Genomic DNA, 115343 nt, shown 5'->3' with positions numbered 1-115343 from the left:
GGGCGCAGGATGCGGTTCGCGGTTCGTGGTTTCGTTGCCGTCTCAGCAAACGATGAAGGAGAAGAGCCATCACTACCAAGCAGCCTAATGGTCAAGGATTGACCCTGTTGTTTGCCGACGACGAGCCCTCGTTGCAGGAGCTGATGAAGCTTGAACTGCCGCGCTTGGGTCATCGGGTAACGGTATGTCCCGATGGTCTCACCGCAATTGCCGCCCTAGATAAGAATACGTACGACTGCATTCTCGTCGATCTCGACATGCCAGGTCGCGACGGCATTGCCGTGATTGCGCATTGTAAGGATGTTTCTCCCGAGACCGAAGCTGTAGTGCTCACGGGAAAATCGTCAATGGAGACTGCTATTGCGGCTCTGCGGCACGGGGCCTTCGACTATCTCACCAAGCCGTGCAAGCTGGTCGAACTTCAAGCGCTTCTAAAGCGAGTTTCCGACAAGCGGCAGCTCACGCAAAAGTGTCGTGCGCTGCAGCATCGTGTACAAAGCTTGGAAGGGACCCCGCGACTTATCGGCAACACGCCCTCGATGCAGAAGGTGCGACTGTTGATCGAAAAAGTGGCCCCCTCAAATTCGACCGTACTCATACTTGGGGAAACTGGTACTGGCAAGGAGCTGGTAGCGAGGGCACTGCACGAACAAAGCACCCGCGCAAACAATCCGTTTGTGGCAATAAATTGTGGAGCGTTGCCGGAAACACTCATCGAAAGCGAGCTATTTGGTCATCGCAAAGGTGCCTTCACTGGTGCAGATGACCACCGAGTGGGGCTTTTTGAGGTTGCTCACGGCGGTTCAATATTTTTAGATGAAATCGGCGAATTACCTAAGTCAATGCAAGCGAAATTGCTGAGGGTACTGGAGAGTGGTGAAATCCGTCGCGTGGGCGAGAACAAGACCACCGAGGTCGACGTGCGAGTGATCTGCGCAACGCACCGCGATTTGCAGGCGATGGTCGCTGAGGAAGAATTCCGTGAAGACCTGATGTATCGCATCAACCCGTTTGAGATTCACCTCCCTGCACTTCGTGAACGCATTCAGGACGTACCCAATCTCGCCAAGCACCTACTCGCGCGTCATCGGGGAAAGCCGCAAGCCGAAGAAGCTTTGATCGCCCCCGACGCCATCGACGTGTTACTCTCTCACGTGTGGCCAGGCAACGTACGAGAGCTTGCCAACGTGATCGAGCATGCCACGATTCTCTGCGATGCGGGTCCTATTCGTGCTGAGCACCTTCCTCAGCAGCTTACTTCGCGACAACTACAAGGAGCCGCCAGGCTTCGCCGCGGAGCCATTAGTCTTCGCGATTTGGAGATGGAAGCAATCCAAGAAGCCCTGGAGCGCAACGACGGGAACAAACCGAAGGCTGCCGAAGAACTCGGCATCAGCCTCAAAACGCTCTACAACAAGCTCAACCAGGTGAGCAATCTGGAGCAATCGGCTTGAGTGATTGCAGGTCCACTCAGCCCACTTTGCGTACAACTCCCGTCACTACGCCGAGCACCTTCACGTTGCGGCTGTAGATCGGTTTCATCGAGGAGTTGGCCGGCTGGAGGCGGATGCGGTTTGCCTCGGGGTACCAGTATTTGAGGGTGGCCTCTCCTTCATCGGTGAGAGCCACGACGATGTCCCCCTTGTCTGCTGTGCGAGCCTTCCGGCAGATTACCAGATCGCCATCTGCAATAGCGGCCTCGATCATGGAGTCTCCCTTCACACGGAGGGCAAACAGGTTCTTTTGGTTAAACCAGTCGGTAAACTCAAACCGCTCCGACTGTTCGATCGCCTCAGCTAAACTTCCAGCCGCGATCTGTCCGACGAGGGGCATACCCCGATCTTCACGGGCCATGTCAGTAAGTTGAATCGCCCGCGACATGTTCGGCTCGCGGGTGATAAGCCCTTTCTTCTCCAGGGCCTTTAGGTGGCACATCACACCATTGGGGGAATTAATCTTAAACTGCACGCCAATTTCCCGAACGGTCGGTCCGTAACCCCGTCCGTCAATCTTGTCGCGGATGAAGTCAAATACCTTGCGTTGCCGCTGGGTGAGTTGATCGAGTGACATGGATTGTCCTTTCTGCGGAATCCTGTCGAGGCGGTTAGTCTTAAATCGTGCCCTCGCCGGGCCACGATCATTCTAATATACGTTCGTACACACTACAAGTGCATCTGTACACTATTTGGTCGCAGTTCGTCAACAAGCCAGGTTGGCATAAAAAGTTGTGGGCAAGTATGCGGACAATTCTACAAATCTCGAATAGAATACCAACTATGAATAAAGAATCTCATTTTGTAGGATCACAGCGACTCTCCCTGCGTTATTCCAGCGTGACGCTCTTATTTGTGGGCAGCGGATGCGCTGCCCTCATCTATGAGGTTATCTGGTTTCATCTGCTGCGATTAGTGGTGGGTGGCTCGGCGGTTTCGATGGGAATCGTCCTGTCCACATTCATGGGAGGAATGTGTTTAGGGAGTTTGCTGGCTCCCCACTTGATTTCGCCTCGCTGGCATCCACTCAAGGTGTATGCTGGTCTAGAGATTGCCATTGGCCTCATCGGGGCAACTCTCCCCTGGTGGATGCCGGCCCTTCATGACTGGTACATCGCCCAGTCCGATGCCACAGGACAGGATCTCTTAATTCGAGCGTTGGTTGCGGGGGGGTGTCTGTTGCCAGGAACCATATTGATGGGTGCCACACTCCCAGCGGTCGCACGTTCCGTCGCCTCCACGCCAGCGGGATTGGCCGACATGGGATTCTTCTATGGCGCGAATACTTTGGGCGCTGTTTTGGGCTGCTTTATCGCCGGATTCTTGTTGCTCCCGCAATCGGATGTTACCTATGCGAGTTATGTGGCGGCAGCGATAAATGTACTAGTGGGGCTTCAAGCACTTTCACTTGCCCGGCGGATGGCCTACGAACCCGCTGAACTACTTAAGAATGAATCCAAGTCAAAGCCCGCCACTGAAAACGTGCCGATGCTGATTGCCTTGGTCATGGCCCTCTCGGGTTTCACTGCCCTGGCAGCGGAAGTCGTTTGGACGCGACTGTTATCGCTTTTGTTCGGGGCGACCACCTATACCTTTGCCATCATTTTGATGGTGTTTCTGGCCGGCATCGGCATCGGCAGTGCCGTGGCATCTAAGCTGGTCGTCAAAACGAATCATCCTCTGCGCTGGCTGGCGGTGTGCCAATTGCTTTTGATGTTGTTGCTCGTTTTCGCAAACTTAGCAATCACTCGCGTCGTCCCCTTTTGGCCACCTAAAGCTGACGGCTATTTCCACGTCTACGGAGTGTTTCTGCATGACAGCTTGCGAGCGGCATTAGCCGTCTTTCCCTCGGCGATCATTTGGGGTGCTACTTTTTCGGTCGGCTTGGTTGCCGCCAGCCACGGACAACGCGATGCAGGTCGACTGGTTGGGCAAGCGTATGCTGCCAACACGCTCGGCGCAATTCTCGGTTCAGTGCTGACTACCATGCTATTGGTTCCTTCAATGGGTTCGCATCTGACTCAACAGTTGATGATCTGTTTGGCTGCGATAACAGCCGTACTGGCACTTTATGCAGAACGTCGAAAAGCAAGAATATCCGCGCAGACACCCGTAAACGAACGCAATATTAAAAATCGGGAATCTGGCGAACTTGACTGGTTGGCAGTCCCGCGAAGTCTGTGGGGAATCGGGTTTGTTGCATTTGCAGCGATTGCGATGTTGTTACCCTATCCCCATGGTCTCTTGGGTAACTCGATCATGCCGCGAAAGTGGGGACAATTCCGACACGTTTACGAACGTGAGAGCCTTAACACGGCAGTCGTCGTTTTGGAGGAGAAAGCAACGGGTGCTCGCTCGCTCTGTGTTTCGGGTAAAGTCGAGGCCTCGAACAACGTGGACGACTTGCGCTGCCAAAGGATGCTAGGACACATTTGCGCATTATTTCATCCCAATCCCAAGAGTACGCTCACCGTTGGACTCGGAGCGGGAACTACGGCGGGTAGTTTTGTGCTCTACCCTGAAGTGGAGAAGATCAGGATTTGCGAAATAGAACCAGCAGTGATCGAGGCCGCTGGCTTTTTTGCGGCTGACAATGACGATGTAGTCAATGATCCTAGGACAGAAATAATCATCGACGACGCCCGCCATTACATGGCTACGACCAAGGAAAAATTCGACATCATCTCTTCGGACTCCATCCATCCTTGGGTCCGCGGGTCGGCGATCCTCTATTCCCAGGAATACTACGAACTCTGTAAATCGCGTCTCAAACCTGGCGGAATCATGGTACAGTGGATTCCACTCTACCAAACCGACTTTCAGACAGTCTCCTGCGAATTGGCAACATTTCTAAGCGTGTTTCCCTCGGCAACTCTCTGGTCGAGTGGATCGGATCGGAGGTTTGGATACGACATCATTGCCGTCGCGCAAGCTGAAGAATCTCCCATTGATTTGGAAGCCGTCCAAGCGAGAATCGATAATAACCCAGAACTTAAATCAGATCTCGCGGAGGTTGATATAGACTCGGTTGTTAAATTGTTTGAGCACTACGTTGGTTGTGGCAAAGATCTGGCAACGATGCTACAAGACGCCCAGATCAATCGCGAAGCCACTCTCAAGTTAGAATACATGGCAGGAATGGCATCTTACATTCAAGAACCCGATGCGATCCTTCGCCTGATTCTGAGGCCGCTTCGCTATCCGACGGAGTTGCTGGCCAACGATGAAAGATTTTACGAAGGGATACATTCCGTTCTTGGTTTACCGCTGCCGGAAACGCGTAATTGAGATGAGATGTTTTTCAGGTTTTTGTCGAACGAAATACTATGTTTGAGACTCGAATTATCCACGTGGGATTGTTTTGCCTAGCAAGCTTGTTGCCTGCTGGGCAATTGCGCGCCGCGGAACCGCTTGCTTTCTCACCGGAGGTGGCTGGGGTATTGAACGAGTCCTATCCTCGTGGGGTGGGTGATCTGCGGGAAATTGAGAAGCAGGTGCAGCTTGTGGCTGCGCAGGCTGTGCCAGCGACAGTTGAAGTGGAGGTGGGACGCAACATCGGCAGTGGTGTGATTGTTTCCAAAGAAGGACTGGTACTGACGGCGGCGCATGTAATTGGGCGGGCTGGACGCCCCGCGACGTTGGTGTTGGCAGACGGTCGGCGGTTGAAGGGGCGGACGCTGGGAGCCCATCATTTGATGGATGCGGGGATGGTGCAAATAACTGATCCTCCCGAGGACCTGCCTTTTGCTCCGCTCGCGCAGGATGAGTCCATGGAGGTCGGGCAATGGGTTGTGGCTACCGGTCAGCCCGGGGGAATTCTAGACGATCGCTCTCCGCCGGTGCGACTGGGGCGAGTGTTGGCGACGGGTGGACAATGGATTTGCACCGATTGCACTTTAGTGGGAGGCGATTCAGGGGGACCGCTCTTCAACATGCATGGTGAAGTTATGGCAATCCACATGAGCATTGGTCCAGAGGTCGTGCATAACTTCCATGTTCCCGTGACCGAGATTCGGCCTGTGTGGGAGAAAATGTTGAGTGGTAAAGTATGGGGTGGCGATGTCGCGAAGCAGAAAACTGATAGCGGGCGTGCCGTGTTGGGTCTGGCGGGGCGTACGGTGGGGGATCGTTGTGAAGTGACGCAAGTCTTTACCGGGTACCCTGCCCAGGGGGCAGGGATACTACCGGGAGATCAAATCGTGGCGGTCGATGGGCAAGCAATTGATTCGATAATCGAACTCACAAAGCTCGTTTTTTCCAAATCACCTGGCGACACGATTCGTCTCGAAATCTTTAGGAACTTGCGGCCCTTGGAAATTGATGTCGTGTTAAGCGCGATTCGAGATCCCTTGCCCGGAAGTCTTGATCCTGCTTCTGGTGAAGAAGAGCAGGAGCAACCATGATGAGAACTCGTATGCAATTATTCACAGCAATGGGAGTTTTCGTGATTTGCACAGCGGTTGGTAGTTTACTCCCCGCACAAGTCATTGATGAATCCGGAGTGGCAGTTCATAACTATCCGACGGAGCGTATTACGGTTCCCAGTCGGCGATTTGCTCATGGTCCTCATGTGCGTGCTGCTTTTCGTGAGGTCGTCTCGGAAGTGCGAGAGGCCATCGTAGAAATTAGGAGCGAAGGTCGCCAAGTTGCGTTGGGTGGAGTGGTGGGGCCAGATGGTTGGATTCTCACCAAGGCAAGTGCTTTGGTGGGGCCTATTACCTGTCGTTTTTTCGACGGGCGTGAGTTGGATGCGCGCATCGTGGGGGCGAGTCGCGAATTCGACGTGGCGATGCTCAAAGTGGCTGCCAAACAACTTCCTACTCTTGTCATCTCGGATACCGTGGTGCCGGTGGTCGGTTCGTGGTTGGCGTCGGTCGGGATGGATAGCTATCCGATCGCCGTGGGTATTGTGAGCGTTGAGCCGCGAGAGATTCCTCATCAGGCGGGTATTCTGGGAATTCAACTTGACGCGGTGTCGGGGCAAGCGCTGATCGTACGCGTGTTTCCTGGCTCGGCTGCCTCCAAAGCAGGATTGTTGGTCAACGATGTTATCCTGGAGATTGATGCCGTGGCGACTCCCACCCGCGAGTCATTGGTCCGACGTGTGCAAGAGTTCAATCCAGGAGATCATGTCAATGTAAAAGTCAAGCGCGGTGAGGAGCAGCTCACTCTGGATACAATATTGATGGGCAGGTTCCCTGGGCTGATGCCTTCGCGGAATGAATTCCAAAACCGGCTTGGCAGCGGCCTGAGCGAGCGTCGTTTTGGGTTCCCCAGTGCGTTTCAGCATGACACTGTCATCAATGCTTCTGCCTGCGGCGGGCCGGTTGTGAATCTTGACGGCGAGGTGGTGGGCTTCAACATCGCCCGTTCGGGTCGCACGGAAACTTATGCCATCACGGCCGCTTCCATCTCTAAGCTGCTCTATGAGTTGATGTCGGGGAATTTGGAACCCGAGCTAGAGGCTGAAGCCGCTGCGCCGCCAGCTGATAGGTTGGAGGAAAGCAAAACGAAGTCGGAAGAAAGTCCGCTGGTGCCTCTTGTACCTGCTGGGGTACCATGAGGGGAAATATGAGGAATGCAGGAATGGGGGAATTGTACTGCTCAACCATTTGGTGAAAGGGGGTGAACAATGGGTGTGCGTTATCGTAAACATACTGAGTTACCGGTCTACCAACCGGGGTTCTCTTTGGCTGGTAATGGTTTGCAATTCGTTGTCGAGTGCGAGTACTTCGAGCGCGATTCTGTATACGAAATATGACGAAGTCCTTGCCCAAATCATCACACTAGTCCACAACGCGGATCAGTGGGTTCTCCGCGACACTCGTAACCCATCACACATTTGGTTCTAGCCGTTCCTTCATTCCCCAATTATCCCCTATGTCAGAACTTGTACGGCAAGAAATCATGTCGATGGCCGATCTGGTCGTTGTGAAGGTTGGCACGCGTGTGCTGACCGACTCCGACGGTATGCTCGATAAGAGTCGCATCGATAGTATTGCTGGACAAATTGCGCAGCTGTGGCAGGCTGGGAAGAAATGTGTTGTGGTGAGCAGCGGGGCGGTCGGGGCGGGACTGGGTCGCCTGGGACTGAAGCAACGGCCCACCGATCTTGCGCAACTCCAAGCAGCCGCGGCCATTGGGCAAAGCGTGCTCATCGAATCGTACAACCGGTCTCTCGAACAACACGAATTGCATGCGGCTCAGATGTTACTCACGGCCGAGGACCTCAAGGATCGCACGCGCTATTTGAATGTCCGCAATACGCTCTTTGCCCTGTTCGAATCAAATGCCGTCCCGATCATCAATGAGAATGATACGGTCAGCGTCGAGGAACTGAAGTTGAGCTTTGGGGATAATGATCGCTTGGCTGCATTGGTGACCAATCTCATTCGGGCCCCGCTGTTGGTTCTGCTTTCGGATATCGACGGGGTATACTCGGGTGATCCTAAGGATTCGGCTTCGCAGGTGCTATCTGTGATCACAGACGTGACAGCGGCCCAAGCACAATTAGTACGCGATGATCCGCATCGTCCAGGGATGCGACTAAGCACAGGAGGCATGACGAGCAAAATGACCGCGGCACGGATTGCGACTTCGGCTGGCGAAAACGTGGTGATAGCCAACGGTCGCCACGACAATGTGCTCTTGGATATCATGGCTGGCAGGGATGTCGGCACGCTGTTTCTGGCCGAGGGCCCCGCGGTCGATTCCCGCAAGCGGTGGATAGGTTGGAGTGCCAGCCCCAACGGAAAATTATTGCTCGACGCGGGTGCTTGTCGGGCACTTGCTTCGGGTGGTCGGAGCTTGCTCGCCGTGGGGGTTGCCAAGGTGGAGGGCAATTTCGTCAAAGGGGACGTGGTATCACTTTGCGACGAAGCGGGCGAGGAGTTTGCCCGGGGTTTGAGCAACTATCCTGCCGACGAAATGCGCTTGATTGCCCGTCAGCCGAGCGAACGCATCGCCGAACTCCTGGGCCATCGCCCGTACTACGAAGTGGTGCATCGGAACAATCTCATTGTATTGGGTTAGTCTAGCAGGATTGTATTGGATAGCCGCGACACAACGTTTCGCCGGGAAAACTACTGGCAATCTCAGCTGCGGTTTCGCAGCGCAAAAACGACAATCTGAATGTTTACGACGTTTTGCGGGCGGCAATGCGAGTGCGTACTGCCAGCGTAACAAGTGCTGACTAGGCTCCACCTTCATCCGCAAGTAGATTCACGCCATCACCAAATCCGTTGGGTCGCGGAGGCGGTAGCCGATACCGCGAACGGTTTGAATCAGATCGGCGTGGGAGTTAAGCTTCTTTCTTAAGGAGCGGATGTGTACGTCGATGGTGCGCTCTAGCACGATGGCATCGTCCCCTAAGGCATCGTCGATCAACTCGGCGCGAGAGAATGCTCGGCCCGGATGACGGACGAAAGCAGAGAGGAGACCGAATTCGCTGGGGGTCAAGTCGAGTGCGACGCCTCCCGCAGTAGCGCGGTGTCGCACGCGGTCGATCATGATACCCTGACTGACGAGGATTTCGCGGTCTGCACTGCCCTTGTCCTTGCGTCGCAACAGTGCGTTGATGCGTTGTAGCAAGACCTTCACACTGAATGGCTTGGTCACGTAGTCGTCGGCTCCGACAGTAAATCCCACCAATTCGTCGCTTTCTTCGGAACGGGCAGTGAGCATCAGAATCGCGAGTTCTCGGGTATTAGGGTCGGCACGCAACTGGCGGCAGACCTCCAATCCGTCAATCATTGGCAACATGAGATCTAGCACGACCAGATCGGGGTTTTGCTCGCGGGCAGAGCGTAGCCCCTGCTGACCATCTCGACTGAGGTGAACCTCGTAGCCCTCTTGTCGCAGATTGTACTCGAGTACTTCTCCGAGGGAGCTATCGTCTTCAACGACTAATATGTTTGCCTTTGCCATCGTGCCAATTCTATTTCTTTAGAAAAAGGTCAAATCCTCATTGCGGTGGCGAGCGATTTCACCGTCCACCAAGTAGATCACATCCTCGGCGATATTTGTGGCGTGGTCGGCAATTCGCTCGACATGACGCGAAGCCGAGAAGTAAAAGAGCGCAGGTTCTATATCGCCGGTATTGCTACGCACCATTTCTTGCAGGTCATCGATCACTTCCCGATTGAGATCGTCCACTTGATCGTCGCGAAGGCGAACCTCACGAGCAAGATCGACATCCAGTCGTACAAAGGCGTCCAAGGAATCACGAACCATCGAGGTGGAGATATCGACCATTTCTTCCAGACGTCCGGGAAAGTGAAACGAGGCGAACTGAACTAGACCCTGAGCCCGCTCGCCAAGATTCACGGCCAGGTCGGCGATTCGCTCCAGGTCGGCGTTGATCTTGAGAACAGTTGCGACGCGACGCAAGTCGACTGCCACGGGTTGATGAAGCGCCAGAATTTTGAGGCATTCTTCTTCAATCCGCACCTCTCCTCGATTCACCTGATCTTCGTCCGCGAGCAGCTTTTCCAGGAATCCCGAATGCGTTTCTGCAATCGCTCGACTGGCTCGCAGGATCATCCCTTCCACGATTGAGGATTGGGCGAGAAGGTCCTGTTCGAGGGCTTCCAAATCACGATTGAGATGTTTTGACATGGGGGGAAGTGGTTAGTGGTTAGGGTAGTCCTTTTTATCCGAAACGGCCAGTGATGTAGTCTTCTGTTTTCTTCTCGCCGGGCTTGGTGAACATTTCGGTGGTGGGTCCTACTTCGACGAGGTGTCCTTCGTAGAAGAAGGCCGTCTGGTCCGAAACCCGAGCCGCCTGCTGCATATTATGCGTAACGATGACGATTGTGTAGTTAGCCTTGAGTTCAAAAATCAAGTCTTCGATCGCAGCGGTTGATTTGGGGTCCAGGGCTGATGCCGGTTCGTCCATGAGCAGCACGGCTGGATTGGTTGCCAGGGCCCGGGCAATGCAAAGTCGTTGTTGTTGCCCCCCCGAGAGTTGCAATGCCGAGTCGTTGAGACGATTTTCCACCTCATCCCAGAGGGCAGACTGATGAAGGCATCTTTCAACGATCTCGTCGAGCACAGCCCGCTTCTTTACGCCAGCCACTCGAGGTCCGTAGGCCACATTTTCGTAAATCGATTTAGGGAAGGGGTTCGACTTTTGAAACACCATTCCGACTCGCTTACGGAGTTCGACCACATCGGTTCCACGCTGGTAGATGTCGATGCCATCGAGCAGTATTTTACCTCTCAGAACAGTTTCATCGATCATATCGTTCATGCGATTCAGGCAGCGGAGGAAGGTGCTCTTACCGCACCCCGAAGGGCCAATCAAGGCGGTGACGCAGTTTTCTGGCATGTCGAGCGTAATGCCATGGAGGGCTTGATGCGTGCCGTAAAAGAAATCCACGTTGCTGGCGGAAACTTTCTTAACACGATGAGCAAGATCCGGCTCATTGCGATCCGATGCCGAACGTCGCACAACTGGGGTCGAAACACGGATGGGAGTCGAAGCCGCTTCGCTCATGGGAGATACCTCTTCGGCTTGCAAGATGTTAGCAGCCATTTTTTCAGTACTCAGTTTGAAGTGAATTGTTAGTGATTGAGTGGATAGGCGATTCAATCAACCGTCGTTTCGAGGTGCGCCAAGAAATCTGGCCAGATCCCTCGGAGTACCTAGGGATGACAAATTGCATTGCTCACCATTTAACCTTTTTACTGAATCTTTGCCGGAGTAGGACTGCCAGGGCATTCATCGATATGAGTACAACCAAGAGCACAATAATGCCTGCGGCTGCAACTTCGTGGAATCCTTTTTGGGGTTGGTCGGTCCAGTTGAAAATCTGGATTGGTAGCGCACTGAACTCATCGGTCAGCAAGTTCTGGGGAGTGAAGCGCACGTAAGTCGCCGCCCCGATGGCCACCAGGGGGGCCGCCTCGCCCAGTGCTCGGGACAACGACAGAATCACACCTGTCATAATTCCGGGGAGGGCGACCGGTAGTAGTTGATGCCAGATCGTTTGCCAGCGGGTTGCGCCCAGAGCGTAGGAAGCTTGGCGAATTGTGCTCGGTACTGCCCGGAGCGATTCTTGAGCTGAGAGAATCACAATCGGCAGAACGACCAGCGTCAAAGTAAGGCCCCCCGCGATGACGCTGCGATTCAGATGCATCATGCGGACGAAAAGTCCCAGTCCCAAGATTCCATAAACAATGGAAGGGACTCCCGCGAGGTTGGCGATATTAATCTGCACGAGGGTTCGCCAGCGACTTGGGGGGGCATATTCCTCAAGATAGATGGCAGCACCCACCCCTACTGGAACGGAAAGCACGGCCGTGACACCAATCAAGTAAAGGCTACCAATCAATGCCGACCAGATACCACTTTTCTCAGCAAACCGGGATGGCCAACTAGTGAGGAAATTCCACGAGAGGGAGCCCCAGCCGTAGCTGAAGACATTCCACAGTAGGAGAAGCAGCACCGAAACGCTTAGCAAGGTGCAGAACCCACAGAGCAGGGCAAAGCACTTAGAGGCAAACTTAGCATAGGGTCGACCATTGGAGTGTTGGGCGAGGTTCATTCGTATTTCTCCCGCACGCGAGACAAAATCCATTGTGCGATCACGTTTAAGAGCAATGTGAAAATGAACAGCGTGAGGCCGACGGCAAAAATAGTGCGATACTCCAGTGTGCCAGCTGGGGTGTCTCCCTGGCTGACTTGCACGATATAGGCCGTCATAGTCTGGATACTTTCAAGCGGATTAAGTGTCAATCTGGGGGTAGCCCCGGCTGCCAGAGTCACAGCCATTGTTTCGCCTACTGCCCGGGCTATTGCCAGCAGAAATGAAGCCATGATTCCAGACATGGCGGCCGGTACGACTACCCCGATAGTCACATCGAGTTTAGTTGCTCCGAGGGCATAGGCCGCCTCACGCAGGGAGCGGGGGACGCTGCGGAGGACGTCCTCACTGAGCGACACAATCGTCGGCAAGATCATGAATCCAACAACAATACAGGCATTAGCGGCATTGAACAAATCAGCACTGGCAAACAGGCTCTTGATGATAGGTGATACGAAAACAACAGCCAGATATCCGAACACCACCGAAGGAATACCTGCTAACACCTCGAGTAAAGGTTTCACGATGTCTCTAACAATTGGCGAGGCATACTCGCTAAGAAAAATTGCCGTACCTAAACCAATGGGTATGGCGACCAAAGCAGAACCGGCGGCTACCAGAAAAGTACCGCAGAACAACGGGAGAATGCCAAAGTGCTGGGGTTTTAAGAGAGGTGACCATTTGGTGCCGGTGAGAAACTCCCAGACAGATACATCGCGGAAAAACTGCAGCGATTCGATCAGTAGCACCAGGACGATTCCCACGGTGGTGATGATCGAGACGACAGCGCAGGCCAGCAGCATTAAATGCAGAAACCCTTCGAAGACTACACGAAAACTCTTGCGTCCGCTGGAAGCGATCAATGTTTCAGTTGTAGCGAGGGACGGCATCGTGAGTTAATGGGGAGTGCAAGTGACGCTACTCAGACACATGAAGTATGACAATGAATTAAGATCTATTAAGAGCTGCTTGAAGCAACTTAGCGTTTTCCTCAGCCACCTCTTTTGTAACGGGAACGTATCCAACTTCGCCGGAGAGTTGGTCTACATTGTCCAGGTAGAAGTTGACGAATTGCGCGACTTCCGGCCTGGTGAGTGAGTCCTTGCTCACATAGATATACAGGGGACGAGAAAGCGGGGCATAAGTGCCGTCTCGGACGGTCTTCTCGCTGGGAGCCACACAGTCGGTGCCGTTGTTAACTGATAGTAACTTCAATTGGTCCTTGTTCTCAGCAAAGTATGCATAGCCAAAATATCCTAGAGCTCCTTTGTCGGCAGCCACGCCGCGAACAAGGGCATTGTCGTTTTCGCTGGCAGTGTAGTCGGGGCGACTGGCGCGGGCTTCGCCCACGATGGCCTCGGTGAAGTATTCAAAGGTTCCCGAGTCAGTGCCTGGTCCGTAAAGCTTTAACTCTTCTTCGGGCCAGTCAGGGTTCACGTCGCTCCACTTGGTGATCTGACCATCGCTCTCAGGGCGCCAGATGTTTTTCAGTTGCTCGACGGTAATACAGTCACACCAATCGTTATCTGGATGTGCCACCACGGCCATGCCATCAAAGGCGACTGTTAGTTCCACGAATTCGACGCCGTTCTCTTTGCAGGCTTCGAGTTCGGAATCTTTGATCTTACGTGACGCATCGCAGATGTCGACTTCGCCAACAGTAAACTGCTTCATCCCGCCACCGGTTCCCGACTGCTTCACAGGAACTTTGATCTTGGGAAAAGCTTCTCCAAATTCCTCGGCGACGGCCATGGAGATCGGAAAGACGGTACTTGAGCCATCGATACGAATGCTGCCAGTGGGTGTAGCGTTTGGATCGGAAGAAAAGGTATCGGAGTCACTAGGAGCTGATTTGCTGCAACCAGTGACTAGGATCAGATTTGCCAGTAACACGATGGCATAACCATTGAGAATTTTCACGTTAATTCCTTTTCAATCTGCGAGTTTCCTAGCACCCTATTCTTATGGAATACTGTAGCCGTAGATTGTGAAGAAACTGTGAAGAATTCTTCACAGACTGGGAATCTCAGCAGAGGAGCTAATAAGCAGAAAATCTGCCAAGTTCCAATGAAATGACTTGTATTTATCGCTTTTCCCGGAACGGGCGTGGTGCTATGCAGCTCTGCTCGAATCACGAACTTGTTTGAGGAATGTGGGAATCAGCCAGTCGCAGCCGAACTGCAAAGGTGCTTCCCTGGCCGGGGCTGCTTTCGACAGAAATACTCCCCTGCATGGCATTGCAGAGATGCTTGACGATCGCCAGACCCAGGCCTGTCCCACCCAGTTCGCGAGAGCGGGCTTTGTCCACTCGATAGAATCTCTCGAAGAGTCGGTCGTGATGTTCTGGGTCGATGCCGCTGCCCGTGTCAGAGACTTCAATCACGGCTTTGTCACCTTCGGTGTGGCAGCCAATCGTAACTGTACCTCCCTCTGGGGTGTACTTGATCGCATTGTCGACCAGATTGTTCAGTATTTGCAAAAGGCCCTCTTCCTCGGCCCTTACATGGAGAGAAGTATCCGTGACTTGGTTTATGAGAGTGACCCCCCCTGCCCTGGCACGTTCTTCGTAGTCGTGGATACAAGCATGCACAACTTTATGGATTGGGAGATTGCTGAATTCAAGCGTAGTTTGCCCGGATTCGATCCGTGCGATACTCAGCAGATCGAGTATCAGTTCATGCAGTCGAGTCGACTGATCGTCGATTCGTGTGAGAAAGTGGCGGACATGCTCATGGTCGTTCAATGCGCCGTTGAGCAAAGTTTCGGTATAGGCCTTGATCGAGCTAAGTGGCGTCTTGAGTTCGTGGGACACGTTGGCGACGAATTGTTGCCGCAAGCCCTCCAGCCGTTTCAGTTCTGAGATGTCGTGCAAAACGAGCACGACTCCCGCTGGCGGAATACCGGCGAGTTGTGTGGCTTGGACTTCCAAAGTCAGGGGGCTTTTCTTGGTCTGCCAGGCGATTTCGCCCCGAACTGGCTGATCGCTTTTGAGAGCTTGCTGGACAATCGCGCGAAGCTCGTGGCTGCGGACCACTTCGAGTAGCGGGAGTCCGGCAACATTGTCGGGTGAGAATCTTAGTTTCTTCCCGGCAGCCGAGTTGGCAAATAGCACGTGTTCCTGGCGATCGACGGCGATGACTCCCTCGACCATCCCTTCGAGTACGGTTGTTTGTCGTTCGATGCTCTCGCGAAGCTGGGTTTCCCGGGTTCCTAGCTCGCTACTCATTCGCTCAAAGGAACGAGCAAGTCTTCCCAAATCGTCGTTGGATTTTACACGAATTCGTTGTGAATATCGCCCTTCTGCTACTGCCTCGGCAGCTTCGGTGAGCACATTGATCGGGCTTACCAACCGTTTCGTGAGCCAATAGGCGACGATCAGGGATGTGAGAGCTACCCCAAGTCCAACCAAAGCGATCAGTTTATGGATCGATGCCACCTGTTCATTGAGAGGTACGACAGGAAGTGCAGCCCGAACGAAACCGACAGTATCTTCACCATTGCGGATTGATAGATTGTAGTAAAGAAATGGAATCCCCAGTGTCGGACTTTGACGGCGGGATTGGCCTTCGCCGTTGCGTGACGCTTGGACGAATTCCTTGCGAGCCAGATGATTTTCCATCGCATTTACGGAATCGAGTGAATCCTGCTCGGAGTCGGCAAGCACGTTTCCTTTGACGTCGACGATAGTGAAGCGGATGTTCGTAGAAGCGCCGATCCTCCGCAATTTCTCTTGCAATTGCTGGCGATCACCGTCGGCAAAATCAGTGCCGATATCTTCCCTCACCAAAGCAGCGGTATCACGGAGGCGATGTCGGGCTTGCTCGACCAGTTGCTCTTCCTGCCAGCCCGAAACAATCAACACGCACGCGCCGACTGCAAGGATGACAAGTGCCGCTGAGGCGATAAAGAGTTTCCAAAATAAGCGGGAGGACCACATGCATGCTATGTTGGTCGCTAGCGATTCTTTGAGCAAGGCTTAATTTGAGAGAATTGTGAAGTCACACGACAGTTTAGGAAATGACCAATTTCCACTTTCCGATGACCAATTGCGAGGCAGGAAGTTTTAACGCCAATGGTAATGGGCTTTCGAAATTGGTCATTCAACCGGAGGATCTTCAGTCTTTGCGGACTTCAGTGATTATTTAATCCCTGCGAGTGATTCGGCAACGTTGAGGGTGTGATCGCTGACGCGGACGTAGGAATTGAGTGCTGAAGTAAACGCCACGTTGACGTAGGGCTCGATTTTTTCATCGGTCATCTGTTGCAGATGTTCTTTGCGGAGTGTGCGGACAAGATGCTTGATCTCACCGCGCATGGTGTTGGCCTTGGTGATTACTGCCGAGTTGCGTTGGATGCAGGCATCAATCACCATCTGCATGTATCCAGCGACCGTATCGTGGAGGTGTTTCAGTTGTTGGCGCATTTTGTCGTTCATGACGTGCCCCTGGTCGTTGAGCTTTATCTGGAATTTCAGAATGCTGGCGATGTAATCGCTGATGGATTCGAACTCATCCGCCATGCGGAGTTGACGGCGGCCTTCGTCGATCACATCGTGCGGTAAATTGGCTGCCAATAAGTCGGAAAGAAACCCAACGATTTCATCTTGGATCGTGTCGAGGACTTCTTCGCGATGAAAGAGCTTCTGCGTCAGTCTGCGGTCGGGCTCACCATTCTGTTGAGATAGTTCGGCGAGCCAGAGCATCATCTTCTTACAGCCATCTGCCATTCGTAGCACCTCGACACGTGATTGCTCGATACCCATGACGGGAGTATCTAGCATGCGAATATCGAGTCGCGTAAGGTGCGGTTTCTCCTTGTGAGCCTTCTGAGGTACGATCCGCTCTAAGAGTTTGCCTAACAAGCCGGCAAAGGGGAAGAACACAATGGTATTTACGAGATTAAAGCAGGTGTGAACTGCGGCAATGCGTACCGTCATGTCGATGGCCTCGCCGACTTTGCCCTCTACTCCTGCAAGTGATCGTATGAAAGGCAGATTAAACATACCATCAATCATTTCAATGTACCAAGGAAAAATTGCCGTGATCCAGGCAACTCCTATTAGATTAAAGAGCACATGAAAATAGGCTGCTCGGCGCGCGTTGGTTGTGGCTCCAAAGGAGGCGAGCCAAGCGGTGATCGTTGTTCCAATGTTTTCGCCAAGCACCAATGCTGCGGCCGTCTCGAAGGGAATTACGCCGATCGTGGCCAGGCTAATCGTGATTCCCAACGTGGCCGACGACGATTGCACAATGAAGGTAAGGATGCAGCCGACGGCGGCACACTTCAGGACTCCCAGGTAAGAATGAGCGTCAAAGCGAGCAAACCAAGCCTCAAAGTCGGGCAGGTCCTTAACCATTGCGAAGCCATCTTTCATCAGCTCCAGACCAAAGAACACCATCCCCAGTCCCATGATCGCCAGGGCAGCAAAGCGGACACTTTCTCGCCGAGGAAACAGGTAACCAAAGGCTCCAAGTCCCAGCATGGGTAGCCCATAAACGCCAATCTTGAGGGCGAGGATCCATCCGGTGATCGTGGTGCCGATGTTGGCTCCCATGATTACGCCGATAGCCTGGGCCAGGTTCATGAAGCCGCTGTTGACGAAACCTACGACCATGACGGTAGTAATAGAACTTGATTGGACGAGCATCGTGACCAGCGTTCCTACGCCGACAGCCATTAGGCGGTTGTCGGTCACTTTGCTGATCATACGTCGCAGGCCACTACCTGCGATGGCTTGTAGCCCTTCGGACATGTTCTTCATACCCAAGAGAAAAATGCCGAGTCCTCCCACTACGGTCAGACCGAGCGACAGATAATCAGGCTGCCAGACGGTGCCAGTGAATCGCGCATCGACCATCACTTGGGTAACAGGATTCAGGGCGCGCACCGTGATTTCGGTACTTCCCTCCTTCTTCCATTCCAGAATCAACTGCTCCCCGTCGAAGCTTGTGTCGGCTATCTTGGATTTCGTGTTGTGAACGACAGATAACTCAAGCGGCTCACCAGTGTCGACTGAAGTACCTTTGAATACCTCTCTTAGATTGATGACCGTATTGGGGGCACCGTGGAGGACCTTGCAGTCGGGGAGAAGCCTTTCGCTGGTGCGATTTATTGCCTGCTTTTCAGGAGCTTGCTCCACGTCCTGGGTATCTTCAGGCTCTGAAGCAATCAAACAGCCTGCAGGGAAGATAGTCAAGCATAGACCGAGGGCAAGTATCGCAATGCGCACCATGAGCGCTGTTTCTCCTCAATCAGGCCTGTCGATAGTGCAGATGAATCCGCCTGGAAAGTTGGTAGATTCGCGGAAGCCCGCCCGGCCAGTGTGAAAAATTCCTAACGTGAGTGATTGCCAAATAAGTGCCCGGTTTTTGCCGAACTTTCACTATTTCTTCATGCAATCTTAACTGGCCAGATGGGGATCGCCTAGGGACTGATAGGCAGATCGCTCAAGGACTCGTCAAAATATGGCTTCGTAAGGGGTTAGGTGTAGCGAACATCCTGGAATTGCGGCTCAAAAAAGGCTGGCAAAAGCGCATCGACCCGCAAGAGTCCCGTTCTGGTAAGTTCCACGCGGCGATCTGAGAGCATGAGATACCCGGCATCCTGGTGTTCCTGCCAGACGTCTCCCCACTGGGTGAGAATGTCGCAACCGAATTTTTTCTGAAAATAATCTGCATCCAGGTATCCCCGTTTGAGTTGCAGTATCATCTCGCGAACCAGGGCCTGATGGGGCGTAATTTGCAGGGCTCGGCCGAGAGGAAGTTGGCCTCCTTCTAGGGTGCCGCAGTAATCTTCCCACTCAGGCAAATTCTGATAGTGAACCCCGGAGACATGTCCGAAGCTGGCGATGCCAGTGGCCAAGAGGTCACTGCCGCGCCAGAGGTTGTCGCGATAACTGAAGTTAACCGCAGTGGGATTCTTCACCATCGTGTAGGCACTCGACGGGCTGAAGCCGGCGGCATGAAATTGGTCAAAGGCATAATCGACCCAGCGACGCTTAGTCGGCCAATCGGCAACGGGGGTATCAATTTGGTTGCCGAGGATGTCTTGGGAGTAGACCGTGTTGAAGGGCAACTCCATCTGGTAGATAGTGACGCTGTCCGGATCGAGATCGATTGCGCGTTTTACGGTCGTTTGCCATTTTTCGTCGGTATCGCCAACCATGCCGGCAATCAGGTCGATGTTCGTGTTGGAGAAACCGGCGGCTTGAATCCAGGGCCAGGCGCGATCTATCTCCATCGATTCATGCGCCCGGCCATTGTCGCGTAAGATTTCGTCGTCGAAGTGTTCGACACCCAAGCTCAGTCGCGTGACTCCCAATTCACGCAGGGTATGCACCTTGGGTTCGCTGAGTGTACCGGGTTCGCACTCGAAGGTAACTTCCTCGGCGTGGTCCCAGTTGATGTTGGCTCGTAAGCGGTCGACCAATCGCGTGAGTTGTTTTCCACTGAGGAACGATGGGGTCCCGCCGCCGAAGTAGACGAAGCGAAAAGGTCGATTCCCCATCACCGGGAGCTTGCTCACCAGCTCTATTTCCTGCGAGAGGGCGCTGACATAGCGTTCTACTTCGCTGGAGTTCTTGTCGATGAAGACCTTGAAGTAACAGAATTTGCAGCGCTTGCGGCAAAAAGGGATGTGCAAGTAGAGACCCAAAGGGGCGTCCGCCGGGGGACTCTGCATGGCCGAACGGACTTCGTCGAGTTGATCGGCGGACCACTGAGAGAATGGCGGGTAATTGCTGACAAAATAGCTGCCAACTTCTGTCTTGGTGGTTTCCGTTGTCATGTCCTCTTGCCGATCATTTCTCTTTGGTGCCAAAGCAGTAGAGCGTTCCATCGGTGTTGCCGATTACCAAGCGATTGCCTGCCACGGCAAAAGCGGCTTGAAAGTTTCCGCCTGCTTCATAACTCCACAATTCTTTGCCGGTCGAAATATCAACGCGGTGAATCACGCCGCGCTTGGTGGCGAGAAATACGCTGTCGCCGACGATCACTGGTGAGCTTTCCACCGCGCTACGCACTGGGAATGTCCATAGTAGTTTTCCGGTGCCGGGTTCGATTGCGTAAAAGATTTTTCCTTGAGTGCCGAAGACCGCGGCGCGAGAATCAACAGCCGCCGCGGTGTGAATGGGATTGATGTTCTGAGGGTCTTGATGCCGCCAGATAATTTCCATTGCGGGCACACGGATCGCATAAAAGCTGCCTTGCTCGGTTCCAAAAAGTGCATTGCCGTCGAAGACCGCAGGAGTCGCACCCGTTGGTCCATCGATGTCGACCCCGGCGACTTCTTTGCCGGTGGCTATGTCGATTGCATGGACGCGCTCGTCACATCCGGCGAGCAGGACGTGACCTTCGACGACCGTAGGCCAACATCGGAGGGGGGCCTCCATCTGGAATTCCCATTGCAACTCGCCGGTGTCGACGGAGAGTGAAACAAGTTCGCCGGCTTCGGTGGTTGCCAGGACGTGCTCTCCTACGACGTTCGGTGCGGCGTAGGATTCCCCCTGGGCTTCGTATTGCCAGACGAGCTTTCCACTGCTGGCATCAAGTGCGCGAATGATGCCGTTAAAATCACCAATATAGATTCGGCCTTCGTGGAAGGTGGGGCCTGCGATAAAACCACTATTCTCGAAGGTTTGGCGCCAGACTTCGGAGCCGTCCGAGAGAAGGTAGGCATAGAGCGTGCCGTCGTTATCGCCGACATAGACAACCCCCTCCGAAACGACGGCAGTCCCTTCATAGCCACTTTCGAGAAGCGTGTTTTTCCAAAGAACTGTCAAATTTTCGGGTAGAGCTATATTCACTGCCCCGGTGGCCATCTGATTTCCGCGATAGACTGGCCAGTCCTCGGCAATCGACGGAGCGGTAACCAAGGCGACGGCCAGTAAAGTGCAAACAACGAATTCAATAGGCTTGCTCATAGAGCTTCAGCAAAGTGTCTCGGTTTACGGGGACGGGATTGAACGCGGCGGTCCATTGGCAGGATGCCGCTTCGGCCAGGTGTGGCAAGCGATCACGCTCGATTCCACATTCTTGTAGTGTAGCAGGGAGCCCAGCCTGGATGGCGGCATTTCTTAGGAAGTCTGCTAGTTCAGCGGAGCCGCCGTGGGGACAGTTGGATTGGTCAGCGGTCTCGGCCAGTAGTTCTCGATACCAGGAATCACACTCGCTGCCATTGAATCGCACCACATGCGGCAGCATCAATGCGACGGCTACTCCGTGGGCAATTTGGTAAGTCGCTGTCAGCGGATTGGCAAGTGCGTGGGCGGCACCCAGCATGGAATTCTCGATTGCCGAGCCTGCCAAACAAGCACCCAATTGCATATGAGCCCGAGCGGACAGATTGTCAGGCTCCTCAAGTACTTGCAAATAGTGTGGGGCTAATTCCTGCCAGGCACGGCGGCTAAAGTCGCATGAGATTTCGCTCCTCTTGGTCGTAACGTAAGTCTCGACGGCATGTGACAGAGCATCGAAGCCGGCGAGAGCCGACACGCGGGGAGGTTGGGTCAACGTTAACTCAGGATCGAGAATCGCGATGCGAAAAGCGGCCTGACGATCTCCACACGCCATTTTAACGTGCGTCGCGGCATCAGAGATGAGTGCAAAGGATTGAGTCTCGCTCCCTGTACCTGCCGTGGTAGGGACCGCGATCATCGGCAAGAGCGGGCCAGTCGCCTTGCCGATGCCCCAGTAGTCTTGCATGCGTCCGCCACAGGAGTAGAGGAAATTAATTCCCTTGGCGCAGTCCATAGAGCTACCGCCACCGAGTCCGACGATTAATTCAGGTTGAAATTCTTTCGCGACAACCAAACCTGCTTCGACGTTGTCTGTGGTGGGGTTCTCCTGGACTCCATCGAACAGACAGGTGTCGAGATTCGCGTCGTTCAAGCTCTTAATTCCATGTTTCGTGTGCCCTGCTCCAATGACACCAGGATCACTCACAACCAAAACTCGCTTCACCTTCAACTCGAGGGCAAGCCGCCCAAGTTCGGTGACCTTCCCCACACCGGATTCGATTCTTGTTGCAGATTGAAAGTTTACGAGTGTCATAATTCCATTCATGAGCCTCTGACAAAGGGGACATGCTGCTTCTTAAGATATAATTTCGAGCTTCACAGCAAGTCACAAAAAGTAGCATGTCCCCTTGTTATTACGTGAGTTGCATAGCACGGCTTCGGTACAGAAACTCGATGAGGTTGCCTTCGTGAGGTTGGAGCCAATCGACTTGAGGAGTGGGAATCGGACCGAGGTTGAGTCGGTCGATATGAGTGCAGGCAATGAGGTCACGCCTAAACGTTTCGTCATTGGTAATCGCTGTGCCAACCAAGGTGGGCCCGATGTGGGCAATCATTTCTGCTTGAGGGCAGCGAACAACGCTTACCAAGGGAAACATATACTCGACGTTGGCAGCGGGCGAGTCTGGGCTTTCGCATTCCAGCACCGTGGGAAGCAGGTAATCACAGGTTTCGCGCTCAACCAGGCGAGAACCGAAGTTGGCCGTGGCATGGCGGGCGGCGCTCGATTCGATGAACTTTTCGATTGACTTCCAAACGGCTGGGGCCACGTTGGGAGTCGTGAATGCTGCTAGGCATGCTTGTGGGTCATCCGGGGGGAGTATGTTTATAGACCCCATCTTCTCGGCCAAGGCATCGGCGATCTCCACGGTATGTCGCGCAGCGTAGATGCTCGAACAGTTAATGCAACTCCTTCCACCGTTGCGCACCACGCTGTCGACCATCATGTCGACATAGCGTGGCCAATCATCGACCACGTCATCGCCTAGGAGAATCTTGCTGTAGCCGGGGCCGTGGACCTGCACCTGGGGATTGCCAGCATATTGCTCGATAGTTTGCGGGCCACCGAAAATCATGCTGCGACGGTGCGAGGCTAGGATTGCGCCTCCCAGTTCGGCGCCCGGACCGGGGTAGAGCGAAAATGCCTCTGCGGGGATCCCAGCCGCAATCATCGCGGCGGCGACTCGATAGGGTGTCCAAGGTTCTTGCGAGCCGGGTTTGAGAGCCAGTCCAATTTGCAAAGGAATCACTGGGAGCCACAGCGTATGAACGCCGGGCGAGTTCGAGGGAAGCACGGCGCCCAATACATCGGTTTGAGCCTGATAGCTCACAGTCACACCGCGACCTTCATCACCATACCCGCGCGCGAGAATATTGAGATCAAGTCCGCGCGTGAGTGCATCAAGAATCTTGTCGATGTTCTTGAGTACGAAGGCGTTTTTTGTGACGTTCGCCTGGCACATGGAGAGTGGCATGCCCGTAGTGGCGGATTGCTGGGCAACAAAGTCGGTCGGCGACTGCTGGCTATCGCCCACAGTAAGCGTGCCGTTCTCAAAAAGCTCGCCAGCGTGCTTGCATTTTTCGATAAGCTCCGCCGGCGAGAGTTCCCGTAGCACTTCGCGGGCTCTTCTGGCCTGCCGCGCATCGCGACGGATGATTCCCGCGCCCACAGTATGCACCTTGGCAACGGGCTCGCCGGTCAGAAAATGTGAAATTTCTTCGACTTCGAGAGATTCGTAATCCTTGCCCCAACGAATAGCAGGAAGAATGATCATTGATAAATGTCGAGGGTTGAATGTAGATCTCTTGCTAGTAAACGCCAACCGTCGTGCTATCTGCTAAGCGACTAAATGGCCGGACGCCGCTGACGCCGTCCCACGGATATTGTTCGCAGGGAGGCTCGCGTTCTCCTTCGTCACGCTCTAGGAATCCGGGAACGAAGAATTCCTGGGTGAGAGTTGTCAGTTTCACTCGGCCTGTTCCTCCGAATTCCACGAGGTGATCGGTATCGTCAAAGTCGACCACTTCGATTACCGCGCGGGGTTGGGGGGCGTGGTATGATATCTTGTACCCATTATCCTTGGTGACCGGTTCGCTGCAGGCAAGGCCCATAAGCGTGTTGCCATAGGTGGGGGTCATGTAGATGCCACTCTGTTCGGGAGGTCCACCAAACAGCTCTTCGACACAGAACTTGGTCCACTGTGGGGTGAACTCGGTGCCGCCTGAGAAAATGCCCGTGATGCCCATTTCACCGAGGGTTGTCCCCTGCTCTTCCAGTTCCAGGCACAAGGCTTCGATCAACTTAGGCGTGCCGAACATGCACTTTACATCGTGGCCGGCACCGAGGATGGAAATTGCCTGCTCGATGCAGTGCTTTTTGTACGCTTCGAGATGCTCCATCCAGCCTTTCTTGATGAGCTTGATCACCCAGCGGGGGTCGAGATCGATGCAAAAGCAAATACCACCGCGATGTTGAGCGAGATGCTCCACAGCCAGCCGAAGCCTGCGCGGACCCGAGGGGCCGAGCATCAACCAATTGCTGCCGCGGGGGAAATACTTGTCGGGCAAGGTATCGCTGAAGAGCGAGTAGTCGGTGCGAAAATCTTCCATCGCAATCCGACTCTTGGGGATGCCGGTCGTGCCGCCAGTTTCGAACACATAGACAGGTTTACCCGCGAGTCCTTTGGGCACCCAGCGATCAACGGGTCCACCTCGCAACCACTCATCTTCAAACGGGTCAAACTTTTTCAGGTCATCGAAAGAGTGAATCTCTGTAAGTGGATCGAATTTGAGCTTCGATTTTTTCTCAAGCCAAAACGGGCAGCCTGTTGAATCGTGAAAGTGCCACGCCACAGTTTCTACAGTGTGGGCATCAAGCTTTTCGCGCGCTTGGTCAATTTCAGCAGCTGAAGCAGGAGCGGAAGGATTCATGGGAAAGCATGAGGCGGGGAGCTGTCGAGGGGGGGAACAGGTATGTTCTTCAAAATAGACCACTGCACAATAGCTGGCAAGGCATGATCTAGGCCAGAACAAGCTGTGCGCAGCTCCAGCTAGGTTTCACTCCAAGCTTAGACTTGCCGGAAAACCGAGTTACTCGTTCCGGACTATGGATAAATCAAGCAGCTACGCGGGATCGGCTTGAGAAGCGGCATTGGGAGTGCTGCTTAGTTGTGAGAGGACTTGAATGACGCCATTGAGATGGGCCAGACGCGGGCCGAAACGGTCTACGAACTCGTTGAGTACGAATTCGGCATCGACCAACTCTTCGGCCGACTCGTTGATCTCGTCGGTCATGCGATCTAGATAATCGACCTGCACACGGCTGAGAACTTCGGCGGCTTGCCGACATGATTCAGACAAGCGTGGATTGGCACTGCGCCACTGATGCAATTCCTGGGAACGCTGCTTATGGGTGGTAGCCATTACGGCAACCAATTCTTCCAAGAGTTCATTCGTGCGGTCCTGTGCTGCCAAGACGTCGCGCAATAACTCTGTTTGGTCCCCTCCTGCACTTGTTGCTCGATGGGAACTGCTTCCCGCGCTGACATCTAACTGAGAAAAAACGGCTGGAAGCGAGTGACTTTGAGACATCGAAGAGTTTTTCCTTTCTTCAGGTCGCGATTAATCGCTACCTATTGCAGACGAGTGTGCCCATGCAATCTGATTAGTCTGATGTTCTTCTTCAATAAAGTATCCTGAAGAGGACAAAATTCACAAGAGGCTGCCCATAAAAACAATGTGTGATATTTTCAACGAGAAGTTCAGCAATCACGCCGAGTGCCAAATTGAAATAAGCAATCGCTGTGGTCAATAATCCTCGTCGAAAGTACGACGGCGATGGGAACCAGCAAGACCGGGCCAAGATGGTCAAGTCAGAGATCGCTCCCCCCCGTGCTATCCTCCATTCTAACGAAACTTGAATAGATTTCTACCATTTGGCCGTCCCGTAAATGTCCTCGGTGAACTAAAGTTGTCCCCCTTGCAGTCCCGATGAGGACAGGGACCTTAATTAGTAAGATGACCTGTGCGCTTCTCCGGCCGATTAGCAGGTCTTGCCCGCCCTCTACGATTTCCCACCCTGGAAGAGCTTAAAGTGTCTAAACCCTTGCCAGCTATAGGTTTTGTGACGGCCCTTGAGGACGAGAACCATGGCTATTTTGGTGGCTATCTGGTCCTGTCCCTACTGGGGAGACCCCTGGAATTTCATTGCACCACCCCCGTGCAACCCAACCAGGCACAGCGGATTTTGTACGGTCCCACCCTGCGAGCCTATGTCCTGGCTGATCTGATTGGGCAAACCTTGCTGGCCAAGTCTCAGCTACCAGTGCAAGCGGTCCTCACGGATCAGCGCGAGATGTTGGGACTGACTTTGCTATCCGATGACATCGTGGCCTGTATCGAATCGATGCCAACTGTCGACTCAGAAGCCGAGCCAACAGATGGTCCGTCGTTGATGCTAACCAACTATCGAGTCTTTGGCACCCCTAGTTGTCTTTGGCATCCGGAAGCGATTCAGGACGTACTGCAATCTTTGGCATCGCATGTGGATGTGATGGAACCCTTTGAGCGTATCCGCGCTGCGATCCGCGAGGCCCAGCGGATCACGGACCCTGCCACTGACTCTCAGCACGGTCTTGCCGATGCCGCTTGATTACCAATCGCGATCTACCAATCAACGTCCGGCTGTCCACTCGGTGGTCGGCGATGCGTTGCATCCCGAAGTCTGCGAGGTGCGTAATCTGTCGGCTGCGACTACGTTAGAGTACGGCGTTGATTGCGTGGCAGTTGATGCGGGGTTAGCAGGCCCTGCGGGAGTGACGGTGCCCTTGGCGTTTGCGCGAGTGAAGACAGTCGGAGTGATGTTTCCTGCCGGCAGTCAATTGCTTAGGAAGGAGCCGCAACCGGAGAGAGTAGCGAAACCAACGACGGTAGACGCTCCAACGACCCTGTTGACGCACCAAGTCGCTGACGACGGGGAAGAAAATATCCCACTCATTCCGATTACCTGTACGCGAATTCGTCCTCCGCGGGATGTGGTGAAACTCGAAGACCGACTTTATTATCTGTTGCAGCCTCCGCTGGAACAGATCTTCGCTAATGAAACGCTAGAGTTTCCCTTTCGCCCGTTTAAGTATCAATTTGATGGCGTCGCATTCTTGTATCCCCGCAACGAGGCCGTGCTGGCCGATGAGATGGGGTTGGGCAAGACCATGCAGACAATTGTCACGATGCGGCTATTATTTCAGCAGGGGCACGTGCGGCGGGCGGTATTGGTTTGCCCCAAACCACTGGTCACCAACTGGCAACGTGAATTCACGCTGTGGGCACCAGAGTTGCCCCTCACGACAATCGAGGGGAAGCAATCACGGCGAGAATGGCTTTGGGAAAATGCTCGCGAGGGAGTGCTGATCGCCAACTACGAATCCCTCGTTCGAGATCGGGCGTGTCTTGCGGCCATTGAAGAACCATTTGACCTGGCTGTCATCGACGAATCACAACGAATCAAGAACTCGTCAGGTACGACCAATGAGGTCGTGTGCAGTATTCCGCGCAAGCGAAGCTGGGCCCTGACGGGCACGCCGATCGAAAATAGTGTTGACGATCTTGTGGGGATTTTCCAGTTTGTCTCGCCCGGTTGCCTGCGGCCTCAGATGAAGATACCTAACATCCGCCGCTCCGTGGAGGACTACATCATCCGCCGTACGAAGGATCAGGTTCTCACGGACTTGCCACCCAAGATGTTTCGCGACGCAGATGTGGAGCTTACTCCCGAGCAGCAAAACTCCTACGAGATGGCAGAGAAAGAAGGGGTCATTCATCTCAAGGAGCTTGAGGCCGCCCTGACAATCCAGCATGTTTTTGAATTGGTGATTCGCCTCAAGCAAATCTGTAATTTCGACCCCAGGACGGGTTCCAGTGCGAAATTCGATCGCCTAAGAGTGGATCTCGAAGAATGCAGAGCTAGTGGCCGCAAGGCAATTATTTTTAGCCAATGGACGAAAACGCTTTATGAACTACGTGAGCGTCTTCAAGAATTTGGGCCGCTGGAGTACCACGGCAAGATTCCGTCTCGACAACGCGATGGAGTTATCGAAACGTTTCGCAACGATCCTTCGAAGCATGTGATACTCATGAGCTATGGGGCGGGGAGCGTGGGGCTCAATTTGCAGTTCGCTGGCTATGTGTTCCTTTTTGACCGCTGGTGGAACCCGGCTGTGGAGGACCAGGCCATCAATCGAGCACATCGAATCGGGGCCACGGGCCCGGTCACAGTCACACGTTTTCTCGCAGCCGGAACGATCGAGGAACGCATCAACAGCATACTCGAAGAGAAGCGTCAGTTGTTCAATGCGGTATTCGACGGTGCGACGGTGCGCAAGCAGGGGCTCTCACGCCAAGAGATCTTTGGGCTCTTTAATCTTCGCTTCCCAGACTCTGGCATCTTAGAAGAAGCGGCGTAAGAGCGTGTCGAGAGTTTGCTCGATTTCATCTAGTTCGCCCTTCGTCGGTTGACGTGGATCGTGCTCTGCTTTCGGCTCAAATCCGGGCCAAGTCAATTCCACCGGCCAGTGTCTTAACTTCGCAGTTTCGTTCACGCGTTGCAGAATTCGTATTCCCCAGAATGCGCCGAATGCATTACGAAATCGGAGCCAGCGCTGCGAGAATTGGTCGAGCGACTTCTCCTCGGGGACTGCGATTTGTCTAAACAGTACCACGAGCGCAGCCAGCAGAAAACATCCCATAGCGATTGACAATCGCCAGGGGGATGATGATTCGAAACCCAGATTCTCGCTCAGCAAGAACCCCTGGCCCGTCGCCACAAGGATTGCTGCCAGCCAGTGGCGAGTCGGCAGGTAGTTGAGCAATCCAAGCCCGATGAGAACCACGAGAAAGATCTTCCAGGCGGCGAACAATTCGAGGCGGGGGCCCGCTGGCAAGGCGAGCGCCTGAAACGCGGGCCAGATCAAAATTAGCCAGAGAGTGAATACTACCCACTGCCAACCAAGATTCTGCGGCCGTTTGGCTCCCAACACACCTATGAGGGGACAAAGCGTGCTGCAACTTACGGCGTACCAGATTGCCGCTCTGTGAAGGTTGCTTTCTACGAGTGAGTTGTCGCCTACGAGAAATGTGACTAACAAGAGCAGCGCTGCCGAAAGCGTGGCCCAATTCAGGGGGGCTGTGAGTGTAGTTCCTTTGACTGCCGCCCTATCGGCTAACAACACCCCAAACAGGGCCGTGGCTAAGGTAACTTCAACAAGAGGCGGCTGATCTGCAATCCCTGCAATCGTCATGACTGTTTCTCTAACCGGGACGATATGGCTTCCCCATAGGCATAGCACGGAGTGGGCCGATTGTAACGCCCCGGGAAGGGATTTGGGTTAGAAAAACTTGGCTTGTTGCATTTGCTCAACACGCGGCAGTAACCAATGATTCGGCAGTGAAACGCTGTGCTTCAGAGTGAAGCCAGCACCATTCAATCAAAAACATCAGGCCAACACAATGCGCTCCCCCTTGCTGCTGAGTCTGCTGCTGGCCTTCGCCTTCGCCGTACCCGCCAAGGGGCGACAGTTCTTCCAAACCTATGGCTCGGTGGTGCAAACCGCCGAATACCAAATCCTTGGGAGCCTATCGCTCGAAGGGGATCCGTCTGCTGACCAGCATGCAGCTGGCGCAATCTGCAGCCTTGCCAGCAGTGCCGATCCAACGAGGCTCGGAAAATACGCTCGAACAATTGATGCCCCTATTGGGGCTACCAGCTGGAGATAGCTTGCTGTCACCACAGGCAGCCTCGCCCAAAACCAAATACTTTGCCAGGCTCCCATGTGCCTGACACCATCGTCCGTCCGTGCCGGTTAGAGCACCGTGAGCTTACTGGGGAGTATGGCTCACGGCCGCGAAGCCGGTTGACTGTGGGCAGGCTCTCGTAAGAGAGCCTGCCCGATTTTTTTGCGATCGTGCTTGGCCCCATCTCTCTAACTACTCACCCCTATCACAGCTTGCCAGCACCGTACTACCGGCAGAATTAGATTACAGTCCCTGGGGTGTCTTGGACGATACTCTTAATACAAACGGGAGGGCGAAACACAGCCGTGTTTTGCTTCAGGATAGAGGTCATGGCAAGACGACGGATCGGCTTGCCCTGACCTTTTTTTATGCGCAAGGCGAGTCAGACGCGTTTGCGCCTGGAGTAACACGGTTTATATCTTGTCTAACTCCCGGCGCTAACTCATCAGGCTCGCCGAACTATCTTAGTTCAGCAGATCGCTGCCTTCGAGAAGTTCTGGCTCTGACATGTCAGCTCGATAGTCGCCGGGCGGAACAGGTGGCTCGGAAGGGACTTCAGTCCGCTCGCCATTTACGCAGCCGGGACAGAGGCAATGTTCGCAGCCGCAGCAGTTGACGAAGACGCTGTTCTGGAAGCCGCAGGGCATTGAGGGGCAGCACATCGTGTCGTAGTACCAACGCATCACGCCGACGTGGTTCGAGATGCTCAGATCGACGATGCCCAAGATAGGATGGTCACCCTTGACCTCGTAATTTCGGACTCCTCGGCAGCACACTTCGTCGCCGTAGCCACTAATGCCGGGGGACCAGTAATTCTCGACGACTCGCGCGTGGCGGGTGACGGCTAGATTGCAAAAGATCTCGTCGTGCATACCTGTCGGCGGGTCGAGCAGCGTGATTTGTGCAAAGGGGCCCCGATCGCTCATGCAGAGTGCGGCCTTCGCTACGACGACACTACCGAGGCTATGCGCAATGATCTGTGTCGAGCATGGGTTCACTCCTCGAGCACGCAGGGACTGGGCCAACATACGGCCCTGGCAGTGAGCAGTGCGCTTAGGTCCATCGTTCTTGAGTGATATTTTTACCGCGTTCCAGTCCCAACTGAGAATGTTGTAGCTGTCGCCACAGCGGCAACGGAGTGCTTGGGCGCCCGAAGAACCGAAGGTGGTGTGAATCTTATTCGGCAGCGGGTTCCAGCCATGCGTGATGACTATCGTTGGCTTCGCCGGGTCGATGGGATCGCAAGGCCGGGCTCCACAAGAGTAATTCAAGAGAACTCCGCACCGGCCGTTGCCCCCCTTTTGGAGCACAGCTGTATTGAGGCCGCAGCCCACAGAGAGTGTGAGCAACGCGATCGCAAGAAATAAGTTTTGTGGGCGAATGTCCATCCTTGGACCTGTTAAACTTTGAAGGCTGTGTGGGTTGTGGCACCAGAGGGTGCGGGTGGGGTAAACTCTAGCGGCAATTGATTCCATTCACTCTTTCGGGTCGTACTATTGGTATCGACTGCCACGAGTTAAACTCTCCAGTGTGGAACGTGATTACCTTAAATCATTGCTACAAACGAATCCTCGAGGTCACGCAAGATGGCAAAGAATTCCTTTCAGGGCTTCCCTGCTGATTTGGTAAAGTTTCTTAGCGAATTGGCCAGGCACAACAATCGCACCTGGTTCGAGGCGAATAGAGAACGCTATGAAGAATCAGTCAGAGGACCGGCGCTGGATTTCATATCGGCGATGGCTGGGCCGCTCGCCAAACTTTCGCCGCATTTTAGTGCGATCCCCAAGAAAGTTGGCGGGTCGCTGATGCGGATTTATCGCGATGTACGATTCTCGAAAGACAAGAAGCCGTACAAGACCAACCTGGGGATTCAGTTTCGACATGCCGCGGGGAAGGATGTCCATGCTCCGGGGTTTTACTTTCATGTCGATCCGCATGAAGTGTTTCTTGGTGCTGGGGTGTGGCATCCGGACTCCGAGACGCTAAGCAGCATCCGCGAGGCGATCGACGAGGACCCTGCCGCCTGGAAGCGGGCCAAAGGGAGCAAGGCGTTTCGCACTCAGTTTGAATTGGCTGGCGAAAGTCTCAAGCGTCCGCCTCGAGGCTATGATGCCGATCATCCGCTGTTAGAGGACCTCAAGCGGAAGGATCACATCGCCGCATGCCATTTGGGACATGACGACCTGCTACAGCCGAGTGTGGTACAGGACACGATCGCGGCCTTTCGCACTACCGAGCCTTATATGGCGTTTCTATGTAAGGCGATAGGAGTGAAGTTTTAGGGGAAACCCGACATCGGAACGATGCCGGCTAACTTTTTTTAAACGCCTCTTGACGTGTCTCGACTGTACTAATACAAATAATACAGTGAGGCAATCATGCAGTTTCAATGCGATACCGCCAGTCGAACCCCTATTTACCGCCAGTTGGCCGATCAGGTCCGCGCGGCGGTGGCTCGGGGGCGTGTCCAGCCGGGGGAGCGGCTCCCCTCGGTGAGACAATTGTCGCGGGAACTGGTGGTGAATCCCAATACAGTCGCGAGGGCCTACACGGAACTCGAGCGCGAAGGAACATTGGTCACCCAGCAAGGACGTGGTGTGTTTGTTGCTGAGCCGCGTAACGATCTCACGAAGCGGGCTCGGCAAAAGCAGCTTGAAGAGCAGCTCGACCAACTCTTTGTCGAGGCTGTTCATCTTGGTTTTTCTGCTGACGAGCTTCTTGCCCTTATCCACAAGCGCAGGGAGCAGTTTGCGTTTACTCCTCAGGAGAACCCAACATCATGACTGATGCTATTCGTACCCATCGTCTGTCGAAACATTACGGCTCTCAGCGGGTGGTCGATTCGCTCAATCTGCGGATCGAACGAGGGCAGGTCTACGGGTTCCTCGGCCGTAACGGAGCAGGTAAAAGCACGACGATCAAGATGCTTATGGGGATGGTCCATCCCGACAGTGGAACGGCGGAACTATTAGGTGAACAAATCGCAGAAATCACGCCTGAGACCCGTGCGCGGATTGCTTACATTGCCGAGGGACATCCACTTTACAATTGGATGACCATCGGCGAGGCAGTGAGATTTACGCGTGCGTTTTATCCTCGCTGGAACGGGTTGCTTGTTGAGCAGATTCTGGATCACTTTGAATTGCCGGAGAAGAAAAAGCTACGTCGTCTCTCCTGCGGCCAGCGGGCACAGGTCTCCTTGGCACTGGCGGTTGCACCTGAGCCGGAGTTGTTGATCCTCGACGACCCCACACTGGGGCTCGACACAGTGGTACGACGTGACTTTCTTGAATCGCTGATCCAGATCATCAACCGCGAGGGGCGCACCATCCTGTTCAGTTCTCACATTCTGGGGGACGTGGAACGCGTGGCCGACCGTATCGGCATTCTGGTCGACGGGGTGCTGCGGGTCGATTGCCCCACTGACCACTTCCGCGAGTCGGTGAAAAAACTGGTACTCGATTTCACCGGCCCGGCACCGGACGGGTTTACTTGCCCCGGACTCGTACAGAGTTGGAACTTGGGGACGCAATTGGAACTCGTGCTGGTGGGCTACGACGATTTGCAGCGTACAGCCATCGAGGCGCTTGGCCCTAGGAACATCGAAGTGGTCGACCTGAATCTGGAAGAAGCTTTTATCGAATACACCCGCGGCCGCCGTCGGTCGCTCCCACTTTTTGCACAGGAGCCGCGTCATGCTGAAAGCGCTAGCGATCAAGGAGCTGCGTGAGTCGTTAGGGATTGTGGCCCTGGCGGCGCTGGGTTTGGGATATGTGTTCCTCGATCTGATCGGGGTCGCCATGATGCCCTGGACTTATGCGGGACAAACCTATTTCCCGTTCTCAGCGGGTGCCCAAGTATTCAGCCAGGCATTGTGCTTGGGAGCATTTGCACTTTTGTTGGGTTTCCGTCAGACGGCTTGGGAGCTCCATAACGGCACATTTTACTTTATGTTGCATCGACCTTTGCCACGGAGAATTGTGATTATCGTTAAGTTAATGGTAGGCACGATTTTGGTGTTGTTACTCAATGCATTGTTCGTTGGCATCTATGGTTGGTGGGCCGCAACGCCAGGGACACAGCCTACCCCGTTTTTCTGGTCGATGACACTTCCCGCCTGGAAGTTGGGCCTAGCAATCATTCCGGTTTACCTGGGCGCATTTCTCAGCGGCATGAGACCGGGACAGTGGTTTGGTTCTCGGCTAGCCCCTGCTCTGACAGGAATTGCCGCAGGCTATGCAGTCTATGTAATGCCTTGGTGGTGGTTGTCTTCGATTATCTGGGTAGCATCAGTTGTCTTTTTCACGGTCAGTATTTTCTACTACTCCAGTGAGCGGGATTACTAATTTAAGGAGAGAACCATGTTACGAACGTCCAAAACGCCCGTACTCATTTCTGCGATTGTAGTAGGAGTGGGAATAGCAATCGCGTGGGCATTTGTATGTGGCATCGGAGGTCAGCTGGTTCGTGGGCTGATCGGCTCGGAACGTCAAGCAAATGAATCTTTGCACGTTGCCTTGGATGGTACCGTTTTCATCGTCACAACTAGTGGTGGAAACTATGATGCAAAGCGGACCTATCGAACCCTGGAAGGAAAGAAAGTGGAGCTTCAAGAGGAAGAGAGTTCACTCTACTTCCAAGCATTGCAAAATCGTCCCAAGGAGCCTGCTCTGCTTTCTAACCCGATAGAGTGGCGGGCGCGAATTGGCGGCACAACAGACACTGGGAATCCTGCGGTTTATTGGTATTTGATTCGTGATAATTCTCGTGAAGGACATGCCTATTTGGCAGGGTATGAGAGTCAATCCGAGCAGTTGATCGGATATCTGGACCGAAAAGGATTTCATGAGACCTTTCCGCAAAGCGAAGATTCTTTCAATCTTCAAGGGGGTCTTGCCGGCTATTCACAGTTCTATTACGCCAGCAATGGATACACGGAGCCGCCCAGTACCAACCCACAGTTTCGATACATGCGAGGTTCAACCGAAATAGTTCCCCCCTACTGGGTCATTTTTCTAATGGATGTTGATCGCATCTGGAGAATTGATCTGCGGGAACGCACTCTAAGCGTCTTCGAAACAACTTCCGACGCAATTTCAATCACGATGATTAGCGAACCCTTGCCGTTGTTAGCAGGAGATGAAAAACAGAATGGCAAATTGGAGCAAGCGTTGGAGGAATCCAGACGTAAAACAGTTCGGCGCCTCGCTGTTCGGCATGCAGATCGGATTGAGGTGTGGAATCCAACGGCAGAGGCTAAGAAAGTCTTCTCACTTCCGGAGAGACTCCGTCAGGCAGATATGCGCGCCTTGTCCCTAGGAAATGGGCAAATGCTCATTCAATTGGTTCATGGGTATTGGGAACGTGGTTCGCGGCTGGAGTTAGTTTGGCTGAACGAAGCAGGTAGTGAAGTCAGGAACGAGAATCTTGAGCTAGTGGGCTATGTGCCACCCAATCCACGAACACAAGCCTGGCAGTTGGCCGGGGTGGCACCTGTTCCAGCTTTATGGGGTTTTTACGAGTTTATTGGTCGACCTTTTGGCTTTATCAATAATTATCAGGATCCCACCTACTCTGCAGCCCTCAAACACGCCTGGCGAGAAACTTGGCCAGCGTGTGTGGCGGTGTTGTTTCTCTCAGCGATAGCGGCATGGCAGGCGCTTCGCTGGCACAAGCAGCATTACCTCTCTGGAGGAATTTTGTGGGCTGGGTTTGTTTTCCTGCTGGGTGTGCCAGGGCTTGTGGCGTATTGGCTACACTTCCGGGGTTCACCCGTGGCCGAGTGTGCAAGCTGTGGGAAACAAGTCCCGCGGGATCGCGATGCCTGTGCCCGCTGTGCGGAACCGTTTCCTGAGCCCTCGCTCAAGGGGACGGAGATTTTTGCCTAAGAAAGCTCCGGTGTTAAGAATTGAGCATTCGAATTAGTTGACCGACCCTCAACTTCCTCGATCGGCCTCACTAAATAACTCTGCCAGTTGGAGCTTGAAGCCGGGAAGCACTGCTCCACCGTCGAGTGTCCCGTCGATGACAATCGTGTCAAACTTATCCGGCGAAGTGTAGACTCGCATCGACTTTGTTGGCGGATCGAGTTCCCAAACCACTTGCACACCCCAAGCGAAATAGTCCTTTCGCTTGTTAGACATTTCGCTCACCGTGTTACTTCGACTTAATACTTCCACTGCCAAATCGGGATGGAGGTCCGCAATGGGTTGCTTCTGCAGCTCTGACATTGGATTCTGCGACCAGGAAATAAAAGAGATATCTGGTAAGTAAATCTTCTTGGCAGAGAAGCGGAGCATGCCATCCGGACCAAGAACTATTCCTAATTTGTTTTCCCGAGCAAATCGGCTTAGGATCTCCGCAAGATAAATGGTCAGATAAGATTCAAATCCACCCACAGCTTTCTCCACTAAGACGCCATCCAGTAATTCGCATAATGGACCCTCATGCTCACAGATGAGGAGCAAATCCTGATCAGTGGCGGTGCCGGGGGCGGGCTTAAGGCGAATCCGGGTACCGGTGACCCCACCAACATGAGCAACAAGCTCAGCGACATTTATTGGAGCGAACGAACTCGATGATAATAGGGAGGCCATAGCAAGAACCGGTATTTTAGGGGAGTCTAACCTCTATTGTCGCTGATAGATTCACTAAAGGCAACTCGTCAGTCATAATTCAACTATATCTCATCGCCTCGCGCAAACTTCGCCAGCGTATCCTGGTACCGTTTCTTACCAGCTTCGACGACGCGGCGGATTTCGCGAGCGTTTTCTTCGCTCTCTTTGCGGAGTTCGGCGATCATCTGCAGTGAATCGACTTGGTAGTCGGAGATCGCAGTCACTAGCTTTTCGAGTGATTCAGCACTGACCGTTGAACCATAGCCCGCCTTGAGGGCAGCGCGCTCTAATTCGCGGCCCAGGTCGGCCACGTCTTCGAGGCTCTTGTTGACGCCTCGCTTGAGTGCCTCGGTTGATTCGACGGCTTCATGGAGACCTTGCTGAGAAGTGTAAACCGTGCCAAGGATCGTGAAGACATGTTCGTTGGTGGTGAAGAAGGTGACGGCCCGTCGATAGACTTGGTCCTTCACATCGTGCGTCTGTTTGAGTTTGGTGATCAGGGTCTCGCCAACGTCGTAGCCGATCGATAGGTTTTCGGAGATGTCTTTTACCAATTGGTAAATGCGATCTTGCTTCTGGAACTCGTTGCGGGCTTCATCGCGGGCAAGTTCCAAGCGGCCGAGGGTGCTCTCATCTCCCTGGTGGCTGTCGATGGCCTCTTGCGAAACCGCGAGTGCTGCTTTGGCTTTTTCCAGGTGGGGCAATTGTTCTTCCAAGAGTTCGCGAGCCAGGATTTCGGCTTCCTTCAGGGCGAAGCGGAAATCGATGTAGCCATCCATGATGGTTTGTTCGCGGTTGAGCTGGTTCTTAGTGTCCGTACAGACATCGCGATAGACATCGACGATCTTTTCAAATCGAGCGTGGGGGGTGCCACGATTCATTCTCATCCAGAGGTTGGCTATCTTCTCGGTGACGCCGATCTTGCCGTCGTCGAGTTGGTCGATCATCTTCTTGGAGTCTTCACGAATCGAGTCGAACATCTGGCTGATTTCCAGATAGCGATTCCCCACGTTGATGTTCTCGACGTTCTCACGCACGAGCCGATTGAAGGCACTCATGTGTTGCACGGTGCGGCCGATAGCCAGCGCACGGGCTTCATCGACGTGGCGGACCTCTTCGAGGAGCTTGATCAACTCGGCGGGAACTTCTTCGTCCTTGGTCAGGCCGAATTTTTCTAACACGTCGACGGCCTTGTCCAAGTACTTCTGCATGCCTTTATCGGATTTGGTTTTACTCTTGGTGGTATCCGGTTGAGTCTTTACAGCTTGAGCGGCCATCTTGTTTTCTCGCAGCAAAGGAATTTGGGGAGTTGTGAGACTGCTTTCGCAGATGATAGATTGGGTGGACCTATGCCAAGTCGGCATTCGCCCAGCATAGCAAATTCCTTCAGCAAGAAACAGCGTCCCACTTAGAGACAATTCTTCGATGCCCCAGATTCAAATCGCACAACCGCCAGCAGAAATCGAGTCGGAGCCTGAAGTCGTAGGCACCGCCGAGCCGAGGCAACTCAGCCTGGAGGAAATGCTGCGAATCATGGATGTGGCTACAGCTCTGAGGAAAGAGCATGACGTTGTTGAAGAGCAACTGAACTTGGACCAAATTAAAGTTCGCTTGAGGGAGCGGCTGCTCGAGGCAGCCCAAGTGATGGGCGAGCGATTGACGGCTGAGCAAATCGACACGGCTATCGAGAACTACTACGACAAGCTGCACACTTTTGAAGAACCTAAGTGGAGCTTCTCAGTGCTGATGGCACATATCTATGTGCGACGGGTAACCATCATCAAGTGGGCGATAGGAATTGGTGCCGTCGTGGCCTTGCTGTGGAGTCTATTGATCGTGGTCGTGCTGCCGTCTAGAGAATTGAGCGGTACGGTGCTAGCCGCCGGTTGTCACGAACTGCCGATGGCTACCGCCATTCCACTCAGTGATTCAGAGGCCCATGACTCAGACAATAAATCTGCTGAGACTTATCAGGAACCGAGTGCATCATGAACGGAAATGTCCGCTCGGGGAGATCAGTGGGGCACGCAATTCAGCAAGCCGTCTCTGGGGTGAACAATCACCTCGAAGAGTGCAATGCTGCAATGAGTCAGTTTGATCGCTCGATGAGCGAGCTAGTCGAGCGTCGCGGGCAAGCATTATTGCAATTGGCGGAGCACTATCTTCCCAATATCGACCAGCAGACCATCGCGGGAACATTTGCCGAAGTTCGCAATCAGCTTGTAGATATCTTAAGCAAGAAACAAAGCCAGGAGCGAGAACTAGAGAGGGCACTGCAGACCGACGCCAGCGAAGAATCTCGATTAGAAAAAGAGCTCGAAGAAGTCACCGAACGGCTGAACGAAAAAGTAGCTCGTCGGGAAGAGCTGGAAAAGGTAGTCGCCCAGAGATTGGAAGCAGACGGCGAGTTTCAGCGTTTGTCCAAGGAAGCTCTCACCGCCGAGCAAGAACTCAATCGCAATGAGCAGCGCGTGACCGAGATCAAGGCCGAAGCCGCCGAGAAACTCCCCTCGTACGAGAAAAATCGCTTGTTCAAATATCTGCACGAACGGGCCTACGGGACAGCCGAATACAAGAAAGAAGGTCTCACGAAGAAACTTGATCGCTGGGTCGCCAAAATGATCGACTACCCTCGGGCCAGGCGAAGTTACGATTTCCTGCGCGTGACTCCCGAGTTGGTTGCTCAAGAAGTAACCCGTCGTAGAGACCAGTTTAATGGCCTGATGGAACAGGTCGAGGCGATCGAGGATCGCTATGCCGACGAGCTGGGACTGACGGCAGTAATGCGTGAAGGTCAGGAGGTGGGCAACCGGCGTGACCGCGTGGTCGCTGCGATCGCCAATCAACAATCACTTACTGACAAACACCGGCAAGAGCTTGGCGATTTAGAAGGAATTCAGAACGAGTACTACCTGGAAGCTGTCAATCGGATGAAGGTATTTCTCTCGAATCTGGAGGACTGGCGGTTAGAGAATGCCTCACGCTCCACTCCCCAGATTGAGGATGACAAGATCGTGGCTGAGATTGTGCGACGGGGTGAAGAACTGAAAAAGAACAAGCAAGAAGCTTCGCAACTAACGCGAGAGCAACAGGTCTGGAGAGAAAGATCCAGCGATCTGCAACGCGTCTGGCAGGAATTCCATCGGACGGACTTTGATTCGAGCCGCTCTTTTTTCCCAGGCGATTTTTCAATCGACTCTTATTTAGAAGAATTCGTGCGGGGACGGATAGACCGCGACCAACTTTGGTCGGCGATTCAATCCGCCCAGGAGTTCGCTCCTCCTTGGTACCAAGAGCCACCCATGCAAAGGGACCGCAGCTACGAAGGAGATTTTTCTCACGTCCTGATGCGTGTGCTGCTGGATATCGCTGGACAAGCACTCAAGAATGCGGCTTACCGCGGCATGGAGCGCCGTAGTCCAATTCGGCAGCAGCAACGGAAGGAAAAGGGCCGTCCGCGGTTCAACCACCGTGGGTTCACGAGCGGTCACGGGTTCTAGTATTTTGTTCGGTCTCTCAGAAACTGACATTCATATTCGCGGCGACCTATTCGCTGCCAATCCGAGTCTCGGAGAGACTCGGCTCCATTGAAAACGGCATTTTTCCAGGGGAAAGAGGCCTCTGCCCAAGTGGAGTCCAATCCGCTAGAATAAGCATCCACCCAACAACAAACCTGCCGACTTCTCAAGTCATTCGTCCTTCCTACTCGTTGCGAAAGGATTCCTCATGTCCCGCCTCATTGTATATCTATCGCTACTTATGACTATTGATTCGCTTCTCACCTCTCAGGTGGAGGGGCAAATTATTCGACGACTGCGGGAACGCCGAGCCGCAGCCCAAGCCCCCGTAGCGGCGCCAGGAGACCCTGCTGCCGCGCCAATTGCCCCCTTGCCACGATTGCGCGGACTACTAGCCAGGCGGTTGCAGGCTCAGCAGGACCTCGTGGCCCAAGAAGAAGTTCAACCCACACCTGCATCACCAGATCAAAAGAAACCCGAGACTCCTGCAAGTAAGCTAGCCGCTCGACGCGCTGCTTCCGGTTTGAGGCAGGTAACTGCCATGCAATCTCCCGCTATCCCAAAATTTACGCTCTCTGATTTGGACAAAATGGATGTCAATGGTCTGCAATCAGCGCTGGCCAATGTCGATGGAGCTTTACAAAATGAACTCAACCGATTTAGCTCGGCAGAGAGTTGGCAAGGATTCCTGGATTTGCCAGCAGAAGTCGTCGACGAAGAAGCCGTGAATCCTGAAGCATTGGAAGTATCTCTGGATCGATTTAATCGTGTGGCCAACAATCCGGCATTCTCTCAGATATCGAGCCTGGCGAGTTTTGCGCAGACTCGGGGGATCTTGGCTGAATTGGCCAATCGCACGGTTGGCCCCCAGTTAGGCAGTGCTACCGATTCAGCTGTCTCGACCGAGGCAACAAGCACAAATAAATCGGCCCCCGAGCAGTTGCCCGCCCCTCAACCGTCGCCGGTCCAGGCACGTGTCAACAAAGGGGAACGTTCGATCTTGGTTCGCTCTGAATAGTTAAGGTCATGGAGATAAGACTCTGGGGAGACATAGTCCTTGGCTTCTTTCGCAGAAAACGAGTCTCCTCAAAGATCCTTCGTAATAGAGCTCCAGAAACTGATTCTTTGGTGACTTTTCCCATTTCCGGGGGTAAAATCCGTAAGGAGTGGTGGTCTGTTGCGTCACAAGTGTAGGTGATCGACCACTCTCAATTCACACACTACTATGCGGAGGTCTAAAATGACAAAGCGTAACCATCGCATCTTGTTAATTACTCTGGTGACTACCGGTGTCTTAAGTGGGGCTATCCTCCTATTGCAACCCTCGCGGATCATACTAGCGGAGACTCCTGATATGCATAATAAGGCTAACTTGGGCAATTCAAATTCGACGAGCAAACTGGAAACGGCCACTTTTGGCAACGGGTGCTTTTGGTGTACTGAAGCGGTCTTTCGTGAATTGCAGGGTGTCCAAAGTGCCGTATCTGGCTACAGCGGTGGAAGATCGAAGAACCCCACTTATAAGGAGGTCTCGATGGGATTCACTGGGCATGCTGAAGCGATCCAAGTGAAATACGACCCGCAGGTGATCAGTTTCGAAGAATTGCTCGAAGTCTTCTGGATGACGCATGATCCTACGACTTTGAACCAACAAGGCGCGGATGTCGGTACGCAATATCGGTCGGTGGTGTTTTACCACAATGATGAACAGCGGCGCCTGGCAGAAGAATACAAGCAGAAGCTCGACGAGTCTGGGGCCTTCTCCGATCCGATTGTCACCGAGATCACCAAATTCGACGCCTTCTATCCCGCCGAAGATTACCATCAAGACTACTTTGCTCTGAACCGCTCGCAGCCTTACTGCAAACATGTAATCCGGCCGAAGCTGAACAAGTTCCGCAAGGTATTTCACGGCAAACTGAAATCAAAGGAAGAGATTGCCGAAATGAAAAATTCGTCCCCCCTGAGTGATCCGCAAGCTGAGATTGATTGGAAAAAAGTGGATTGGAAATCAAAGCTAACTCCTGAACAGTACCACGTTACTACCGAAGCAGGGACCGAGCGACCGTTCAAGAATGAATATTGGGACAACAAAAAGGCCGGTGAGTATAAGTGCGTCCGCTGTGGATTGCCCCTCTACAGTTCAGAGACCAAATACGAATCGGGCACCGGCTGGCCGAGCTTCTACAAGCCGATTGATCAAAAGAATGTCTCGGAGCATTCGGACCGCTCGTTTTTCTCGGTTCGCACTGAGATTCGTTGTGCCCGCTGCGATGCCCACCTGGGGCACGTGTTCGATGACGGCCCGCAGCCTACAGGGTTGCGATATTGCATGAATTCCGCAGCACTGAATTTCGATCCGGCGGAGAAGCCAGCTGAGACAAAGGAACCGGTAGAGACGCCCTAGCAACGCATGTAACACTCAGAGATTTAGATCGCCCCGGGAGTGGCTCTATTTGTCTATGCTAGTCTGGGCGTTTAGCTTGGTTCGTAGCCGAGGTTGGGGGCCAGCCAGCGTTCGACTTCAGCGATACTCATCCCCTTGCGCTTTGCGTAGTCCGCCACTTGCTCTTGCGAGATGCGGTCGACGGCAAAATACTTGGCCTCGGGATGCGCAAAATAAAGCCCACTCACACTGGATGCCGGGTGCATGGCGTAGTTTTCAGTCAGATTGATGCCGGTTTGTTTCTCGGCGTCGAGCAGATCAAAAAGTGTACATTTCTCGGTGTGATCTGGTTGGGAGGGGTAGCCTGGAGCAGGACGGATGCCGCGGTATTTCTCAGAGATGAGATCTTCGTTCGAGAATCGTTCGCACTTGCCGTAGCCCCAGTCATTCCGGACGCGAGAGTGCAGACATTCGGCAAATCCTTCGGCCAATCTGTCGGCAAGCGCCTTGACCATAATAGAATTGAAGTCGTCGTGATCGGCGGCGTATTCGTCGGCGAGTTCGTCGCAGCCGATGCCGGTGGTGACTGCGAAGGCTCCGAGGTAATCGAGTTTTCCAGCTTCAGGTGGAGCAATGAAATCAGAGAGAGAATAAAAAGTGTCCTGCCCTTTGCGTTGCCATTGCTGGCGGAGGCCGTAGAATCGGCAACGTTCTTGAGTGCGTGAGTCATCGGTGTAGACCACGATGTCTTCCCCTAAGTTGGCCGCGGGCCAGAAACCGTAGACGCCACGGGCTTGGAGCAGTTTTTCGTTGCAGATCTTATCGAGCAATGCCTGCGCTTCGTCAAACAAGCGGCGTGCCTCTGTTCCCAAGACGGCATCCTCAAAGATTTTTGGGTATTTCCCCTTGAGTTCCCATGTGAGAAAGAAGGGGGACCAGTCGATGTAGTCTCGCAGTTCCGCGAGAGGGAAATCATCGATCACCCGTGTGCCGATAAAGGCTGGTTTCGGAATGTCAATCGTCGCCCAGTCGCAGTTAAACCGTTTAGAACAGGCTTCCGCGTAAGAAGCTAAAGGAACTGCTTGCCTTTGATTGTAGGAAGCGACCAACTGCTCTTGCAGCTTGCGGTTTGCCTCTTCAAAGAGCGGCTTGTTGTCTTGGCTGATGAGTTTTTCGACCACACCCACCGAACGCGAGGCGTCGAGCACATGGGCGACGCAGTGGTCATAACCAGGGGCAATTTTTACAGCAGTGTGTTTCGCGCTGGTAGTTGCACCGCCGATTAAGAGCGGTCTCTCGCTTTTTGTGCGGCGCATTTCGCGGGCGACGTGGACCATCTCATCGAGGCTAGGCGTGATGAGTCCCGAGAGGCCAATCACGTCCACATTCTCGGCAATCGCCGCTTCGAGGATTTTTTCGCAAGGGACCATCACACCAAGATCGACGACTTCAAAATTGTTGCAACCGAGCACAACCCCGACGATGTTTTTGCCGATGTCGTGGACATCTCCTTTGACGGTGGCCAGCAGCACTTTCGCGCGTGCCTGGCCCGCCGTGCCGGCAGCTTCCTTCTCCGCTTCCATGAAGGGAGTGAGGTACGCGACAGACTTTTTCATCACGCGGGCACTTTTCACGACCTGGGGCAAGAACATTTTTCCCGCGCCGAACAGGTCTCCCACCACGCTCATGCCGTCCATCAAAGGTCCTTCGATGATTTTCAGGCAGGTATCATATTTCTGTCGAGCCTCCTCGGTGTCCTCGTCGATGAATTTCACAATGCCCTTGAGCAAGGCGTGTTTGAGACGTTCTTCGACTGGGCCACTGCGCCACTCGGCATCTTCTACTTTTGCTTCCCCCGATTTCCCTTTCACGGTTTCAGCGAAATCGACGAGCCGTTCGGTGGCGTCGGGGCGACGATTGAGCAGCACATCCTCGACCATTTCTTTGAGCCGCGGCTCAATGTCTTCGTAGACGGCCAATTGGCCAGCATTGACAATTCCCATGTCGAGCCCGGCCTGGACGGCGTGATACAAGAACGCGGAGTGAATTGCCTCGCGGACTACGTCGTTGCCGCGGAACGAGAAGGAGACGTTTGACACACCACCTGAAACGTGGACACCAGGACACGATTGCTTAATCCGCCGGGTCGCATTAATGAAGTCGACCGCGTAGTTATTGTGTTCCTCCATGCCCGTAGCGACGGTGAGGATGTTGGGGTCGAAGACGATGTCTTCTGCTGCAAACCCCGCTTTTTCGGTAAGTAGCTTGAAGGCTCGCTGGCAAATGCGGACTTTGTTTTCTTCGTCGGCTGCCTGCCCTTCTTCGTCGAAAGCCATCACGACGACCGCCGCGCCGTAGCGGTGGCAGAGTTGCGCTCTGCGGAGGAATTCTTCCTCACCATCCTTGAGGCTGATCGAGTTGACGATCGATTTGCCCTGCACGACCTGCAAACCTGCTTCGAGGACCGTCCACTTGCTGCTATCGATCATCACGGGAACGGCGGCAATGTCGGTTTCCCCCGCGATCAGCCGCAGATATTTTGTCATCACGGCCTCACCATCGAGCAGGCCCTCATCCATGTTGATATCGATGATGTTTGCGCCACCTTCGATCTGTCCTCGGGCGATTTCGATGGCTTCGTCGTAGTTTTCCTCCTTAATGAGCCGCGCGAATTTCTTGGAGCCGGCAACATTCGTCCGCTCGCCGATCATCAAGAAATTGCTTTCTGGGCGCAGAGTCATAGGGCGCGTGCCGCTCAGCCGCAAGAGTGGTTCTATGCTGGTGGGCTTGTGAGGATGCACACCTTGTATCCGCGCAGCGATTGCCGCAATGTGATCGGGGTTTGTACCACAGCAACCTCCCACGATGTTTAGCCAGCCGGCGTCGGCAAATTCGCCGACCAGGGAGGCCATCTGAGCGGGATCGAGGTCGTAGTGTCCCATCTCGTTGGGGAGACCCGCATTTGGATGGCAACTGATTCTCGCTGAAGAAACGTGCTGGAGTGTTTCCAAGTGGGGCCGCATCAACTCCGGGCCGAGTGCGCAGTTCATGCCGACCGAGAGCATCGGGAAGTGAGAGACGGCCGTCCAAAAGGCCTCGACTTCTTGGCCGGAGACAAACGTCGCGCCACCTTTGTCAAAGGTAGCAGAGATCATCACAGGCACACGGCAACCGATCTCGCCGAAGTAGCGTTCCATCGCGAAGAGGCATGCCTTGAGGTTGAGCGTGTCGATGACGGTTTCGGGCAGGAGGATATCGACGCCGGCCTCTACCAGTGCTGCGATCTGGGCGTAATAGGAATCGGCCATTTCAGCAAAAGTCACGGCACGAAAGCTGGGGTCATCGACCTTCGTGCTGATCGCCGTTTGCTTGGTCGTTGGGCCGATCGAGCCTGCCACAAAGCGGGGGCGGTCGGGGGTCCGCTCGGTGAACTCGTCGCAGGCCTGCCGGGCACAAGACACCGCCGCGGCATTGATCTCGCGCACCAGATCCAACGGGAGGTTGAATTCGTCCATGCCGACGGGGCTGGCACCAAAGGTGTTGGTTTCGACGATATCCGCTCCTGCCTCAAGATACCGTCGATGAATAGCGGTAAGGTCGGCCGGGCGGGTGATGCACAGGATGTCGGCAAAGTTTTTCAGGTCGCGGTCATGATCGGCAAATCGCTCGCCCCGGATGGCCGCCTCGTCGAGTTCAAGGGCTTGGATCTGGGTCCCCATGGCCCCATCGAGAACGAGGATACGTTCGTCGAGGAGGGCTTCGAGCTGTGGGGTGCAATCGTGGAAAGGCATGGTTTTACTGGATCATGGCTGGGTGCGGCGGGGAAATTTCAAGCGGATTAGTATCGCAAATGCCACTTACGAGTACAATGCACTCTTCCGGCAAGAGTATGCGTGTTTCGCTGAACTACTTCTAAATGATAGGAGACTTTGAGCTCTAATCGGGTTCGACCTGGTTTTGCTTGTGGCATGAGTATGGCATTAAATTTCACTCGGTGGGGAGCCTTGGCATGTGTTCTCTGGTTACAGACGCAGGTACCAACCTGGGGCAATACAGGCACATTCATTGATCGCCAGCAAGCGACGGACCTGCGGGTAGTAACTTACAACGTGTTGTGGGACACCATCTTCCCCGACCGCGATGCCACGCAGGCGGCTAAATTTGCCAGGGTAGTAAATGCACTCGATCCGGACCTGTTGAACCTCCAGGAGATTGGCGACCCGTTCTGCGGTTGCACGCCGAAGAATGCCAGTGACGTGCTGAATCTCATGAATTCAATCGCCCCGCTTCCCGGTTCATCGTGGAATGTCTTCATGGGTGGCGACAATGTGATCGTCAGCAAATATCCGCTGTCGCTCAAGCGGACGAATACTTACCCCGTGGGAGACAAGTCGCAAGCAATCGCACTTGTCGATTTGCCAGACGATCAGTTTCCAACTGATTTCTATCTAATTAATAATCACTACAAGTGTTGTGGCGGCAATGGGAGCGAGGAAGACGTACGCCGACAGAAGCAATCGGATGCCATCGTGAACTGGTTGCAAGATGCCCGAACGCCGGGAGGATTTGTTGAGCTTGCACCCGGCACTCCGTTCGCCGTCTTGGGTGACTTGAACACTGTGGGGGGCCCTGGTCCACTCAACACACTCATCACGGGCAACATTTTTAATGAGACAACCTATGGCCGCGACTCGCCCCCTGATTGGGATGGGAGCTTTCTTACCGACTCCCAACCGGTTCACAACGCCACGGGGACGACCGACTACACGTGGCGCAGTGGCAATTCGAGAAGTCTGCTCGACTATGTGATCTACTCCGACAGCGCGCTCGATGTGGGAAACAAGTTTGTCCTCAACACAGTAAGCATGACCTCGGCAGATCGAACCGCCACCGGCCTGCAACAGCGGGACGTGACCATCGGAAATTCGACGACCTATTTCGACCATCTGCCCGTAGTGGTTGATTTTCGCATCTTTGAGTTTGCCCCGAGCGATTTCAACTTCAGTCGCAGCGCGGATGGAGCGGACCTCGCCACTTGGCAAGCCGGCTATCACGTTCTCAGCGGGGCGACTCGAACAACCGGAGACGCCGATGGCGATGGAGACGTTGATGGCCGAGACTTTCTAATCTGGCAGCAGCAGGCAGGTATCTCTGGGCCGCCACTCTCACCAGTCCCAGAACCGGGAAGCTGGGTGATGCTCATTGTCGGTGAAGCGTTCATAGCTAATTGCCGTCGCGTTCGTTACCAGTGATTTGAATTCGTAGGTCGAACGAGTTTCACGAGTTCCGGCACCGCCGACTTAACCAGGTCACTTGCCGGAACGGCACACGGCTTGTTCCGGCCTATGAAGTGCAATCCGCCGAGTGGTGACTCCCGAAAAAATCGCCAAAAAAAACAATAAAATACTGCTCGGTTCAGGCACAGCGAGCAGGGTTACCTCGCCAGTGGTGTAGAGCTTAAAAATGTCCCACTTGTAGGAACTCTCGATGACAAATGTGCCGGTGGGCGAGACGCCTGTCCAGTCGAACAACTTGAGTGTGCGGCCAATTTGAGTTGAGACATCAACTTCTGGTGCAAATAGCAACTCTAGCAGTCCGTCGACATTAATCGGTATGCGGAATTGGAATGAAATTATCGAATCCCACTGATCTGCCTCGAAGATCATACGTAGGCGAGCAGTTTCAGACATCGCAAACCCGTTTTTGACGATTATTGGAATAGGCGGCTCAGAGCGATCTAAATTGCCATCATAGTCTCGAACAATCAAGTTCTGGCTGTCCATAATATCCAGGCCCAGAATTGTCCCATCGGGCATTATCAGATTCGTCGTGATCACTTCATACAACCTGAGTGATCGAGCCCCACGGGTGTCAGCACCAGAAAGATCGGCGAAATTCAATTTTGCATAACTGAACTCAACATTCGTAAGATTAACATGTTGGAAGTCTGCGGCGAATAAAATAGAAGAGCTAAATCCCCCATTTGCGAGTGTTACTGCTGAGAAGTCCCAACTAGTAAGATCCATTCCCTCAAGTTTAAGCCCGCTCAGATCACCGTCTTGGTAGCTCGCAGTTGAGTAAAGCTGTTCTACTGTAAACGTTCGTGAGGCGACGTCCTCCCCAAACCTTGCACCTCGGATTTCAGACCCTGTAAAGTCTGCATTCGTCAGGCGAAAGCCAAAAAATAATGCATTTGACAAGTCAGCATAACTAAAGTCCGCATTACTCAAATCTCGGGAGTAGAAGTACGCATTCTCAAGTTGTGCATGACTAAAATTTGGTTCGACAAGCGAGGTATCGTAAAAACGTACATTGGTCAATTTCGCATCACTGAAGTTGGCATGCTTGAGCGCTCCGTAGGAAAAATCTGCATCGACGAGATTCGCATAACTGAAATCGAAATCAGTCAGATTTCCCTTAAAGAAATCAGCACCTGAGAGATTCTTCCCGGAGAGATCCCAGCCAGAAAGTTGGCTGTTTCTGAACCCGATTCCTGTTAAATCGCCAACCTGATAACTTGCAGTCGAGTAGAATACTCCGACAGGGAGTGTTTCTTTTTTTGCGTATTGAAAATTGGCACCACGAACGATTGCACCCGACAGATCGGTATCAACCAAGTTGGCGGAAGCAAAACTCACATGAGCTAGATTCATTCCGGCAAAATTCCAGCCTGTTAGATCGTTTCCCGCGAGCGAAATACCGGCCAAATCGCCAGCTTGGTAGGTGCTTGTGGTGTAAAACTGTTCGGCAGTGAGCCCCTTGGACGTGGTGCTACTAAAATCTGCCATCAATAAGGTTGCTCCGGTCAAGTCAGCATTTTCTAAACTGGTGGAGTTGAGGATGGCACCTTCTAGGTTGGCGTTGCTAAGACTGGCGTTAGTCAGATCAGCAGAGTAGAAATTCGCTTTTGACAGGTTTTTCCCTGCTAGGTTCCAGCCACTCAAGTCGTTCTCCGATAACGATATTCCGCTCAAATCGCCAGTCTGGTAACTACCTGTCGAGTAGAGTTGAGAGGAGGTAAAACCATTGGAGGTGGTATCCCGAAAGTTGGCGCCACGCACAACACTTCCCAACATCTCGGCGTTGGTCAGCGTAGACAAACTCAAGTTGGCGTTTGCAAGATTCGCTAGCTGGAAATCGGCATTGGTCAAGTTAGAGTCAGACACGTTTGCATTCTCAAGGTTCGATTGATTGAAAGTTGTGTCGGTTAAGTCGGCATAATCAAGGCGAGCATGAGGCATTGATTTTTCCGCAAAGTTCCAGCCCATTAGGTCATTCCGTCCCAGACGAATACCACTAAGATCACCCAACTGATAGCTGTCAGTAGAGTAAATTTGTACATCAATCAATCCGCGAGAAATCGCATATTCGAAATTTGCTCCTCGTATGTCAGTTCCTCTCAGATCTGCATTGCCCAGCCTTGCACCGTTAAAAGCTGTGTTCGTGAGAGTTGCTCCATTAAAGTTCGCGTTGTTTAGTTGTGCATTAGCGAAGCTTGCCTCAGAAAGATTCATACCTGCAAAATTGCTGTTGTCGAAGTACCCACTCAGCCAGATCCCACTCAGATCACCTGTCTGATAGCTAGCCGTCGAGTAAAGTTGAGGGAGATTAAAGTTAACCACTCCGCTGAAATTCGCGCCTTGAACGACGGCTCCAGAAAAATCGACATTCGTAACTGTGGATCGATAGAAATAGGCATCCGTTAGATTGGCTTGATTGAAACTTACGTCGGTAAGTATGGCTCTGGAGAAGTTCGAATTACTAAGATCAACCTCGATCATATAGGCCATCGTCAAATCAAGATTTCGCAGATTCGCCCCTGGCAACGAATCCACCCCTGCCCCATCAGGAACCAGTGTCGAGCTTTCTCGCTTTCCTAACGCAGGATTAGCAGGATCGATGTACTCCCACTCGTAGATATCGCCCCATGTGATCGACTCGAACAAGACTGTAAGAATCAAGCAAAACGATGGCAAGAAGATTCGGAGAACTGGCATTGGCTTGCTTGTGATTAAGATGCGTGGGTGATAGTCGCAGCTAGAGTATTCGCATAATAGCACCACGCTATCATTGGTTCCGATAGAGATTCTCCATTTTTTCTAGGAAGAATCTCTCGAATGGCAGCCAGCATGGCTACCCCACGGAGACTTCTAATAAAAAACCCTCGGCTACCGTAGTGGCAGCCGAGGGGTGTCGGTTGATTTCAGTTCAACTGATTTAGGCTCACTCGCGGTTGCAAGAATCGCCGCATTGGCAGTTGTCGCAAGTGCAATTCTTGCAACTGCCATCGGCGCAGCCACAATCTTCACAACTGCACGAATCACCACTGCAGCAAGCTGCGGTGCTGCTGTTGGCAGCGAAAGCGTTGAAACCGAAGGTCGAAGCACCGGCAACCAAAGCACCGGCTAGCAGTTTACTAGTAAAAGACATTTGAAATCTCCTGCGAGAATTGTTCTCGCTGTAATGGAATTAATAGAAACAAAAACTTAAGAAAGTTCTCGTCGATCCATTAATTCAACCACACGCACTTGAGTGCATGGAGACGCAATGCAGGGTGGCCCGGCGGGCTGCCCCGTTCTTGGGCAAGATAAAAGCAAAGTTGTGCGTCGGGAGAAGGTAACAGTGCAGTGAGACCATTGACGATTGCCTGGTCTTGGTCCGTAGAGACGGCAGTTGATGGTGGCGTGGAGAGAGCCGGTAGCGGTCCCTCGCTACAGCATGGGCAGTGAGCACAGGTTTTGCCGCTCGGGCAATCCAGCTCAAAGTCGGGAGCTTTCTGTTCAGAACAACAAGTCTTGTGAGCGGTACAACAAGAGCGAGTCTGGGCAGGTTGCTGTGAGCAGCCTCCCTCTCGTTGGCCACAGTAGCAGGGTGAGGCTGCCCAGGCAGGGACAACCATGCCCAATGCTGCAAGCAATGCGAGTGCCGTACGAAACTTGGATGTGCCGCCGAGCATAGAGTTTTCTGTTTGCCTGAGGCTTCGTTGCTGGGGAGAGGCAGGACAATCTGCGCTGAATATTGTACGCATCTTCCTGGCAAAGAGTTCAAGAGCGATTTGTTTGTGCAAGCAAATGGAATCCTCGATAGTGCGAGGATGCCGCTTACTCTAAAGCCTTATCAGATATGTCTTTGCGACACCAAGCCCCGTTCCAGCGAATGCATTTCACTGCCGTGTAAGCCTGCAATTTTGCGGCAGAGATGCTGTTGCCCAACGCAGTTACTCCTAGAACACGGCCGCCATTGGTGACGACCTGCCCGTCCACGAGTTTTGTGCCAGCGTGAAAGACCTTGGCGTTTGGCACCGCCGCGGCCTCTGTAAGACCACGGATAGGGTGCCCCTTGGTGTACTCGCCCGGATAGCCTTCGCTAGCCATCACGACGCAAACCGCAGGACGCGGGTCCCATACCATCTCAGCTGCTTCATCAAGTCGCCCATCGGCGGCGGCTTCGAGCACGTCGACCAAGTCACTCTGAAGTCGCATCACCAGCGGCTGACACTCGGGGTCGCCAAAGCGGACGTTGTATTCCAGAACTTTGAGGCCCTGCTTGGTAATCATCAAGCCGGCGTAGAGGACCCCCTTGAAAGGCCGGCGCATGCGCTTGAGTTGATGCACCGTGGGGACAAGCACCTTTTCTTCGATACTGCGCATTAGCTCGTCGGTCACGAGCGGAGTCGGGCTGTAGGCGCCCATCCCGCCCGTGTTAGGTCCCTTGTCTCCATCATGGGCCGGTTTATGATCTTGCGCGGCTGGCATGATGAGAATCGTGTGGCCGTCGGTGATCGCCAGCACACTCGCCTCTTGGCCGACAAGTCGATCCTCGATGACCAATTGCTTGCCAGCTGCGCCAAATTCGTCGCTGCCCGTGATTCGCTTGACGGCCTCTAGTGCCTCGGCCTTGTTTGCGCAGACGATGACCCCTTTGCCCGCGGCCAGCCCATCTGCCTTAATCACCAGCGACGAGTCCTCGCGCTCGTCGAGAAACAACAGGGCACTTTCTGCATCGCGGAATGTGTGAAAATCGGCTGTCGGCACATCGGCATGGCGGAGCAGGTTTTTGCAGAAAACCTTGCTGGCTTCAAGTTCGGTGGCCTGCTTGTTGGGTCCAAAGATGCGCAGGCCCTCGGCAGAAAATGCGTCGACGATTCCCGCTGCCAGTGAAGCCTCGGGACCGACTACGGTCAGACCGATGGAATTCTTCTTGGCAAAGGCGAGCAGATGGGCAATATCGGTGTCACCAATCTCAACATTTTCGATGGGTGCCGAGTCATCTTGCGCAGTTCCGGCGTTTCCGGGAGCGACAAATACTTGTTCGACCCGTTTGCTCTGACCAATCTTCCAAGCCAAGGCATGTTCGCGTCCTCCACCGCCGACCACCAATACTTTCATTTCAAATGCCCTGTTCTCGACCAACCCTGGTGCTTAACCTGCAACAATCGTAGTCGAGATTTTACCCAAATCTGACTGGCCACGTAACTCGCTTCCATATCCAAAGCGCGGCGGCATCAACAATCAACAGGGACGCTCTTGCGGATTGGTCCCTACGCAGTTAGTGAACGTTCTGATAAAAAGGGCGGTTGACAATTAAGAGGTGGCATCGTAGCCTAACAAAAATAGATTGTGAAAATTGTCACAAACTATGTTGAGTGCCAACAGAAAGTCCTAAGTTCCTATCAACAAAGGGCTTGCAGCTGGTGGTCTCAGGTGTAAAACTCTCTCAAAGCTCCTGGCTCCATCAATTCCTTGATGCGGGCGATTTTTCGCAGGGACGAGCTGTGGGACGGATCACAGGTGTTGATGTGCGGATGGATTGAGCGATGGCCGAAAAGAAAAAGATGTCTGTGGCTGAGATGCTAGCCGCAGCCCGCAAGGCTGACGGTGGGGACGGTGCGTCTTCTGCCGAGCCCGCGGAGGCTCCACCAGCCGAAGCTGCTGCGGAGCCAACCCAAGCAAAATCCCCCGAGCCGAAGTCAGGCAACCCCGCACCGGCTAAGGCCGCCGACGGGGGACGCATGAGCGTTGCCGAGATGCTAGCCGCCGCCCGTGGTGGTGGGGGTGGAGCTGCTGCCGCCAAGCCAGCGGAGAAAAAGCCTGCACCGAAACCCGCTGCGGAGAAGGCTAAGCCGGTCGCCGCGAAGAAGCAAGCTGAAGCGTCACCGAGCGAACCCCGCGATACCGCGAGTATTCTGGCTGCCGCGAAAAAATCATCGAAAGCAGGGCCAACCTCCAAGGCCGAGGCGGCCGCCAAAGAGAAGGCGGATCCCGTTCCGAAGGCCAAGCCGCAGATCGTGGTCCCTCCCATGCCTGCGAAGCCAGCCTACGCAAAAGGCAAGGCAGCAGCAAAACCTAAAGAGCCCGCTGATGAAACACGTCGCGGCTTCTTGAACATGGGTTTTTGGCTTCTGACAGCCGTTGGAGCCCTCTGGTCACTGGCGACCTTGAAGTTTATGTTTCCCAACGTGCGTCGTGAGCCGCCGAGCAAATTCAAAGTTGGTTTTCCCGATGCATTCCCCTCCGGGCAGGTGCAAACCAAGTTTAAGGCCCAGTTCGGTGTATGGGTGGTGAACACAGAAGTTAACGGTCACCCAGAGATTTTCGCTCTTAAATCGGTCTGTACCCACCTGGGATGCACCCCGAACTGGTTAGAGGCCGAGCAGAAATTTAAATGTCCCTGCCATGGGAGTGGTTTCTACAAAGACGGCATCAACTTTGAAGGTCCGGCCCCGCGTCCCTTGGAGCGTTATGCTATCCGCGTGGCCGACGACGGGCAGATAGAAATCGACAAGAGCCAAACCTTCCAGGAAGAAATGGGACAGTGGGAAGAACCGTCTTCCTTCATTCCAGTTTAAGAGACTTGCGGAATACAAATTAACGGACAATTGACAACCCAACCGGAAGCTTACGTTTCCGGCTCGCCACTAACCACTAGCCACATATGCCCGATTTAGGCGAAACGATTCGCGAATCGCAGATTTGGAAGAGCATTTTTCGTCACCCGATGCCGGTTGATCGCCGGAATCGAATCGTGGTGATGTTGACGAATTTCTTTTTGCATTTGCATCCAGTCTCGATCAAGAAGCAGGGGATTGCCCTCTCGTATACCTGGTGTATGGGTGGTGTGACCTTCTTTTTGTTTCTGGTGGAAACAGTCACCGGCGTCCTGCTGATGTTCTATTACCGCCCCACGGTCGAATGGGCGTACACAGACATCCAAATGCTCCGCGATGTGCATTCGTTAGGGATCCTGCGCGAAATCCATCGCTGGGGTGCTCATGCGATGGTGATCACCGTCTGGCTACATATGTACCGCGTGTTTCTCACCGGCAGCTATAAGCCTCCACGTGAGTTCAACTGGGTTGTCGGTGTGTTCCTGCTGCTGCTGACACTGCTGTTGTCCTTCACCGGTTATTTGCTTCCTTGGGATCAGCTGGCAGTCTGGGCTATTACAGTCGGTTCCAATATGGCCAGGGCAACTCCCTTCCTAGGGCATGAAGGCCCTGGGCAACAGCTATTGACTCTCGGCGGGGTAGACATGATTACTAACGCATCTGATGCGCGCTTTGCGCTACTAGGTGCGCGCGAGGTCGGTGAGGAAACGCTCAACCGATTTTATATTTTGCACTGTATTGCGATCCCGCTCGGAGTGGCATTGCTTTTGGCAATCCACTTCTGGCGCGTAAGAAAAGACGGCGGCATCAGCGGGCCGCTGTAATGAGGAGCTTGTGGTGAGTGGCGGGCAGCTAGTTTATGGCCGCGCGACACTCTCCTCTAGCCACAAACCAACAACCACTAGCCACTAAAGCATGCACGGACTGTCGGAACTTCAGTTTCAGGATTTGGTCTCCTCGTTCTTGGGGCCCTATTACATTGCGCTGGCTTTAATGAACGGGCTGGCTGCTCTGTATCTCTGGCGGTCTGGGCAGACGAAGGCTTGGTTCAATCTTCCAGGCTCTATTGGTGGTAAGCGGGTCGCAATCACCAACGTAGTTGTCTGGCTGCTGGTTGCCATGGTTTTTGCCGTCTTGGCTGCGATTGCCGGTAGCGGCAATACATCAATCGCTTCTCTGCCCGAATGGCTGCGCGAGGCAATTAATAATAGTACTGGTCCCGTGGTCTATAGCGTGGGGTCGTCGGCTGTCCTTATCATTCTTTATCTATTTAGAGGGTTTTTCGTCCGACCAGCTATTGCCTGGGCGATCTGGAATCTGATGTGGTTGTTCCTCGGGTTGTCGATGACAGACCCCGACTTCTACGACATTGTGGCGAAGCCAGATAATGTTCCCATCGTGATGCTTGTATTCTTGCTGGCCTTCTTTACCTGGCTGGCGACCTATCGGGCCGTAATCAATGACGAGCGGATTGCCAATGGTGAACCACCGCTGGAGAAACTCGACGACGAGAAAATTCTCGTGTGGCCAGACCTTGTCTACACCGAATTGATTTGCATGATCGCGCTCACCGCCTTCTTGATCTTTTGGGCGATTGCTTTACCAGCACCCCTCGAAGAAGCGGCGAGCAGCGTTAAGACCCCTAACCCTTCGAAGGCCCCTTGGTACTTCCTTGGTTTGCAGGAAATGCTCGTCTATTACGATCCCTGGATGGCTGGGGTTGTGCTTCCGAGCATGATCGTGGCCGGATTGATGGCGATTCCCTATCTGGACTTCAACAAGAAGGGGAACGGCTACTACACGATCAAGGAACGTCAGTTCAGCTACATCGTATTCCAATTTGGCTTCTTGGAAATGTGGATCACTTTGATCGTGTTGGGAACTCTCCTGCGCGGACCAAACTGGAACTTTTTTGGGCCTTACGAGCATTGGGATGCGCACAAAGTAGAAGCGCTCAACAACGTGAATCTCTCGGAGTATGTTTGGCAACGAGGATTAAATATGAGTTTGCCAGGTGCGCTGTCCTTCTCGGATATGCCCTGGATTCCTCTGCCTGCGTGGTTGACGGCTTTTCTGAATCCGTTTTTGCAGTTTTTCTCGCTGCTATTTGGCCGCGAGTTACCGGGCACACTGCTGGTACTCGGTTATTTTATTGCCCTCCCTCCGGTTATGGCTCTAACAGTCTTCCGCGGTTTTTACCAGAGAATGGGCTTCATTCGGTTCATGATCATGGCGAACCTGTTGTTGTTTATGGCATCGCTCCCCATCAAGATGGTCCTGCGGTGGGTGTTTCAATTGAAATACTTGATTGCGATTCCGGAGTTCTTTTTTAATTTTTAATTAATGGCGCTAGCCACTAGTATCTAGACGCTAGTCAGAAATACTAACAGAGTGACTCTGACCAGCGCCTAGCGCCTAATAACTACTAACTACAAAATGCCTGCAAGCGAACAAACCTGGTACGATCAAAAGCTCATGCATATCATCTTCGGTGCTACGGCGCTGGTGATGACGATTGCTACGTTGTGGCTATTGGCCAAGGATCACAATCGCCAGTGGAAAAGCGTGCAACTTGAGAATCGCAAGAAATCTGCCTGGATCATCCAAGCCCGGCATGATTCGCTCGCTGATCAGTACTCTTCCAAGCTGGAGAACTTCGACAAGGAATTGAGGCAAGCCGAGAGCGAACCCGTTGATCCTGCTGACGTGCAAGAATTCAAATCTTTGGTAACTGCTGAGAACAAGCGGCTTTCTTTGCCCGAGACCGATTTTTCAGCGTTGGACAACCAGTTGCAGAAAGTCAATGAAGCCGCCACAAAAGCAGCCGAGGTTCGCGACGACCTAGAGAGTTTGAAAGAGGAACCTGATAAGCAGCAGGCAAACGAATTGCTTTCAGCTGAAGCGGCTACCGCTGTGGCTCGCGATAAGTTACTTGATGAGATGGCCGACTACATCAATGAAGCACGCCGCCGCGAGAAGGCCATCGCCGGAACGCGCAAGTTTGTCTCGGCTAACCGTACAGCCTCGGTGAGTGCGTTGGGGCTGATGGTCAACGAGGGTGCCAGTGAAAAGAAAAAAACAGAAGCACAGGAGAAAATCGACGAGTACTCCAAGCGGATTGCGGAATTGACCTCAGATCTCGCCGCTGCCAACAACTATCGCATGAGTCTCGATGAAGTCCGCGCCTCGATCAATGATCGAAAAACTGAGCTATTGAAAGAGCGCGGCACGATGAAGACGGAGCTCGATCGGCTTTCGGAGCAAGCTCAGAAGACCCAGCCCTCTGGGTTAAGTCGCCTTGGCGAATGGGTCACTCGCTGGCCGATCCTCAATGCGCTTTATAGCGGCAATGTGCAAATCGATCAGATTTGGCTACCAGATCTGACGATCAACTACAATTTTTCCCAGGCTGCACGGTTTGATCGCTGCAAGACCTGCCACCAGGACATTTCGACGACCGCCGCCGGCACAGCTACGGACCCGGCATTTCCCACTCTGCCTGAATCGCAGCGCAACCTAACTTTAAAAATTGCAACTCCTGATGAAGCCCCTGCCGAAGGGGAAGGAATTCGGGAGGTCTACGGTCTGGAGCTCACCAACGATGTTATTGTGGGCCAAGGAGAGCATGCCCTCGTTCATTATGTACTCCCAGGGACTTTGGCCGCTCAAGCAGGTCTGGAATCGGGCGACATTATCGAGGCCGCCGGCGGAATTCCTGTCAACAATATGGAGTCCGTTGCCAACTATCTGCTTACGCTCGTCAGTTGGGGCGAACCGGCCGAGATAAGTATTCGTCGTGGTTTGGATCACCCTTTTACCTCGCATCCGCGTTTGGATTTGTTTCTTACCGACTCAAGTCCTCATCCCGAGAAGGTAATGGGTTGTACGGTTTGCCATGATGGACAGGGCAGCGGTACGGAATTCAAGTGGACTTCTCACACTCCCAATGATTTCGATCAGCAAGACGAGTGGCTCCGCAAATATGGTTGGTTTGACAACCATCACTGGATTTTCCCCATGAAGCCCCAACGCTTTGTGGAGAGTAACTGTCTCAAGTGCCATTACGACAAGGGAGGCTTGGAACCGAGCGAACGCTTCCCCGAACCCCCTGCACCAAAGTTGGTTGAGGGCTGGACCCTTGTCGAGCAATACGGCTGCTACGGCTGTCATGAGATCAATGGCTACGACGGACCCGATAAGCGAGTTGGTCCCGACTTGCGGCTCGAACCTCCCTATAGCGAAGTTGCTGCGCAGCTTCTTCGCGATGGCGACTTGAACGAGCAGGAACAAGCATGGGCCAAGACACTACGAAATCACCCCGATGACAACAGCGCGCGGCATTCATTGTTCGATGCGCTTAAGTCTGATGCCAAACTGGCATCAAGTTCCGAAACTCGTAATGAAGCCCGTTTGACTGCCGAGACGCACAAGCTTGCCGACGGCCTGAAAGATGTCGAAGTCCCCGGGACCTATCGCAAGGTTGGCCCCAGCCTGCGTTACTTGAAATCGAAAGTTGATTTCGACTGGGTTTACAGCTGGATCAAGTTGCCTTCGAACTTCCGACCAACAACCCGTATGCCGCAATTCTTCGGGTTGTGGGAGCATCTTCAGGAGGATCCTGAGGAATTGGCCAAGACGAAACGGTTCGAGGCTGTGGAAATTCACGCTATGAGCGAGTACCTCTTGTCGAATAGTTCCGATTTCACATACCTCACTCCTCCGAAAGAGGTTACTGAGGCGGCGTCTGCCGAGCGTGGCAAATGGCTCTTTGAATCACGTGGCTGCTTGGCTTGCCATTCGCATGAAGCTTTTACAGGCATCGCTTCCAATCAAGGTCCTGATCTATCACGGGTTGGTGCCAAGTTGAACAACAAGAAGGGAGCCTTGTGGTTGTACAGTTGGGTGAAGCAACCGCATCGTTATAATACCCGCACTAAAATGCCTAATCTGTACCTCGATCCAATTGTCGAAAAGGATGCGCAAAACCAACCGACAGGCAAGATCACCGATCCCGCGGCGGACATTGCCGCTTTCCTCCTGGGTACTCCTTCGGATTGGAAACCTACAGACGTTCCCGCTCGCAATTGGTCTGATGAAGAGTTGTCGGCACTGGCCGATTTGGCTCAAGAGTGGCTCTCAAGTGATGCCATTCCTGCTGATCGGGCAAAGGAATTTGTCCAGAATGGCATCCCCGACTCGTTGGAGCCGAAACTAAAAGCAGATGAGAAGCTGCTGTTGAAGAAAAACTTTGCTAATCGCACGCAGCAGTTACAAGACTTTGTTGCCCGCCGCACAATCAGTAAGTACGGTTGTTTTGGCTGCCACGATATTCCTGGATACGAAGAAGCAAAGCCGATTGGTACTGGTCTGGCTGACTGGGGCCGCAAGGACAGCTCAAAGCTTGCGTTTGAGAATATCCATGCCTTCCTCGCCGGGCCCGGCGATCCGCATAAGATTGATCAGTCTCATGACGAGCAGGCTGGCAATTCGCATGGGGACGATGCGGAGCATGCCGGGGGCCATGGCCACCTTAATCCGGGCGACTATGTGGAAGATGGCATCAGCTACTATCTCCAGGCCTTGGTCAGTCATGCTCGCGATGGTTTCATTTGGCAAAAGCTTCGGTTTCCACGGAGCTACGACTACAAGACGACCAAGAACAAGGGTTACAACGAGCGTCTGCGCATGCCAAAATTCCCGTTCACAGAGGCAGAGCGTGAGAAGGTGATTACTTTTGTACTCGGATTGGTGAGCGAACCTCCCGCCGAGAAGTTTGTTTTCCAACCAGATGCCCGCACAGCTGCAGTAATTGCAGGTCGCCAGGTGCTTGATCGCTTCAATTGTGCCGGTTGCCATACGCTGAAGATGGAGCAGTGGCAGGTAGCTTTCCAGGAGGGGGAATTCGAGTCTCCGATCGAGGTCCAGGACTATCCATTCCTAGGGAAGCATTTCTCTGAACAGCAGATTGCTGAATCACTCGTCGTTGATACGCGCGGGCGGATGCATACGACGCTCAATGGCTTGCCGGTGATGAACGAAGAAACTGGCGAACCGGAACGGTTTGACATTGATGGTTTGCAGATCGAAGAGGACGACGATGAGTCGGATCCCTACTATCGCTTTACACTTTGGCGAGACACACTTATTGCTGGCGAAGCCTGGAACGTCGGGATTCAAGACCCCATGGTGCCCGGGAGTCGCACTGGTTATGGCCCCGCCGAGGGTAACGCATTCCCGGCCTGGGGTGGCGACCTGACTCGTTACTTGTTTTCGAAGGTGATCGATCACGCTAAGCAGACGAACCCGCAAGTCAAAGGCTCCGAAGCCTGGGGTTGGTTGCCCCCGCCACTGATGGAAGAAGGCGTTAAGGTACAGCCCGGTTGGTTGCATGCCTTCTTGATGGACCCCACAGAGATTCGTCCTGCGGTCGTAATGCGGATGCCCAATTTCCACTTGTCGAGCGATGAAGCCTCTACCTTGGTCAATTACTTCGCTGCTTCATCGGGTGCCGAATATCCGTATGAGTACAACCGCAGTCAGCGCGGGAGTTACCTTGCAGATCAGGAAGCCGAGCATCCAGAGCGATTCCAGGAAGCGATGAATATCGTGGTCAATGGTAACTACTGCGTGAAGTGCCATGCAGTGGAGGACTTTTACCCGCAGGGTGATCCTACGACCTTCGGCCCGAACCTTGCCAATGTGCATCCCCGCTTGCGGCCTGAGTACATTCGCAATTGGGTAGCCAATCCGAAACGAATCCTGCCTTACACAGGCATGCCTGTTAACATTCCCTTTAATGCCGATGCGCCGCATCTCGGGGGAGTCGCTCAAAACCTTTTTTCAGGCACCAGTATTGAGCAGTTGACGGGGCTAGTAGACCTGTTGTTGAATTTCGATACCTTTGCCAAACGGCAAACCGAAGTTGCCCCCATGGTAAAAGCTGCGGCCGAAGCCAACGCACCGCAGACATCCGATGCCCGCGGCGACGAAGAATCTCTTAAGTAAAGTCATCCAGCAGAGGAGGATATCAAGATGCGAAAACTATTTACAATTTACAGCACCACGATGTTGTTGCTTATGTTAACAAGTCAACTAAACGCAGCAGATTGGGGATCTATCAAGGGTAAATTTGTGGTCGATGGTTCAGTCGGTGATCCGGCTGCCATCAATGTCAACAAAGACACCGAGTATTGTGGCAAGCACGACCTTGTCGATGAAACAGTCGTCGTAGGTGATGATGGTGGGTTGGCCAACGTGGTTGTTTATATTTACACCAAGCGCGGCCAGTCTTTGGACGTGCATCCCGACTTCGAAGCATCGGCCAGTGAACCAGTCGTGCTAGACAATAAGGGTTGTCGCTTCGAGCCGCATGTGATTGCAGTCCGTACGGGACAACCGCTGGAAGTTCGTAACGATGACCCAGGGATCGGTCACAATACCAATGCCTCGTTTGTGGCTAATCCAGGTTTCAATGAGATGGTTACGAATGGTGCACCGATCACCAAGACCTTACAAAAAGCTGAACCAGTCCCAGCCCCGGTTGCATGTAACGTTCATCCCTGGATGAAAGCGTATGCTGTGGTTCGTGAAGACCCCTACATGGCGGTTAGCGATGAAAATGGGGAATTCGAAATTTTGAATGTTCCTGCTGGTCAACACGAGTTTATTTTCTGGCACGAAGCTAAGGGCAACATGAAGGATCTGAAGATGACCGGTGGGAAAACCGATCGCAAAGGCCGAGCGAAGTTGAAAATCGCATCTGGCGAGACACTCGACTTGGGTGAAATTAAGATCCCCGCGAAAGCCTTAGGCAAGTAATCATTGAACGATGGCTGAGAGAGTAACATACGTGCGAACTAACAAGATTGATCGGTACGCTTGCGCTCTAATGCTTGTGGGATTGATGCTTATCGGCTGTCGGCGAGTAACCGACTTTGGTCCCGTAGCCAATCCTGCTGCAGCGGTAAAGGTCCGAGAAGCATTATTGGGAGAGGCTGGCAGTGGCGAAGAGGGAGCTGCGGTTGCAACCGGCACCGGTTGGGCGAGTCTCAAAGGAACCTTTATCTTCGATGGTACGCCTCCCGAAATGGAGCCGTATAACGTGAATAAAGATCAGGCAGCATGCACAATCAATGGAAAGGCTCCCCTGCAACAAACTCTATTAGTGGATTCTGCGACGAAGGGAATTGCCAACGTTGCGGTTTTTGTTCGCAAGGTGTCACGTGTGCATGAGTCCGCAGAACCTGAGGGTGGGCAAGTCCTATTCGATCAAAAGCAATGTGTGTTTCTTTCTCACGTGTTTCCTTTCGTGTTGGGAAATACCATGGATATCAAGAATAGCGATCCAGTTGGTCATAATACGAACATCGAAGGCAAGAACAGCTTCAATCAAACCATTCCTGTCGGCGAAACAATTGCTTTCAAGCCACAAAAGGAAGAGGCCGTACCAGTTAGTGTGCGGTGCAGCATCCATCCGTGGATGTTGGCGTATTTCTTACCTCGGGAGAATGGCTATGTTGCTATTACAAGTGAGGACGGCAGTTTCGAGATCGCTAACTTGCCAGCGGGAGAAGATCTAGAATTCCAGGTTTGGCACGAAAGTGCCGCGGGGCCGGGAAAATCACTGATCTTGGATTCACCGGAAGCGAAAGAGTTAAAATGGTCGAAGAAAGGTCGGTTTAAGATTAAGCTCGATGAAGATGAAGTGAAGGAATTGAATCTCAACGTTCCCAGTTCTGCGTTCGGGTTGTAGTCAGCATTGCTGTCATTAAAGAATAACAATGAGTTTGGTAGTCATTTGATGAACTACGGTTTACGTTCAATTTGTTTCTTGGGTTCCTTGGTTGTAATGGGTGCGACAGGGTGCGATTTTCGTGCGCCTGAGTTTCACCTCAACATGGTGCAGATGGTTTCGGATGCCACTCCTACTCCCGTCGAATACCAAGAGCAAATTGCCAATGTGCTGGGGGGTATGTTCGGCGACCCCGACGAGCCGTTTGCATTGCCCGAAACGGGACTGGACATTCGTAGATTAAAGATGGCTGCTGGGCCAGCATGGACAGATCAAAAGGGTGCTGCCTTTGGTCTCTATCGCCAGCACTGTTCCCATTGCCATGGGATCGATGGGGATGGAATGGGTCCCACGGCTTTGTTTCTGAATCCCTATCCTCGCGATTACCGCCAAGGGGTTTATAAGTTCAAATCAACTTACAATCCAGCGAAGCCGACCGACGAGGACTTGCATCGCGTTTTGGTTAATGGAATTCCAGGATCAGCGATGCCGTCGTTCTCATTGCTTCCCTCGGCTGAAGTCGAGGCTTTGGTTGAGTACGTCAAATATCTGAGCTTTCGCGGCCAAATGGAAACGGCACTCACCAACTATGTCTACAACGATTTAGGTGAGGAGGAGGTGACTGACGAAAATGGCGATCCTGTTCTCGACGACGAGGGAGAGCCTGTCACCAAGTTGATTCCTCTTGATCCCGAAAACGATCCAGAGCAGCAAGAAGTCATCAAGGAGTTACTTGCCGAGATTGTCGACGGCTGGAACGAGGCCAACGAGCAGATCATCGTCCCCGCCGAGGATGCTATCCCCACCGATGTAAGTGACATGAAAAAGTTTGCCGAATCGGCGGCCAAAGGACGAGAGTTGTTTTACGGTACGCGCGCTAACTGTATGAAGTGTCACGGACCGACCGGCTTGGGTGATGGTCAGCAGGATGACTACGATATCTGGAACAAGGCACATTTGCAGTTCTTGGAATCAGTTGCTGAGGACCCAGGTGAAGGTGAGATAGCTCAGGATCGGACAGAAGTAGCCGAGTCGTTGTTCCCGGTTCGTAATGCAATACCTCGTAACCTCAGAAAGGGAATCTACCGGGGTGGAAATCGGCGGATCGACCTCTTTTGGCGTATCTATGCTGGTATCGCAGGATCCCCGATGCCCGGCAGTGGTCCGGCAAGTCCCGGTGCCCAAGGGACTTTGACCGAGGAAGAGATGTGGAACATTGTGGATTATGTGTTGTCGTTGCCTTATGAGAATGCAAGTCAGCCACAGCGAGCCCTGCCGATTAATACTGAACTGGTGAACTGACGTTGTTGAGTAGACTATCTCAACGGTGTGGAGAGCGATCGTGAAGCATTTTTGGAGTTTTTTGTTTTTCTTGGTGCCATTGTTTGGGGTGGCAACCTTTGTGTTTGCGCCTCACTTCAACATCTGGCTTCCCCGCGACATTTCCGAACAAGGCAGAGTCATTGATGGCCTGTTCATGTTTATCTTGTACCTCACGGGCGCAGTGTTCATTGTCACCGAGAGCGTGCTGTTTTATTACCTTTGGAAGTACAACGGCAAATCAAACGATCAGCCTGTCAAGTTCTCTCATGGCAGCCATGCCTTGGAACTCGTTTGGACGATAATCCCGGCGGTGACACTGCTTTTCATCGCTATTTACCAAATGCAGGCGTGGGCTGCCGACAAGCTGGATGCTCCCGCGATTGATTACACGTGCGAAGTGACGGGCCGGCAATTCAATTGGGACTTCCGCTATCCTGGGCCTGACAACGAACTCTATACCCAGGACGATATCGTCCGGACCGATGGAAAGTTGTATCTTCCTGTCAATGAAGAGATTCTCTTAAAGATCACCAGTGCAGACGTTCTGCACAGTTTCTTCCTACCCAATCTACGCGTTAAGCAGGATGTCGTGCCCGGCATGGCGCAAAAGATGTGGTTCAAGGGAAAGAAGACCGGTGGATACGACATCGTCTGCGCCGAACTGTGTGGCTGGGGCCATTATAAAATGAAGGGCCGGGTATTTTTCCTGCCCCGCGACGAGTACGACGCCAAACTGGCAGAGTTTACTGCGGAGCAAGAAACTATGACCGTAGAGGTTCCTGAAGAAGAGTGAGTTGATTGAGGAATGATGTGGCTTGAATGAAATCTGCTTTCATTCATCAAGCACTATTCGTCATTTATCATTTTAATCGAGATTTCCCATGAGTACCGTAACTGTTGATACCCACGCTGCCCACGGCGAGCATGCCCATACGAGCAGCTTTTTGAAGACCTATGTCTTCTCGCTCGATCACAAGATCATTGGGCTGCAATTTCTGTTCAGCACTTTGATCTGGTTCTCGGTCGGCGGCTTGTTGGCAATGGGCATCCGCTGGCAGCTGGCTTATCCTTGGCGCCCAATGCCGCTGTTGGGCAACTTGCTGGCAGCTAGTGAAGGGGGCCAGATCGCCCCAGAGAATTACACGATGCTCGTCACCATGCACGCGACAGTGATGATCTTTTTTGTGATCATCCCGATCCTGGCTGGTGCGTTTGGAAACTTTTTGATTCCGCTGATGATCGGTGCGGACGACATGGCTGTGCCGGTGCTCAACATGCTGAGCTACTGGTTCATGTGGCCGGCGTTCTTCTTCATCGGAGGTAGTTTCTTCGTGGAAGGAGGTGCCGCCCAAGGGGGTTGGACCTCATACCCTCCCCTGTCGGTTATCCAGCAAGCAGCACCCGGTAGCCTTGAGGGTCAAACGTTATGGCTCCTGGGCGTCACGTTTGTTGGCATTGCGTCGATGATGGGATCGATCAACTACATGACGACGATCATACAGATGCGGGCTCCCGGCATGACGATGTTCCGGTTGCCAATGACCATCTGGGGCATGTTTATCACTGCCATCCTCCAGGCGTTCGCCCTACCCGTTCTCACGGCTGCAGGGTTCATGCAGTTGGGGGATCGCATGCTCGGCACTGGATTTTTCCTGCCGGAAGGTGCGATGGCCAATAACTCCCCGATGGAAACAGGTGGTGGCCAACCGTTGCTGTGGCAGCATTTGTTCTGGTTCTATAGCCACCCTGCCGTGTACATCATGATCCTCCCCGCGATGGGCATGGTCTCCGATATCCTCAGCACTTTTGCCCGCAAGCCGCTTTTTGGCTACAAGCCGATGGTTTATTCCATTTCTGGCATTGCAGGCCTTGGGTTCATCGTGTGGGGCCATCATATGTTCGTCTCGGGCATGAATCCCATGCTCGGCATGACATTTATGGTGTCGACGATGATGATCGCGCTACCCAGTGCGATAAAGACTTTCAATTGGCTCGGCACTCTCTGGGGTGGCAAGATTCAGTTCACCACGCCGATGTTGTTTGCTATTGCCTTTGTCTCGATGTTTATCATCGGTGGCCTGAGCGGCATTTTCATGGCAGCGACGCCTGTTGATATTTTCATTCATGATACCTACTACATCGTGGCCCACTTCCACTATGTGCTGTTCTGCGGCACGGCGATGGCCGTCTTTGGGGGCATTTATTATTGGTATCCCAAAATGTTTGGCCGCATGATGAACGACTCGTGGGGAAAAGTGCATTTCACGCTTACGTTCGTCCTGATGAATTGCGTCTTCTATCCGATGCACATTCTGGGAATGCAGGGTTTTCCGCGTCGGTTAGCCGATCCCTACCACTATGAGACCTTCAAGAATTTGCTCCCGTTGAACCAGTTTATTAGTTGGTGCGCTTTCATGTTGATGGCTTCGCAAATTATCTTCGTGATCAATTTCTTCGGTAGCATGTTCTTCGGCCCTCGCGCTGGTCGTAATCCCTGGAAAGCAAACGGCCTTGAATGGCAGGCACCGAGTCCTCCTGGTCACGGCAATTTTGACTTCCAACCAATCATCTATCGGGGACCATACGAGTACGGCTCGCCAGAAACGGAAGAGGATTACTATCCCCAGACTCAGCCACCGAAGGAAGGCATTCAGTCTGCAGCTACCCCTGCCCACTAAACGATGATTACCAACCGCAAAACCCGAAGCCCGCTTGTCCACCTCTGGGCGTGGCTACTGGCCTGCGCGACGTTTCCGCTGATTTGGTGGGGAGGACTCGTCACTACTACGGGTGCAGGTATGGCCTTTCGTGATTGGCTCACCTCTGACGGATACCTGATGCCGTTTTATCCATGGCTCAGTTCAACGGGAGACAAATTCATCGAGCATGGCCATCGCCTCTTGGGGATGATTGTCGGGCTACTTGCGATCGGGCTAGTAGGAATCACCTGGGCTAAGGAATCCCGTTATTGGGTTCGCATCTTTAGCTTGGCCATACTCGTTGGCGTCATCATTCAAGGTGCCTTGGGTGGCATGCGTGTTGTATTCGACGAGCGAACTTTGGCCCTGATACATGGTTGTACTGGTCCCTTGTTCTTTGCCATGTGCGTGGCGATGGTAGTCATCACTTCTCGCTGGTGGTGCGACGTCGAGCCGTTAGAAAGTTCGCCCCGGGAATGGAAATATCTCCGTCTGGCAGCACTTACCACGATTCTCGCTTATATGCAGCTCATTGCTGGTGCCGTCGTGCGGCATAGCCCCCACTTGGTTGGGCAATCCGCATCCGCTGTTTTCCAGGCAGCCGTCTATCTCCACGTTCTGCTGGCTGTGGCGATTGTTGTCCATGGGGTGTTGCTGATCTGGCAGGCCAACCGTTGTAAGCAACCTATTGGGCGCTGTTGGTTGCTGGGGGCATTAATTGGAGTACAAATCGTACTTGGCGGATCGACTTGGATTGTAAAGTATGGCCTGCCCCGCTGGGCCTCGCGGATGTTTGGTGAGCTGACGTTCGCTAATACTGCTGATAACGCCTTTCAGGCCGTCGTCGTAACCAGCCACGTGGCGGTGGGTTCTCTCATCCTGGTAACATCTCTGGCGCTTGCTCTGCGAGTCGCTCGGCAGTTGCGGATTGGAGTTCCCGAGACAGTCGGGTCATCCACTTCTCGAATGGGGGTCGTTCTATGAGTACCTCCACGATTATTACTTCTGAAAGTCCGAGTCGGGCGCTCGTAGCGAAATTGAGCGACTACTTGGAACTTACTAAACCACGGATTGTGTTGCTGGAGTTAATAGTAGCTAGCGCGGCAGCGTGTTTGGCAGCACCGCACACCCTTGACATGCAAGTCCTGCTATTTGCCCTTGCAGGCACGGGATTGGTAGCGGCCAGTGCAAGTATCGCCAATCAATGGTGGGAACGCTCGAGTGATGCCCACATGCCGCGAACGGAAGATCGGCCACTTCCTGCTGGTCGAGTCAGTTCCGCCGAAGCAATCTTATTGTCGCTCGTAACGCTTCTCGCGGGCATGGCGATTTTGGTTTGGCGAGTCAATATGCTTACAGCCTTGTTGGGATTGGCAAGCTGGATGCTTTATGTGGTGATCTACACACCACTCAAGACCCGCAGCTCTTTTAACACGACAGTTGGTGCTGTCGCGGGAGCGATTCCGATCATCATGGGTTGGACAGCTACTGGAACACCGCTGGGGCTGAACGCCTGGTCGCTGGCGGGAGTCCTATTCCTCTGGCAATTTCCACATTTCATGGCCATCGCCTGGATCTATCGCCACGACTATGCTGCTGCCGGTCATCGGATGTTGACGGTTGTAGACCCAAGCGGCATGCGTGCCGGTGCTCAAGCTGTCTTGGGTGCGGCCGTGCTGATCCCAGTAAGCTTGATTCCTGCCGTGGTCCCCACGAGCGGCAGTCCTTTGCTCTATTTGACCTGGTCTTTCACCCTGGGAACGATTCTCCTGGGCCTGTCGATTCGCTTCGCGATTTTCCGTGACGAGATTTCCGCGAGGTTTTTACTTAGAGCGTCGTTAATCTATCTCCCTGCATGGCTTGCCATGCTTTTGGTAGTAACCCTATGAACAACTGACAACTGAAAACCCTACCGGAAGCTAATGCATCCGGCTCGCCATCCACTAACCACCAACCACTAACCACTTATAATGTCCGACGACCATCACGCACATGCGCCGCAATTCGACTATCAGCCCGCGTTGCCGATACCCAACGGTAAGGCCTTCATGTGGTTGTTTCTGTCGACGGAAATCATGTTCTTTGCGGGGCTCATCGGCACTTATATAGTGTTGCGTTTCGGAGCGATTTCTTGGCCTTCGACCCATGATGTCCATCTTGCTGAGATCTGGGGTGCCACTAACACGTTTGTGCTGATCTGTTCCAGCGTAACCGTCGTGCTGGCCTTGGAAGCCGCCAAGAAAAATAATGCCTCCGCTGCTAAAGGCTGGATGGTGTTGACGTTTCTACTAGGACTGGTGTTCCTCGGTATCAAGATGTACGAGTACAACGCCAAGTTTTCCCACGGCATCTATCCGCAACTGCCTCATAGCCAAATCTATGAGAAGCCAGATGTGTACTACGCCCAAGCGGTTCGCACTCGACTCAATACGCTCAAGGCAGAACTGGAAAACAAGACTGACAAGACTGAAGAAGATACCGCGAGCCTGGGTTTAGTCGACGATCTACTCCGCGAGGTAGATGCTGCGGAAGTTGCACTTCGCAACGAACCCGATTCCCCAGCAGGTCGCATAAAGATTTTCGAGCTTGCTGACAAGATTTATCCTCGGGCGAGTATCCACGATCACACTTCCAGTGCGTCCCATGCGGCTACTGGTGATTCGCCTTTCCATTTAGTGGCGGCCGAACATGAAACCACTGTCGGCGGTGGCCACCTGGAAGGGCTTAACGACAAGTATAACTGGCTGAAGCTACCGATCATGATCCCAGGGGGCAACATGTGGGCGAGCACCTATTTCTTGCTCACTGGTTTTCACGCCTTACACGTCATAGTGGGGCTGATCGCTTTTGGCCTGCTGCTCACCATGACGCTTAACCGTGCTGCGTTTGGTACCATCGAGAACGTCGGCCTCTATTGGCACTTCGTCGATCTGGTGTGGATTTTCCTATTTCCGCTGTTGTACCTTTTTTAATTGAATATCCGCGATTCAACGAATCGCCGGGCATTGCGAGTTACCCAATTATGTCCACTCATGATCAAGCTCATGCCGAACATGCATTTAATGCAGACTCCCACGAAGGGGAGCATCAGCACGATATTCGCCTATTCATTGGCATATTTATCGCATTATGCGTGCTGACGACTATGTCGTTTTTAACCTACTTCCCATTCTGGCGCACACATGTTCCTGTGGAAGTGAGTCGCGCCTTCATGATGGCCGTCTCCTGTACCAAGGCGATGCTGGTGATCATGTTCTTCATGCATCTGAAGTGGGAAGCCAACTGGAAATGGGTGCTGACCGTGCCGGCGAGCATTATGTCTGCCTTGCTGATCCTTGCCTTGATACCTGACGTAGGGCTGCGGATGAGACATGCCTCTCATCAGCGAATGATTCACGCTGCCGAGCTACCTCCCAAAGAAGCAGGCGAGCACAACCAAGACCATAAACCGGCAACCCCCCCTGCCAACGAACCCGCAGTCAAGAAATCGGCGGCGTAGGTTCGGTCCAATCCCCTTCGACTAACCGAGCGGACCGCTGTCTGCACTGGTTTTTGTAATGAGTGCCGACTATGCGATTGAGATTTCATCCTGCACGCATCGCTATGGTGCGCGGGTGGCGGTCGATCAATTGTCGCTTTCCATCGAGCGCGGCGAAGTCTTTGTTTTCTTGGGACCTAACGGTAGTGGCAAGACGACCCTTTTCCGCGTACTCTCGACTCTGATCCCTTTGCAGGGAGGAGAAATCAGTATTCTCGGTGACGATCTGCGTCGCGCTGCCAATGCAATTCGCTGTAAACTGGGGGTCGTTTTCCAGGCACCTAGCCTCGATAAGAAGCTTACGGTTGCCGAGAATCTTCATCACCAAGGGAAACTCTACGGACTCGGTGGGAGCGAACTCCGAGACCGAATTGACCAAATGCTCTCTGCCGTTGGGATCGCCGATCGGGCCGCCGATCTCACCGAAACGCTTTCGGGAGGGATGCGTCGACGTGTTGAGCTTGCGAAGGGACTTCTGCATCGACCTCAACTGCTGTTATTGGATGAGCCCTCCACAGGTCTTGACCCTGGTGCCCGCAGCGATCTGTGGAAGTATTTGCATCAAATCCGCGACTCGGATGGGGTGACCATCGTTCTTACGACGCACCTCTTGGAAGAAGCAGACCGCGCCGATCGGATTGCGATCATGCACGAAGGCAAATTGGCGGCCTTGGACACCCCTGCCGCCTTGCAAGCCTCGGTCGGTGGCGATGCAATCACCATTCGCACCCCGCGACCCACTGAACTTGCCGACGCTATTCGAGTAAAATTCAATTGTGACGTAACCGTCCTCGACGGATGTGTGCGACTTGAGCAGCCAGAGGGTCATCAGTGGATCCCTCGCCTGGTCGAAGCGTTTCCTGCTGAGATCGAAACCATCACTCTCGGCAAACCTACGCTCGAAGACGTATTCATTGATCGTACAGGACATCGTTTCTGGAACGAGGAAAAGAAGTCCGATGGCAAGTAGTGCGATAACTAGCGTACCCTCACTCCCCGTAGTGTTGACCTTAGCCCAGCGCGAACTCGTGCGTTTTTTCCGTCAGCGGAATCGGGTGATCGGTGCATTGGTGCAGCCGATCATGTTTTGGGGATTGTTCAGTCTGGGACTGCGTGGCAACGACCTGGGTTTTGCGTTTTTCTTCCCCGGCACGATTGCGATGATTCTTTTGTTCACGGCTATCTTTGCGACGATCTCGATCATCGAAGATCGTCGCGAGGGCTTCTTGCAGTCGGTGCTCGTGGCACCCGCGCCGCGCTGGGCTATGGTGATGGGAAAAATACTTGGCGGATCAGCGATCGCACTCTTACAGGCCCTCTTGTTCCTGGCGCTTGGCTGTGTCACGTTAGGCTTGCCCGGTTCGCCGCTTGAGATCGTGTTGTCGATTGTACTCATGGCCGTGCTGGCTATTGCTCTCACGGGACTCGGCTTTCTGCTCGCTTGGCGGATGGAATCCACTCAAGGTTTTCACGCAATCATGAGCGTATTCTTGTTCCCTATGTGGTTGCTCTCGGGAGCGCTGTTTCCCGACGACCCCCAGAGTTGGATAACATTTATTTCTCGCTTTAATCCGCTCACCTATGGCGTTGCCGGACTGCGGCATTATCTACATTTTGGCGATGAAACGATGGTTAATGCGTTGCCCAGTTTGCCGGTTTGCTGGGGAGTCTCTCTGTCCTTTGCTTTGCTGATGGTGGTGCTCTCCTGGCGGATTGCCGCGACCCGTACGACAGGAGATTTATTATGAAAAGCAGTGCCCTCCCCTATTGGTTGTCCTTCATGGTGCTGTTGGCCGGCAGCTACGGAGCGTGGAAGTGGTATCAGGTGAGCCTGATTGAATCGAGCCGCGAGGTGGGTGGGATTGAGTTCGAGGGTCCTCCTCTGGAAGAGTTTGAACTCACCGAGCGCAGCGGCGAGCCATTTCGCTCGGCTGACATGGAAGGAAAGGTATGGGTCGCTACGTTTTTCTTTGCCAGTTGCCCCGGTCAATGTCCGAGGCTCAACGCCAACATCAAGTATCTGCATGATCAACCTGAGTTGGCAGATGTTACGTGGGTAAGTATCACAGTCGATCCCGACAATGACACACTCCCGGTGCTGCAAGAATATGCCGACCGCTACCAAGCGGATCCTGAGCGGTGGTTGTTTTGCACGGGCGAATTTGATTACATCAAGCGCGTTGGCGAAGAGATCATGAAGATGCCCGTTACTTGGCGTGGTCACAAAGACTACGCGGTGGTAATCGACCGGGCGGGAAATGTACGTGGAATGTACGACGCGACGAGTATCAGCCAATCTAAAAAACTCCGGGAGCTGCTCCTGGAATGTCTGGCGGAGGATCCCCCTGCCGAGAAATCCACGAATGAGATCGCATCGGCAATCAACTGAGGTCAAAAACTTCGCATGGACTCTTTGCTGTTTGCCGCCACCATTAACCCCCTGGTGCATCTCAATGCCGTTCTCAACTCGATTGCCACGGTGCTTCTGGTGCTGGGATTTGTGCTCATTAAGAGGGGCCATCGGCAAGCACACGGCTGGGTGATGATTTCGGCATTTTTGGTCTCCTGCTTGTTTTTAGTGAGTTACCTCACCTATCACTGGACCGCCGGCAGCGTGCGATTCACGCATCCCGGCATCGTCAAAGTGATCTACCTTGTGATTCTCCTAACCCACGTTGTGCTGGCCATGACGGTCCCCTTTCTCGCCTCGGCGACGATCGCCTTTGCCTTGTTGGGGACCGGTTTTAAGAGTGCCAGTGAGCTTACTCAAGACCAGCGTTCACGCTATTTGGCCAAACACCGTCGATTGGCTCACTGGACCCTGCCGATATGGCTCTATGTCTCGGTCACTGGAGTCGTGGTCTACGTCATGCTCTATCATCTCTGGCCTCCCGTCGCGTGATGATCTAGAATGGAGAGAGAGGAAAAGCAAGATGAAAATCATATTCCAGATGATGGAACAAAAACGATGGCTCCGCACTGCGGTGCTTGTCCTCCTGTGCCTCGCAGTCACACTCGTGGCGACTGATGCGCTGGCCTGCCCCACTTGCAAAGACGGCATGGCCGACAGCGATCCACTCTCACAAGCCCGCGCCGCAGGGTACTTCTATAGCATCATGTTCATGATGGCGATGCCCTTTGTATTGATTGGCACCTTCGGCGGCGCTGCCTATCTCTCGATCCGCCGCGCGCGCAAGCGTGAACTGGACCGTTAGCCGCGCCGCGTCCACTGAGTCCGCTCAGCAGAGCGAAGCGAGAATTCGACCTTTAAGATCGCAGGATTGATTTGGACGACGACCCCACACAATCTGATTCTCAATTCGGCGACCGGCCTCGCCTGCCAACAGAAATGCGGATCTCCGAGGATTGGTTAGCGGTCTGGTGCGGCGGGTTGCTGCTTGCTGTGTCGTTTGCCGCCGTCTGGTGGAGTAATGCGCAACTACTATCGGAGCTGCCATCAACCGGCGATGCGGTCGAACTGTCCAGTCCGTTGGAAGCGTGGCTCGCCAAACCCGGGTCATGGCGCAGTAGTCCGCTCGAAGCCTTCACCAAGATAAGCAGTTCGAGAACTCTTCCTATCAGCACGATCCCAGGCATATTCGGAGCCTTTGTCGTGATCGGGGTGCTATTCGCCCTTGCAACCCAGTTGCGCGGTAATTCAGCACGTGATTTCTGGATAGCTTTTCCCTTCGTGTTTTTACTGGCTACGCTGGCCTACGTTATGGCCGAGCACAGTGTTGTGGCTGCCTACAACTTGGAATATGCCCTTTGGGCACTCGTAGTCGGTTTACTAATTTCGAACACAGTTGGAACCCCCAAGTTTCTTAAGCCCGCCGTTCTCACTGAGTTCTACATCAAGACTGGCCTCGTACTTCTCGGAGCCGAAGTACTGATGAGTCGCCTACTCGCACTCGGCCTACCGGGCATATTCGTCGCCTGGGTGGTCACCCCGATCGTGCTGGTTAGCACTTATATCTTTGGGCAAAAAGTGCTGAAGATGGAATCGCGTTCCCTGAATATGGTCATCTCTGCGGATATGTCGGTTTGCGGTGTTTCGGCAGCGATTGCAACCGCCGCGGCTTGCAGAGCAAAGAAGGAAGAATTGTCGTTGGCCATTGGCATGTCGCTGACCTTTACGGTCATCATGATGGTGGTCATGCCCGCAATCATCAAAGCAGTTGGCATGGACGAAATCCTCGGCGGCGCCTGGCTGGGAGGCACGATCGATTCCACGGGGGCCGTCGCGGCTGCCGGCGCTGCATTGGGAGACCGGGCTCTTGAAGTGGCGGCAACGGTGAAGATGATTCAGAACATTCTGATCGGTGTGGTCGCGTTTGCCGTCGCCGTCTACTGGGTCACGTATGTAGAACAGGATCCTGCGGGAAATCGCTTGAGCAAAATGGAAATCTGGTATCGGTTCCCCAAGTTTGTAATCGGCTTCGTGCTGGCTTCTGCTATTTTTTCACTGCTCTACGTGGGTCTCAATCATGGACCAGAACTCGTGGATGCCACAATCAAAGGTTCCACCAAGACCCTCCGCGGCTGGCTCTTTTGCCTCGCTTTTGTCAGCATTGGATTGGAAACGAATTTCCGCGAGTTAAGGCCCTATCTCCGCGGTGGCAAGCCGCTCTTGCTCTATGTCTGTGGTCAAACATTGAATCTCTCTCTGACCCTCTTCATGGCCTGGCTGATGTTCCGGGTAATCTTCGTCGGCAGTATCAACCAGATGGTGCCATAAACTATGCCTAAACAAACTGGCATGAAACGTTTGATGGCTGCGAGTGGTCTGATCGGATTCGCTTGGCTGTTGCTCTTGCCCTGGATCGCCGAGCAACCTGGCATGAAATCCCACCTCGACTGGCTAGAAGCCCAGCAAATCAACCCCAGCGCAATGTACTACACCGAACTCGACGTGATGGAAAAGTTTCACCAGCAGCGGCGAAAAATCTCCCATTAGCCGTGTCGCGTCTGCCGAGAGGAACTCGGAAGAACGGATCGCGTCAGAGCAAGCAACCCGGCATTGTGCAAAATCTCAGCACCCAGTTCACATATCATCACAGCCCACTCCATGCCCTATCTCAGTTTCCTGTTTATCTGTCTGACTTGGGGCACCAGCTTTATTCTCATGGATCGAGCGGCAATGGCTTTGGGGCCATTGTCCATTGGGATGTTTCGGCTCTTGGGTGGGGCCTTGGTACTGGGTCTGTTTTGGTGGTGGAAACGTCCCTGTGTGCACATTGCTCCCAGTGACTGGATTCATATTCTCTTGGTCGGCTTGCTAGCCAATGCCTGGCCTTTTACTGTGTTGCCCTTTGTGATGACCCAGGCCAATGAGCACGGGTATTTTGGCTTGATGGTTACTTTGGTGCCGCTGGTGACCATTCTAGTCTCGATCCCCATGCTGGGGATCTGGCCGACCGCAAGGCAGATGATCGGTGTGACAGGTGGGCTCGTTTGTCTCGCGGGAGTTGTACAGGATGGCGCTCAGCGGGGAATTGCGCCGTGGGTGCTGGCTTTGGCCCTGACCGTGCCACTCGCCTATGCCACCGGGAACGCCTACATCAAATGGAAACTCGATCATTTGCCTGCCTTGCCGCTCACGGTATTGTTTCTCGCTTTTGGTGGATTACTGTTGGTGCCTCTGCAGTTTGCTCCGGTATTTTTGAAAGAGACGGGTTTGGGAGGGCCGGCGCAGCCGCATGGTTGGCCGATGGCAATCGTGTCGATTTCGCTGCTTGCCATGTTGAGTACAGGATTGGCAATCCTGTTGTTCATTCAGCTAGTAAAACGCCAAGGCCCATTATTCGCAGGGATGGTCACGTATGTGATTCCGCTGGTGGCACTCGTTTGGGGGCAGTACGACAGCGAGCGTCTTACGACGCTGCAACTCGCGGCGATGGCAGGTACACTCTGTATGGTTGCCATGGTGCAGTGGGGGGCGGCGAAATCTCCCCCGCCCCAGGGTGAACCCCTGGCATAAATCTGATAGGTTACGCGTTATCCCTGCGAGTTGTTAAATCGCGGCTAACCACTAATTTCTAACCACTAACCTCTAGCCTCTATTCCTATGTCCCATCCTTGGCTGGCGCAGCGTACGAGCGAATTCGATAGTTCTGGCATCCGCAAGGTGTTTGATCTGGCGGCGAAGATGGCCAACCCGATCAATCTTTCAATTGGTCAACCTGACTTCCCGGTGCCCGATGCGGTGAAGGACGCGGCGATCGACGCCATTCATAGCGACAAGAATGGCTACAGTCTCACCCAGGGGATCCCACCCTTGCGTGAAGCACTTCAGTCGCGAGTCGATGCAGAGTATGGGCATGCGGATCGACAGGTGATGGTCACCTCGGGCACTAGTGGTGCATTGGTGATGGCGATGCTCGCGATGGTCGATCCGGGTGATGAGGTGATCTTCATGGATCCCTACTTCGTCATGTATCCCGCCCTGGTGCGGATGGTCGGTGGCAAGTGCGTGATGATCGACACTTATCCCGACTTCGCGATTGATCCTGACAAAGTTGCAGCAGCTATCACACCACGAACTAAGCTGATCATGCTCAACAGCCCAGCGAACCCCACCGGAGTGATTGCCAGCAAGGAAAGCGTGCGTGCCATTGCGGAACTAGCTGCCAAGCACAACATCGCCCTCTTGAGTGATGAGATTTATCGCACGTTCAGTTACGACAGCGTGCCCCCCTCCCCTGCCCAGTGGAACGATCAAACCCTCGTGGTCGATGGTTTTAGTAAGACCTATGGGGTAACTGGTTGGCGACTCGGTTGGATCCACGGCCCGGCGGCGATCATTGATAAGCTTACCATGCTCCAGCAGTACACATTTGTGTGTGCGCCTCATCCATTACAGTGGGCGGGTCTGGCAGCGCTCGAGACCGACATGAGCGCGCAGGTGGCTGAGTACCAAGTGCGCCGCGATTATGTGGTGTCAGGACTGCGAGAAGCTGGTTACGAAGTTGCACCGACCGGCGGGGCATTCTATGTCTTTCCCAAGGTACCTGATGGAGGAGCTACCGGCGCCGAGTTCGTCCTTCGGGCCATCGAGCGGGAATTGCTCATTATCCCCGGCAACATTTTTAGCGAGCGCGATACGCATTTTCGTATTTCGTACGCAGCGACTATGGAGACTTTGCAGCGCGGACTGGAAGTGCTGCGAGAATTGGCGGAGTAGTTGAGGCTTGAGAGTTGAGTGAGAACATTCTGACTCTCAACCCTCAACTCCATAGTTCTCCCAACGGACTGAGTAGGTGTCTTCGAACCACGCCTTAATGTCGGGCTCGACTTCTCGATCGTAGTCGGCGTCCACATGCAGGATGTTGCCCTGAGGTGTGCTGCGGATTTCTCCCTGTTCGACCACCATTTCGCCAGCCTTAATGACCATCCGAGGCAACTCAAACATTGTTTCTTTATCGTCGTCTGGCGTGTAGATAGTGATATCGGCTGCGGCTCCCGGTCCTAAATGGCCCTTGTCGGCGAGTCCCAGTATCTTTGCCGGACCTGCGCGGGTGATGATGGCGATGTCGTTAAGTGAGTATTCACGGTCCAGATCGGCGAGAGAAGATCGCTTCGTGACATCCGGGTGGCAACTCTTGAGCATGTCGCTTCGGTAAGTCCGATCCATTAACAGGCGAATGATCTGCGGATAGGCCAGGAACGATCCGCCATTGGGGTGGTCAGTACTCATCACCACTTGCCAGGGATCTTCGACCAGCAGATACCACTCCAAACCGATAGCCCACTGCAAAGCATGAATGAGCGATTTGTTTTTATACTCAATGGGTGAGATGCCACAGCCTGCTTCCATTTCCACGTCGGAACTAATCCATTTGCTGCCATAAAGATTGGCCAGGAAATGCCCCAGTGGACCATCACCGGTCATACTGGTGGTTTCGCCGAAGAGCACTTGACCCACATCTACGGTTAGTTGGGGATGAGAGTTGATGTAGTCCGCTAGTTGCGGAACTTTGCTGGAGGAAGTTCCCTCGTCGGCATCCCCTCCACCATAGCTGTGGAATTGGATGTGTGTCAGATGACCGCAGCGATTTTCGAGTGCCTGCATTGTTTCGAGTGTCGTTCGCCAATTCCCTGGCATGCCGAGCTGATTGCAGTGGATATGTACCGGGTGGGGAAGTTTCAAATCCGCTGCCGCCTGAGCGACTTCACTAATAATTTGTCGCGGCGTGACGTCGAAGTGAGGTACCGTATCGTCGAGTCCTGTGCTGCGAGAACCATCGCGGTGTTTCCACGCCTCCACACCACCGGGGTTCACAAGCTTCGGGGCGTAACCTTTGCCCCGTGAGAGGAGCCACCCAATGAAAGAACGCAACTTGGCAGGTTCTTTGTCGCGGATGCTTTGCATCACATAGTGATTGTTACCCATCAAAAGATAGCACCCCTTGTCGAGGCAGGGTGTGTCGGCAAACTCTGCATGGGCGTGCGCTGCTAACAAAGGTGGCACTGCGGCGTCGAACGCCGTCGTGTAACCTAAGGCAGCGTATTTGTATCCTGTGGCGAATGTGCTGGGAACGCTTCCCATGGTGCCGCTGCGTGTGGTAGCGGTGCGATGGACCGGTTCGGCATCCCGGCGATCATCGGGTCGAAGCTTGCGGGCGGCATTTACCTTCGGCCCGGCAATATGGCAATGCATATCGATCCCGCCTGGCATCACGACCAGCCCACTGGCGTCGATGGTTCGCGCGGGTCGAACATGCGGATCGCTCGGTGGGGCAACGATTTTGCCGTCAGCGAGCCAGAGATCGCGCACCTCACCATCGATCCCATTGGTTGGGTCGTAAAGCGTACCGCCGCAGATCTTGGTGAAGTTGTTTTCCATTCTGTGCGGCATTCTACTATGTTGCGGCAAGAACAGGAATCGCCGTGAATGCTCAGTGACAATCTTGTAGAACGATTGTGGATGCAAGATAATGGCGAACATGAGCGAAGCAGATATACCTCAAACTCCGTCAGAATCCGCTTGGATCCGCTTCGACCGGAACGAACTAGCGGGGAGCTTTGGGGATATCGGGACCGATCTCCCGCTGATCGTCGCGATGATTCCGGCTGCTGGCCTAAATGGTGCGACCGTCTTCATTGTCTTCGGCTTGCTACAGATTCTCACCGGGATCCTTTACGGCGTGCCGATGCCGATGCAGCCACTCAAGGCGATGGCGGTGCTTGTCATCACTCAGAAAATCGCTGGCAATGTACTTTTCGGCGCGGGAATGGCGATTGCCGTCATCATGCTTGTTTTGAGTATCAGTGGTGCTTTGTCCTGGCTTGCGCGTGCCATCCCCCGCTGCGCAGTGCGTGGCGTGCAGTTTGGACTGGGACTGAGTTTAGCATCGCTGGCGCTCAAGGATTATGTACCCTCACTGGGTACAAGTGGCTATGTGTTGGCAGCTGTTTGTTTCGTCATCGTCGTGGTCCTATGGGGAAACCGGCGTGTTCCTGCTGCACTGTTGGTAATTCTACTGGGCCTGGTATATGCGGCGATGGCGACTGTGGATTGGTCAACCTTGCGGATAGCATCGTCGCTAAGCTTACCGGCGATCGAGGTCCCCACTTGGGATGCGATTTGGACTGGTTTGATTTTGCTTGCATTGCCTCAGATTCCGCTTTCGCTTTCCAATTCGGTAATCGCCACGGAGCAGACGCTGCACGACTTGTTTCCCCAGCGGGCAATTGGAATAAAGAAAATCGGCGTCACCTATGCTGTAGCCAATTTCTTCGCTTCGTTGCTGGGTGGAATTCCTGTCTGTCACGGATGTGGCGGATTGGCTGGGCACTATGGGTTTGGGGCTCGTACCGGGGGATCGGTCATTATCTATGGTACGATGTACCTCGCACTTGGCTTGCTACTAGGAGATACCGTTGACGTGCTGGTCGCCGCGTATCCGCGACCTGTATTGGGAGTGATCTTGCTCTTTGAGGCCGTAATGCTACTCGTACTGGTGCGTGATATGGCTGGCGATAAGACCCAGTTCACGATAGTTGTCCTCGTTGGTGCTATTGCCTTTGGTGTGAAGCAAGGTTTTCTCGTCGGGCTGTTGACAGGAACGGCTATATGGTATTTCTGGAAGTGGCGTGAGAGTGCTTCTCAATCGTCCGCCGAAAATCTTGAAAGCTAGGAGTTGTTTGTCATGAAAGCGGTTTGGTACGAACGACTGGGATCCGCCGCCGAGGTGCTCAAGTTTGGTGATCTGCCCGATTCTCAACCGGAACCGGGCGAGGTACGCGTGGCGGTGCATGTCTCTGGAGTCAACCCTATCGACGTCAAACGGCGCCAAGGAGGCCGAGGAACGATGACCTCCCCACGGATAGTTCCCCACTTTGATGGTGCCGGCGTGATCGATGCGGTCGGTGAGAATGTCGATTCTAGTCGCGTGGGAGAACGAGTTTGGCTTTATGCAGCCCAGTGGCAACGCGATTTCGGTACTGCTGCAGAATTAGTATCTCTGCCAGCCTCGCAAGCCGTGCCGCTGCCTGATGATTGTGACTTTTCCGAGGGAGCGTGCCTCGGTATTCCGGCACTCACGGCCTACGCCAGTGTGTTTGCCGATGGTGAAGTTGCCGGGAAAACCGTGCTTGTGACGGGTGGTGCAGGAGCCGTGGGTTGCTATGCCGTGCAATTTGCTCGGCTCGCGGGAGCACGGGTTATTGCCACTGTCAGCACCGACGAGAAAGCGGGATTGGCCATGAAGGCTGGTGCCGATCATGTGCTTAACTACCGCGAAACAGACATCGGCGACCTTGTGCTGGAGATCACCGACGGAAAAGGTGCCGATCGCATCGTCGAAGTCGAATTTGGTGGCAATCTTCCGACGAGTCTCCGCGCGATTCGCATGGGGGGCATCATCGCCACCTACGCATCGCAAGCCGAACCTGAACCTAAGTTGCCTTTCTATGATCTGATGTACCGTGGTGTCGTAGTTCGCCATGTGCTAGTGTTCGGGTCTCCGCAAGAGTTGCTTGAGCGCGCGTTAGTCGACATTTCCCGCTGGCTTGCTGATGGAGAACTCTCTCACAATATTGGCGAGCGTTTCCATTTGAATGAGACCATAGCTGCCCACGAAGCTGTCGAACGTGGAGCAATTGGCAAGGTGTTGGTCGATTGCACCACATAATTCGGCGAGCAAAAGCGCAAGCGAGTATAAGTATCGAGAAAGCTACAACTGAACGATCTGGAACTATGAATCTCCAACTAAGCAAAATCGGTCAGGCCCTTTCAGGGCACAGTGGGATTGTCGAATTAATGGACGACCTCGGTGCAGCCTTGGCCGGTGGGAGTTCGATGTACATGCTTGGCGGGGGCAATCCGGCCCATATCCCGGAGGTACAGGCCCTCTGGCGACAGCGACTTACGGAAATCGTTGCAAACGAGCCACTTTGCGACCGGATGCTCTCCAATTACGATGGACCAGCGGGCAATCCAGAGTTTCGTGAGTCGGTTACCACGTGTCTTCGGAACGCCTATGGTTGGGATGTTAGTCGTGACAATATCGCTGTCACCGTCGGTGGACAGACGGCGTTTTTCTTCTTATTCATGCTACTTGCCGGCGAGATGCCGGCTGGCAATCGGCGGCGAATATTACTCCCTATTGTGCCGGAGTATATTGGTTACTCTGATCAGGGGCTCATCCCTGAGATTTTTGCGAGCAAACGCCCGTTGATTGACCGACTCGACGAGCATACTTTCAAATACCGCATTGACTTCGACTCGCTGGAAGTGGGAGATGACATTGGCGCGATCTGCGTGAGTCGACCTACCAACCCGACTGGCAATGTACTCACCGACGAGGAGATCAACCATCTCGCTCGACTTGCAGCCGAGCGACAGATTCCCCTGCTAATAGATAACGCCTACGGCGAGCCTTTTCCCGCTGCCGTCTTCGAACCGATAAAGCCCATGTGGAACTCCGACATGGTGATGACTTTCAGCCTATCTAAGCTGGGGTTACCAGGCACGCGCACAGGAATCGTGCTGGCGAGCAAAGAAATCGTCAGTCGTATAAGTTCGATGACTTGCATCATTGGTCTGGCAAATACGAACATGGGGCAAACGATCGTCGAACCGCTCTTGGCCAGCGGAGAAATCCTCAAGCTTGCCCGAGATATCATTCGGCCCTTCTACCAAACCAAGTCACAAGCTGCCCAGGCGCTTATCGCCGAGCATTTCGGAGATGATTTTCCTTATCTCGTTCACCGCAGCGAGGGTGCCTTTTTTCTCTGGTTGTGGTTTCCAGAGTTGCCCATTAGCACGCGTGAACTTTATGAGCGACTGAAAAAGCGTGGCGTGCTAATTGTGCCGGGCGAGTATTTCTTCTTCGGTCTTGATACGGGCGATGAGTGGCCACATCAACGCCAGTGCATTCGACTCACCTTTTCTCAGTCAGAAGCCACTGTTGCCGAGGGCATCAAGATCATCGCCGACGAACTGCGGCGAATTCATCAGGGCTCTAGTTGATTAGTCGCACTTCCTGGTTGAGATTTTTGTAGATCAAGTGGTTCAGATCATAATTTAAGCACCGTTTTGGCTGTTTTCTGGATATACTGCGGGAGTCGTTGGAATTGATGATAAGTTGCAATAGTTCGCCTTACTCCGAACGAAATACATCCCACACATCTCTATGAGCTATGGCGCTTCCATGATAGGGTGATCGATTGGCACGTTCCGGCGAAGTATTGTGTTGCTTGTGGAATGGACTTGAACTGATCATCGAGTTTGGCGGTCGACTGTATTTGTTGTCCGCAAGAAAGCGATTGCTATGAATAGCATTCAACGCGAAGAATCCAGCCGAGGTGGGCTTGCAGTCGTTATTGTATGTTTCTTTGCATTTGGATTTCTGCTGTCTCTTTTGATCCAGGCCCTGTTGTACTTCGGACAAGCTTTCCAGGTAGAGCAAGTAACAGATTTGAGCTCTTCAGAGGAATTTGTTGCCGAAGCACCTATAAAACCTGACCCACGCTTCAGCCCTCGGGAAGTAGTGGCCTACCAATTGGAAGGATTGGGCTCTGCCGACCGACTTCAAGGGATTAATCAATGCTTCGTATTTGCTTCACCAGCAAATAAAAGTATGACCGGACCAATTTCACGCTTTGCCAAGATGGTCCAGCGGCCTCCTTATGATGTACTACTCTCACCGCAGGAACTGCTCATTGGAAGTCCGGATATCCACGACGATCATGCCACAGTGACGGTATCCTTGCTCGATTCGCTTGGCGGTGTGCAGGTCTTTCAGTTCGTGCTCTCGAAACAGATTGAAGGTGATTGCTCCGGGTGCTGGATGACAGAGGCCGTTTTTCCGTTGCGCTCGATAGATTCAAGAGAACCTGCGAGGCCTCCCACAGTAATGCACTCCGTCGTACCCAAAAGCCAGTCCATGGAAATCTAGCAATAATCGATTGCCAATCGAATTAGCGGAAATATGAGAGAAACTCCTCCAGAAGCTGGCCAACTCTCGGCTACCCAGCCATGCGGTGCATCAGAAGGCCAAGATGCAGCGGTAGGCTGGATGTCTGCCTTGCGGGAGAGGGACGAATCCGCGTTTCAGAATCTTCTAAGTCTTTTTGGAGAAAGGGTTTATGCAGTCTGCCTGAGGGTGCTTTGCGATAGGCACACTGCAGAGGACGTACTAGCGGAAGTTTTTTGGGAAATCTGGCAACATCCAGACCGATATGACTCATCGAGAAGCTCTCCTCAGACGTATATGCTGTTGATAGCGAGGAGTCGAGCTATTGATCGGCTGCGGAGTTTGGGTCGGCAAGGAAGTCGCGTGGCCAACGTTTTGACTCCCGAGTTGGTAAATCATTCAGTTGATCCGATTGGGTCACCCGGGGAGAATGCCAGTGGAAAAGAAGAGGCCCAACTGGTTCGGGCTGCCCTCATGAAGCTCGATGCTGTGCAGAGAGAAGTGTTAGAATTGTCATTTTTCGAGGGACTGAGTCATCAGCAGATAGCTGATCGCTTGCAGTCCCCCTTGGGGACCGTCAAGAGCCGAATCCGACAAGGATTGAACCGTCTCCGCACAAAACTAACTCCAACTTTCCAGGAGCGGAATCAAGAATGAATTGCGAAGATCGAAAAGATCTGCTCATGGACTATGCTTTGGGACAACTAGATCCCTTGGTTCAGACCGAGCTCCGCAATCATTTGGAGGAAGGTTGTGAAGCATGCGGACGAGAGCTAGCCGAAGTTTCTGATGCTTGGGCGAGTCTGGCTATTAGTCTTGATCCAGTTAAGGTTCCTCCCGCGATTACAGAACGGCTCATGGCCACAATTCGCAGTGACAAGAATCTTGATGCGCAAGATCTCTCTGCCGGTCCACTCTCAAAGGATCACGTTGTACTCGACACGAGCACTCCTTCTCCATCGGCAAACTCACGTGTAATTCCCTATGTGATCGCGGCTACGCTGCTGGGTGCCATGGCGGCAGTGGTCAGTTGGAAAGCATTGTCGGGTGTACTCGATATAGCCGAGAACTCGCGTGGTTCTACCAAGCAAGAAATGTGGGGAGATCTTGCGCACGATCAACCATCATCTGGTTTTCGAACGGTGGGACTCAAGCAATTGGCCGGTAGCAAGGACATGATGGTCTCGATTGTACGAAACGAGTCGGTGAATCAATGGCATGTACTGGTGGCAGGTCTTCCCACCACGAAGCCTGATTCAACTTTGCAACTTTGGGCTGAATTGAAAACGGGGGATTTTCTGAGCCTGGCGACACTCCTTGTTGGTGATAGTGGCACTTCAAGTTCCCTAATCGACTTGCCTCAAGGGGCCGCTGATTATGCTGAGATCTGGTTAACGATCGATGACTTTGCTAGTGCCGAGCGGCCAAGTGAAGAAGTACTCTTCCGAGCAGCGCTAGAATAAACTTCGCACGCCTAAGATATCTGAAAGCCCCAGAACAATCTGAATGCCATCTGTTGACGAGTTCGCTAAACTAGAAATATGCGAACTCCCATCTATTGCCGACTTGCCGCCTATCAGCTCTTCGAATCAGAGTTGGCGAGTATTGACACAAGCACAGGGTTGTTTCGTGCCGCTTTTGCGATTGCACTCCATGAACGACCTGAAGCAAGTCTTGCTGAGGCAGAGGCGATCATTGAACAACTGGCAGCTACCGTCAAGAATCGGGTTCACTCGAAGTCAGACGAAGCGTTGCTTGCGCACCTACACGATGTGCTTTTCGACGTGTTCGGTCTGCATGGTAATTCGGACGACTATTACAACCCGGCGAATAGTTACTTGCCGGATGTATTGCTCGCACGCCGAGGGCTGCCGATTACTTTAGTGCTTGTCTATAAGAGGGTTGCCGAACTCGTGGGTCTGGTCGTTCACGGCATCAATTCACCTGGACACTTCATGGCAGAGGTAGAATCTACCGGTATTGAATCAAGCAAATCGATGTTCGTCGATCCCTTTTTTAGCGGAACTGTGTTAACTGTCCAGGAAGCCAAAGATCGGATCGTGCAAACTGCAGGTCAGCCAATAGTCATCTCGCTTGATTGGTTGCCACGGGCAACTCACCGGCAATGGCTGGCCCGTATGCTGATGAATCTGCTTTCGGTCTTCACTGCCACAGGTCAAGAACGCAACATGCTGGCGATGCAGGAACTACTTGAGCTATTGGAAAAGTGATTCGCCCTTACTGCAATGTCGAGTTAGAATAGCGAGAGTCACTGCTTAGGTTTCTTGATTTATGCGTTCCCTCTCCTTCTGGTGGTCCTTGTGCCCTCTCTCTCTATTTTGACAATCAGACGACTGTTGATCCTCGGCATTGGTTTACTCTGTGAGTGGTCAGCGACCGTACCAGTTTGGGCAGAAGTGGTGGTGCTTTCCAATCGAACGCTGTCTGGGGTAACTGTCGAGTTGCATCCCTTTGGAGAAACGAGGCGCTCGCTTAGCATATCTCCGGGTGACTCAAAGCCCGTGTTTTTCACGGGAAGCCTGAATGTACGATTTGGCCAGGGCATAGTATTTCAGACGTTCGATTTGTCTGCTGGAAGCGCCTATTTCTTCAAGCGAGGCCCGGACGGTAGCTCCCTTGATCTGGAGAGAATCGGATTGGGAAAGAGCGATCTTCAACCCAAGACACCAATCCCTGGCAAATTAAGCGCTCCACACAAATATGAGCCATTTAAAATCCCCGTGAAGATCGCGGTGGATGATGATGAACCGACGCATCGTTCGATCTGGGAACCCCGCCTGCGCGAGCGAGTCGCGGCCGCATCACGCATTCTCGAGCAAAACTGTGGAGTACAACTGGAAGTAGTAGACGTCGCAACCTGGGATTCGAACGACGACACGCGAGACTTTTTTCAATCCATGCAGGAATTTGAACAAAAAGTCCCCACGAAACCAGCGCGATTGGTCATTGGATTCAGCAGCCAATACGAACTTACAGCGGGGCGAACCCATATGGGGGGAAGCCGCGGCACACTGCATCCCTACATCCTTCTTAAAGAGCGAGCCCGCAACGTCCGCGAATCTCATCGACTTCAACTCCTAGTGCATGAACTCGGGCATTTCTTGGGTGCGACACATAGCCCCGAGCCGAGTAGCGTCATGCGACCCGTGTTTGACGTGATGCAACCGGCAAATTTTGGCGGACATATCCAATTCGACCCAGTTAATTCTTTGCTAATGTCGCTGCTTAGCGATGAGTTACGCCAGCGTAGCGTAACGAGGTTTGCGGATGTTTCACTCCCCACAAAGCAGCGCATGATTGAGATCTATGAAGTACTCGCCGACGCACTACCCAACGATCCTGCCGCAGCACAGTACAAGCGGTTAGTATCCATGGCCACTTCTCCTCGGTTGGTACAAGAGGTCAGAGAAGTGTTGCGGTTGCTCACCCAAATGGCGAAGATGGAAAATGCTCGGGCAGAGAAGAGAGCTGCCGAGGGAGGAATCCAGGGGGCAAACAATTTGACCGGAGATGATCTCACGGCTCGCTTTGTTCGTGAAGCGGCAGCAATAGCAAATGAGTTTCAATCTCCCGATGCGAACCAGTCCATGCTGCTCGCCCTCGGGATCTTTATGGATTCGGAAGGAGTCTTGCGCAATTTTCCACTTACTAGTGGATTGGTGTCGCAGGTAGAAACCGAAGAAGCGAGTAAAGAGCGACAGGCATTCCTCGGCAATCCGACTATGCGCGGACGCACCGATCTGGCCAAGCATTTTTTTGTATCGGCGCATCTAGCAGTCGCTCTTGGTGGTACAACTGCTCGTGGAGTCGGATTGGCCAAAGAGATGCTCGACGCAAACGGTGGCACAGGCTTTAGTTTTGTAGACATGGCAGCGAATCGAGCGGGGATTCTCTTTGCAGAAAAAATGCTGGCTGGTAAATTTGGACTGGAGCAGATAGCCGAGGAATTCACCGTAAATCGTTATCTTCCGGAAATTGACGATTTAGCGGAGGGAATGCAGGGAGACACACTCCGCACCCGATACGCGAAAGATGACGGTGCCCTTATAAACGCAGAATTGGAAAAAATCGAACAGCGTATCTTAACCCTGCCGGTTTATCAGTAGCCGTTGTTGGATTTTCCGTATCACACTCGCCACATTTTGCAAAAGTGTGCCAATTGTTGGCTCGCATTTCTCCCGCTACAATGCGGTATTCTAGCGTGGTTGCCCCGGGCAACAGGCTTTGTCTTTCAAGCGAAAATGCGGTGAGAAGCTGCTTTGTGGAGCTAGTATGGGTCGTCCGATAAACATGGTTGTTGCCCAGAGTGGCGGACCGAGTTGCGTTATCAATAGCACTCTACGAGGCATCGTAGAAGCGGCCCGTGAGTCGTCGGAAGTGAGAACGATCTACGGCGGTCATCACGGCATCGAAGGAGTTCTCAAGGAAGAGCTCATCGATCTTTCAGCACAGTCCCCAGAAGAAATCGCCCTCCTTCGGTTTACTCCCGCCGCAGGTTCCATCGGCACTTGTCGGTATAAGCTCAAGAGCTGGCAGAACGAAGATTTCGACCGAGTGATGGACGTCTTCAAGGCTCACGACATCGGATACTTCCTCTACATTGGAGGCAATGATTCGATGGATACTGCCAACAAGGTCGCCAAACTTGGTCAGGAGCGCGGGCTCGATCTAATTGGAGTTGGAGTTCCTAAGACCATCGACAACGACGTCGGTGATAGTGAATTCAAACTTATCGATCATACGCCCGGCTATGGCTCCTGTGCCAAATACTGGATGCACATGGTGCAGAACTGCAACGAAGAAAACGCAGGCTCCTCACCGGCCGATCCTGTGCTAGTAATGCAAGCGATGGGTCGCAAGATCGGGTTCATTCCCGCCGCGGCTCGGCTGGCTGATCCGGATCGTGAGATGCCGTTGCAGATTTATCTCGCAGAGCGAAAAGTCACTCTGGAGCAAGTTGCCGATAACGTGAACGACCAACTCAAACGCGATGGTCGGGTGATGTTGGTGGTAAGTGAAGGGCTCGATGTGGGGGACCTCGGCGAAGTCAAGGACTCCTTTGGCCATACGTCATTTGGCGCAAGCCAACTCACGGTGGCACAACTCATCGTCAATTATCTCAACTCGAAGGGATTGGCTACGAAGGGTGCTGCGCGTTGTAACGTCTCAGGAACCGACCAGCGAAATTCCATCGGTTACGCTTCGGTTGTAGATTTGGACGAGGCATATGAAGTCGGTGTGAAGGCGCTGCAGCTCGCCGCCGCAGGAGAGAGCGGGTTCATGTCTACGATATTGCGCAAACCTAGTTCCACCTATGGCGTGACCTATGACAAGGTGCCTCTGCCGGACGTGGCCAACAGTGAGCGGACTTTTCCAGACAAGTGGATATCGGCCGATGGCCTGGACGTCTCAGACGAGTTCGTAGCCTATTGCAAGCCGCTGGTGGGAGATTCTATGGTTAGTTTGCCCATGGAACACGGTCGGCAACGGCTTGCCAGACTCAAGCCAATTTTTGCTGAGCAGAAGCTTGGCAAGTATGTCCCGCAAGCAGACCGCAGCAAGGCTCCTGTATAAATTCGAAGCAAAACTTCAAGTTTTTTGAATCAAAGGCAAGCATGAAAGATTTTACTCCGAAGCATGAATTCTTGGTTGGCATCGATTCTGATGGTTGTGTTTTTGACACGATGGAAGTGAAACACAAAGAGTGTTTTATCCCGGCATTCATCAACTTCTACGATCTGCAGGGAGTCAGTAAATATGCCCGCGAGGCTGCCGAGTTTGTGAATCTCTATTCCAAGAGTCGAGGAGTCAATCGCTTTCCTGCACTTGTAGAGCAACTCGATTGGCTACGTCGGCGTCCTGAAGTTAAGGCACGAGGCGTGAAGGTGCCTAGTCCATCGGGAGTGACTAACTGGATCGAACAGGAAACGAAACTAGGCAACCCTGCCTTGGAGAAGGCAGCTGAAGCAACGGGCGATCCCGATTTGACGAAGGCGTTAGAGTGGTCGCGCGCCGTTAATGAGGCTATCGCCGACATGGTGCGTGGTGTGCCTCCTTTTCCCAATGTGAAGAAGTGCCTCGAAAGATTGGGAGAAAGGTCAGATATGCTGGTCGTCTCCGCCACTCCAAATGCGGCATTGGAAGCCGAGTGGCAAGAGCATGGAGTGGCCGATTATGTGCGCGAAATCTGTGGTCAGGAAAGCGGCACTAAGAAGGAAACACTAGTTGTTGCAGGTCAGTACGAGCCGAACAAGGCACTGATGATTGGAGATGCACCAGGTGACCACAAGGCCGCAGTGGCTAATAACTGCTTGTTCTTCCCGATTAATCCCGGGCAGGAAGAGGCCAGTTGGAAACGTCTCTTGGATGAGGGGATTGATCGCTTTTTCGCCGGTACGTTTGCTGGTGACTACCAGCAGCAACTTGTGGACGAATTCAACGAGTTTCTTCCCGCAACTCCCCCTTGGCAGGTGGATGCGAAATAACTGTCTCATAATCTGATCTTGTAAACAGATACAACGAAAACCTCCCAGCTTGGAATGAAAATAACATGGCAGAACTTTGTGATTTCGGACTGATTGGTCTCGCTGTGATGGGCGAGAATCTGGCATTAAATGTCGAAAGTCGTGGCTATCGGGTCGCCGTGTTTAACCGTACTACTTCGAAAGTAGACGAACTCATGGCCGGCCGGGCCAAGGGCAAGCAATTTGTCGGCTGTCACAGTTTGGAAGAATTGGTCGGCTCGCTCAAGACCCCTCGCAAAGTGATGATGATGGTCAAGGCGGGGCCTGCGGTCGACGATCTCATCGAGACCTTGATCCCACTCTTGTCGCCAGGAGACATACTGATCGACGGAGGCAACACTTTTTATGCCGACACGGAGCGTCGTACTAAGTATGTCGAAAGCAAAGGCCTGCTTTATTGCGGCACTGGTGTCTCAGGGGGCGAAGAAGGTGCCTTGTTGGGTCCCAGCATGATGCCAGGGGGCAGCGAGGCTGCTTGGCCACATTTGAAACCCATCTTCCAGTCAATCGCAGCTAAAGTCGGCCCGAACAACGATATCCCCTGCTGTGAATGGGTCGGTCCACGTGGTGCTGGTCACTACGTCAAGATGGTCCACAACGGCATCGAATACGGCGACATGCAGATGATCTGCGAAGCCTACTTCCTACTGACCGAAGCATTGGGACTCTCGAACGACGAATTGTACGATGTGTTCGAGAATTGGTATCAAGGTGAACTCAATAGCTATCTGATTGAGATCACGCGCGACATTTTCAGTGTGAAGGACGAAGACGGCGGCTTCCTGGTCGACAAAATCATGGACCGTGCCGGGGCCAAGGGGACCGGCAAATGGATGAGCCAATTGGCCCTGGATCTCGGGGTGCCCAGCACACTAGTGACGGAAGCCGTCTATGCCCGTTGCCTGTCGGCGATGAAGGAAGCGAGAGTACGAGCAAGTAAGGTTCTCTCTGGCCCTAAGCCGAATTACACGGGCGACAAGGCCAAGTTCATCGAGCAGATCCGCGATGCACTCTATGCTTCGAAGATTTGCAGCTACGCCCAAGGCTTTGTTCAATTGCAAGCCGCCGCGGTGGAGCATGATTGGCCGTTAAATTTCGGCGAATGTGCGATGTTGTGGCGAGGTGGTTGCATCATCCGTGCCGTGTTCTTGGATCGCATTAAGGAAGCATTTGACGCCGACCCAAAGCTCGAGAATCTGCTCATCGCTCCCTACTTTCAAGAGGCAATCCAGCGTTCCCAAGATGGCTGGCGACATGTGGTCGCTTCGGCCGCTCAGTTAGGAATTCCAACCCCTGCTTTCTCGGCTGCATTGGCCTACTACGACGGCTACCGCCGCGAACGCTTGCCAGCCAACCTTCTCCAAGCCCAGCGAGACTATTTTGGCGCCCATACCTTCGAGCGGCTTGATAAACCTGGCACTTTCCACGCCGAGTGGATTCAACTGAGGAAGAAGCCGAAAGCATAACGAATGTCTAATGACAAATGACTAACGACCAATTTCCAGCGACTTGAGACTTTTATGAACGCAGAATTCTTGCAGAAACAATTTGGCTTCGACGGGCAAGTCTGCGTCGTAATTGGTGGAACGGGAGTGCTAGGCGGTGCTCTTTGCGAAGGTATTGCTCAGGCGGGAGCTCACGTTGTTGTGGCAGGGCGCAGCACAGAACGCGGCGAGGAGCGTGTCAAGGCGATTGAAAAGCTTGGTGGACAAGCGTCCTTTACGGCCGTTGACGCTACATCGCGTGAATCCCTGCAACAGCTGCTCGATACTGTGGTAACCGAACATGGCGGTGTTGATTCGCTGATCAACGGCACGGGCGTTAATTCCGCAACTCCTTATTTGGAAATCACCGACGAAGAGCTTCAAGGCATTTTTGACGCGAACTTTATGGGGACCCACTTGGCCTGCCAGACGTTTATTCCTCACATGGTCGAAAAAGGTGGTGGGTCTATTCTCAACATCGGTAGCGTTACTTGCTTTCTCCCCCTGTCGCGAGTCTATATGTATGCTGCCACGAAGGCAGCCATTCTCAACCTGACCCAAAACATGGCTCGGGAATTTGCACCTCAAAACGTCCGGATCAACTGCCTCTGCCCCGGCTTTTTTCCTGCGGAACAGAACCGTAAGATTCTCAGCCCAGATCGCACCGAGAGCATCATGAGGCACACGCCGATGAATCGTTTCGGCTTGCCAGAGGAACTGGTTGGCGCGGCTCTCTTATTGCTCTCACCTACAGCAGGCAGCTTTATCACAGGCACAGCCATCTATGTCGATGGTGGGTTTACCGCGATGACGATCTGATCGCGACGCGATGGTGTGGGCTTTACACTGTTGAGTATGGGTACTATCTTGCTGGCGGTATGACTCTATCCCCTTGCGCGACGATTCGGAGCCCTTATTCATGGCCGCGACTATAGTCATCTTCGGTGCCTCTGGTGATTTAACAGGTCGCAAATTGATTCCTGCCTTATATCAGCTATTTCGCAAAGGTCGGCTTTCCTCACCGCTGAATATTGTTGGTGTGTCTCGGACCAAGTTTTCTCATGACGAGTGGCGGACGGAACTTGCCACGTCGACGGAGAAGTTTGCAGGGGATTCATTCGACCAGGAGAAATGGGCCCAGTTTGCTGAGCGGATTTATTACCAACCAGGGGATATCGGACAGGCGGAGGATTTTGCCGCTCTGGCCAAATTTGTCGATGAGATTGAAGGGGGCGAATCCGGCACTCGAATCTACTATCTTTCCACGGCACCAAGATTTTACCTGCCTGCTGTCGAACATCTTGGACAAGCGGGCATGGCCTGCGAAACCAATGGTCCGCGGCGCGTGGTGATCGAGAAACCCTTTGGCAGGGATTTGAAGAGTGCTAAGGAGCTGAATAAAGCAGTCCATGAAGTTTTTGCTGAGCATCAGGTCTATCGGATCGACCATTATCTCGGCAAAGAAACGGTGCAGAACTTATTAGTCCTGCGCTTTGGGAATACAATATTTGAGCCGATCTGGAATCGAAACTATATCGACCATGTGCAGATAACCGTGGCCGAGGAAGTTGAAGTTGGGAGCCGTGCCGGATACTATGATTCGGCCGGCGTGGTCCGCGACATGGTTCAAAACCATCTACTGCAACTGTTGATGGTGACGGCTATGGAGGCCCCCGTGCGGTATGAAGCGGATGCCATTCGCAATGAAAAAGTGAAAGTGCTCCATGCCATTCGTCCGCTAGATGCCGAGCAAGTACGTACCGACACATTTCGCGGTCAGTATCGGGGCTACACAGCCTCGGAAGGGGTCAAGCCTACAAGCCGCACACCGACATTTGCCGCGCTCAAACTGGGAATCGATAACTGGCGTTGGCAAGGGGTACCATTTTATCTGCGAAGCGGCAAGGCAATGTCTTGCCGAACTACGCAGATCGTGATCCAGTTCTATGCCCCACCGCAGAAGCTGTTTGTTGACACGCCTACTGGACTAGGAGAGGCGAATCGCTTGGTGATACAAGTTCAGCCGGCTGAGGGGATTCAACTGCACTTCCAAACCAAAGTCCCTGACGCTGGAATGCGTATGCGTCAAACTGACTTGAACTTCAATTACCAGAAAGAATTTCGCGGTGTAATGCCAGAGGCCTACGAGCGACTGCTACTCGATGCCCTCGAAGGAGACGCCAGCCTGTTCGCTCGGGCCGACGAAGTAGAGGCCGCCTGGAAGATCTGCGATCCGATCCTGGAAGCGTGGGAGGCTAAAGACAAGCCGACACTGTTTATGTACGACCCCGGTTTCTGGGGACCCGAAGAATGCCTCGATTGGATGACCGCTCAGGGACGCCAGTGGTTTGATACGTGCCCGCTGTTGGGGTGATGCGTTGGGAAGAAGCGACTCATAAATATCGTCTCTATTTCGATAACAGAAGTTATTCGCCTGGCTTTGGAAGCAATAGGACCGCTCCGTTTACTTTGTATTCTCTGTTAGAAAGGCCTCTCCACTGCATCCCTTATTTTTACTAGCTTCTGAATTCAATCATGACGTGATTGGCGCAGCGTTTGAGGTACCACGCAGCTCTTTGCCGTAACCAAAAATCATGGAACAGGAGGTAACGGAGCTAACAGAGAGTCGATAAGTAAAATTTCAACTTCAAACCTACTTTTCCATTCCTCCGTTGCCTCTCTTTCCTCCTGTTCAAACCGACTCAGGGGATACCCCAAAATCCCGAAGTTATCATTGAGCCATTCCTTACTCAGCCAACTTGCGTAAAACATCACTCCTTTTTTCCATTACCCTCTCGGCAAGCTTAAACTGTCTTTCAAACTCTGCGTCGTATGGAACGAGCCTCATGCCATCGGGTATTTCCAAGATATGCACGGAATCTCCCGCGCCGACTTGCAACTTGTCCAGTATCTCCTGCGATAGGATAATCCCCAGGGAATCGTTAATGGCTATAACTTCGGCGGTTTGCATGGGCGAATCTCCTTGTTCAACTCAGATTATAAGCCAAATCGATTCCCAGAGAAGTTCCATTGTTGAGCTTGCCGCTTGTGAATTGGATTCGAGTGTGTACTCTGGGAAGTTTACCCACCCTGCGAAATAGTTCGGTAATCTAATGGCGGAATCTGAAACCCAAGGCACCTACCCTCCCCTGCCGGAGAACATTAGCAGTGTGCAACCGGGTGGGGGTATTTGCTACCAGATCGAGCTCGCATGGGGCCGCTGGCGGCGGTTCTATTTGCGGACTTTTCGCGGAGGGTACGTCGAGCGATTGGCCTCCCTGCGTAAGGGCGATCTTGCGGGGGCGCCGCATGAGATTCTCGATCCTCGCGATCTCAAGTATTGCGAAAACCTATGCTCAGCGCATTGGCTCTCAGTAGATGATCCCTTTAAGTGGCGCGACCGCCTGCCGTTCGCCCGCTGGGGGCTCGCCGAGCTACAGATCATGGGATGGCCCTTGCTCGCTATGATTGGATTCTTGCTCTGGCTCGGTTGTTGGTGGCAATGGCTAGCCGTGGTTCCGGCGGTCATACTCGTGCTCATTATCTATTTCTTTCGTGACCCAGTGAGAGAGATTCCCGCGGACCCTGCTGCCATAGTCTCTCCAGCAGACGGCACGATTGCGGAGGTCACGGAACTCGATCATTACGATTTCTTCGATGGCCCCGCGATGCGAATCGGCATCTTTCTTTCGATCTTCAACGTGCATGTAAATCGCGCTCCACGTGCGGCGCGAGTCGTTGACATGCATTACAAGCCAGGAGAATTTCTCAATGCATTGAACCCTGAAAGTGCACTCCGCAATGAATACATGTGGATCGGGATGGAAGAGATCGACCATCCCGAGCAGAAATTGGCTGTGCGGGCCATCTCTGGGCTGATCGCCCGGAGAATTGTCTGCACACTTCGGCCTGGTAAGGAGGTCCAGCGGGGTGAGAAATTTGGTATGATCAAACTTGGTTCCCGGACAGAGCTAATTTTGCCCCGGGATGCAGTCGAAGTAACCACGGCAGTAGGTGACAGGGTGCTTGCCGGCAGTACAATCTTGGCCCGTTACCGTTGAGCTATTATTTCGAGACTCAAGAAACATTCTGCATACTCACTTACTCACTTACTCACCCAAATCGCATGAGACCCATTCGTGCAATCAATGTCTTGCCAACCCTCTTCACACTGGGAAACCTGGTGTGCGGTTTTTTTGCGATTGTCGTGGCGAGCCGCATTGCGAAGGCAGGAACGGTCGACATCTTGCCCTCGCCCAAGCTAGAAACCTATCGGCATCTGCTCGATAGCATCGACCCTACGCACAATCTCATGCTTTGTGGCGGGTTGATTTTTCTTGCCATGCTTTTTGACATGTTCGATGGCCAGGTCGCCCGCATTACACGTACTACGAGCGATTTCGGGGGCCAGCTTGATAGCCTCTGCGATATCGTTTCATTCGGCGTCGCACCAGCCATTTTACTCGTGAAAATGTGCCCTGATTTCACGAGCGTCCACCGCGAAGCCGTCTGGACGATTTCGGCTCTATTCGCTTGTTGTGCGGCCCTGCGATTGGCGCGTTTCAATGTGGAGACCGATGAAGACGACGATCACGGCACTTTCGCCGGACTTCCCACTCCTGCGGCGGCATCGGTGATCGCGAGTTGGGCCATGTTTTCCTACACACTTCGGAACGAGATCAATTTCGAGAATTTCGCTGGCTACGATTGGTGGTTACAACGTTTGCTGCCACTGTGCGCAGTGGTGATCGCCGTACTGATGGTTTCACGGATCCCCTACCCACACATCATCACTCAATTCGTGCGAGGACGACGCAGCTTTGCTCATGTGGTCGGGTTGGTTTTTATCATCATGCTCCTGGTGACATTTCGATGGTATATCGTTCCGTTTGTGTGCGGGATCTACGTAGCAATCCCTGCAGCGCAGTATCTCTGGAAGCTGTCTCGCGAAAAGACGAATTTAAAGAAATCAGTATCTGGCGAGGCCGTGTAGCCATGTTTACTGGTCTGGTCGAAAGTTTGGCGACGGTGCGAGCCTTGGTGTCTCAGGGACCGGGTGTGAGACTCGAAATCATCGATGCTCTCACCGCAGCCAGATCGGCGGTCGGTGATAGTATTGCAATCAACGGTTGCTGCCTGACCGTGGTGTCGCTCGATGATGAGTCATTGGCATTCGAAGCCGGCGAGGAGACCCTGCAGCGCACAACACTGGGAAAGGTTGGCGTTGGCGACCGGGTAAATCTGGAAACCTCTCTCTGCCTGGGCGACGAGCTCGGGGGTCATCTCGTAACAGGTCACATCGATGGCGTGGGAACGGTCGAAGAGCGAATCGATGATGCCGAATGGTCCAAGTTTTGGTTCCATGTCCCGGGTGATCTCACTCGGCAGATGGCAAGCAAAGGTTCGGTGGCTGTCGACGGGGTGAGTCTCACTCTAGTCGACGTGGAGCGAAACCGTTTCAGCGTCGCCCTGATTCCTCACACTCTCAAAGTGACCACATTGGGCCTCAAGCAGGAAGGTGACTCCGTCAATCTAGAAACCGACGTATTGGCCAAGTACGTAGCACGACAACTCGCCTGGCAGAGCGAAAAATAGCCCTTTGATCAACCGAGGTCGAGGACGACCCGGCTCACCACCAACCCCTCACCTCTCACCTCTCACCCCTCACCCCTCACAAATCACAAATCACAAATCACAAATTCAATGAGCCGCCAGACTAAGACCTTTTTGATGAATCGCTTCCGCGAGATGGGGATATCCCCCGCGACGCGGCACGGACAGAATTTTCTCATCGATCTGAATCTCCACCGTGTGATCATCGACGCGGCCGACCTTACAAATCAGGACGTGGTGTTGGAGGTTGGCACGGGCACCGGAGCCTTGACGACGCTGATGGCGGAGAAGGCTGCGGCTGTGATCACGGTCGAGATCGATGGCCATCTGTTTGAACTCGCTAGCGAACATCTCATCGACTACCCGCATGTGACGATGCTCCATATCGATGCCCTTAAGAATAAGAATCATTTTGACAGTCGCGTGATGGAAGCAGTGGGCGAAAGACTGGCCGAAGCCCCTGACAGCCGCTTCAAGCTGGTGGCCAATCTGCCCTACAACATTGCGACCCCAGTGCTGAGCAATCTCTTGTTGTGCGAACATGTGCCCCACACGATGGTGGCCACCATCCAGAAAGAACTGGGCGACCGCATCGTGGCCCAACCGTGGAGCAGGGACTACGGTGCGCTAAGTGTGTGGATGCAGTGCCAGGCCGATGCAGAAATCGTGCGACTCATGCCACCAACCGTATTCTGGCCAATGCCCAAGGTCGACTCGGCCATCGTGCGAATCGTAGTTGATCCTGTCAAGCGCAACAGTGTCCCCGACTTGCGATTTTTCCACCAATTTGTCAAGGCAATCTTCATCCACCGCCGAAAATTCCTCCGCGCCAATGTCGTGGCGGCGCTTAAACATCACCTCTCCAAGACCGAAGTGGATGAGATTCTCGCCGAAATGCAACTCTCCGAAGAAGCTCGTACCGAGCAACTCGACGTGCCAACGCTACTCAAGTTAACTGAGCTGGTTAGAGCGCGAGCACCTGGTTGGACCTTATAAAGAACACCAGTTCATTCCAAGTGCTGTCGCTGATGGCTCTCAAATGCCTGCACCGCAGGATCAGGAACCCGCAACTGCCCTTCTAAATCGACAAACGGCAAAGTTCCCGATTTGAGCAGGTCGCGAATCTTGCGGCGGGGTACATGCCAGCGGTGAGCCAGGTGCGTAAGCGAGTGACTATTCTCAAAGGGGTGGTGGTGCTCAGGTTGCACCGGGCGTTTCATAGGTGCCATCGAAATACCCTCCAAGGATTAGCAATGAGTGTCGGCCAGCGCCGGCGAAATCGATTATAACAGTCAGGGGGACAAACCGCCAAATCGGCGTTTCTCTCGGGGATTCGCGGCCTTCGAACCCGTCCCCTTGCAGGGTGGTCCGTGATAAGATGGAAGTCAGGCACCTGCGACTAAGTTGGGTCGCGGCTATCGAGAACTAGAAGCAATGTGTGAGTCACTATGGCACGCAGCGGAAGTCTGGAACGAAAAACGAACGAAACGAAGATCAAGATCGATCTATGTCTCGATGGCTCAGGCGTTGCTGACGTCCAGACCGGTGTCGGCTTTCTCGATCACATGCTCGACCTTTTCACCAAGCATGGAGCGTTCGACCTGAAGCTCAAATCTGAGGGAGACCTGCACGTCGACCAGCATCACACCGTCGAAGACACCGGCATTTGCCTTGGCCTCGCCTTGCGCGAGGCGTTAGGCAACAAGGCAGGAATTCGCCGTTATGGTCATTTCACGTTGCCGATGGAAGAGACTTTAGTAACCGTGGCGGTCGACTTTAGTGGTCGAAGCGTGTTGGCCTATCGCGCATCGGTGCCGGCGGCCAAGATTGGCGACTTTGATAGCGAGTTACTCGAAGACTTCTGGCAGTCGGTCTCTGCGAATGCACTTTGCAACCTGCATGTGTTGCTGCACTATGGTCGCAACAGCCACCATATTGCTGAGGCGATTTTCAAGGCGACAGCCCGAGCTATGAGAATGGCCGTGGAGTCCGACCCATGCATGCCAGGCGTGCCCAGCACCAAGGGGACACTGGAAGGTTGAAAGAGGTTGTTGATTGTAATCTGGACGTCTGAGAGCAATCGTCAGTCAGGATTCAGTGCACTCCGATGACATTTCCAACTCCTCACGATGGAAATCATTCCATTGAATTCGCAACAACTCAGTGGAGCATTGTTGCCGCCGCGGGAAGTCAAGACTCTTCCGCGGCGCGAGATGCACTCTCAAGTTTGTGCCAGCGCTACTGGCCGCCTCTGTATGCATATGCCCGCCGCAGAATGTCGGATGCTAATCAGGCCCAAGAGTACACACAAGCTTTTTTTGTAAGCGTCTTGGAGAAACACACAATTGCAGCGGCAGACCATGAACGGGGTCGATTTCGATCGTTCCTGCTTACATCCTTTAAGCACTTTATAGCAAACGAACGTCAGCACGATCGAGCACTCAAGCGAGGTGGAGATCGGTTGCATTTTTCACTCGATTTTGACTCTGAAGAGGCGCGCCTGTCCGTCGAGCCGACAAACAATGAGACACCCGAGTCACTCTTTGAAAGGAAGTGGGCACTGCAATTACTAGATTCGGTACTTGACTCGTTGCGTGTCGATTACAAAAAACGTGGCCAGGAGCAGCAATTCGAAGTCTTTAAGGATTTCCTTGTTGGGCGAGAATCTGAAGGCACTCTTGTTGAATCTGCCAATAAACTGGGGGTCACGCCAGGGGCTGCCAAGGTTGCCGTCCATCGCCTTCGTCAGCGATATCGGGAGGCACTCCGAACCGGAATTGCCCAAACACTGGCTGGCTCGGAGGAAGTAGACGAAGAAATTCAGTACCTGTTTTCCGTGCTTTCACAGTAATTGAGGGAAAACCTGTAACCTTGGATCGTGTTATTCGTTAGAGGTCTATAGAACCAATTCACTTAGGAAGACCTTAACGATGTCCAATTCACCGGTTTGTCCCCGATGCGGAAAACACGTCCCAAGCCTCTCTCCAGGGGGGCTATGTCCAAGTTGCCTCATGGCAGCCGGACTCGTGGGCTCCGAAGGAGGGCAGCAACGAACCGAGACCTATTCGCCAGCAGGGGACGGAACTTCAGCCAAGGGCTTTGTGCCACCCGAGCCTTCGCAGTTGAATGAGCACTTTCCGCAGTTGGAAATCCTGGAACTTCTAGGTCGAGGGGGCATGGGGGCCGTTTACAAAGCGCGACAGCCTGGGCTTGATCGGATTGTGGCCGTGAAAATACTTTCTCCTGAGTTTGGTGCCGACCCTGCGTTTGCTGAACGGTTTGCTCGAGAGGCGCGGGCTATGGCCCGACTTAGCCACCCCAATATCGTTGCCATCCACGACTTCGGCGTCACCAACGATCTGTTTTATCTGATCATGGAGTATGTCGAGGGAGCAAATCTACGACAAACTATCCAGACTGGTGAACTCCAGCCCGACGAGGCATTAGCGATCGTCCCCCAAGTGTGCGACGCACTGCAGTATGCCCATGGGCTAGGCGTAGTTCATCGAGATATCAAGCCAGAAAACATCTTGCTTGACAAGAATGGCAACGTAAAGATTGCCGATTTCGGCCTCTCGAAACTGCTGAGTGATGAACAGCCAGAAACCAGGCTTACCGGCACGCACCAAGTGATGGGCACGGTCAACTACATGGCCCCGGAGCAAATTAAGGGGACACACGCGGTCGATCATCGGGCAGATATCTATTCCCTGGGTGTTGTGTTCTATGAAATGCTAACAGGTGAAGTCCCCATGGGAAGGTTTGAACCTCCATCCAGGAGAGTTCAAATTGACGTCCGACTTGACGAAGTCGTCTTGCGGAGTTTGGAGCGCGAGCCGGACAAACGCTACCAGCATGCCAGCGATGTCAAAACCGATCTGAGGGGCATCGCTTCTTCTTCAGCCATTGCTAGAGAAAGTGTTGCAGTCGAGCAGGGACTCGAGCAATCCTGGCTGACTTGGAAAAGTTTTGCCAGCTACTTTTTCGCTGGCGTATTTCTTCTGCTGGCCATAATGAAAGTTACTCTCCAGCGAGAGATCAGTTGGACCAATGTCGTTGGTTTGACGACATGCGCAGGGATTCTCTCACTGCTAACCTGCTTGTGGGAATCATGGCCCTATGTGCCGCAGTTGCCTTGGTATAAGAGGAGGAATTGGCTCCCAGTGCTGACCCCTTTTCTTATGCTCTTTTTCGTTGGTGTGTTTTTGACCACGAGATTGTGGCTGCCTGGTACCGAATCACTGACACTACCCCCGCAGAAGCCGATGGGTTGACTCAAAGAATCGTTTCTTTGGCGTTCGCATTTCTCATAATGTTGTTCATGTTCACGCATCGACACCCTTTGTCCGACGTGCTTCGTCGCTGGGGAAAAAATATAGACGTGACTCTCCCACTTAGAGATCGAGTCCGTTCGATTGACGACTCTCACAGCACTTTGCACTTGAACTGCAAGATGCAACCGGCGCCGGCTTCGAGAGGTTCTTTGATCTCCCAACGCAGGACTTCTGAGCCACCAGAATTGGGCTCGGTTGAGAAGTCGGCAGCAACACTCGCCTTGGCACTGTCGGGAACATACTCCAACCGAGTCGTGAGATTGTCAACGACCGTGACATTACCCATCTCGCGGTTGCCGACGTTGTCGAGCCGCAAAGTGAATTCGACGATTTCGCCTTGCTTGGCCGAGCCACAGGAGGCCAACTTAATCAGACGTAGGCAAGGCTTGTTGGGTTCTTCAAGGTGGTAGATCACGCCGGGCTGACGATCGCTAACTGCTGCCACGGCGTTGCGACTATCAACAGTGATTTGTGGAGACTGGTCGCCAGTCCAAGTGATCGCGGCCAGGCTTGAGCGAGCGATTTTTACCTTTTCGTCCCCAACAAAGATACCAGCCTTGACGACCTGCAGGTCGCAATACGGTGAAAGGGTACCAATCTCTGCGGCCAGTCGCTCTTCGCGACCTAGCTCGCCAAGCTGCTGGCGTTCTCGCAGCAAGCTGGCAGGATCTTGTACCCGATTGATGGTTGGTTCTAGCTTGTTGATCGAGTGAGCAGGTCGCTCGCGTTCATCGATCTTAGCCAGTGCCGTAGCCTGACCGTAACCGATTGCCGCATCGTAGCGGGCATACTCGTGCAGATCGATCACGCGGCGTACCACGCCAAACCTGGGGGCATAAATGCAGACCCGATTGCTGGGCGTGATAATTGTGCGGCCATCGACCGTGTCGTAGTGTGCCACGGTGTCTTCCTGTTCGAGGCCCACGATTTCCCAGTCTGCTTTCACGCCTGCTGGCAGGCGGGAATCCCCGCCATCACACAGGTATTCGTCGCGGGGGCCCACGATCCCACAATCACCGCAGCCATTGCAGCATGAACACCCCGGCATTTGGCACTGGGCGGGGCGAATCCCGGCAGCATACTCGGCTTGTCGCTCAATGGGCGGAGGAAGATGTTGATCCTGGTGATAGACCACCGGCATGACTTGTCGCTGCGGCTGTGCAGCCGCGAAGGGATTCGCCTCTGGACCAGGTTGTCTATACGATCCCACTTGCCCCTGTGGTCCTATCGCCCGACAGGAACATAGAATCAAGACCACAAACGCGACGACGATGTAGCGGAACCACACGGGTGGTCGCCCTGAATCGGGAGTTGTCGAATAGTAGTGGGCAGATGGTTGCACGGCGTTTGTTTTTCAGGGAAGGGGTTGGACATCGGCCTCGGGAACGATCAACGTTTCCTCGGCACCGTGATCGAATTCAACGGGTGGTTGATCCAGCACGATCGCTTGCGGCGAACCATATGTGAATCCTGCGTCGGACATCGAATTTTCTGGGACACGCCCTCCCATGCGCAATATTGCCAGTGGACGTCCAAGGTGATCAGCCATCACCAACGGGTCGTCGCCGGGACGCGCTTCCACCCACGGAAGTTGTTCCCCATCGCGAGCAATTGCCGGTGCGAGCAACGGGTCTTCCAGGTAGATCACTCGTGTGATAAAGCGACCCTCGGCAGCCTGCAGCAATTCGTCGAGTGTCAATTCAATCGGCACAGGAAACCGGAGAGCCTGTCCTGGTGGCGGATACAAGCGGTCAATCATTTCCACCGAGGGAAAGACCTCTAGCCCTGGATGCTCAGGAATCTCGGTGACACGAAACCGATAGACCGGTCCGATCGCCAGACCGACAAGCAGCCGATCTGGAGCTCCTTCAAGAAAACTGGTCCCTGCCGCCGGTGCGATTCGAGCTCCATGAGGGGCACGAATCTCCACCGGCTGACAGGCACCTGACAACGCACCGCCTCTCAGCAGTCGCTGGCGACCAATCGCTCCCGGAGGCATGGCACCTGCATGGTGCCAATGCGCTGATTTTTCTGCCGCCGACACCCAGGTGCCAGACGATAGCCAAACCATTGCTGCAAGCAGCATTTTGCCTGCGACCAACATGCGACCGAAGTCGCATTGCCGAGCTGTGCGGTCCGCTGTCATAAAAATATTAGTCGTAAGAGGTTGGTGTTTAGTAGTTTGTGACGTTCTCAAACTTGCCAAATCTTCACCCTTTGCCACCCACACATCCTACTGGCAAGAATCATCAACACATTCGCAGTCATCGTTGCAACCAGTGACCGCTGCGCAGAACCGTTTGAATGCTGATGGCACAGCCGGTGCCACGGTTCCACCGCAGGCCCGGAATCCGGCGCGATTGACTTCGGAAATATTCACATGATTCACAGGACGTGGGTAATTCATTCCAGGTCGTTGCTTGACATTGATATTCACATCATGGACTGGCGGTGGCATCCGAACGCGAGTGTGGTTCTTGACAACATGGCTAGTGAGGCCTGCTTCGTGTCCCAGTGGGATGTGAGGTGGACCAGGCAGCCCAATTGGTGTGCCAACGCTTGGCATGCCCCATTGGGGTGTACTCATGCCCGACACCATGTGAGGAGGTACCGGCTGAGGAGCAAAGCCCGCAGTGGACATTCCCTGGGGACCAGGCATTCCGCCATAGCCACCCTGCCCTCCGCCGTAGCAGCCCTGACCACCATCGGGGCAATAGGAACCCCCTTCGGTGTACTGGGCATGCTCGACGCCATCATTCATGGCCATTCCCTGATTGCCGCCGAGTTGCAGGTCAAGATTACCAATTCGCAAGATCGCCAGGATCGCACCACGGCGGTCGGCCTCGGCAATCGGATCGACACCCGGATCAAGCCGTGTGCTGACCAAGGTTTCCACACCAGAGAGCGCTAATTCTTGAAACTCAGGATCAGGTAGATAAATGACTTTGGTCACAAAGTTGCCGCTGAGAACCTGATCGAGATCCTCGTCTGTGAATTGCACAGGGATCGGCGAGTGGGCCAAATAGGCATCCGTGCGTGGGGTCACCGGAGCGACTTCCAGCGTGGGATACAGTTCTACTCCTTCCCGACCAGCCAAGCTGGTGAGCTTTAATCGATAGATGGCGCCCTGGGGGAAATTCTGCCGTCCTGGCATCACCAGGGGCACGGAGTCGAACAGTTGCTGTCCGCTGATGTCCCAAGCTACTTCACCCCCTTCGACACCGAGGAATGCAATCTGAGAGGTCGCACCAGCACTCATACCCATGGGAGGACATGCGCCACCCCCCATATAGCCTGCTGGTGAGGCCCCGGCAGCAAATCCGCCTCCTCCCATACCAGCGGATGGCATCAGCACTCCAGGGCCAGGTCCGCCCACACCGGGGCCTGGCTCCATCAAACGCTGAGCAGGTGGCAAGTTGTAGGCCAAATGATGCTGTGCCAAACAGTTCGCTGTGCCCAGCGCTGTCAACAAGCAAGTCAATGAACGGCAAATCGTTGATCGGAACAAATGTTTTTTCATCGCGATTCCCCCTCAGGTCGCACGAACATGCGTAAAAGCGTTCGAGGTTGTGGAGTTGCCAATGCCCGCGGCATTGCGTGCTCCGATATGTTTGGTACTGCGGCTCTTCGCATTCCTCAGCACACCCACTGCTAGCACCGCTGAACTTCAACGGCCGCTGTGAGTTTGCTGTGGACCGATCTGGCGGAGTCCAATTAGAATCCGCTCACCTCGGTTGCTTGTCCTTGTAGCCAACTAATTTCGTAACCATGCGAGAATTCCCTAGCGAGTTGTTCGGGTACTCTCCCGTTGGTTATTGGTCGGCGCGTTGCGACCCGAATCTTTGGCAAATCCGTCAAAACCAGCAAAGGAAGTCTATTTTGCGTGGCTTACCACTCCGCGGTTTCCTGTTCATAAGCGTCTTGATGCTGGCATGCGGAGCAACGGCGGCACATGCTCAGTCAACTGCTGGCGTAAATCTGGGTGCTGGAGACGACTTCCTGACCGAGGTTCTGGCGACCATGGAACGCCGGGCAAATGTCTCCGCCAAGCTTCGGCATCAGTCCCGGCTAGCGGGCGAAACCCAGCTAGGTCATGGTCATTTTTGGCAGCAAGGTGCTGGACCCCAGCGTACGACACGCTGGGAAATGCAAACGCAGGTGGCCGGCGAAACTGCTAGCTATGTTCAGGTGTATGATGGTCGCTATCTGTGGACAGACCGCCACCTGCCGAGCGGTCGGCAGGTCCATCGGCTCGACGTGACCAATCTCCAAAATCGTCTCCGCAATACAAATCGACTATCCTCCGATCTGACTGAACGAGCCAGTCTCCTTGACGCTGCAGAGTTTCGGGGCGGGATATCCCAATTACTCACCGAACTGCTGACCAGATACCAATTTGATTCCCCCCGCCCCACGCAACTCAATGGACTGGCCGTCAACGCGCTCGTTGGAAGATGGCGCCCAGAGCAACTCGCAGTCATGTCCCCAGAGTCCGACGCCGCTAATCCGGATTCTGCCCCATGGCCGGAGCAGCTACCCCACCATGTATTGGTGCTGGTGGGACAGAGCAATCTGTTCCCTTACGTGACGGAATTCCGCCGCTCTGACGATGCCTATCTCACCGAGACCCTCGCTGGCCTCAAACCGGCCCCCGATCCGCTGGTGCGATACGAAATCTTCGAGGTCCATTTCGCCGACGCGATCGACGCGACCGTATTCGAATTCAAACCAGGTGCTGTCGACTGGAGCGACGAAACGACGTTGGTTTTCGAGAAACTAAGCGCCCAACAAGCGGTCGCCGCGGCGCGGGTTGCGGACAAGACGCCTCCTCCATCAACCGCGAACCCATCAGCCGCCGTGCGTTAGCAGCAGGCCACTGTGGTACACATTGAACCTTGCCTCCCTCGGACCCGGGTGATAGCTCGGCTCGTTATCGCCTGCTTACTCCACTTTGCGCAACTGCATCGTGTCGATGACTTTCTCGTTCGCCAAGGCATTGGTGATCACAACGACCCATGTACCCGGCGCACACCATTGTTTCTGCTTCAGTACGCTTAGCGAATCGAGGATTGTTTGCTCGGGATCCTCTGAAAAGTCCATCAGGAAAGGTTCTACTCCCCAAGGGAGCAAGAGTTGGCGAAATATCTTTTCGACATCGGTAAAGGCGAAAATCGGAACTCCGTAAGGTCGTAATGCTCCGAGCACGTAGGCGAGAAAGCCACTTCGCGTAAATACCACGATTGCCGATTGCCCCAGCTCTTGGGCCAACACAGCCGCCGACCGTAGCATTTTTGACTTCGGCTCCTTGAGTTCAATCCGCGAATTCAATTGCCCATGCACCGTAGGTTCGATGCTGCGAATGATATTCTTGAATACCTCGACACATTCCAACGGATAAGAGCCCGTCGTTGTTTCGCCCGATAACATCACTGCATCTGCCTGTTCGCGAACTGCGTTCGAAATGTCTGAAATCTCTGCACGCGTTGGAATCGGCGAATTGATCATGGACTCGAGCAGGTGTGTAGCGATGATCACGGGTTTCCCTTTGCCTTGGCAAGCGCTGACAAGCTCGGTCTGAACAAGAGGCAATTGGTGGTAATCGATTTCAATACCAAGATCACCCCTGGCAACCATGATCGCGTCTGACGCGTCAATGATTTCTTCCATATTGCGGACTCCCGCTTGCTCTTCAATCTTGGAAACAATCTTTGCTGACGATCCAAGTTGATCCAAGAAACGGCGCAACGTGCGAACATCCTCGGCCTGGCGGACAAATGACAAAGCTACAAAATCGATTCCCGCAGCCACACCGGCTTGCAAGTCTGCCTCGTCTTTCTTAGCAAGTGACGGCAAATCGACCTGAACTCCAGGCAGATTGATATGTCTTCGCGAACCTAGTGTGCCCGGCGTGAGAACTTCGCAGCGGATACTTTGCTCATCCTTGGCAATTACCTTAAAACGCAGCAAGCCGCTATCGACCAAGATTATCTGCCCTAATCCCACATCCCGAGGGAGATCCGCGTAGTTTACGGAAACGCATGGGATATTCGGATCTTTCACCTGAGTCGAATCGGTATGGAAATCGAGCAGATCGCCCTTAGCTAACTCAATTGGTTGCTCAACGTCACCGGTGCGAATTTCCGGTCCTTTGACATCCATCATGACGGCAACTTGACGGCCCGACTCTTGGGAGACATCTCGAATTCGTCCGACGACCTCCACGACCCATTCCCGCGTGCCATGTGCCATATTCAGGCGGATGATATCCACACCCGCAGCGATCAACTGTGACAGGCGCTCAGCCGATTCTGTGGCCGGCCCCAAGGTGATCACGATTTTCGTCTGCCGGTAGTATCTGGGTTGCGATTCCATATTAGACCACTGAGAAAAATTCGAGGGCATTAAACTGCATTAAGTCTACACAAAAAAGGAAATCCGAGATGCACATACTGTGCCGTGCAATTCAGCCCTCGTTTGCCGGAGAATATGAGTTTCCTCTCATCTGACTGCCACTGGAATAGTCAGTGAACGGACAAGGAGTACGCACACCCTCGGCTCTCAACTCGCAGACCACAGTTCAGCAATTTGCCCCAATGAGATTCCGCTGCGACGAACATTATCGCGATGTGGGTTGGCAATATCTACCACGATTTTTGAGCCATCTACGCGCTTCGCTCTGACTCGTAAGACTCGTCGGACGCGTCGCGGCTAACGAAATGGGAGCGGCGAACCGGTGGCGCCTGCGCGAATCGATGATGGATTGCGAGTGATATTTTTGTCAAAACTTTTTTTAAAAAATAAAAACCCCTCCCCTGTCGCCGGGTCCGAATCGCTTCAACTCGTTAGCGAGTCAAGACTTACGCGGCTCATGGCATCACGAACAAGGCGGAGTTTTTAAAACTAAACCCCTCGCCAACTGAGCCTCCCATTTCACGTGACGGCAAGCAGCTCAGCAAACCTTGGCCCCCATATCGCGCTGGCGAGTTCGCCTGACCTGTGGCAAGCTCCATTATCGAAATGGGCAAGAGAAATACCACAACGATTTTTGGGCCAATTTTCAGTAGGTCCATGCTTGCCGAGCAGGACTTGAATTGGAGAAGTAGGAGGTCAGCGTTGATTCCGCGATTTGCCTCTGGCGAGTCAATCGGAGAGTATCGACCCCTTGGAAATTTCTTTAGGCTCACGTTGCTTTTGGCTTGCGAGAAAAAGAGTGCTGAACGCAGAGAGTTACTGCACATACTAATAAGATCATGCCAGACGGTTCAGGAACTGCTGTGGAATTAGAAGCTAGCGTTGAAAATGCCCCCATCTCGCGTTGCCATACGAGAAAGTCGGCTCCGTCGGTATCTCCATCGCCGTCGGCGTCTGCCGAGTTATCGACTCCATAGGCAGTTTGCCATTTCGAGAGATCGTCGGCATTGACGAGACCGTCTAGATTGAAGTCGGCTGGTGAGAACTTGTCGAGCACTTGATAGCCAAGGTCTTTGAGCAGTGCCGCGTCCACTTCCGTGAGGTATTTCCGCACACCACTGGTTGAGTTAGGATCCAGAAGGGCTTCAGAGATGATGTTGTCTGAGTCCCAAACTCTGGACTGTACATTTTGGGCAAAGTGTCCCCCGCTACCCGGTACGGGGCCGCCATAAACCGTCATCAGGTTTTCGCCAGTGAAATTGCCACCGCCGTTAACACCCACGTAGATGGGCATGTTGCTCGTGCTGCCTCCCAAGGCATGGAGCATCTCATGCAGCGCTGTGGCGTAGAGATCGGTACGGTTGTTGGCTGACAGGTCCAAGGTACTCAACTGGAAGCCCTTCCAAGAGTCGGAGCTGGTGTTCCAATCCCAGTTGTCCGTAGTGATATCCACGGTTGGCATTTTGTTGGGGTCCTGAACTCCATAGTCGTCCGTGGGATCGATCCCAGGATTCAGGCCCGTGAACCAGTTGTTACCGGTATCAAAATTAATTTGCCCTCCCCAGGTGTTGAACTCCGTTAGCGCAAACCCAGCCGCGTTGCGACGATCGGAACCATCCCAGATCGCTTTGGCATGGGCCGTCGTGCCGAAATCAAACTCAAAGGCTCCGACGTAGATAATATATTCATTCGCGGCGACGGTGGACCGGTTGGAAGTGGGGATCGTGTAGGAAAAGCCCCTTCCATCATTTTCCGCCGTACCGGACACGGTGTTACCAGCGAGATCGACGATCGTGCTCGCATCGATGTCTGATAAACCGATCGAACCGCTGAAAGATGAGAGGCTGTTCCAGTCGTCGTTGGTAATGATGGCGGAGAGGAACGCGGCAGCGGTGTCGACGGCAGCGCGGCGAGCCTGTCCGGCGGGCGTTCCAGAGTTGAACCAGTTCTCGTTGTACGCGTCGAGGGTGTAATCGAGCGTGATCTGGATGGCTTGGAGGGAAGAAACCAAGCTAACTGCCAACATCAAGGCAGGAACCAAAACTCGGAATGACAACGAATGAGGACAAAAAGGTCTAGGCATTACGTGATTGACCTCAGTGGTGGCTAATCGTTGTCCGACGCTACAGGAATTAGCCACCTGATTTTTGAGCAAAGAGGCCCCCTGCCCCAATGACGACGAATACCACCCCTCCCATTTTCAGCCAGAAAGCGAGGCTCTTACGTTCATCCTTGGCTGACTCGACCTCTTCCTTGGCGGCAGTGAAGCGTTCGCGGGCTGCCTGAAGTTCACGGGCCTGCTCAGCGTTGTCAGGAGCCTTCTTTTCACGAATCTGCTTCGCCCGATTTGCAGTAGCGTGTTCGATTGCAGTCGCCGATTCGTAGAATTCATCAGCCTGTTCCTGAGTAATGGCCTGCGCGGGATCCGACATCGCCGGCATCAAGAGCCCTGCAATTATTAGAAGAACTCCAAAGGTTGCGGTCACTCCAGGCCATGCGGAACCGAAGGATGAATTTGCCATTGGGATTACTCTGTCGCTGCTAAAGAATATTTCTTGGCTCACAGACTGGAAGTATCAACCGACTGTCCATCACGGATGTAGATCAGATAGGCCATTACCAATTCATCGATGTCGTTTTTCAAGAAACCAACATGACCGTCCAGGAAGGAGGCATTTACCCCTCCCTGATGATTGGAACGAGGCGAAGCTGAGAAAAAAGTATTGTCTCCACAGGGCATCCCGATAGCCAGAGCTCCGACATTGTCCGTGCATTTGTTGATAATGTCTGGATGAAAGCCGTTGGGAACATTGGCCAGTCCGGTACCTAGGTAGGTTGGATCAGGTGTAAATCCGTCTTCTTCCTGTGTGCGAAGTCCATTGAGGGGATGAAGATCGTAGGAGATGAGTGAAGCCCCTGTCCAAGCCAATGCCCACACTCCCCGTTCATCGTCTTCGAGATTACGCGTCCTCACTTCCGAAACCAAAAGTGTATTCGAGGTACCATCCTGGACCTGTGCCAAATCCTGCCCTAAAAGAGCCATTGCACCAGGAAAGTTTGTGTAGTCCACATGGGTCAGGCTAGTAAAGGCTGCATAGTTGCCTTTGCCGAAACGGGAGCGTTTTCCAGTGTCGGGAGCATTCGTGCGATCGTGCTCGTAAAATGCACCTTGGGACTGATCACTCGGGCACAGGAGCGCGGAGGGTTGCGATTCTTGTGGTTGAGGATTGCCTTTGGTCGAAGCAATAGCGGTTTTCAAGTCAAACTGATCGTACAAAGCTTGCTGTTCCATGAACGGCAGAACGTGGACAACCCAGCTATGGTTGGTGCCTGAACGAAGAATGTACTGATACGGAACGGTAGCATTGACCAAGGTTAAGGGAGGTGAACTGGCGGGAGGCAAGGCCTTGCGGGACGATTCATAATTGATGACTGCCAAGGCACTTTGCTTACAGTTGTTGACACACTGCATACGGCGGGCCGCCTCACGTGCAGCTTGTACAGCGGGTAGCAAGAGCGCTACCAGTACTCCGATGATGGCGATTACGACTAAAAGCTCGACTAAAGTAAAGCCTCGCCTTGTCCGATTTCGTATCGAACGCGCATTAGAATCGGCTGCAAAAAGGCGTGACATATTTCATCCTCATTTATAGCCCCGTTGTGTTACCAGTATATCGGTCGGGGCTTCTACCCTGTTTGGTAAAAACACTTAAGCCCTTCGGAAACTCTTGCAACTGTAACCTGCGACTGCCATTATGATCAACAGCAGGCTCGCGGGCTCCGGGACGGCAGCGACTGCCGCTACCAGGGGGGCACCGCCATATTTGGCTTGCCAATCAGCCAAGTCGACTCCATCGACGGTGCCATTACCATTGGCATCACCGTTGGAGTTGCTCGTCTGACCGGTGAGCCCGAAACCCCGTTGCCAAATGAGAAAGTCCCTGCCATCAACGTCGCCATCGCCGTCGAAATCGGCATTTGAAGGCAGGCTGGTAATGCTGAGCGTTACTGCGTCGGTGCCGTTCCAGGTCGTGGGAATCCATGTGCTCGAATCGGAAGCGTAGGACATCCCTGTTACACCATTAAATATTTTGGCCGCAGAGCTGTCCGTTTGTGGATTCAGTAAAATCAATTGAGCATTAGGAGAGTTTAGGGTCGCTGTTGATGTCTCAGTGAACCAGGTTAACTCATCAGGATCGGCTTCATTGGTCAAAGTGGCCGTTGAAGAATCGCCCAATATGAGACGCACTCCCTCCTGAACTTGGTCAGCAATAAGAGTTGAATTGCCGAGCAGAGTCAAAGCGGCAGTTGCGGTAGGTAAATCTGTAGCAAAGACGTCTTCGACATCTCCAGTAACATTAAAATGAGAATCGGTGACGGTCACATTGAACTCACGGACACCGATGCGACTAGCAGCATTGAACGTGGCCCCCGTGACTGATGAACCGGCACTCGGAGTGATTTCTGCTCTGAAGATTGTCGAGTCATCAGAAGTGAACTCAGTTCCATTGATTGTAATTGCACTGCTGATGAATTCGATGTCATCGGCAAAGGATTCGACCGTGCCACCCGAAAACATGGACGTACCTCGTAACAAGATGTCGTCATCGACCCCTAAATTTGCATCTGCAAAAACAAAGGTTCCTCCAGTGCTTATTTCAAATTGAGCATTGAAGGAGGTATTCGTGACTTGCAGATCAGAGCCAGCCAATAGTGATAGGATCCCGCCCGCTCCGATATCAAGCCTAAAGCCATTTGCACCTGCGGGGCCCGTGGCCATCACAGATTTTCCTTCGATGATCAGATCGTGCAGAATACCAATATCTGGATCGATTTCCCCTGCCAGAGGCGAAGTCCCCCCGCCGGTTGAAATGGAATTCCAGTTAGATTCGTTGAAGAATTCCCCTCCATTGGGTCCGGTATAAAAGAAAGTCGCTCCCTGAGTCGTCCCCGCGACTAGGCCGACTAGCCCAACGACAAACGCTTTTACGGAATGCTTCATTGTCTCGTTCCTCAATTAAAAACACCGGCGAAACCGCCAACGGCATCGCCGGTGTGTATTTATCATTCAACGACTCTTTAACGCATTCGCCGACAACCGACCAGCGAAGCCACACAGCCAAACAAGAGCGCAATCGAGGCCGGTTCAGGGACAACTCGTACGGTTGTAATCCCGAACGACTCATCTGCGATTCCCGCGCCCTGAGTGTGACCGACGTCGATCGACTCCCCGATCACCAATTCGGAAAAAGGCAAGGTCGCCGCGTCGAACGAGGCCATGAGCGAAAACAGAAATTCGTCGCCATTATTGAATGTCAATTGGGCAGCCCCACCTGGCGAAACAGGATCCGTAAACCAATCGATGTCATCCGCCGAATCGGGATCGCGATCTACACTGAAATTGCTGATGGTCGCTGAATCACCCGTAGTGACATTGGTAAACAATCCCGATGCGGAAGTGGCGGACTGTTGGCTCGTTGTAAATGAGGTCTTCAAGAAGCCCGGCATGATGTCTTGCACATCCCAGTCGTTGGCGGTCACGGGGATTCCACCACCTGCATTATCGACCCTATCCGCAAATCCACTGCCGGAACCCACAACCTTCACGCCTCCCCCCGGTGCCGGGGAAAAGATAAACAACATTTCTGCGGAAGCCGGCGCACCCGCGCACAACAACATGCTAGCGTAAGCCAGAAAGGTTCGAATTGAATTTCTCTTCATTAGACGTGTTCTCCCATTAATAAAATACGGGCAATTAGCTACAAATATTGCTAACCGCCCTCAGGTCAAATACTCACAACGAGTAACTCGGATTTTTTACCAATCAGCAGCATCGCATCCCGCGAAGGAAAAGTCAATGATTTTCGCTACATTTGTAGGGCTTTCTTTGCGACCACAGAGTGCCTGAGGATGATACTTGCTGGTTAATCCCACGTTCCCAGGTATGCCGGGTTCCACTTTTGGAGAGTTGAAAAGACCTTCTTGAAGGGGTAAAAGTGCCCAAATACGACGATTTGATTTGGTGGATACCGACAAAACCCCTTGGGAAATGAAATTCTGATTGTAGTTCGTCCTCATTACCTGCTATCCTGGGGAGAAAGCCGGTGTGCCACCGCTTTTTCCGGCCGACCCAGGGATTAAATCATGAACAACATTCCACGAATCTTCGGCAAGCTCCGATTGATCGACTGCCCGAGGATTCTCGTGATTTTGCTCTTTGGGGCTGTGGCCACGATATCTTCCAGTGGTATAGCCAAGGAAACACCCAAGTTGGCAAAGCCATCCCAGGCTGAATCTAGCAGCAAGGATTCCAAGTCGAAGCTCGACAAAACCAAGTCGAAAACTAACCTCTTGGTCTCGGCTACCAGCGCTCGCAAGTCTCGCAAAGACAAGCCTCGTGAGGAACTAGCCTCCCTCGATAAGGTGGATCCAACAGGTTCGGTCTTGGATCAGGTAGAGCTTGACGACTTGCCCAAGAGCAATGCTCGGATTGAAAAAGTTGACAAACTCACCATTGGGGCGACCGCCCGTGTCCAGGAATCTCAGAGCGAACTTCTGTTTGAGGCTCGGGTCGATACGGGGGCCGCATCCTGCTCGATGCATTGCGAGGAGTGGGAAGTCGATGACGAAGCCGAATCCATGGAAGAGAACGTAGGCAAAGAGATTCGAGTTCTCATCAGCAATGACGACGAGGAATCTCACTGGGTTGCTAGTCGGATCGAAGAATGCGTGGTCGTGAAGACGTCCGAGAAGCGGGAGACTCGCTACAAAGTCCCCATGACCTTGCGTTGGAATGACTTCGAGAAGGAAGTGGTTGTTACACTCAACAATCGGGGCCACATGAGCTATCCCCTGCTCCTGGGAAGAAACTTCCTCGAAGGGGATTTTGTGGTCGATATCGAGATGGGGGATTAGTTTGTATAGTGGGTAGTGGTTAGAGGGTAGAGGTTAAACATGTGCACTTGCTTCCTCCTAGTGCGTCCATCGATTAGCTCTAGCGCCCTCTAGGTAAGTTAGTTAATCTAGGTTCACCAGAAACAGGAGGTGAACCGATGTTAGCTTACTCGAAGGAATTTCGCCGTGAGGTCTTGGCGGCTTGTGATGGAGGTGGTGGCA

Annotated in this window: 98 protein-coding genes (1 of these 98 running past the window's edge); 63 read left to right on the top strand and 35 right to left on the bottom strand. The window is 53.4% G+C overall.

Features of this window, described 5'->3' with window-relative positions:
• Positions 1-88 carry the 3' portion of an ATP-binding protein gene (locus tag Pla144_RS18075; protein ID WP_146452112.1) on the top strand. The gene continues 1571 nt to the left of window position 1, outside the view, so only the last 88 of its 1659 coding nucleotides appear in the window; its start codon lies off the left edge, out of view; it ends in the stop codon at positions 86-88.
• Positions 89-98: 10 nt separating this feature from the next.
• Positions 99-1454, top strand: coding sequence for a sigma-54-dependent transcriptional regulator (locus tag Pla144_RS18070; RefSeq protein ID WP_146452111.1), 1356 nt, complete (start codon positions 99-101; stop codon positions 1452-1454).
• Positions 1455-1470: 16 nt separating this feature from the next.
• Here the strand turns inward: Pla144_RS18070 and lexA are convergent, their stop codons facing one another.
• Positions 1471-2070 (bottom strand): transcriptional repressor LexA, encoded by a 600-nt coding sequence (lexA, locus tag Pla144_RS18065; RefSeq protein WP_146452110.1) that lies wholly within the window; start codon positions 2068-2070, stop codon positions 1471-1473.
• A gap of 206 nt (positions 2071-2276) precedes the next feature.
• On the opposite strand from lexA, the gene Pla144_RS18060 reads away from it, so the two are divergent.
• The 4 genes from Pla144_RS18060 (at position 2277) to proB (ending at position 8525) form a co-directional block, all read left to right on the top strand.
• Positions 2277-4781 carry a fused MFS/spermidine synthase gene (locus Pla144_RS18060; RefSeq protein WP_197530793.1) on the top strand — a complete coding sequence of 835 codons (2505 nt, stop codon included), beginning with the start codon at positions 2277-2279 and terminating at the stop codon, positions 4779-4781.
• Positions 4782-4819: 38 nt separating this feature from the next.
• Positions 4820-5896, top strand: a complete 1077-nt coding sequence (locus Pla144_RS18055) for a S1C family serine protease (RefSeq protein ID WP_146452108.1) — start codon at positions 4820-4822, stop codon at positions 5894-5896.
• On the top strand, positions 5893-7056 hold the full coding sequence (locus Pla144_RS18050; RefSeq protein WP_146452107.1) for a S1C family serine protease: 1164 nt from the start codon (positions 5893-5895) through the stop codon (positions 7054-7056). Before Pla144_RS18055 ends, Pla144_RS18050 begins: the two co-directional genes overlap by 4 nt.
• A gap of 317 nt (positions 7057-7373) precedes the next feature.
• Complete coding sequence (proB, locus tag Pla144_RS18045; RefSeq protein WP_146452106.1) at positions 7374-8525, top strand: glutamate 5-kinase; 1152 nt, start codon at positions 7374-7376, stop codon at positions 8523-8525.
• A 189-nt stretch (positions 8526-8714) separates the two neighbouring features.
• Here the strand turns inward: proB and Pla144_RS18040 are convergent, their stop codons facing one another.
• The 14 genes from Pla144_RS18040 to Pla144_RS17975 form a co-directional block, all read right to left on the bottom strand.
• The gene (locus Pla144_RS18040; RefSeq protein WP_146452105.1) at positions 8715-9419 is read right to left on the bottom strand and encodes a response regulator; all 705 of its coding nucleotides are present in this window, start codon (positions 9417-9419) and stop codon (positions 8715-8717) included.
• 18 nt (positions 9420-9437) lie between these two features.
• Complete coding sequence (phoU, locus tag Pla144_RS18035; protein WP_146452104.1) at positions 9438-10109, bottom strand: phosphate signaling complex protein PhoU; 672 nt, start codon at positions 10107-10109, stop codon at positions 9438-9440.
• A gap of 34 nt (positions 10110-10143) precedes the next feature.
• Positions 10144-11028, bottom strand: a complete 885-nt coding sequence (gene pstB, locus Pla144_RS18030; RefSeq protein ID WP_231936434.1) for a phosphate ABC transporter ATP-binding protein PstB — start codon at positions 11026-11028, stop codon at positions 10144-10146.
• A 133-nt stretch (positions 11029-11161) separates the two neighbouring features.
• A complete protein-coding gene (pstA, locus tag Pla144_RS18025; RefSeq protein ID WP_146452103.1) occupies positions 11162-12040 on the bottom strand; it encodes a phosphate ABC transporter permease PstA in 879 nt (292 codons plus the stop codon).
• Entirely contained in the window at positions 12037-12969 is a 933-nt protein-coding gene (pstC, locus tag Pla144_RS18020) for a phosphate ABC transporter permease subunit PstC (protein WP_146452102.1), read from the bottom strand. Before pstC ends, pstA begins: the two co-directional genes overlap by 4 nt.
• A 58-nt stretch (positions 12970-13027) precedes the next feature.
• Positions 13028-13999 (bottom strand): PstS family phosphate ABC transporter substrate-binding protein, encoded by a 972-nt coding sequence (locus tag Pla144_RS18015; RefSeq protein WP_146452101.1) that lies wholly within the window; start codon positions 13997-13999, stop codon positions 13028-13030.
• Positions 14000-14210: 211 nt separating this feature from the next.
• Positions 14211-16016, bottom strand: coding sequence for a HAMP domain-containing sensor histidine kinase (locus Pla144_RS18010; protein ID WP_146452100.1), 1806 nt, complete (start codon positions 16014-16016; stop codon positions 14211-14213).
• Positions 16017-16217: 201 nt separating this feature from the next.
• Complete coding sequence (locus tag Pla144_RS18005) at positions 16218-18311, bottom strand: Na/Pi cotransporter family protein (RefSeq protein WP_231936432.1); 2094 nt, start codon at positions 18309-18311, stop codon at positions 16218-16220.
• 248 nt (positions 18312-18559) lie between these two features.
• Positions 18560-19864, bottom strand: coding sequence for a coproporphyrinogen-III oxidase family protein (locus Pla144_RS18000; protein ID WP_146452099.1), 1305 nt, complete (start codon positions 19862-19864; stop codon positions 18560-18562).
• Positions 19865-19877: 13 nt separating this feature from the next.
• Positions 19878-20999, bottom strand: coding sequence for an outer membrane protein assembly factor BamB family protein (locus tag Pla144_RS17995; RefSeq protein ID WP_146452098.1), 1122 nt, complete (start codon positions 20997-20999; stop codon positions 19878-19880).
• Positions 20983-22128 carry an iron-containing alcohol dehydrogenase gene (locus Pla144_RS17990; protein WP_146452097.1) on the bottom strand — a complete coding sequence of 382 codons (1146 nt, stop codon included), beginning with the start codon at positions 22126-22128 and terminating at the stop codon, positions 20983-20985. Before Pla144_RS17990 ends, Pla144_RS17995 begins: the two co-directional genes overlap by 17 nt.
• A 100-nt stretch (positions 22129-22228) precedes the next feature.
• The gene (locus Pla144_RS17985; protein ID WP_146452096.1) at positions 22229-23647 is read right to left on the bottom strand and encodes an aldehyde dehydrogenase family protein; all 1419 of its coding nucleotides are present in this window, start codon (positions 23645-23647) and stop codon (positions 22229-22231) included.
• A 34-nt stretch (positions 23648-23681) separates the two neighbouring features.
• Complete coding sequence (locus Pla144_RS17980) at positions 23682-24803, bottom strand: hypothetical protein (protein WP_146452095.1); 1122 nt, start codon at positions 24801-24803, stop codon at positions 23682-23684.
• A gap of 192 nt (positions 24804-24995) precedes the next feature.
• Positions 24996-25463 (bottom strand): hypothetical protein, encoded by a 468-nt coding sequence (locus Pla144_RS17975; RefSeq protein WP_231936431.1) that lies wholly within the window; start codon positions 25461-25463, stop codon positions 24996-24998.
• A 502-nt stretch (positions 25464-25965) separates the two neighbouring features.
• On the opposite strand from Pla144_RS17975, the gene Pla144_RS17970 reads away from it, so the two are divergent.
• Together Pla144_RS17970 and Pla144_RS17965 are read left to right on the top strand one after the other, a co-directional pair.
• Positions 25966-26523: a hypothetical protein gene (locus Pla144_RS17970; RefSeq protein ID WP_146452094.1), complete on the top strand. Its 558-nt coding sequence runs from the start codon at positions 25966-25968 to the stop codon at positions 26521-26523.
• Positions 26513-28333, top strand: a complete 1821-nt coding sequence (locus Pla144_RS17965; RefSeq protein WP_146452093.1) for a DEAD/DEAH box helicase — start codon at positions 26513-26515, stop codon at positions 28331-28333. The genes Pla144_RS17970 and Pla144_RS17965 overlap by 11 nt, the downstream gene beginning before the upstream one ends.
• Here the strand turns inward: Pla144_RS17965 and Pla144_RS17960 are convergent.
• Entirely contained in the window at positions 28316-29167 is an 852-nt protein-coding gene (locus Pla144_RS17960; protein WP_146452092.1) for a hypothetical protein, read from the bottom strand. The genes Pla144_RS17965 and Pla144_RS17960 overlap by 18 nt on opposite strands.
• Before the next feature lie 208 nt (positions 29168-29375).
• Here Pla144_RS17960 and Pla144_RS17955 point away from each other — a divergent pair, with 208 nt between their 5' ends.
• Positions 29376-29642, top strand: a complete 267-nt coding sequence (locus tag Pla144_RS17955; RefSeq protein WP_197530792.1) for a hypothetical protein — start codon at positions 29376-29378, stop codon at positions 29640-29642.
• 482 nt (positions 29643-30124) lie between these two features.
• Here Pla144_RS17955 and Pla144_RS17950 read toward each other — a convergent pair whose 3' ends face one another.
• Positions 30125-31048: a hypothetical protein gene (locus tag Pla144_RS17950; RefSeq protein WP_146452090.1), complete on the bottom strand. Its 924-nt coding sequence runs from the start codon at positions 31046-31048 to the stop codon at positions 30125-30127.
• 198 nt (positions 31049-31246) lie between these two features.
• Here Pla144_RS17950 and Pla144_RS17945 point away from each other — a divergent pair, with 198 nt between their 5' ends.
• The 5 genes from Pla144_RS17945 to Pla144_RS17925 all read left to right on the top strand — a co-directional run bounded on the left by Pla144_RS17945 (position 31247) and on the right by Pla144_RS17925 (position 35548).
• Positions 31247-31942, top strand: coding sequence for a DUF2461 domain-containing protein (locus Pla144_RS17945; protein ID WP_146452089.1), 696 nt, complete (start codon positions 31247-31249; stop codon positions 31940-31942).
• 96 nt (positions 31943-32038) lie between these two features.
• Positions 32039-32443, top strand: a complete 405-nt coding sequence (locus tag Pla144_RS17940) for a GntR family transcriptional regulator (RefSeq protein WP_146452088.1) — start codon at positions 32039-32041, stop codon at positions 32441-32443.
• Positions 32440-33390, top strand: coding sequence for an ABC transporter ATP-binding protein (locus Pla144_RS17935; RefSeq protein WP_146452087.1), 951 nt, complete (start codon positions 32440-32442; stop codon positions 33388-33390). The genes Pla144_RS17940 and Pla144_RS17935 overlap by 4 nt, the downstream gene beginning before the upstream one ends.
• Positions 33356-34006, top strand: a complete 651-nt coding sequence (locus tag Pla144_RS17930; protein ID WP_146452086.1) for a hypothetical protein — start codon at positions 33356-33358, stop codon at positions 34004-34006. The genes Pla144_RS17935 and Pla144_RS17930 overlap by 35 nt, the downstream gene beginning before the upstream one ends.
• Before the next feature lie 15 nt (positions 34007-34021).
• Entirely contained in the window at positions 34022-35548 is a 1527-nt protein-coding gene (locus Pla144_RS17925; RefSeq protein WP_146452085.1) for a hypothetical protein, read from the top strand.
• Positions 35549-35596: 48 nt separating this feature from the next.
• On the opposite strand, the gene Pla144_RS17920 is transcribed toward Pla144_RS17925, so the two are convergent.
• Complete coding sequence (locus Pla144_RS17920; protein ID WP_146452084.1) at positions 35597-36256, bottom strand: Uma2 family endonuclease; 660 nt, start codon at positions 36254-36256, stop codon at positions 35597-35599.
• Positions 36257-36339: 83 nt separating this feature from the next.
• Positions 36340-37554, bottom strand: a complete 1215-nt coding sequence (locus Pla144_RS17915; RefSeq protein WP_146452083.1) for a cell surface protein — start codon at positions 37552-37554, stop codon at positions 36340-36342.
• 148 nt (positions 37555-37702) lie between these two features.
• Between Pla144_RS17915 and Pla144_RS17910 the strand changes: the two genes are divergently transcribed.
• The 4 genes from Pla144_RS17910 to msrA all read left to right on the top strand — a co-directional run bounded on the left by Pla144_RS17910 (position 37703) and on the right by msrA (position 42202).
• Positions 37703-38269: a DUF6384 family protein gene (locus tag Pla144_RS17910; RefSeq protein ID WP_146452082.1), complete on the top strand. Its 567-nt coding sequence runs from the start codon at positions 37703-37705 to the stop codon at positions 38267-38269.
• Positions 38266-39777: a hypothetical protein gene (locus tag Pla144_RS17905; RefSeq protein WP_146452081.1), complete on the top strand. Its 1512-nt coding sequence runs from the start codon at positions 38266-38268 to the stop codon at positions 39775-39777. The genes Pla144_RS17910 and Pla144_RS17905 overlap by 4 nt, the downstream gene beginning before the upstream one ends.
• A gap of 226 nt (positions 39778-40003) precedes the next feature.
• Positions 40004-40813 carry a hypothetical protein gene (locus tag Pla144_RS17900; RefSeq protein ID WP_146452080.1) on the top strand — a complete coding sequence of 270 codons (810 nt, stop codon included), beginning with the start codon at positions 40004-40006 and terminating at the stop codon, positions 40811-40813.
• 222 nt (positions 40814-41035) lie between these two features.
• A complete protein-coding gene (msrA, locus tag Pla144_RS25170) occupies positions 41036-42202 on the top strand; it encodes a peptide-methionine (S)-S-oxide reductase MsrA (RefSeq protein ID WP_146452079.1) in 1167 nt (388 codons plus the stop codon).
• 71 nt (positions 42203-42273) lie between these two features.
• Here msrA and metH read toward each other — a convergent pair whose 3' ends face one another.
• On the bottom strand, positions 42274-45972 hold the full coding sequence (gene metH / locus Pla144_RS17890; RefSeq protein WP_146452078.1) for a methionine synthase: 3699 nt from the start codon (positions 45970-45972) through the stop codon (positions 42274-42276).
• A 177-nt stretch (positions 45973-46149) separates the two neighbouring features.
• On the opposite strand from metH, the gene Pla144_RS17885 reads away from it, so the two are divergent.
• Complete coding sequence (locus Pla144_RS17885) at positions 46150-47433, top strand: endonuclease/exonuclease/phosphatase family protein (RefSeq protein WP_146452077.1); 1284 nt, start codon at positions 46150-46152, stop codon at positions 47431-47433.
• 57 nt (positions 47434-47490) lie between these two features.
• Here the strand turns inward: Pla144_RS17885 and Pla144_RS17880 are convergent, their stop codons facing one another.
• The 3 genes from Pla144_RS17880 to purD form a co-directional block, all read right to left on the bottom strand.
• A complete protein-coding gene (locus Pla144_RS17880; protein WP_146452076.1) occupies positions 47491-50178 on the bottom strand; it encodes a pentapeptide repeat-containing protein in 2688 nt (895 codons plus the stop codon).
• A gap of 226 nt (positions 50179-50404) precedes the next feature.
• A complete protein-coding gene (locus Pla144_RS17875) occupies positions 50405-50611 on the bottom strand; it encodes a hypothetical protein (protein WP_146452075.1) in 207 nt (68 codons plus the stop codon).
• 671 nt (positions 50612-51282) lie between these two features.
• Positions 51283-52569 (bottom strand): phosphoribosylamine--glycine ligase, encoded by a 1287-nt coding sequence (gene purD, locus Pla144_RS17870; protein ID WP_146452074.1) that lies wholly within the window; start codon positions 52567-52569, stop codon positions 51283-51285.
• A 428-nt stretch (positions 52570-52997) separates the two neighbouring features.
• Here purD and Pla144_RS17865 point away from each other — a divergent pair, with 428 nt between their 5' ends.
• The 22 genes from Pla144_RS17865 (at position 52998) to Pla144_RS17760 (ending at position 77602) form a co-directional block, all read left to right on the top strand.
• The gene (locus Pla144_RS17865; protein WP_146452073.1) at positions 52998-54029 is read left to right on the top strand and encodes a QcrA and Rieske domain-containing protein; all 1032 of its coding nucleotides are present in this window, start codon (positions 52998-53000) and stop codon (positions 54027-54029) included.
• Positions 54030-54115: 86 nt separating this feature from the next.
• A complete protein-coding gene (locus Pla144_RS17860; RefSeq protein ID WP_146452072.1) occupies positions 54116-54892 on the top strand; it encodes a cytochrome b N-terminal domain-containing protein in 777 nt (258 codons plus the stop codon).
• Between the two features lie 91 nt (positions 54893-54983).
• Entirely contained in the window at positions 54984-56408 is a 1425-nt protein-coding gene (locus Pla144_RS17855; protein ID WP_146452071.1) for a hypothetical protein, read from the top strand.
• Positions 56409-56543: 135 nt separating this feature from the next.
• Entirely contained in the window at positions 56544-61073 is a 4530-nt protein-coding gene (locus Pla144_RS17850; RefSeq protein ID WP_197530791.1) for a PDZ domain-containing protein, read from the top strand.
• A 27-nt stretch (positions 61074-61100) separates the two neighbouring features.
• A complete protein-coding gene (locus Pla144_RS17845) occupies positions 61101-61886 on the top strand; it encodes a hypothetical protein (RefSeq protein ID WP_146452069.1) in 786 nt (261 codons plus the stop codon).
• Between the two features lie 31 nt (positions 61887-61917).
• Entirely contained in the window at positions 61918-62820 is a 903-nt protein-coding gene (locus tag Pla144_RS17840) for a hypothetical protein (protein ID WP_146452068.1), read from the top strand.
• 48 nt (positions 62821-62868) lie between these two features.
• A complete protein-coding gene (locus tag Pla144_RS17835) occupies positions 62869-64161 on the top strand; it encodes a cytochrome c (RefSeq protein ID WP_146452067.1) in 1293 nt (430 codons plus the stop codon).
• Positions 64162-64201: 40 nt separating this feature from the next.
• Positions 64202-64975: a cytochrome c oxidase subunit II gene (coxB, locus tag Pla144_RS17830; protein ID WP_146452066.1), complete on the top strand. Its 774-nt coding sequence runs from the start codon at positions 64202-64204 to the stop codon at positions 64973-64975.
• Positions 64976-65063: 88 nt separating this feature from the next.
• Complete coding sequence (locus Pla144_RS17825) at positions 65064-66860, top strand: cytochrome c oxidase subunit I (RefSeq protein ID WP_146452065.1); 1797 nt, start codon at positions 65064-65066, stop codon at positions 66858-66860.
• Between the two features lie 3 nt (positions 66861-66863).
• Positions 66864-67865 carry a COX15/CtaA family protein gene (locus tag Pla144_RS17820; RefSeq protein ID WP_146452064.1) on the top strand — a complete coding sequence of 334 codons (1002 nt, stop codon included), beginning with the start codon at positions 66864-66866 and terminating at the stop codon, positions 67863-67865.
• Positions 67862-68770 carry a heme o synthase gene (cyoE, locus tag Pla144_RS17815; protein ID WP_146452063.1) on the top strand — a complete coding sequence of 303 codons (909 nt, stop codon included), beginning with the start codon at positions 67862-67864 and terminating at the stop codon, positions 68768-68770. Before Pla144_RS17820 ends, cyoE begins: the two co-directional genes overlap by 4 nt.
• An 81-nt stretch (positions 68771-68851) precedes the next feature.
• Positions 68852-69853 (top strand): cytochrome c oxidase subunit 3, encoded by a 1002-nt coding sequence (locus Pla144_RS24690; RefSeq protein WP_197530790.1) that lies wholly within the window; start codon positions 68852-68854, stop codon positions 69851-69853.
• A gap of 50 nt (positions 69854-69903) precedes the next feature.
• Complete coding sequence (locus tag Pla144_RS17805; RefSeq protein WP_146452062.1) at positions 69904-70380, top strand: cytochrome C oxidase subunit IV family protein; 477 nt, start codon at positions 69904-69906, stop codon at positions 70378-70380.
• A gap of 58 nt (positions 70381-70438) precedes the next feature.
• Complete coding sequence (locus Pla144_RS17800) at positions 70439-71389, top strand: ABC transporter ATP-binding protein (protein WP_146452061.1); 951 nt, start codon at positions 70439-70441, stop codon at positions 71387-71389.
• Positions 71379-72167, top strand: a complete 789-nt coding sequence (locus tag Pla144_RS17795; protein WP_146452060.1) for an ABC transporter permease — start codon at positions 71379-71381, stop codon at positions 72165-72167. Before Pla144_RS17800 ends, Pla144_RS17795 begins: the two co-directional genes overlap by 11 nt.
• Positions 72164-72808, top strand: coding sequence for an SCO family protein (locus Pla144_RS17790; RefSeq protein ID WP_146452059.1), 645 nt, complete (start codon positions 72164-72166; stop codon positions 72806-72808). The genes Pla144_RS17795 and Pla144_RS17790 overlap by 4 nt, the downstream gene beginning before the upstream one ends.
• Positions 72809-72823: 15 nt before the next feature.
• On the top strand, positions 72824-73321 hold the full coding sequence (locus Pla144_RS17785; RefSeq protein WP_231936429.1) for a DUF420 domain-containing protein: 498 nt from the start codon (positions 72824-72826) through the stop codon (positions 73319-73321).
• A 31-nt stretch (positions 73322-73352) separates the two neighbouring features.
• The gene (locus Pla144_RS17780; protein WP_146452058.1) at positions 73353-73634 is read left to right on the top strand and encodes a hypothetical protein; all 282 of its coding nucleotides are present in this window, start codon (positions 73353-73355) and stop codon (positions 73632-73634) included.
• A gap of 134 nt (positions 73635-73768) precedes the next feature.
• A complete protein-coding gene (locus tag Pla144_RS17775) occupies positions 73769-75157 on the top strand; it encodes a YeiH family protein (RefSeq protein WP_146452317.1) in 1389 nt (462 codons plus the stop codon).
• Positions 75158-75160: 3 nt separating this feature from the next.
• Positions 75161-75376 (top strand): hypothetical protein, encoded by a 216-nt coding sequence (locus Pla144_RS17770; RefSeq protein WP_146452057.1) that lies wholly within the window; start codon positions 75161-75163, stop codon positions 75374-75376.
• A gap of 111 nt (positions 75377-75487) precedes the next feature.
• Positions 75488-76399, top strand: a complete 912-nt coding sequence (locus Pla144_RS17765; RefSeq protein WP_146452056.1) for a DMT family transporter — start codon at positions 75488-75490, stop codon at positions 76397-76399.
• 87 nt (positions 76400-76486) lie between these two features.
• Positions 76487-77602 (top strand): pyridoxal phosphate-dependent aminotransferase, encoded by a 1116-nt coding sequence (locus Pla144_RS17760; RefSeq protein WP_146452055.1) that lies wholly within the window; start codon positions 76487-76489, stop codon positions 77600-77602.
• A 36-nt stretch (positions 77603-77638) separates the two neighbouring features.
• Here the strand turns inward: Pla144_RS17760 and Pla144_RS17755 are convergent, their stop codons facing one another.
• The gene (locus tag Pla144_RS17755; protein WP_146452054.1) at positions 77639-79264 is read right to left on the bottom strand and encodes a formylmethanofuran dehydrogenase subunit A; all 1626 of its coding nucleotides are present in this window, start codon (positions 79262-79264) and stop codon (positions 77639-77641) included.
• Between the two features lie 91 nt (positions 79265-79355).
• On the opposite strand from Pla144_RS17755, the gene Pla144_RS17750 reads away from it, so the two are divergent.
• From Pla144_RS17750 to zwf, 13 genes are all read left to right on the top strand, one after another.
• Positions 79356-80558 carry a putative sulfate/molybdate transporter gene (locus Pla144_RS17750; protein WP_197530788.1) on the top strand — a complete coding sequence of 401 codons (1203 nt, stop codon included), beginning with the start codon at positions 79356-79358 and terminating at the stop codon, positions 80556-80558.
• A 12-nt stretch (positions 80559-80570) separates the two neighbouring features.
• The gene (locus tag Pla144_RS17745) at positions 80571-81554 is read left to right on the top strand and encodes an NADPH:quinone reductase (protein ID WP_146452053.1); all 984 of its coding nucleotides are present in this window, start codon (positions 80571-80573) and stop codon (positions 81552-81554) included.
• Positions 81555-81619: 65 nt separating this feature from the next.
• The gene (locus Pla144_RS17740) at positions 81620-82894 is read left to right on the top strand and encodes a valine--pyruvate transaminase (protein ID WP_146452052.1); all 1275 of its coding nucleotides are present in this window, start codon (positions 81620-81622) and stop codon (positions 82892-82894) included.
• A 301-nt stretch (positions 82895-83195) separates the two neighbouring features.
• Positions 83196-83822 (top strand): DUF4864 domain-containing protein, encoded by a 627-nt coding sequence (locus tag Pla144_RS17735; RefSeq protein ID WP_146452051.1) that lies wholly within the window; start codon positions 83196-83198, stop codon positions 83820-83822.
• A gap of 33 nt (positions 83823-83855) precedes the next feature.
• A complete protein-coding gene (locus Pla144_RS17730; protein WP_146452050.1) occupies positions 83856-84497 on the top strand; it encodes a sigma-70 family RNA polymerase sigma factor in 642 nt (213 codons plus the stop codon).
• Positions 84494-85303, top strand: a complete 810-nt coding sequence (locus Pla144_RS17725; protein WP_146452049.1) for an anti-sigma factor — start codon at positions 84494-84496, stop codon at positions 85301-85303. Before Pla144_RS17730 ends, Pla144_RS17725 begins: the two co-directional genes overlap by 4 nt.
• 78 nt (positions 85304-85381) lie before the next feature.
• Positions 85382-86071: a transglutaminase family protein gene (locus Pla144_RS17720; RefSeq protein ID WP_146452048.1), complete on the top strand. Its 690-nt coding sequence runs from the start codon at positions 85382-85384 to the stop codon at positions 86069-86071.
• Between the two features lie 90 nt (positions 86072-86161).
• Positions 86162-87967 (top strand): M12 family metallo-peptidase, encoded by a 1806-nt coding sequence (locus Pla144_RS17715; protein ID WP_146452047.1) that lies wholly within the window; start codon positions 86162-86164, stop codon positions 87965-87967.
• A 166-nt stretch (positions 87968-88133) separates the two neighbouring features.
• On the top strand, positions 88134-89435 hold the full coding sequence (locus Pla144_RS17710; RefSeq protein ID WP_146452046.1) for a diphosphate--fructose-6-phosphate 1-phosphotransferase: 1302 nt from the start codon (positions 88134-88136) through the stop codon (positions 89433-89435).
• Positions 89436-89476: 41 nt separating this feature from the next.
• The gene (locus Pla144_RS17705; protein ID WP_146452045.1) at positions 89477-90346 is read left to right on the top strand and encodes an HAD family hydrolase; all 870 of its coding nucleotides are present in this window, start codon (positions 89477-89479) and stop codon (positions 90344-90346) included.
• 65 nt (positions 90347-90411) lie between these two features.
• A complete protein-coding gene (gene gnd, locus Pla144_RS17700; RefSeq protein WP_146452044.1) occupies positions 90412-91851 on the top strand; it encodes a decarboxylating NADP(+)-dependent phosphogluconate dehydrogenase in 1440 nt (479 codons plus the stop codon).
• Between the two features lie 54 nt (positions 91852-91905).
• Positions 91906-92688 carry an SDR family oxidoreductase gene (locus Pla144_RS17695; protein ID WP_146452043.1) on the top strand — a complete coding sequence of 261 codons (783 nt, stop codon included), beginning with the start codon at positions 91906-91908 and terminating at the stop codon, positions 92686-92688.
• Positions 92689-92788: 100 nt separating this feature from the next.
• Positions 92789-94243 carry a glucose-6-phosphate dehydrogenase gene (gene zwf, locus Pla144_RS17690; RefSeq protein WP_146452042.1) on the top strand — a complete coding sequence of 485 codons (1455 nt, stop codon included), beginning with the start codon at positions 92789-92791 and terminating at the stop codon, positions 94241-94243.
• Positions 94244-94615: 372 nt separating this feature from the next.
• Here the strand turns inward: zwf and Pla144_RS17685 are convergent, their stop codons facing one another.
• A complete protein-coding gene (locus Pla144_RS17685; RefSeq protein WP_197530787.1) occupies positions 94616-94840 on the bottom strand; it encodes a hypothetical protein in 225 nt (74 codons plus the stop codon).
• Between the two features lie 142 nt (positions 94841-94982).
• Here Pla144_RS17685 and Pla144_RS17680 point away from each other — a divergent pair, with 142 nt between their 5' ends.
• The 4 genes from Pla144_RS17680 (at position 94983) to rsmA (ending at position 98478) form a co-directional block, all read left to right on the top strand.
• Entirely contained in the window at positions 94983-95930 is a 948-nt protein-coding gene (locus tag Pla144_RS17680) for a phosphatidylserine decarboxylase (RefSeq protein WP_146452041.1), read from the top strand.
• Positions 95931-95995: 65 nt separating this feature from the next.
• Positions 95996-96862 carry a CDP-diacylglycerol--serine O-phosphatidyltransferase gene (gene pssA, locus Pla144_RS17675; RefSeq protein ID WP_146452040.1) on the top strand — a complete coding sequence of 289 codons (867 nt, stop codon included), beginning with the start codon at positions 95996-95998 and terminating at the stop codon, positions 96860-96862.
• Between the two features lie 2 nt (positions 96863-96864).
• Positions 96865-97464: a riboflavin synthase gene (locus Pla144_RS17670; RefSeq protein ID WP_146452039.1), complete on the top strand. Its 600-nt coding sequence runs from the start codon at positions 96865-96867 to the stop codon at positions 97462-97464.
• Between the two features lie 108 nt (positions 97465-97572).
• The gene (gene rsmA, locus Pla144_RS17665) at positions 97573-98478 is read left to right on the top strand and encodes a 16S rRNA (adenine(1518)-N(6)/adenine(1519)-N(6))-dimethyltransferase RsmA (RefSeq protein ID WP_146452038.1); all 906 of its coding nucleotides are present in this window, start codon (positions 97573-97575) and stop codon (positions 98476-98478) included.
• Between the two features lie 11 nt (positions 98479-98489).
• Here rsmA and Pla144_RS17660 read toward each other — a convergent pair whose 3' ends face one another.
• On the bottom strand, positions 98490-98711 hold the full coding sequence (locus tag Pla144_RS17660; RefSeq protein WP_146452037.1) for a helix-turn-helix domain-containing protein: 222 nt from the start codon (positions 98709-98711) through the stop codon (positions 98490-98492).
• A 219-nt stretch (positions 98712-98930) separates the two neighbouring features.
• On the opposite strand from Pla144_RS17660, the gene hisB reads away from it, so the two are divergent.
• From hisB to Pla144_RS17645, 3 genes are all read left to right on the top strand, one after another.
• Positions 98931-99524 carry an imidazoleglycerol-phosphate dehydratase HisB gene (gene hisB / locus Pla144_RS17655; protein WP_146452036.1) on the top strand — a complete coding sequence of 198 codons (594 nt, stop codon included), beginning with the start codon at positions 98931-98933 and terminating at the stop codon, positions 99522-99524.
• 65 nt (positions 99525-99589) lie between these two features.
• Positions 99590-100333 (top strand): RNA polymerase sigma factor, encoded by a 744-nt coding sequence (locus Pla144_RS17650; protein ID WP_146452035.1) that lies wholly within the window; start codon positions 99590-99592, stop codon positions 100331-100333.
• 160 nt (positions 100334-100493) lie between these two features.
• A complete protein-coding gene (locus Pla144_RS17645; RefSeq protein WP_231936426.1) occupies positions 100494-101756 on the top strand; it encodes a serine/threonine-protein kinase in 1263 nt (420 codons plus the stop codon).
• Positions 101757-101907: 151 nt separating this feature from the next.
• On the opposite strand, the gene Pla144_RS17640 is transcribed toward Pla144_RS17645, so the two are convergent.
• The 3 genes from Pla144_RS17640 to Pla144_RS17630 all read right to left on the bottom strand — a co-directional run bounded on the left by Pla144_RS17640 (position 101908) and on the right by Pla144_RS17630 (position 105336).
• A complete protein-coding gene (locus Pla144_RS17640) occupies positions 101908-103158 on the bottom strand; it encodes a DUF11 domain-containing protein (RefSeq protein ID WP_197530786.1) in 1251 nt (416 codons plus the stop codon).
• Between the two features lie 12 nt (positions 103159-103170).
• Positions 103171-103962 (bottom strand): hypothetical protein, encoded by a 792-nt coding sequence (locus tag Pla144_RS17635; protein WP_146452032.1) that lies wholly within the window; start codon positions 103960-103962, stop codon positions 103171-103173.
• 87 nt (positions 103963-104049) lie between these two features.
• Positions 104050-105336 carry a hypothetical protein gene (locus Pla144_RS17630; protein ID WP_146452031.1) on the bottom strand — a complete coding sequence of 429 codons (1287 nt, stop codon included), beginning with the start codon at positions 105334-105336 and terminating at the stop codon, positions 104050-104052.
• A 359-nt stretch (positions 105337-105695) separates the two neighbouring features.
• Between Pla144_RS17630 and Pla144_RS17625 the strand changes: the two genes are divergently transcribed.
• Positions 105696-106682 (top strand): hypothetical protein, encoded by a 987-nt coding sequence (locus tag Pla144_RS17625; protein WP_146452030.1) that lies wholly within the window; start codon positions 105696-105698, stop codon positions 106680-106682.
• A 75-nt stretch (positions 106683-106757) separates the two neighbouring features.
• Here the strand turns inward: Pla144_RS17625 and pyk are convergent, their stop codons facing one another.
• The 6 genes from pyk to Pla144_RS17595 form a co-directional block, all read right to left on the bottom strand.
• Complete coding sequence (gene pyk, locus Pla144_RS17620) at positions 106758-108188, bottom strand: pyruvate kinase (RefSeq protein ID WP_146452029.1); 1431 nt, start codon at positions 108186-108188, stop codon at positions 106758-106760.
• Between the two features lie 808 nt (positions 108189-108996).
• Entirely contained in the window at positions 108997-110253 is a 1257-nt protein-coding gene (locus tag Pla144_RS17615) for a hypothetical protein (RefSeq protein ID WP_146452028.1), read from the bottom strand.
• Between the two features lie 106 nt (positions 110254-110359).
• A complete protein-coding gene (locus Pla144_RS17610) occupies positions 110360-110749 on the bottom strand; it encodes a hypothetical protein (RefSeq protein ID WP_146452027.1) in 390 nt (129 codons plus the stop codon).
• A gap of 38 nt (positions 110750-110787) precedes the next feature.
• Positions 110788-111861 carry a DUF1559 domain-containing protein gene (locus tag Pla144_RS17605; protein WP_146452026.1) on the bottom strand — a complete coding sequence of 358 codons (1074 nt, stop codon included), beginning with the start codon at positions 111859-111861 and terminating at the stop codon, positions 110788-110790.
• Between the two features lie 75 nt (positions 111862-111936).
• Positions 111937-113229, bottom strand: a complete 1293-nt coding sequence (locus Pla144_RS17600; RefSeq protein ID WP_146452025.1) for a dockerin type I domain-containing protein — start codon at positions 113227-113229, stop codon at positions 111937-111939.
• A 77-nt stretch (positions 113230-113306) separates the two neighbouring features.
• A complete protein-coding gene (locus tag Pla144_RS17595) occupies positions 113307-113948 on the bottom strand; it encodes a hypothetical protein (RefSeq protein WP_146452024.1) in 642 nt (213 codons plus the stop codon).
• A 423-nt stretch (positions 113949-114371) separates the two neighbouring features.
• On the opposite strand from Pla144_RS17595, the gene Pla144_RS17590 reads away from it, so the two are divergent.
• Positions 114372-115142 (top strand): putative ATP-dependent zinc protease, encoded by a 771-nt coding sequence (locus Pla144_RS17590; protein WP_146452023.1) that lies wholly within the window; start codon positions 114372-114374, stop codon positions 115140-115142.
• The last annotated feature ends 201 nt before the right edge of the window (positions 115143-115343 follow it).

The sequence above is a fragment of the Bythopirellula polymerisocia genome (assembly GCF_007860015.1).
GTDB classification, from domain to species: domain Bacteria; phylum Planctomycetota; class Planctomycetia; order Pirellulales; family Lacipirellulaceae; genus Bythopirellula; species Bythopirellula polymerisocia.
Note: the sequence above shows the minus strand (reverse complement) of the source record. Positions and strands in the feature narration are given on the sequence as shown.

Bases quoted from the DNA above. Each gene is read 5' to 3' on its own strand.
- Pla144_RS18005 (WP_231936432.1), bottom strand. From the start codon at position 18,311: ATGGTGCGCATTGCGATACTTGCCCTCGGTCTATGCTTGACTATCTTC.
- zwf (WP_146452042.1), top strand. From the start codon at position 92,789: ATGGCCGCGACTATAGTCATCTTCGGTGCCTCTGGTGATTTAACAGGT.
- Pla144_RS17885 (WP_146452077.1), top strand. From the start codon at position 46,150: ATGAGTATGGCATTAAATTTCACTCGGTGGGGAGCCTTGGCATGTGTT.
- Pla144_RS17710 (WP_146452046.1), top strand. From the start codon at position 88,134: ATGGGTCGTCCGATAAACATGGTTGTTGCCCAGAGTGGCGGACCGAGT.
- Pla144_RS17650 (WP_146452035.1), top strand. From the start codon at position 99,590: ATGACATTTCCAACTCCTCACGATGGAAATCATTCCATTGAATTCGCA.
- Pla144_RS17865 (WP_146452073.1), top strand. From the start codon at position 52,998: ATGGCCGAAAAGAAAAAGATGTCTGTGGCTGAGATGCTAGCCGCAGCC.
- Pla144_RS17835 (WP_146452067.1), top strand. From the start codon at position 62,869: ATGAACTACGGTTTACGTTCAATTTGTTTCTTGGGTTCCTTGGTTGTA.
- pstC (WP_146452102.1), bottom strand. From the start codon at position 12,969: ATGCCGTCCCTCGCTACAACTGAAACATTGATCGCTTCCAGCGGACGC.
- Pla144_RS17845 (WP_146452069.1), top strand. From the start codon at position 61,101: ATGCGAAAACTATTTACAATTTACAGCACCACGATGTTGTTGCTTATG.
- lexA (WP_146452110.1), bottom strand. From the start codon at position 2,070: ATGTCACTCGATCAACTCACCCAGCGGCAACGCAAGGTATTTGACTTC.
- Pla144_RS17950 (WP_146452090.1), bottom strand. From the start codon at position 31,048: ATGGACATTCGCCCACAAAACTTATTTCTTGCGATCGCGTTGCTCACA.
- Pla144_RS17760 (WP_146452055.1), top strand. From the start codon at position 76,487: ATGTCCCATCCTTGGCTGGCGCAGCGTACGAGCGAATTCGATAGTTCT.
- Pla144_RS18060 (WP_197530793.1), top strand. From the start codon at position 2,277: ATGAATAAAGAATCTCATTTTGTAGGATCACAGCGACTCTCCCTGCGT.
- Pla144_RS17875 (WP_146452075.1), bottom strand. From the start codon at position 50,611: ATGTCTTTTACTAGTAAACTGCTAGCCGGTGCTTTGGTTGCCGGTGCT.
- msrA (WP_146452079.1), top strand. From the start codon at position 41,036: ATGACAAAGCGTAACCATCGCATCTTGTTAATTACTCTGGTGACTACC.
- Pla144_RS17735 (WP_146452051.1), top strand. From the start codon at position 83,196: ATGAATAGCATTCAACGCGAAGAATCCAGCCGAGGTGGGCTTGCAGTC.
- Pla144_RS17755 (WP_146452054.1), bottom strand. From the start codon at position 79,264: ATGGAAAACAACTTCACCAAGATCTGCGGCGGTACGCTTTACGACCCA.
- pssA (WP_146452040.1), top strand. From the start codon at position 95,996: ATGAGACCCATTCGTGCAATCAATGTCTTGCCAACCCTCTTCACACTG.
- pstB (WP_231936434.1), bottom strand. From the start codon at position 11,028: ATGGCTGCTAACATCTTGCAAGCCGAAGAGGTATCTCCCATGAGCGAA.
- Pla144_RS17945 (WP_146452089.1), top strand. From the start codon at position 31,247: ATGGCAAAGAATTCCTTTCAGGGCTTCCCTGCTGATTTGGTAAAGTTT.
- Pla144_RS17820 (WP_146452064.1), top strand. From the start codon at position 66,864: ATGATTACCAACCGCAAAACCCGAAGCCCGCTTGTCCACCTCTGGGCG.
- Pla144_RS17905 (WP_146452081.1), top strand. From the start codon at position 38,266: ATGAACGGAAATGTCCGCTCGGGGAGATCAGTGGGGCACGCAATTCAG.
- Pla144_RS17990 (WP_146452097.1), bottom strand. From the start codon at position 22,128: ATGACACTCGTAAACTTTCAATCTGCAACAAGAATCGAATCCGGTGTG.
- Pla144_RS17720 (WP_146452048.1), top strand. From the start codon at position 85,382: ATGCGAACTCCCATCTATTGCCGACTTGCCGCCTATCAGCTCTTCGAA.
- Pla144_RS17855 (WP_146452071.1), top strand. From the start codon at position 54,984: ATGCACGGACTGTCGGAACTTCAGTTTCAGGATTTGGTCTCCTCGTTC.
- Pla144_RS17765 (WP_146452056.1), top strand. From the start codon at position 75,488: ATGCCCTATCTCAGTTTCCTGTTTATCTGTCTGACTTGGGGCACCAGC.
- Pla144_RS17775 (WP_146452317.1), top strand. From the start codon at position 73,769: ATGCGGATCTCCGAGGATTGGTTAGCGGTCTGGTGCGGCGGGTTGCTG.
- Pla144_RS17705 (WP_146452045.1), top strand. From the start codon at position 89,477: ATGAAAGATTTTACTCCGAAGCATGAATTCTTGGTTGGCATCGATTCT.
- rsmA (WP_146452038.1), top strand. From the start codon at position 97,573: ATGAGCCGCCAGACTAAGACCTTTTTGATGAATCGCTTCCGCGAGATG.
- Pla144_RS18000 (WP_146452099.1), bottom strand. From the start codon at position 19,864: ATGACAACGGAAACCACCAAGACAGAAGTTGGCAGCTATTTTGTCAGC.
- Pla144_RS17900 (WP_146452080.1), top strand. From the start codon at position 40,004: ATGTCCCGCCTCATTGTATATCTATCGCTACTTATGACTATTGATTCG.
- Pla144_RS17980 (WP_146452095.1), bottom strand. From the start codon at position 24,803: ATGAATCCTTCCGCTCCTGCTTCAGCTGCTGAAATTGACCAAGCGCGC.
- Pla144_RS17660 (WP_146452037.1), bottom strand. From the start codon at position 98,711: ATGGCACCTATGAAACGCCCGGTGCAACCTGAGCACCACCACCCCTTT.
- pstA (WP_146452103.1), bottom strand. From the start codon at position 12,040: ATGAACCTCGCCCAACACTCCAATGGTCGACCCTATGCTAAGTTTGCC.
- Pla144_RS17635 (WP_146452032.1), bottom strand. From the start codon at position 103,962: ATGACAGCGGACCGCACAGCTCGGCAATGCGACTTCGGTCGCATGTTG.
- Pla144_RS18040 (WP_146452105.1), bottom strand. From the start codon at position 9,419: ATGGCAAAGGCAAACATATTAGTCGTTGAAGACGATAGCTCCCTCGGA.
- Pla144_RS17880 (WP_146452076.1), bottom strand. From the start codon at position 50,178: ATGCCAGTTCTCCGAATCTTCTTGCCATCGTTTTGCTTGATTCTTACA.
- Pla144_RS17935 (WP_146452087.1), top strand. From the start codon at position 32,440: ATGACTGATGCTATTCGTACCCATCGTCTGTCGAAACATTACGGCTCT.
- Pla144_RS17695 (WP_146452043.1), top strand. From the start codon at position 91,906: ATGAACGCAGAATTCTTGCAGAAACAATTTGGCTTCGACGGGCAAGTC.
- Pla144_RS17825 (WP_146452065.1), top strand. From the start codon at position 65,064: ATGAGTACCGTAACTGTTGATACCCACGCTGCCCACGGCGAGCATGCC.
- Pla144_RS17930 (WP_146452086.1), top strand. From the start codon at position 33,356: ATGCTGAAAGCGCTAGCGATCAAGGAGCTGCGTGAGTCGTTAGGGATT.
- Pla144_RS17795 (WP_146452060.1), top strand. From the start codon at position 71,379: ATGGCAAGTAGTGCGATAACTAGCGTACCCTCACTCCCCGTAGTGTTG.
- gnd (WP_146452044.1), top strand. From the start codon at position 90,412: ATGGCAGAACTTTGTGATTTCGGACTGATTGGTCTCGCTGTGATGGGC.
- hisB (WP_146452036.1), top strand. From the start codon at position 98,931: ATGGCACGCAGCGGAAGTCTGGAACGAAAAACGAACGAAACGAAGATC.
- Pla144_RS17685 (WP_197530787.1), bottom strand. From the start codon at position 94,840: ATGCAAACCGCCGAAGTTATAGCCATTAACGATTCCCTGGGGATTATC.
- Pla144_RS17915 (WP_146452083.1), bottom strand. From the start codon at position 37,554: ATGGCCGCTCAAGCTGTAAAGACTCAACCGGATACCACCAAGAGTAAA.
- metH (WP_146452078.1), bottom strand. From the start codon at position 45,972: ATGCCTTTCCACGATTGCACCCCACAGCTCGAAGCCCTCCTCGACGAA.
- Pla144_RS17860 (WP_146452072.1), top strand. From the start codon at position 54,116: ATGCCCGATTTAGGCGAAACGATTCGCGAATCGCAGATTTGGAAGAGC.
- Pla144_RS17605 (WP_146452026.1), bottom strand. From the start codon at position 111,861: ATGTCACGCCTTTTTGCAGCCGATTCTAATGCGCGTTCGATACGAAAT.
- Pla144_RS17670 (WP_146452039.1), top strand. From the start codon at position 96,865: ATGTTTACTGGTCTGGTCGAAAGTTTGGCGACGGTGCGAGCCTTGGTG.
- Pla144_RS17615 (WP_146452028.1), bottom strand. From the start codon at position 110,253: ATGTTGGCAGTTAGCTTGGTTTCTTCCCTCCAAGCCATCCAGATCACG.
- Pla144_RS17750 (WP_197530788.1), top strand. From the start codon at position 79,356: ATGGCGAACATGAGCGAAGCAGATATACCTCAAACTCCGTCAGAATCC.
- Pla144_RS17985 (WP_146452096.1), bottom strand. From the start codon at position 23,647: ATGATCATTCTTCCTGCTATTCGTTGGGGCAAGGATTACGAATCTCTC.
- Pla144_RS17805 (WP_146452062.1), top strand. From the start codon at position 69,904: ATGTCCACTCATGATCAAGCTCATGCCGAACATGCATTTAATGCAGAC.
- phoU (WP_146452104.1), bottom strand. From the start codon at position 10,109: ATGTCAAAACATCTCAATCGTGATTTGGAAGCCCTCGAACAGGACCTT.
- Pla144_RS17645 (WP_231936426.1), top strand. From the start codon at position 100,494: ATGGCAGCCGGACTCGTGGGCTCCGAAGGAGGGCAGCAACGAACCGAG.
- Pla144_RS17595 (WP_146452024.1), bottom strand. From the start codon at position 113,948: ATGAAGAGAAATTCAATTCGAACCTTTCTGGCTTACGCTAGCATGTTG.
- Pla144_RS17940 (WP_146452088.1), top strand. From the start codon at position 32,039: ATGCAGTTTCAATGCGATACCGCCAGTCGAACCCCTATTTACCGCCAG.
- Pla144_RS17610 (WP_146452027.1), bottom strand. From the start codon at position 110,749: ATGGCAAATTCATCCTTCGGTTCCGCATGGCCTGGAGTGACCGCAACC.
- Pla144_RS17975 (WP_231936431.1), bottom strand. From the start codon at position 25,463: ATGTCTCAAAGTCACTCGCTTCCAGCCGTTTTTTCTCAGTTAGATGTC.
- Pla144_RS17850 (WP_197530791.1), top strand. From the start codon at position 56,544: ATGCATATCATCTTCGGTGCTACGGCGCTGGTGATGACGATTGCTACG.
- Pla144_RS17770 (WP_146452057.1), top strand. From the start codon at position 75,161: ATGCCTAAACAAACTGGCATGAAACGTTTGATGGCTGCGAGTGGTCTG.
- Pla144_RS17955 (WP_197530792.1), top strand. From the start codon at position 29,376: ATGCGCTCCCCCTTGCTGCTGAGTCTGCTGCTGGCCTTCGCCTTCGCC.
- Pla144_RS17790 (WP_146452059.1), top strand. From the start codon at position 72,164: ATGAAAAGCAGTGCCCTCCCCTATTGGTTGTCCTTCATGGTGCTGTTG.
- Pla144_RS18050 (WP_146452107.1), top strand. From the start codon at position 5,893: ATGATGAGAACTCGTATGCAATTATTCACAGCAATGGGAGTTTTCGTG.
- Pla144_RS17680 (WP_146452041.1), top strand. From the start codon at position 94,983: ATGGCGGAATCTGAAACCCAAGGCACCTACCCTCCCCTGCCGGAGAAC.
- cyoE (WP_146452063.1), top strand. From the start codon at position 67,862: ATGAGTACCTCCACGATTATTACTTCTGAAAGTCCGAGTCGGGCGCTC.
- Pla144_RS17730 (WP_146452050.1), top strand. From the start codon at position 83,856: ATGAGAGAAACTCCTCCAGAAGCTGGCCAACTCTCGGCTACCCAGCCA.
- Pla144_RS17995 (WP_146452098.1), bottom strand. From the start codon at position 20,999: ATGAGCAAGCCTATTGAATTCGTTGTTTGCACTTTACTGGCCGTCGCC.
- Pla144_RS17740 (WP_146452052.1), top strand. From the start codon at position 81,620: ATGAATCTCCAACTAAGCAAAATCGGTCAGGCCCTTTCAGGGCACAGT.
- Pla144_RS24690 (WP_197530790.1), top strand. From the start codon at position 68,852: ATGTCCGACGACCATCACGCACATGCGCCGCAATTCGACTATCAGCCC.
- Pla144_RS17785 (WP_231936429.1), top strand. From the start codon at position 72,824: ATGGACTCTTTGCTGTTTGCCGCCACCATTAACCCCCTGGTGCATCTC.
- Pla144_RS17630 (WP_146452031.1), bottom strand. From the start codon at position 105,336: ATGAAAAAACATTTGTTCCGATCAACGATTTGCCGTTCATTGACTTGC.
- Pla144_RS17780 (WP_146452058.1), top strand. From the start codon at position 73,353: ATGAAAATCATATTCCAGATGATGGAACAAAAACGATGGCTCCGCACT.
- Pla144_RS17925 (WP_146452085.1), top strand. From the start codon at position 34,022: ATGTTACGAACGTCCAAAACGCCCGTACTCATTTCTGCGATTGTAGTA.
- Pla144_RS17725 (WP_146452049.1), top strand. From the start codon at position 84,494: ATGAATTGCGAAGATCGAAAAGATCTGCTCATGGACTATGCTTTGGGA.
- Pla144_RS17600 (WP_146452025.1), bottom strand. From the start codon at position 113,229: ATGAAGCATTCCGTAAAAGCGTTTGTCGTTGGGCTAGTCGGCCTAGTC.
- Pla144_RS17910 (WP_146452082.1), top strand. From the start codon at position 37,703: ATGCCCCAGATTCAAATCGCACAACCGCCAGCAGAAATCGAGTCGGAG.
- Pla144_RS17745 (WP_146452053.1), top strand. From the start codon at position 80,571: ATGAAAGCGGTTTGGTACGAACGACTGGGATCCGCCGCCGAGGTGCTC.
- proB (WP_146452106.1), top strand. From the start codon at position 7,374: ATGTCAGAACTTGTACGGCAAGAAATCATGTCGATGGCCGATCTGGTC.
- pyk (WP_146452029.1), bottom strand. From the start codon at position 108,188: ATGGAATCGCAACCCAGATACTACCGGCAGACGAAAATCGTGATCACC.
- Pla144_RS18055 (WP_146452108.1), top strand. From the start codon at position 4,820: ATGTTTGAGACTCGAATTATCCACGTGGGATTGTTTTGCCTAGCAAGC.
- Pla144_RS17960 (WP_146452092.1), bottom strand. From the start codon at position 29,167: ATGACGATTGCAGGGATTGCAGATCAGCCGCCTCTTGTTGAAGTTACC.
- Pla144_RS17965 (WP_146452093.1), top strand. From the start codon at position 26,513: ATGCCGCTTGATTACCAATCGCGATCTACCAATCAACGTCCGGCTGTC.
- Pla144_RS18010 (WP_146452100.1), bottom strand. From the start codon at position 16,016: ATGTGGTCCTCCCGCTTATTTTGGAAACTCTTTATCGCCTCAGCGGCA.
- Pla144_RS17590 (WP_146452023.1), top strand. From the start codon at position 114,372: ATGAACAACATTCCACGAATCTTCGGCAAGCTCCGATTGATCGACTGC.
- Pla144_RS17800 (WP_146452061.1), top strand. From the start codon at position 70,439: ATGAGTGCCGACTATGCGATTGAGATTTCATCCTGCACGCATCGCTAT.
- Pla144_RS17920 (WP_146452084.1), bottom strand. From the start codon at position 36,256: ATGGCCTCCCTATTATCATCGAGTTCGTTCGCTCCAATAAATGTCGCT.
- purD (WP_146452074.1), bottom strand. From the start codon at position 52,569: ATGAAAGTATTGGTGGTCGGCGGTGGAGGACGCGAACATGCCTTGGCT.